Genomic DNA, 113,283 nt, shown 5'->3' with positions numbered 1-113,283 from the left:
TCGCGCTGGAAAATTGCCAGGTTACCGCTCACCGTACCGAAGACCGCGATGGCTATTTCGCAGTCCAGGTCGGCTCGGGCGAAGCCAAGCAGAAGAACGTGAACAAGCCGCAGCGCGAAGCCTTTGCCAAGGCCGAGGTTCCGCTGAAGATGAAGGTCGCCGAATTCCGTGTCGACACCGAAGAGGCCCTGCTTCCCGTCGGTGCCCGCATTTCGGCCGAGCACTTCATTGCCGGCCAGAAGGTCGACATCACCGGCCACACCCAGGGTAAGGGCTTTGCCGGCGCCATGAAGCGTTGGGGCTTCGGTGGTCTGCGTGCCACCCACGGTGTCTCGATCTCGCACCGTTCGCACGGTTCGACGGGTAACCGTCAGGATCCGGGCCGCGTGTTCAAGGGCAAGAAAATGGCCGGTCACATGGGTGATCGTCAGCGCACCCAGCAGAACCTTGAAATCGTGCGCACCGATGCCGATCGCGGCCTCCTCTTCGTAAAGGGCTCGGTCCCGGGTGCGAAGAACGGCTGGTTGCTGGTAAAGGACGCGGTTAAGATCAACCACGAGGAACTGCCGTTCCCGGGCGTGATGTATCGCAACCAGGACGAATTCGCTTCGGAAGAAGCGGCTCCCGGCCTGGTCGAGAGCTCTGCCGAGCACGAAGTGGGTACTGAAGTTTCCGCCGAACAGCAGGAAAAACTGCTGAAGGAACAGGAAGCCGGTGCCGACACCGAAACCACCACCGATACGCCCGCAGCCGACACCGGCTCGGACGAGAACAAGGAGGGCTGATCCGTGAAGGTGAAGGTCCAGAAAATCGACGGCAAGGCGTCGGGCGACATCGAACTGAACGATGACGTGTTCGGTCTCGAGCCGCGTGCCGACATCCTGCACCGGGTTGTCACCTGGCAGCTCGAAAACCGCCGCGGCACCGCCCGCCCGACGCGCGAGCGTTCGGACGTTGCTCGCACCGGCAAGAAGTGGGGTCGCCAGAAGGGTGGCGGCACGGCTCGCCACGGCGATCGCGGCGCTCCGATCTTTATCGGGGGCGGCAAGGCTCACGGTGCGCGCAAGCGTGACTTCGAGCAGTCGCTCAACAAGAAGGTCCGCGCTCTCGGGCTCAAGATGGCTCTGTCGAGCAAGGCGAAGGATGGCCTCGTCGTCGTCGACAGCCTCGAGCTCAAGGACGCCAAGACCAAGGCGCTTGTTGCAACCTTCGGCAAGAACGGGTGGAGCGGCAAGGTCCTCGTGATCGACGGTGAAAGCGTCAATGACGGTTTCAGCAAGGCTGCCCGCAACATCCCCGGCGTCAATGTACTGCCGGCGATGGGTGCCAACGTCTACGACATCCTGAAGCACGACACGCTGGTTCTCACCAAGGACGCGGTCGAAAAGCTGGAGGCCCGTTTCAATGGCTAAGAAGCAGGAAGTGGAAGCGCGTCACTACGACGTCGTGCTCGCACCGCATATCACCGAGAAGGCCACGCTGGCGTCGGAACACAACGCCGTCGTCTTCAAGGTCGCCAACGATGCCACCAAGCCGCAGATCAAGGAAGCGGTCGAGGCGATCTTCGGCGTCAATGTGACGGGCGTGAACACCATCGTGACGAAGGGCAAGACCAAGCGCTGGAAGGGCAAGCCCTACAAGCGCGTGGACATGAAGAAGGCCATCGTCACCCTGAAGGACGGCGATTCCATCGACGTCACCAGCGGTATCTGAGGGGCTAGAGAGTAATGGCACTCAAGAACTACAAACCAACGAGCCCGGGCCGTCGCGGCCTGATCCTCGTCGACAAGTCGGGTCTCTACAAGGGCAAGCCGGTCAAGTCGCTCGTCGAAGGCAAGCGCAAGACCGGTGGCCGTAACAACAAGGGCCACGTCACTTCGCGCGGCATGGCCGGCGGCCACAAGCAGAAGTACCGCTATGTCGACTTCAAGCGTCGCAAGTGGGACGTCGAAGGCACCGTCGAGCGTCTGGAATACGACCCGAACCGTACCGCCTTCATCGCGCTGGTGAAGTACGACGACGGCGAACTGGCCTATATCCTTGCTCCGCAGCGTCTTGCTGTCGGCGACAAGGTCATCGCTGCCGAGAAGTGCGACACCAAGCCCGGCAACGCCATGCTGCTTGGCCAGATGCCGGTCGGCACGATCTGCCACAACGTGGAAATGAAGCCGGGCAAGGGCGGCCAGATCGCCCGCGCCGCAGGTTCCTACGTCCAGCTGGTCGGTCGCGATCGCGGCATGGTTATCGTGCGTCTCAACAGTGGTGAGCAGCGTTATCTGCGTGCGGACTGCATGGGCACCGTCGGTGCCGTGTCGAACCCGGACAACCAGAACCAGAACCTGGGCAAGGCCGGTCGTCGCCGCTGGATGGGTATCAAGCCGCTGACCCGCGGTGTCGCCAAGAACCCGGTCGACCACCCGCATGGTGGTGGTGAAGGCCGTACCAGTGGTGGCCGTCATCCGGTCACTCCGTGGGGTAAGCCGACCAAGGGCGCCCGTACCCGCAAGAACAAGCAGACGGACAAGTTCATCATCCGTTCGCGCCACGCGAAGAAGAAGAGGTAATCCGACATGGCTCGTTCCGTCTGGAAAGGTCCGTTCGTCGAGCTCAGCCTTCTGAAGAAGGCCGAGACCGCTCAGGACGCTGGTGGCTCCAAGCCGATCAAGACCTGGTCGCGCCGTTCCACCATCCTGCCGCAGTTCGTTGGTCTGACGTTCAACGTCTACAACGGTCACAAGTTCATCCCGGTCTCCGTTTCGGAAGAGATGGTCGGCCACAAGCTCGGTGAATTCGCGCCCACGCGCACCTTCCCGGGCCATGCTGCCGACAAGAAGGGTAAGCGCTGATGAGCAAGCAGAAAGCACCCCGTCGCGTAGCCGACAACGAGGCGCTCGCCGTCGGAACCACGATCCGTGGTTCGGCGCAGAAGCTCAACCTCGTTGCCGAGCTGATCCGCGGCAAGAAGGCCGAAGAGGCGCTCAACATCCTCGCTTTCTCGAAGAAGGCGATGGCCAAGGACGCCACGAAGGTTCTCGCATCGGCGATCGCCAATGCGGAAAACAACCACAACCTCGATGTCGACGCGCTGGTCGTTGCCGAGGCTTCGGTGGGCAAGTCGATTACGATGAAGCGGTTCCACACCCGTGGTCGCGGCAAGTCGACGCGCATCCTGAAGCCGTTCAGCCGCCTTCGCATCGTCGTCCGCGAGCAGGAAGAGGCGTAAGATGGGCCAGAAGAGCAATCCGATCGGTCTGCGCCTGCAGATCAACCGCACCTGGGACAGCCGCTGGTACGCCGAAGGGCGTGACTATGCCAAGCTGCTCAGCGAAGATATCGAAATCCGCAAGCACATCGTCGAGAACCTGCCGCAGGCAGCGATCTCGAAGGTGGTGATCGAGCGCCCGGCTAAGCTGTGCCGCATTTCGATCTACGCGGCCCGTCCCGGTGTGATCATCGGCAAGAAGGGCGCGGACATCGAAAAGCTGCGCGCCAAGCTGTCGAAGATGACCGAAAGCGAAGTGAAGCTGAATATCGTCGAAATCCGCAAGCCGGAAATCGACGCCAAGCTCGTCGCCCAGGGTATCGCCGACCAGTTGATCCGCCGCGTTGCATTCCGCCGCGCGATGAAGCGCGCCGTGCAATCGGCCCTCCGCCTTGGCGCGGAAGGCATCAAGATTGTCTGCGGCGGCCGTCTCGGCGGTGCGGAAATCGCCCGCGTGGAATGGTATCGCGAAGGCCGCGTGCCGTTGCACACGCTGCGCGCCAATGTCGACTATGCGGAAGCCGAAGCGCTGACCGCCTACGGGATCATCGGCATCAAGTGCTGGATCTTCAAGGGTGAGATTATGGCGCATGACCCGACCGCCCAGGATCGCCTCATGATGGAAGCCCAGACCTCGGGCGTCCGTCCGGCGCGCTGATTGCAGGATTAGGAAAGAACCATGCTGCAACCGAAGAAAACCAAGTACCGCAAGGCCTTCAAGGGCAAGATCAAGGGCGACGCCAAGGGCGGAACCACCTTGAACTTCGGCTCCTATGGCCTGAAGGCGCTGGAGCCCGAGCGGATCACCGCGCGCCAGATCGAAGCTGCGCGTCGTGCGATCACCCGCCACATCAAGCGTCAGGGTCGCCTTTGGATCCGCGTCTTCCCCGATGTGCCGGTGTCCAAGAAGCCTGCCGAAGTCCGTCAGGGTAAGGGCAAGGGTTCGGTCGAATACTGGGCCGCCCGCGTGAAGCCGGGCCGCATCCTGTTCGAACTCGACGGCGTAGCCGGTCCGCTTGCTGCCGAGGCATTCGAGCGTGCGGCGATGAAACTGCCGATCAAGACCAAAGTCGTTGCCCGCCTGGGCGACACCTCGCACCTGGGAGGCGAATGATGGCCAAGATTGAAGACCTGCGCCAGAAGTCGGACGACCAGCTGGCCGAAGAGCTGACCACGCTGAAGCGCGAGCAGTTCAACCTCCGCTTCCAGGCGGCCACGAACCAGCTCGAGGCTCCGGCCCGCATTCGCGAAGTGCGTCGCACGATCGCCAAGATCAAGACGCTGCAGACCGAACGCGCGACCAGCGCCGAAGCCAAGGCTTAAGGAGTAGACCATGCCCAAGCGTATTCTGATCGGGACCGTCACCTCCGACAAGACCGACAAAACCGTTACCGTGCTCGTCGAGCGCAAGGTGAAGCATCCCCTCTACGGGAAGATCATTCGCCGTTCGAAGAAATACCATGCCCATGACGAAAAGAACGAGTTCACGCTCGGTGATGTCGTGCGTATCGAAGAAACCAAGCCGATCTCCAAGACCAAGACCTGGCAGGTGATCGACCGCGTTACCGCAGGCGGCACGCAGGCTGTCGAGGCCGACCTCGAAGTCGAAGCCGCAGGTAACTGAAGGCAATTAGACGTAGGAACTGCCGGGCATCGGTCCCGGCAAGCCATTGAGAAGGAACCGGATCGATGATCCAGATGCAATCCAATCTCGACGTCGCGGACAACAGCGGCGCCAAGCGCGTCCAGTGCATCAAAGTACTGGGCGGCTCGAAGCGCCGGACTGCCTCCGTGGGCGACGTGATCGTGGTTTCCGTCAAGGAAGCCCAGCCGCGCACCAAGGTGAAGAAGGGCGATGTCCATCGCGCTGTCATCGTACGCACGAAGAAGGATGTTCGCCGCCCCGATGGCAGCGTGATCCGCTTCGATAGCAACGCCGCGGTGCTCGTGAACAAGAGCGAAGAGCCGATCGGCACCCGTATCTTCGGCCCCGTCGTGCGCGAACTGCGCGGTCGTGGCTTCATGAAGATCATCTCGCTTGCTCCGGAGGTGCTGTAATGGCCGCCGCTAAGATCAAGAAGGGTGACAGCGTCGTCGTCCTGTCCGGCAAGGACAAGGGCAAGACCGGCACCGTCGCGAAGGTCATGCCGAAGGACGGCAAAATCGTCGTCGAAGGCGTCAACATCGCTGCCCGTCACCGCAAGCCGACCCAGCAGAACCCGCAGGGTGGTATCGACCGCTTCGAGGCGCCGATGGCCATCAGCAAGGTTGCTCTGGCAGATCCGAAGGATGGCAAGCCCACCCGCGTCCGTTTCGAAGAGAAGGACGGCAAGAAGGTGCGCGTCGCCGTGAAGTCCGGGGAGACCATCGATGGCTGATTATACCCCTCGCATGAAGCAGCGCTATGACGAGCAGATCGTCAAGGCGATGACCGAGAAGTTCGGCTACAAGAACGCTCTCGAAGTTCCGAAGCTGGAAAAGGTGACGCTCAACATGGGCGTCGGCGAAGCCAGCCAGGACAAGAAGAAGGTTCAGACGGCCGCCGAGGAAATGGCTCTGATCGCCGGCCAGAAGCCGGTTATCACCAAGGCCAAGAAGTCGATCGCGCAGTTCAAACTGCGTGAAGGCATGCCGATCGGTTGCAAGGTCACCCTGCGCCGCGAGCGCATGTACGAGTTCATGGATCGTCTCGTGACCGTGGCCATGCCGCGCATCCGCGACTTCCGTGGCCTCAATCCGAAGTCGTTCGACGGCCGTGGCAATTACGCCATGGGCCTGAAGGAACAGATCATCTTTCCCGAGATCAGCTACGACCAGATCGACAAGGTCCGCGGGATGGACATCATCGTAACCACGACGGCGAAGACCGACGAAGAGGCGCGCGAACTGCTCCGCCTGTTCGGTTTCCCGTTCCCGGCTGAAGAGTCGGAAGAGAAGGAGGCGGCGTGAGCCGCTAATAGAGGAACTTAAGTCCAATGGCGAAACTGAGTTCGATCAACAAGAACGAGCGTCGCAAGAAGCTCGTCAAGCAGTATGCGGACAAGTACGCGAAGCTGAAGGCTATCGCGAACGACGAAAGCCTCGACGAGAGCGAGCGTCTTATCGCGCGCCTCAAGATGGCGGAACTGCCGCGCAATGCGAACCCGACCCGGGTGCGCAACCGCTGCTCCACCACCGGCCGCCCCCGCGGCTACTACCGCAAGTTCGGCCTCAACCGCATCGAACTGCGCGACCTCGGCAACAAGGGCCTGATCCCAGGCCTGACCAAGTCGAGCTGGTGAGGTAAAGACAGATGGCTATGACCGATCCCCTGGGTGATATGCTCACCCGCATCCGCAACGGCCAGCGCGCGAAGAAGGACAGTGTCCTGTCGCCCGCCAGCAAGCTGCGTGCGAACGTTCTCGAAGTGCTTCAGCGCGAAGGCTACATCCGTGGCTACAGCGAAGACGCTTCGGGCAAGCACCCCGCGCTGCGGATCGAACTGAAGTATTTCGAGGGCGAACCTGCGATCAAGCATGTCGCCCGCGTCTCCAAGCCTGGCCGCCGCGTCTATTCGGGTTCGAAGGAACTTCCGATTGTGCGCAACGGCCTCGGCATCACCATCGTCTCGACGCCCAAGGGCGTGCTTTCGGATGTCGAAGCGCGTACCGAAAACGTCGGCGGCGAAGTGCTGGCGGAGGTGTTCTGATGAGCCGCATCGGCAAGAAGCCGGTGGCGATCCCTAGCGGCGTCACCGCCAATATCGACAACGGCACGCTCAGCGTGAAGGGTCCCAAGGGTACCCTCAGCATGGGCCTGTCCGACCTGATCGAGTACAAGCTCGAAGACGGCGAAATCTCGATCAAGCCGGCCAACGACACGCGCGCCGCTCGCAACCACTGGGGTATGCAGCGCACGCTCGTGTCGAACCTGGTCGAGGGCGTGACCGAAGGGTTCACCAAGGTCCTCGAGATCAACGGTGTCGGTTATCGTGCGCAGGCGCAGGGCAAGAAGCTCAAGCTTCAGCTCGGCTTCTCGCATGACGTCGACCTCGACGTGCCGGAAGGCCTCGAGGTGAAGACGCCCGACCAGACGACCGTCGAGATCAGCGGTATCGACAAGCAGGCCGTGGGCCAGTTTGCGGCGAACGTCCGCAAGTGGCGCAAGCCCGAACCCTACAAGGGCAAGGGCATCAAGTACCGCGGCGAGTATATCTTCCGCAAGGAAGGGAAGAAGAAGTAAGATGGCAAAGCTCTCTCTCTTTGAACGTCGCCGTCGCCGCGTCCGCACCGCGCTCCGCAACGTGTCGGGTGGCAAGCCCCGTTTGTCGGTGCACCGCACCGGCAAGCACATCTACGCGCAGATCATCGATGATACGGCCGGCAAGACCGTTGCCGCCGCCTCGACGCTCGGTGCCAAGGGCTCAGGCGCCAACGTCGAAGCCGCCAAGAAGGTCGGTGGCGACATCGCCGCTGCTGCCAAGAAGGCCGGCGTGACCACCGTCGTGTTCGATCGCGGTGGCTTCCTATTCCATGGCCGCGTCAAGGCGCTGGCCGACGCCGCTCGCGAAGGCGGGCTGGAGTTCTGATGATGGCTGACGACAAGAAAACCGAAAACACCGAAGCCGAAACCAAGGTCGAGGAGACCAAGGTCGAAGCGACCGAGGCAAAGGCCGAGACCGAAGCGGCCGTGACCAAGGAAGAGCCGGCAGTAGCCGATACTCCCTCGGAAGCTGCTGCCAACCAGAGCCCGGCTCAGGGTGCCGAAGGGCAGCCGCAGCAGCGCGAAGGTCGTGGCCGCGGTGGCCGCGGTGGCAATGATCGCGGACGCGGTCGTGGCGGCCGTGACAATCGTCGCGGTAACCGCCGCGAGGAAGAAGACGACGGCATCATCGAGAAGCTCGTCCACATCAACCGCGTCAGCAAAACGGTGAAGGGCGGTAAACGCTTCGGTTTCGCTGCACTCGTGGTTGTCGGTGACGGCCAGGGCCGTGTCGGCTTCGGCAAGGGCAAGGCCCGCGAAGTTCCCGAAGCGATCAGCAAGGCGACCGCCGCTGCGCGCAAGAAGATGATCCGCGTCGCACTGAAGGAGGGCCGCACCCTCCATCACGACGGCAAGGGCCATTTCGGTGCCGGCAAGGTTACCGTCCGCACCGCGCCTCCGGGTACCGGCATCATCGCCGGTGGTCCGATGCGTGCCGTGTTCGAGAGCCTCGGCGTTGCCGACGTGGTGACCAAGTCGGTCGGCACTTCGAACCCCTACAACATGATCCGCGCCACTTTCGATGCGCTGACCAACCAGACTTCGCCGAAGTCGGTAGCTCAGCGTCGCGGCAAGAAGGTCGCCGACCTGCTTGGCCGTGGTGGCGCGTCGGAGGCAGAGGCTGAAGCCGACGCCGCCGCAATCGCGGAGTAATCGAGATGGCCAAAGCGAAAACCATCAAGATCAAGCAGATCGGCTCGCCGATCCGGCGCCCGGAAAGCCAGAAGAAAATCCTGGTCGGCCTGGGCCTCGACAAGATGCATAAGATCGTGGAGCGGCAAGACACCCCCGAGGTGCGCGGCGCGATCGCCAAAATCCCGCATCTGGTGACCGTGGTCGACTAAGGCCGCTTCACAAGATTGTGGACAGGAAAGCCCCGGCCCGCGTGTCGGGGTTTTTCGTGCCTTCAGGGAGCGGGTGCTCGATATGTCGAGCCCAAGGATCCGGCGCACCGGGAGCGCGGTTCGTCCCTGACCCAGGATATCCGTCGGCCGCTTGGCAAATCAAGGGTCGACATAGGGCCAGAATCCGACTATCGGCGCGCACTTCCCAACAGCGCGAACCCCGTTATGGGGCGTTAGAAAGCGAAAGCGAGTGCACTATGAAACTGAATGATATCCGCGACAATTCCGGCGCACGCAAGAGCCGCATCCGCATCGGGCGTGGCATCGGCTCGGGCAAGGGCAAGACCGGCGGCCGTGGCCAGAAGGGCCAGAAGAGCCGTTCGGGTGTGGCCATCAAGGGCTTCGAGGGCGGCCAGATGCCGCTGCACATGCGCCTGCCGAAGCGTGGCTTCAACAATCCGTTCGGCAAGGATTACGCGGAAGTGAACATCGGCATGGTCCAGAAGTTCATCGACGCCAAGAAGCTCGACGGCAAGAACGTTGTCGACCACGAAGCGCTGAAGGCTGCTGGCCTTGCGCGTGGTGGCAAGGACGGTGTTCGTCTCCTCGGCAAGGGTGAGATCAAGGCCAAGGTCAGCTTCAAGGTCGCCGGTGCCTCCAAGGGCGCCATCGAGGCGGTCGAAAAGGCAGGCGGCAAGGTCGAAGTGATCGCTGCCGACAAGCCCGAGCACGAAAAGAAGGCTGCTCGCGCCGAAGCCAACAAGGCTGCGAAGGCAAAGTAAGCGGGAAAATTCGGGGAGCGGGGTTCGACATTCCGCTCCCCGCTTCCTATCTAGCCTTCCTGTGCCGGGAGGGACCGGCGCCAATTCAGGATTGAACAGATTCCCATGGCATCACGCGCCGACAATATCGCGAGCAACATGAGTCTCGCTAATTTCTCCAAGGCCACCGAGCTGAAGAACCGTATCTGGTTCACTATCGGTGCCCTGATCGTCTTCCGCTTCCTGAGCTTCGTTCCGCTCCCGGGTGTGAACCCGCTGATCCTGAGCGACCTCTACGATCAGACGCGCGGCGGCATCCTGGACATGTTCAATACGTTTTCGGGCGGCAGCCTGGAGCGGATGAGCCTCATCGCGCTCGGCGTCATGCCTTACATTACCGCCTCGATCGTCGTGCAGTTGGCCGCGGCTCTCCATCCGACGCTGGCCGCGCTCAAGAAAGAGGGCACCGTCGGGCGGCAGAAGCTCAATCAGTACACGCGCTATGGCACGGTGTTCCTGTGCGCGATCCAGGGCTGGTTCCTGGCATCGGGACTGGAAAGCTTCGGGGCGCAGAGCGGGATGCAGGCGGTGGTCGATCCGGGCGTCATGTTCCGCGTCGGCGCGGTCATCAGTCTCGTCGGCGGCACGATGTTCCTGCTGTGGCTGGGTGAACAGATCACCAGCCGGGGTATCGGCAACGGCGTTTCGCTCATCATCATGGCGGGCATCGTGGCCCAGTTCCCGACCTTCGTTTCGAACCTGGGTTCGGGCTATTCGGAAGGTTCGATCGCCACCGGTATCATCGTCGGCCTGATCGCCATGGTCGTGATCCTGATCCTCGTGATCTGCTTCATGGAACGCGCGCAGCGCCGCCTGCTGATCCAGTATCCCAAGCGCGCGACGCAGCGCGGCATGATGCAGGCGGATCGCTCGCACTTGCCGCTCAAGCTCAACACTGCCGGCGTTATCCCGCCGATCTTCGCCAGCTCGTTGCTGCTGCTGCCGCTGACGATCACGCAGTTCGCCGGTAATTCGGTCGATACCGACACGACGGCGGGCGGGGTGCTGCAAACCACGCTGCAATATCTGCAGCATGGCCAGCCCCTGTATATGGCGCTCTATGCGCTGGGCATCATCTTCTTCTGTTTCTTCTACACCGCGATCGTCTTTAATCCGGAAGAGACCGCGGAGAATCTGAAGAAGAACGGCGGCTTCATTCCCGGCATCCGTCCGGGCAAGCGCACCGAGGAATATCTTGATTACGTGTTGACGCGCATCACCGTGATCGGGGCGATTTACCTGACGCTTGTTTGTGTGGTGCCCGAATATATGATCGCGCAGACCGGCGTGCCGCTGTTTCTCGGCGGGACCAGCCTGCTCATCGTGGTGAATGTGACGGTGGATACCATCAGTCAGATACAATCGCATCTGCTGGCACACCAGTATGGCGATCTCATCAAAAAGGCGAAGTTGAAGGGGCGCGTGCGTTAAGGCACAGCAGGCGCGAAGGGGACTTTACGCTATGGACATTATCCTCCTCGGCCCTCCGGGCGCCGGCAAGGGAACACAGGCGCAGCGATTGGTCGAGCACCATGGCATGCGTCAGCTTTCGACTGGCGACATGCTGCGCGAAACGCGCAAGGCCGATACCGATCTGGGACGCAAGGTTGCCGACATCATGGATTCGGGCGGTCTGGTCTCGGACGAGATCGTGTCGGCAATGATCGACGCCAAGCTGTCGGACATGGGACCCGAAGTGGGCGCGATCTTCGATGGATATCCGCGCACTGCCGCGCAGGCCGATCAGCTCGACGAAATCCTCGCCAGGCACGGGCGCAAGCTCGACCACGTGATCGAGCTCGAAGTGGACGAAGACGCGCTCGTAGAGCGTATCACCGGCCGGTTTACCTGCGCCAATTGCGGCGAGGGCTATCACGATGTCTTCAAGCAGCCCAAGCAGGAAGGCGTGTGCGACAAATGTGGTTCGACCGAGTTCAAGCGCCGCCCGGACGACAATGAGGAAACCGTCCGCACCCGTATGCAGGAATACCGTGGGAAGACCGCGCCGATTCTGCCGGGCTACGAGGCGCGCGATATCGTGACACGGGTCGACGGCATGGCCTCGATCGAAGACGTCACCCAGGCAATCGACGCGATCCTGGCGGGCTGATCCTGTCACTTTCAATGCGTTCCGGCTTGCCCTAGGACCTCTGTCCGTCAATGGAGAGAGGTCTTATGCGTCGTCCCGCCACCGTTTTTGCATTAGCCGCGATGGTGGCTGCCGCCCCGCTTTCGGCGAAGGTAGCCGACACGAGCGCCAACGGCTTTGTCACACAGAACGTTGCCGAAGTTGCCGCGACGCCGCTGGAAACCTGGCTGGCGCTGATCAAGCCGGGTGACTGGTGGAACGATGCTCACACATGGTCGGGCGATGCCGCCAATATGACGCTTACGCCGCAGGCGGGCGGCTGCTTTTGCGAGCGTGTCCCGGGCGAGGATCGTGAAGACGGTTTTCCCCTGGACGGCAGCGCAGGGCACATGTCCGTCATCCAGGCCTATCCGCTCAAGAGCCTGCGCATGCGTGGTGGCCTGGGGCCGCTACAGGGTGAACCGGCAACAGGCGTCCTCACGGTGACACTCGAGGAAATCAATGGCGGCACGCGTATTCGTTGGGAATATGTCGTGGGCGGATATCTGCGCTACGATGTCGAGACCATCGCCAAGGCTGTCGATGGCGTGATGAGCCAACAGCTTGCGGGGCTCCGCGATCATCTCGGTGCTTTGGAGGGTGAGGCATCGGAGCCGGAGCCGGTCGAGGATCCCGAAGAGGAGCCCAGCATCGAAACGCAGATCGACGCGCTTCAAGGGGCGGAATGACCGATGTTGAACGGAACGCTCGCGCTTTTCGTTGAAGGAGCAGTGGGGAGGTTTTGACCCCATCCGCACGAAACGCTACAAGGGTTGCATCATCTGGCGAGCCGCCCATATCGGCGGTCTCGCCACCTTGTGTGCGCTCGGTGGTTGACGCGGCCAGCGAATCCTCCTAAGCGCGCGGTTCATTCGACATTGCGGTGAGTCCGGCAGGCGGCAGCCATTTGCACGCCATCCGGGCTTTTTGCGTTAGGCAGGCTGCCGCATCCGGCGGATGAATTGAGCGATGAGATAGGGAAAGCCGGATAGACCGGCCCCTGTGGAGCATGGAGAAGTAAGTGGCTCGTATTGCCGGGGTAAACATCCCCACCAACAAGCGCGTTATCATCGCGCTCACCTACATTCACGGTATCGGCCGTACCAAGGCCGTCGAGATCGCCGACAAGCTCGGCATCGATCACGCCGCGCGGGTTCAGGATCTGTCCGACGAGGAAATCCTGCGCATTCGCGAAACGATCGACGAAGAGCATATGGTCGAGGGCGACCTTCGCCGCGACACTGCGATGAACATCAAGCGCCTGATGGACCTGCGTTCCTATCGCGGCCTGCGTCACCGTGCCGGTCTGCCCGTTCGCGGCCAGCGCACTCACACCAACGCCCGTACCCGCAAGGGCAAGGCCAAGCCGATCGCCGGCAAGAAGAAGTAAGCTTCGGCTCGTCCGTACGCTTTTCCCTTCTTGATAGACTGTAAGGAAGATACACCATGGCACGCGAACCCGGCCGCGTTAGGCGCCGCGACAAAAAGAACATTTCGAGCGGCGTTGCGCACATCAACGCCAGCTTCAACAACACGATGATCACCATCACCGACGCGCAGGGCAATGCGATCAGCTGGTCCAGCGCCGGCATGATGGGCTTCAAGGGCAGCCGTAAGTCGACTCCCTATGCCGCGCAGGTCGCCGCCGACGACGCAGGCCGCAAGGCTGCCGAACACGGCGTGCGCACCCTCGAAGTCGAAGTGAAGGGTCCGGGCTCGGGCCGTGAAAGCGCGCTGCGCGGTCTCGCTGCAGTGGGCTTCACCATCACTTCGATCCGTGACGTGACGCCGATCCCGCATAACGGGGTCCGTCCTTCCAAGCGTCGTCGCGTCTGATCCGTACCTGCCTGGCGGTCCGGTAACGGGCCGCCAACACCCTCTCACGGACCGGACGCTCTATCGAAGAGCGCCGGTCCTGCCCGCATCCGAACCAGGGGATTTTTATGTCCGTCAACATTAAGAACTGGCAGGAACTCAAGAAACCCAATGTCCTTGATATCAAGGAATCCGGCGATAAGGCCCGCAAGGCAACCTTCGTGGCCGAACCGCTCGAGCGTGGCTTCGGCCTGACGCTCGGCAACGCTCTGCGCCGCGTGCTCCTGAGCTCGCTCCAGGGCGCCGCGATCACGTCGATCAAGATCGAAAACGTGCTGCACGAATTCAGCAGCCTCGCCGGCGTGCGCGAAGATGTGACCGACATCGTGCTCAACGTTAAGCAGATCGCGCTGAAGATGGAAGGCGAAGGCATGAAGCGCCTGCAGCTTTCGGCCACCGGCCCGGGCGAAGTAAAGGCTGGCGACATCGCCGTTTCGGGCGACATCGAGGTCATGAACAAGGACCTCGTGATCTGCCATCTCGACGAAGGCGCCACGCTCAACATGGAGCTGACCGCCGACACCGGGAAGGGCTATCGTCCGGCCGTCATGAACCGTCCGGCCGATGCGCCGATCGGTCTCATCCCGGTCGACAGCCTGTACTCCCCGGTCCGCCAGGTTAGCTACAAGGTCGAGAATGCCCGCGTTGGTCAGGAGCTCGACTACGACAAGCTCTCGCTGACCGTCGAGACCGACGGCACGGTCACTCCGGAAGACGCCGTGGCTTATGCCGCGCGCATCCTTCAGGATCAATTGACGCTGTTCGTCCACTTCGAAGACGGCATCCCGCAGCCGACCACGGCCATGATCGGCCAGGCCGCCGAGCCGCAGGAAAGCGACACCAACCAGCTCAACCGCTACCTTCTCAAGAAGGTCGACGAGTTGGAACTGTCGGTCCGTTCGGCGAACTGCCTCAAGAACGACAACATCATCTACATCGGCGACCTGGTCCAGAAGACCGAGGCCGAGATGCTCCGCACGCCGAACTTCGGCCGCAAGTCGCTCAACGAGATCAAGGAAGTCCTTTCCTCGATGGGCCTGCGCCTTGGCATGGACATCCCGGGCTGGCCGCCGGAAAACATCGAGGAAATGGCCAAGAAGCTCGAACAGGAGCTGCTGGGTTAATGTGATCCTCTCCCGGGTGGGAGAGGATACGCAGTCTTGCGAGCTTGCTCGCTAGGCGAAGTTGGAGAGGGGGTGCGGCTCCGCATGCCCCCTCTGCTGCGACTAGGCAGCAACCTGCCAAGTCTCGCTTTCTCTCCCGAGATGGGAGAGAGGTTCCCGGTCGAACATCAATCGACCAGAATTGGGCTACCTGAAACGGGCCCCTTACGAACGAAGGACAAGATACAATGCGTCACAAGATTTCCGGCCGTAAGCTTCAGCGCAAGACCGGCCACCGCAACGCGATGTTCCGCAACATGGCTGCCGCGCTGATCAAGCACGAGCAGATCATGACCACGCTGCCCAAGGCGAAGGAAATGCGTCCGTACCTCGAGAAGCTGATCACGCTGGCCAAGCGTGGCGGCCTGTCGAACCGTCGCCTCGCCATGAGCCGCCTGCAGGACGAAACCCAGCTCAAGAAGCTGTTCGACGTGCTGGCCGAACGTTATGCCGACCGTGAAGGCGGCTATACCCGCGTGATCAAGGCCGGTTATCGCGCCAGCGACGCCGCCCAGATGGCCGTTATCGAACTGGTCGACCGCGACGAAGACGCCAAGGGCCAGGATTCGGGTCCCGTCATGAACGACGAGGACATGGAAGAAGCGTAAGCGATACCATAACCAGACAAGCGGGGCCGGGAGGGAGACCTTCCGGCCCTTTTGTTTTGCGCGTGGGAGAAGCCGTGCCACAAGGCGCGGATGATCAGACATACCTTGGCAGCCGCAGCGCTGCTCGCCTCCGTCCCGCTCGCCGCGCAATCGACCACGCAAGACGAAATCGAAGTGCGCTACGACCGTGCTCTCGCGGCAGGTTACAAGGCGCTGTTCCTGTGCAGCGCGATTGCCAATGCCGAACGCAACGGAGCGACGCGGACGCCCGAAAGCGTCGAGGCATGGGAACTAACCGGCATCCAGGCGCCGCTGAACAGCATCATCGATGACCTTCCCTACCGGATCCACCGCGATGGCTCTGGGGAGCTTCATAGCGTCTCGGTGGAATGGACCGACGACGCTCTCCCGCGCATGGCGGTGCATAATTCGCGCAGAGGGTGCTCGCAGCTTCCCATTGGCGGCGCTCCCTTGCCGATTGTCACGAAACGCCCCGCGCTCCAGCGTGACCGTGCAGCTCTTCTCGCCCCGGGCACGACACTTTCGGCGAGCTTCGCCAAGGCTTTCGGCTCCACTTACGGGGAAGGCACGCGTACGACCGCCGTGCTGGCGATGCGCGATGGACAAGTGCTGGGCGAGGTCTATGCAACCGATTTCGGGCCTGCGGTACCCCAGCGTACTTGGTCGGTCGCCAAAAGCATCGCCGCGACCCTTGTCGGCGCCGCGGTACAGCGAGGGCAGGCCGACGTGGCGAATCGGGCGGGGCTTGGTCTCGGTTTGAACGATCGGCGCACAGGGATCACGATCGATCATCTTCTGCGGATGGCTTCGGGCCGTTATTCGGACACGCCGGGCAACCGTACCAATCCTCTCTATTACGGCGGCTCGACGGTAGCGGAGACGGCACTGCACTGGCCCTTGGTCCATGAGCCGGGCCAAGTCTTCCGCTACGCCAACAACGACACGCTCGCCGCGATCAAGGCGATCGAGGAAGCTCTCGAGGAACATCCGCCAGCGCAATTCTTCGCGCAGTTGGACATGCGCGATACCGTCGCGGAGACCGACTGGCGCGGCGATTACATTCTTTCGAGTCAGGTCTGGTCCACCGCGCGCGACTTGGCAAAGCTTGGCCAGCTTTATCTCGATGATGGGGTTTTACCGTCGGGTGAGCGTGTCCTGCCCGAAGGTTGGGCGAAGTATGTTTCGTCCCCTTCCGGCCCCCAGCCCGACGGCGCTTTCGGGTATGGAGCGGGCTTCTGGCTGCTCAACAAGTCCGAGGGCGTGCCTTCCGATACATTCGCGGCCATGGGGAATCGCGGGCAGTTCATCGTGATCGTCTCGAGCCTGAATACGGTCATCGTCCGGCGGGGCGAAGATGCCGCCGGGCACCGCTTCGATATCGCCGGTTTCACGCGCGATGTGCTTGAAAGCCTTGGGGAATAGACGTTCAGAAAAGTCCCGGTTAAACTGAATGCTTCCTGTAACCCAAGTTCAGCGTGACCTCACGGCGACTCACCTAGAACGCTTCTCACAGCCAAGGCACTCCCGCCCTGGCCCCGATGAGGAGGACCTCGAAATGAAACTGTTCACCAAGACGTTCGCGAAGGGTGGGATCGCAACGGCTGCCGTCGGCGCGATGGCGCTGGCTGGAGCTACCCCCGCCCATGCAGGCGACCGTGACGATGATGGTATTTCTGTTGGCGACGTGATTGCCGGTGCCGTTATCATCGGCGGTATCGCCGCCGTCGCAAGTGCGGCCAGCAAGGATCGCGATTATTACCGTGATGGCCGCTATTATCGTGACGGGCGCTATTATCGCGATGGCCGTGACTACCGCCGCCACGCCTACGCGCGCCGCGGCAATCCGCGCAAGGCAGTCAACCGCTGCGTCCGGGCCGCTCAGCGCGATGCGCGGCGTAGTGGCTACCGCTACGCCCAGGTGACGGACATCCGCGATGTGGACGACACGCGCTATGGCTGGCGAGTCAGGGGCCGGATCGTGGTCGAAGGAGAGCGTGGCTACTATCGCAGCAATTACGATCGCCGGGGCCGCTATGACCGCGATTATCGCGATCGCGATCGGGGCAAGTTCACCTGCTATATCGAGCGGGGGCGCGTCGCCGGGGTCGATTTCCGCGGTATTCGGGGGCTTTAAGTTCGGCGTTACCCGAGCACCATGGGCGGTTCAGGCAGTATTTAGCCTGGACCGCCTATGCTTATCGGAATGTCAATCATGCGCCTTGGTGGGGGCGCCAAACGGGGTAACGGACCATGCCGTCCAAGCAATCGCTCTTAGCCGCACCAGCCATGCTCGCAGTGCTTTCCCTGACCACCGCTCCGGTTCAGGCCGCCGACCTGCCTGGGCCAGGCGTGCCGTCGACTGTCCACGTCGCGCCCGCATGGGCGCCTGGCGACGATACGGCTGCCAAGCACCGTCGCTATCGACACTATCGGCACCACCGCCATCGCGGCATTGGCGCGGGCGATATTCTCGCTGGAGTTTTGATCATCGGCGGTATTGCCGCCATCGCCAGCGCTGCCGAGAAGTCGCGCGATCGCTATCCCCGCCGCGAGACACGCTATCCGCAGCCACGTCGGGGCGATTACCGCTATAATGACGGGCGCGGGATCGACCGCGCGGTGACGATGTGCGTGGACGAGATCGAGCGCGATGCGCGGGTCGAGACGGTCGATCGAGTCGATCGCAATGCACGCGGGTGGAGCGTTACCGGCACGCTGTTCGATGGCCAAGACTTTACCTGCTCGATCGGAGAAGATGGCCGGATCGAGGCGATCGATTATGGGCGCGGTGGCTCGGGTTATCGCAGCGATGCATGGGATGGCAGAGAGGCGGGCGATTTCGATTATTCCGCGCGTGCTGAAGGCGCGGACCGCCAGTATGGCGACGATGTCTATGCTGCCGCGCGCGCCCGCACGGGCACCGTCCAGCCTTCCTATCCCGGTGGCCCTTTGCCTGGCGAGGACGATGGACAAGTCGATGCCGATATCGAATTCGGCACCGGCTATCAGGGGGCGGGGACCTAATCCCGCTTGTAGGCGGGAAGCGCCAGGTTCCATTGGATAGCAGCGAGGCGCAGGCCGAAACCTGCTCCCGTCGCTGCGACCCAGACCCACTCGCGGATGATCCCGGCCCAATCCCCGATCACGGTAACCGAGGCGGAAAGCGCCGCCGCAGTCACATACAGTTCGGGCCGCATGAGGATCGACGGTCGGCCGGCCAGAACATCACGAATGATCCCGCCGACGCAGCCGGTGATGACGCCCATCAGCGCCGCTGGAATTGGTGGTAGGCCGTATTCGAGCGCTTTGGCTGCGCCCAGCACGGCGTAAGCGGCGAGACCGAGGCCATCGGCGATCGAGAGAAGACGACCTTCCCACCACCGGGTGGGCGTGAACCAGGCGAACAGCGCGATCGCCAGACACACCCCGGCTACCCAGGCATCGTGGATCCAGAAGACCGGCGCACCGATGAGCAGATCGCGCACCGTCCCGCCACCGACACCCGTCAACAGTGCGAAAAAGGCCAGCGTGACGAAGGTCTGGCGTTCTTTTGCGGCGACCAAGGCGCCGGTCAGCGCGAAGATGGCCACTCCGGCCAGGTCCAGCCAGTCCAGCAAGGGGGTGAGCACGGCAGCGTTCATGTGGCCCCTCCGACGCGCGCCTTGCGGCGGCGAAACATCAGGATGGAGCCGAACATCGCACCGATGACAGACAGGATGGCAAACAGGATCAGGATCGGGTGGCTGGTGTCTTCACGCGTTTGCAGATCCATGATGTGCAGTCCCCAGGCGATATCGAAAACTCTCCACCAGCGCGTGCGCACCGCTTCGATCCGTCCTGTCTCGGTGCCGACATAGACATGGGTCCCGTCTTCCAGCACGACCTGCCAGACCGGCACCGGGCGGCGGAAGTCGAACGGGACATTGGCGGCCTCGAAGCGTTCGGTTCGTGCGACCTTGTCACCACCCTCGATCCCTGCCGCCACGATCAGCCGTGCCTCGACATCGGATAGCGGCCCCATTGTACTGCCATCGGGGCGAAAACGGGCAATGGTGCCGTCCATATAGGCGATCCGCGTGATGGTCTCGTCGCTTTCTACCTGCGTCGTGACCGAGCGGACAGGCTTGGTGCTTTCGGCCGGTAGCGAGACGGCGATTTGCGTGTCGGCGGGCAGGGCGCGTTCGGGCACTTCCTTGCGCAAATGGTTGCCGCGCACTTCCTCGATCGGCTTGATCACCATCACGAGACCGGTCACCGTCCACATCAAGATGGGGAAACCCACCAGCCATCCCAGCCATATATGCCATTTGGCGAAGCGCTGCATCACGCTCTGATTGCCCATTGCCGTCGTGGCTCCCTAGCCGTGGAGGATCGTGCCGATCGCCTCCGCCGCGGCGATGCAATCGAGATCCGCCCATCTGCGCGAGATGACCTGCATGCCGCAAGGCAGGCCATCTGTTTCGCCCACAGGCAAGACGGTTGCGGGAAGGTTGGGGTAGGTCGCGAGGCCCGCCCAGCACAGCACGCTCCCACCGGGCTGTTCGGTGCCGTTGATCGTGACCGTCCCGTCGAAAACGCGCCCCTCGCGGTGCGGTATGGCGAGCACGGGGGCGGGCGGGGCGAGCACAAAGTCGTATGTCTCGAACAGCTCTGCCCAAGCGTTTGCGTTGCGCGTCTGCGTATCCAGCATGTCGAACCAATCGGTCGCGCTGGCACGTTTGCCGTTGGGACCTGGCATCCCGCGCGCCATGGCGACATTGAGCATGCGCATATAGTCGGCTTGCTGAGCCTGGAGGTCGGGCAGAAGTTCGCTCGCCCGGTCGATCGCGACCCCCGCCCGTGTGAGTTCGGCGGCGACCGCCTCGAGCGGTCCGCGCACCGCATCGTCGGTCGGGCAAGAGGGATGGTCCAGCATCACCAGTATGCGGCAATCCGCGAGCGGTTTGTTGCGTTCAGATAGGGGGATGGTCCGGGTCAGTTCGATCAGCAGCCGAAGGTCGGCGGCATTGCGCGCCAGCGGTCCCGCAATCGACAGCGCGCCATCATGGGAATCCCGGCCTGCCATCAGTGGGTGATCGTGACCATGCTTGGAGACCAGGCCCCAGCTGGCCTTGTGTCCCCATACACCGCAGAAATGCGCCGGCACGCGGACAGAGCCCCCGATATCGGTGCCGTATTCGCACGGCACCATCCCGCTCGCGACCGCTGCCGCCGCTCCGCCGGAGGACCCGCCGGGCGAGCGTTCGTGATCGTGCGGATTGTTGGTGCGACCATAGACCGGATTGTTCGATTGCCAGTCGGCCAGATCCGGCGGGACATTGGTCTTGCCCAGAAAGATCGCTCCGGCCGCTTTGAGCTGGCTGACGACCTTGGCATCCCGCGAGGCGATTTTGTCGGCGTATTCCTCGTGACCCCAGCAGGTCGGCAGACCTGCGATGTCGAAGCTTTCCTTGATCGTCATCGGCACGCCGAACAGCGGTTGGTCGGAACTGGTGGACTGGCCCGTCATGGCCCGTGCGGTTTCGCGCGCGCGGTCGAAATCGGTCACGGCCACCGCGTTGATATGCGCGTCCTGATGCTCGATCCGGGCAATCGCGGCATCGACCGCTTCCAGCGGCGACATCTCGCCCCGGCTGATGGCGGCGGCCGTTTCGATTGCGCCTGGTTTTTTGGTCAGCTTGGGATAGGTCATGCACGTCTCCACCTCGTGCGCGCGTTGTCGGACAAGCACGGTGCAGGGTCAATCACGCACTTGCGCCGGACACATCGCCGACGCATGGCGTTTAGCCAGAACCAGAATACCGGAGGACTATCGATGCGCCGCGCCCTACTGCCCCTGCTGCTGGCCAGTGCCGCCTGCACCCCCGCTGCCACGCAAACGCAGGTCGTCTCGACCGCTGTGCCGCCTCCGGCCGCCACGGCCGAGAGATACGATCTGGGCGCGCAATACGCCAAGCTGGCGGTCATCGAGATGGATCCCGATACGTCCTTCCTGACGCAGGAAGAGCGCGACGTGGTAAATCTGCTGATCGAAGCCAGCGGCTATATGGACGAGATCTATCTGCGTCAGCGCGGGGCGGATCTGCCGCAAATGCGCGAGGCGATTTCGCGGAACCGCAGCGCCGATCGCGATCTTCTGCTGGCCATGTTCAATCGCAATTTCGGCCCTTGGGACGAGGTCGCCGAATTGCATCCCTTCTGGGGCGCTGAGCCGATGCCGGAAGGAGCCGGTTTCTACCCGGTAGACCTGACGCGCGAGGAATTCGATGCGTATCTCGCAGCCAATCCCGGTCAGCGCGAGGCACTCACCAGCCCCTATACGGTCGTCCGGCGCAGCGCGGACGGCTTCGTCGCCTTGCCCTATTCGCAGGCCTATCGCCAATGGCTGGTACCGGCGGCGCGGCTGCTCGAACAGGCCGCGCAGCGGACCTCCAATCCCAGCCTCAAGCGCTTCCTCTCGCTGCGTGCGGCAAGCTTCCTGACCGACGATTACTTCGCAAGCGAAATGGCGTGGATGGACCTGGAGGGAACGCCGATCGAAATCGCGATCGGCCCCTACGAAGTCTATACCGACCGCCTCTATGGCACCAAGACCGCTTTCGAGAGCTTCGTCACACTGCGCAACCCGGCGGAAAGCGCGGCGCTGGCGAAGTACAAGAACTATCTGCGCACGATGGAGGAAAACCTCCCCATCCCGGATCAGCACAAGAATTTCCAGCGCGGCTTCGAAAGCCCGATCGCGGTGGCGGATCAGGTCCATGGCGGGGGCGACAACGTGCCGGGCACGCAAACCATCGCCTTCAACCTGCCCAATGACGAGCGGGTGCGCGAGGCCAAGGGGGCCAAGAAGGTCATTCTCGCCAATGTCCTGGGCGCGAAATACGACCGCATCCTGGCGCCCATGGCCGAAATCGTTTTGACCGATGCGCAATCCGGTCTGGTGATGAAGAAATACATGGAAGCGAACACGCTGTTTCATGAGCTGTCGCACAGCCTCGGGCCGGGCACGATCACTGTCGACGGGCGCCAGACCACGGTCAATGAAGAACTCAGGGATCAGTATTCGGCGCTGGAGGAGTCCAAGGCCGACGTCATGGGCATCTGGAACATCCTGCTGATGATGGAAAAAGGCGAGATCCCCGCAGCGGAAAAGCCGCAGCTTTTCTCGACCTATTTCACCGGCCTGTTCCGCTCGATGCGCTTCGGCACCGAAAGCGCGCATGGCAGGGGCGCCAAGCTGCAATACGGCTACCTGAAGCAGAAAGGAGCCTTCGCCTGGGACGAGGCGCGCCAGCGCTACACGGTCGATTACGACAGGATGGAAGCAGGCATACGCGACCTGCTCAACGCCCAGCTCATGTTGCAGGCGACCGGCGATTACGCGGGCACCAAGGCCTTTTTCGATCGCTATGCCGTGCTCGACGATGCGGCGGCCTCGCGCTTCGCCGCCATGTCGGATATTCCGGTCGATATCGCGCCGGTTTATCCCGACGAAGTATGATGGACGAGGGGGGCGACGAAGGCCGTCGCCTCCCGAACAGTCAATCGATCGCTAGCTTGTGGGTCCGTTTGTCGCCCGACGCGGCCTACCTGTAATCGCCAGTCCGATGGCCAGACCGAAACCGAGAATCGGCGCGGCGCCATAGCCGACCAGAATTGTCGGATAATTCGATACCAACGCGGCAAGCGAGAAGCCGAACAGGGCGCCCGCCAAGGCGTGTCGGACCGGTTTGGGGGCGGGAATTGCGTAGGCTAGGAGGAAGAAACTCACCAGCAGGGCGATGACGAGGCCGAAGGCGGCCAGCGGCGTGTCGATCGCGAGGTGGATCAGGATGCGCTCGACGAAGGGTTGAGCGGGCAGTTCGCCTCGAAGCCCCGCCACCATGCTGGCAAGGAGAGCGATCCCAGCAACGGGGACGAGCCGCCAGTCGCCGGTCGCATTATAAAGTCCGACAGCCGCCAGCATGACCGCAAGGCCTGTCGCCGCGTCGGGCTGGAGCGAGGCAGCGAGCAGAGCAGCGAGTAGGATGGACGGCGCAAAATCCTCGTCGCGCGCGGCCAGGACCACAAGCGGGGGCAGCGCCAGCGCCCCGCTATGCACAGCGAACGGGCCGAGCGGAAGCCATCGCGCGATGCCATTGACGTAAGGCCCGGTCACAAGCGGTAGGAAAAGGAGGGCGATCAAAAGCAGCGTGACGGTGTGGCGCGCTCGTCCTCCAGAGAGTGAAGGCGTCAGCAGAATGGCCGCCACGGCCAGGACAAGCGCCGCGGCATTGGTGATCCAGTAATCGTTCGGCGCGCCGAGCATCGTCAGATAGGCGATGCCAGCCAGCACAGGGGTGGCGAGCGCGAGAACCGCTGTCCCGCGCCCTTCCATTCAAAGCGCCCTACGAGCCAGGCCTGCGATTATGGCTACCATCCCGTCAGATGTGGATCGGTTTGCCCTGGACCGCCATCGCCGCTTCCTTGATGGCCTCGGAATGCGTCGGGTGGGCGTGGCAGGTGTAGGCTATGTCTTCGCTGGTCGCGCCGAACTCCATCGCCTGCGCGGCCTGTGCGATCATCGTGCCGGCCACGCTGGCGATGGCCCAGACGCCCAGCACGCGGTCGCTTTCGGCTTCGGCGATGATCTTCACGAAGCCGTCGGGTTCGTGATTGGTCTTGGCGCGGCTATTGGCCATCATCGGGAATTTGCCGATTTTCACCTTGGTCTTGTCGCCGCCCATTTTCTCGATGGCTTCTTCCTGCGTCAGGCCGACACCGGCGAATTCGGGCCAGGTATACACCACGCCGGGGATGACATCGTGGTTCACGATGCCGGTTTGGCCCGCGATGTTCTCCGCACAGGCAATGCCTTCATCTTCGGCCTTGTGGGCGAGCATGGGGCCGGGCACCACGTCGCCAATGGCCCACACACCGTCGACCGCGGTGCGGAAATCGTGATCGGTTTCGATCTGGCCGCGTTTGTTGACCTCAAGCCCGATGGTGTCGAGACCGAGGCCTTCGGTGTTCGGACGGCGGCCGATCGAGACGAGCACGCAATCGGCCTCGAGCGTTTCTTCATCGCCGCCAGCGGAAGGTTCGAGCGTCAGCGTCGCCTTTTTGCCCTTGACGGTGCAGCCGGTGACCTTGGTCGACAGGCGCAGTTCCATGCCCTGCTTCTTGAAAATCTTGGCTGCTTCCTTGCGCACGTCGTCGTCCATGCCGGGCAGCAACTTGTCGAGGAATTCGACCACGATAACCTCGGCGCCGAGCCGGTTCCAGACCGAGCCGAGTTCGAGCCCGATCACGCCGCCACCGATGACGACCATTTTCTTGGGCACCTTGGGCAGTTCGAGCGCACCGGTGGAATCGACCACCACATGCTTGTCGTTATCGACCTCGACACCCGGCAGCGGGGTGACCGAGGAGCCGGTAGCGATGATGATATTCTTCGCCGTAACCGTCTCGTCACCGACCTTGACCGTATGCGCGTCCTGGAAGGTGGCGTGGCCCTTCTTCCAGTCGACCTTGTTCTTCTTGAACAGGAACTCGATGCCGCCGGTAAGGCCCTTCACCGCATCGCGGCGCTGGGCGTGCATGGTGTCGAGATTAAGCTTCGGGCTGGTTTCGATGCCCATCGCGGCCATCGCGCCATTGGCAGCAGCGTCGTAGAACTCGCTTGCATGCAGCATCGCCTTCGACGGAATGCAGCCGACATTGAGGCAGGTCCCGCCCAGCGTCTCGCGGCTTTCGGCGCAGGCTGTCTTCAGCCCCAGCTGCGCGGCACGGATCGCGGCAACATAGCCACCCGGGCCAGCACCGATAACGAGGACGTCGTAGTCGTATTCAGCCATTTTATCCCTCCGCAGGAACGACTTGCGTGTCGTCCTGGATACAGATTCTCAAGACTTCTTCCATCCGCTCGCGATTGATGTCCAACTGGCCATCGGCGGCAAAGTCTTCCTTGAAATTGTCCGCGCTGCATTCGCACGCGGCGTCGACACGCTCCGCAGCTATGCCGGCGCTTTCGGCAATCCCCTGGCACTGCTCGATGTAGCGCGTGCGGATTTCTCCGGCGATCGCATCGCCGGCGACTTCGGTAGCGACGTCGCAGCCCGTCAGGGCCACGAGGGCAGCGGTGCAGATAACCAGCTTCTTCATGCTCGCGCTCCTCAGAGGTCGATCAGCATTCGGGTCGGATCTTCGATCGCTTCCTTGATGATTTTCAGTGCGGTCACGGCCTCGCGGCCGTCGATCAGGCGGTGGTCGTAGGACAGGGCGATATACATCATCGGGCGGATGACGATTTCGCCGTTCACCACTACCGGACGGTCCTCGATCCGGTGGAGGCCGAGGACAGCGCTTTGCGGCGGGTTGATGATCGGGGTCGACATCAGCGACCCGAACACGCCGCCGTTGGAGATGGTGAAGGTACCGCCCTTCATGTCTTCCATCGTCAGCGTGCCTTCCTTGGCGCGCTTGCCGAAATCGGCGATGTCCTTCTCGATGCGGGCAAAACCCTTGTCCTGCGCGTCGCGAATGACGGGGACCACGAGGCCGTTGGGCGCCGACACGGCAACCGAGATGTCGACATAGTCGTGATAGACGATCTCGTCGCCCTCGATATAGGCGTTGACCGCGGGCACGTCCTTCAGCGCAAGGCAGGCGGCCTTGGCGAAGAAGCCCATGAAGCCGAGGCGAATGTCGTGCTTCTTGGCGAACATGTCCTTATACTTGCCGCGCGCTTCCATGACGGCCGACATGTCGACATCGTTGAAGGTGGTCAGCAGCGCCGCATTGTCCTGCGCACCCTTCAATCGCTTGGCGATAGTCTGGCGCATGCGCGTCATCTTGACGCGTTCCTCGCGGCGCTCGCCGCCGGTCGAGGCCGGGGCTGCGGCAGGAGCGGGAGCGGCGTCACCCGAAGCGCCCTTATTCTTCGCTGCGGCGATGACGTCTTCCTTGGTCAGGCGGCCGTCCTTACCGGTGCCCTTGATGGTCGAGGGATCGACCCCGTGCTCCAGAACGGCACGGCGCACGGCAGGCGACAGCGTCTGTGCGGCATCGCCGCCGGTTGCGGCCTTGGCCTGCGCCGGAGCGGCCTTCTCGACGCCCGCTTCGGCTACCTCGGCTTTAGGGGCTTCGCCGCCGGAGGACTTCGCCGCAGCCGCACCTTCCTCGATCACGGCGATGACCGAATCGACCTCGACCGTGTCACCCACGGCCACTTTGAACTCGGTGATGACACCGGCAACGGGGGAGGGGGCCTCCACCGCGACCTTGTCGGTCTCGAGGCTGATGATCGGCTCGTCCGCCGCGACCGCGTCGCCGACATTCTTGAGCAGTTCGCCGACAGTTGCTTCGGTGACCGATTCACCCAGCGTGGGGACTTTGACTTCGGTGGCCATGTTATGGGTTCCTTCGGCCTTATGGGATCAGTTGCAGTCGCTGCGGACCTTGGGCGTATCACCGCCATTCAGTCCGAGCGCGATGTTGACGAGGGCTTCCTGCTGTACCTGGTGGCGGCTGGCATAACCCGTGGCGGGTGAGGCGGCAACTTCGCGGCCGGCATAGCATGGGCGCATGCCGTCCTTGCCCGCAGCGGTAAGCGATTCCTCGATCAGGCGGTCGACGAAGAACCAGGCGCCGTTATTCTTCGGTTCCTCCTGGCACCAGACCACGGTTTCGAGATTGGTCATGCGTTCGAGGCGCACGGCCAGCGGCTCGCCGGGGAAGGGGTAGAGCTGTTCGATCCGGACCACCGAGACATCGTCCAGACCGGCTTCGTCGCGGCGCTGCATCAGATCGTAGGCAACCTTGCCGCTGCACAGCACGAGGCGCCTGACCTTCTTGTCGTCGATCTCCGTCATATCGGACTTGATGCGCATGAAGTGATGATCGCCCATGAACTCTTCCGCATCGGACTTCGCCAGCGGATGGCGCAGTAGCGATTTGGGGGTCATGATGACCATCGGCTTGCGGAAGCTGCGCAGCATCTGGCGGCGGAGAACGTGGAAGTAGTTCGCCGGCGTGGTGATGTTGAGCACCTGGATATTGTCGTTCGCGCAGAGTTGCAGGAAGCGTTCGAGGCGGGCTGAGCTGTGCTCGGGACCCTGGCCTTCATAGCCATGCGGCAGCAGCAGCACGAGGCCGTTTGCGCGCAGCCACTTCACTTCGCCTGCGGCGATAAACTGGTCGATCATGATCTGCGCGCCATTGGCGAAATCGCCGAACTGGGCTTCCCACATTACCAGGCTCTTCGGATCGGCCATCGCGAAGCCGTATTCGAAGCCGAGCACGCCATATTCCGACAGCGGGCTGTCATAGACCTCGAACTTGCCGTGCGGCAGCGTGGTCAGCGGAATGTATTTGCGCTCATCCTTCTGGTCGACCCAGACGGCATGACGCTGACTGAACGTGCCGCGGCCCGAATCCTGGCCAGACAGGCGCACGCCGAAGCCTTCGGTTACCAGGCTGCCGAAAGCGAGCGCTTCCGCCGTGGCCCAGTCGAAGCCGGTGCCGCTGTCGAACATGTCGCTCTTGGCCTTGAGCACGCGGCCCAGCGTCTTGTGTATCGTGAGATCGTCGGGAACCGTCGTCAGCGTCCGGCCAAGACTATCGAACAGCTTTTTCCCGATCGCCGTTTCCACGTTGCGGCGTGCGGTTTCCGGATCGGCCGGTTTGTTCATCCCTGCCCAGCGACCTCCGAACCAGTCGGCCTGGTCGGGCTTGTAGTCCTTGGCGGCAGCGAATTCCTGTTCGAGATGGTCGGTGAATTCGGATATCAGACCGTCGGCATAGCCCTTCTCGATCACGCCCTCTTCTTCGAGACGGGCGGTGTAGATCCCGCTGACCTTGGGGTGCTGGCGGATCTCGTCATACATTAGCGGCTGGGTGAATTTCGGCTCGTCGCCCTCATTGTGGCCGAAGCGGCGATAGCACCACATGTCGATCACGATATCGCGGCCGAAGGTTTGACGATATTCGATCGCCAGCTTGCAGGCGAAGGTCACCGCTTCGGGATCGTCGCCATTGACGTGCAGGATCGGCGCCTGGACGCCTTTGGCCACATCGCTGGGGTAGGGTGACGATCTGGCGAATTGCGGGCTTGTCGTAAAACCGATTTGGTTATTAATGACGAAATGCAGGCAGCCGCCGGTGTTGTAGCCGCGCACGCCGGAGAAGCCGAGGCATTCCCACACGATACCCTGACCGGCAAAGGCCGCATCGCCGTGGAGAAGGACGGGCAGAACCTGCTCGTGCTGCTTGAGGTCGTCGCGGATCGCCTGTTGTGCGCGGGACTTACCGAGCACGACCGGGTTCACCGCCTCGAGGTGGCTGGGGTTGGGGACCAGCGACATATGCACATTGATGCCGTCGAATTCGCGGTCGGTGCTGGTGCCGAGGTGGTATTTTACATCGCCCGAGCCGCCGACATCGTCGGGATTGGCGCTCCCGCCGGAGAATTCGTGGAAGATGACCTTGTAGGGCTTGCCCATCACGTTGGCGAGCACGTTCAGCCGGCCGCGGTGGGCCATGCCGTAGATGATCTCACGCACGCCCAATTGGCCGCCATATTTGATCACCGCCTCCAGCGCGGGGATCATCGATTCGCCGCCATCGAGGCCGAACCGCTTGGTGCCGACATATTTCTTGCCGAGAAAGGCTTCATACTGCTCGCCGCGAATAACCGCTGCGAGGATGGCCTTCTTGCCTTCGTCGGTGAACTGGATCGTGTCTTCGGGCGTTTCGAACTTGTCCTGGAGGAACCGCCGTTCCTCCGTGTCCGAAATGTGCATGTACTCGAGGCCGACATTGCCGCAATAGGTCGCGCGCAGCGCCCGGTAGAGCTCGCCCACCGCCACCCATTCATAGCCAAAGATGCCGCCGACGAAGACTTCCCTGTCTTCCTGTCCGGCGAAACCATGCCATTCGAGCGTCAGGTCTTCGGGGACATCGCGATTGGAGAGGCCGAGCGGGTCGAGATTGGCCGCCAGATGGCCGCGCACGCGATAGAGCCGCACGAGCAGCATGGCGCGGATCGAATCATCCGCCGCCTGCTCGATCGCCTTTGGGTCAGTCGCCTTGCCAGCCTTTTCGGCCGCCTGCTTAACCGCAGCGCGCATCTGCGTGGGATCGAGCGCGGCCGTCAGATCCGCCCCGCTGTCGACCACTTCGGCCAGCCAGCGCGGGTTGCCCCAGCTGGGGCCTTGTTGCGGGCCTTCCTGATCGCCCATCTCGGGCAGGAAATCGTGGCTTTCGTTACCCATCGGGTCCCTTTCGCACCGACTTTGGTGTCGGTTTACTATTGCCAATGCATCGGCGGTGCGGAAGGCTCCCGGGGAGGAATAAACCGTTCCGCAAAGCGGATCAGGCGAGTTCCTTCAGCATCGCATCGAGCGTGGTGCCAAGTTCGCTAGGCGAGGGCGAAACGCGGATGCCCGCAGCTTCCATTGCTGCGATCTTGTCGTCAGCGCCGCCTTGGCCGCCCGACACGATGGCGCCGGCATGACCCATGCGGCGGCCCGGAGGCGCCGTGCGGCCTGCGATGAAGCCGACCATGGGCTTGCTGCGGCCCTTGGCGGCTTCCTGCTTGATGAATTCGGCGGCTTCTTCCTCGGCGCTGCCGCCGATCTCGCCGATCATGATGATCGACTTGGTTTCCTCATCGTCGAGGAAGAGGTCGAGCACGTCGATGAAATTGGTGCCGTTGACCGGATCGCCGCCGATGCCGACAGCCGTGGTCTGGCCGAGGCCGACCATGGTGGTCTGGTGGACGGCTTCATAAGTCAGCGTGCCCGAGCGCGAGACCACGCCGACACTGCCCTTCTTGAAGATGCTGCCGGGCATGATGCCGATCTTGCACTCGCCGGGCGTCAGCACGCCCGGGCAGTTCGGGCCGATCAGGCGCGATTTCGAGCCCTGCAGCGCGCGCTTCACGCGGACCATGTCGAGCACGGGGATGCCTTCGGTGATCGCGACGATCAGTTCCATTTCGGCATCAATCGCCTCGAGGATCGAATCCGCAGCAAACGGCGGCGGAACATAGATGCACGATGCGGTCGCGCCGGTCGCGGCCTTGGCTTCGGACACGGTGTTGTAGACCGGCAGATCGATATGCGTGGTGCCGCCCTTGCCGGGGGTGACGCCCGCGACCATCTGCGTGCCATAGGCCAGCGCCTGCTGCGTGTGGAAGGTGCCGGTATCGCCGGTCATCCCCTGGGTGATGACCTTGGTGTCTTTGTTTACGAGGATGCTCATCTTTGTCCTTTCGTCATCCCAGCGAAAGCTGGGATCGCTGTCGGTTGGGTCGCACCTCGCGGCGCGCGACCCCAGCTTTCGCTGGGGTGACGGGTTTACTTCAAGCTTTCGTCAAGCCCTTTGCACGCCTCGAGCAGTTCCTCGACCGCGTCGGTCGAGACCTTGAGATTGCTCTTTTCCTCGTCCGACAGCTCGATCTCCACCACTTCCTCGGTGCCGCCCGCGCCGAGCACGGTGGGGACGCCGACATAGAGGCCGTCGAGGCCATATTTGCCTTCGACGTAACTCGCACACGGCAGGATGCGCTTCTGGTCGCCGAGATAGGCTTCGGCCATTGCGATCGCGCTGGTGGCGGGGGCGTAATAGGCCGAGCCGTTGCCGAGCAGCTTCACGATCTCGCCGCCGCCAGCGCGGGTGCGCTTGACGATTTCATCCAGGCGATCTTCGGACACGCCCTTGATCTTGGCCATGTCCTTCACTGGAATGCCGTTGATCGTCGAGTAGGACAGGACGGGGACCATGGTATCGCCGTGACCGCCCAAGACGAAGGCGTTCACGTCCTTCACCGAGCAGCCGAATTCCCAGGCGAGGAACGTCGCGAAGCGCGCGCTGTCGAGCACGCCGGCCATGCCGACGACCTTGTTGTGCGGCAGGCCGCTGAATTCGCGCAGCGCCCACACCATCGCGTCGAGCGGATTGGTGATGCAGATCACGAAAGCGTCGGGGCAGTTGTTCTTGATGCCTTCGCCGACCGCCTTCATCACCTTGAGGTTGATGCCGAGCAGGTCGTCGCGGCTCATGCCGGGCTTGCGGGGCACGCCGGCGGTAACGATGACCACGTCGGCACCGGCAATGTCGGCATAGTCGTTCGAGCCGGTGATCTTGGCGTCAAAGCCTTCGATCGGGCCGCATTGCGACAGATCGAGCGCCTTACCCTGCGGCATGCCTTCGGCGATGTCGAACAGGACGATGTCGCCCATTTCCTTCTTCGCCGCGAGGTGGGCGAGGGTGCCTCCGATCATACCGGAGCCGATGAGGGCGATCTTCTTGCGTGCCATGGAGGGTAGCGTCCTTGTTCCTGCCGTGCGGGACAATGATGATGCCCGGACCGTAATTGGGGCCGCGCTTCATGTGTCCCGCAAAGGAAGCACGGCACCCGGTCGATTGCGAGTGCGGCCTAGGCTCGTGAGGACGGGATTGCAACCAGCAATAAGTATAGGTTGCGAACTATCTTTGCAAATAGTTCGCAATTGCAATAAGGGCGGAGTTCTGGCAGTGCTTCCTGTCTTGACGCTTGGTGTCCGGCAAGGTTCCTGCCGCGTCGGTCGGCAGGGCTCGATCGTGTGGAAACCGGCCGAAGGCGCGATTGCCGCGTGGCCGCCCGGAATGCGGACGGGCAAGGCAACGCCGGGGATCAGCGTGCCAGCAGGGTCTCGATCGCGATCCTATCTTCCAATTGCCTGGCTAGCCGCCGGTCGAGTGTGCGGCATACGCCCAGCCACCAGTCATAGGCTTCGCGGTCGCCGTCGGAATACGCCTGTTCCGCCTGCTGGCGCGCAGCCTCGGCCGCTCCCAGCCCGTGTTCGGCGAAATGCCGCAGCGCGGCTCGCATCATATGGTCGAAGTTCGATTTGCGTGCCAGGATATGGGCGATGTCGCCATTGTCATTGGCAGCGCGCGCATGCGCCTTTTTGGCCAGCGCGCGGGCAATCGGCGAGTGTGCGGTGGAACGGGCGGCGGCGAAATGTAGGGGCATTGCCTCTGACCTCGTGAAGCGACTGGGCTGACTGCAGTGTCCTAGCTGGCCGACACTAAGCATCGGTTCCGCGACATGGTTGTCCGAGTGTAAACGCCGTTTACCCTCCCCCCGCAGAATGTCACTTCTTGCCGGGTTCGGCGATCCATTTGCCCGAATTGGCGTATTCATCGCGCACGCGCCCCGATTGCGGCAGCGTGTCCTCGCGCTCCGAAGGCGTGGTAGCCGCGTCTACGGGTGTGGCGGCGGGCCGCGCATCGAGGGCGATTGCGGCGTTCGAGGGCGGGGAGGGGCGAACCGGCCCGGGCACTTCGGCCTGCGCGCGCCGCACATTGGGCGCGGCCAGCGGTTCGCTGCCGGCATAGGTGTCGGTAAAGGCGCCCGCCGTTCCCGCGCCGCCTTTCCAGCGATAGAAGCGGTGGGTGCCGATCGCGCCGATGAAATCGAGGCTGGCCGCCCAATAGGGGTTTACATAATCGGTGTGGTAATGGGTCGCGAGCCCCACAGGTTTGTAAACCTCGCCTGCCAGCGCACCCAGCGCGATCGATTGCGCCACCGCCCAGGCTCTGCGCGAAGGCTTGCGCTGCAGCGATCCGTCGCAGGTAAAGCTGAACTGGCACCCGGTCGTCCGCTCCGACCCCTGAAACACCACGCCGCATATGCTGGCTGGATAGGCCGGATGGGCAACCCGGTTGAGCACCACTTGTGCCACTGCCTGCTGGCCCCCGAAACTTTCGCTTGCCGCTTCGTAATAGACCGCCATCGATAGGCATTGCAGCGCGCGGGCCTTGTCGAGACCGCTGCCGGCCTGGCGGAAGGCCTGCGCGGCTGCCCCCGCACCGTGACTGTCCGCGAACTCGACGGTTTCGAGTTGCCCCTCCGCCTCCCGCAGATCGGAAAGATCGGTGGCGAGGCGCGGCGCATCCTCGAGATAGTAGAAGGCGGATCCGGGGAAGCTTTCTCCCGCCGTTTCGAACGGCATCGGGGTAAGCGCGACACGTTCTTCGGCCAATCCCAGAGCCTGCTTGAAGTCCGACCACTGACCCTGTGCGGCCACTGTGGGCAGGGCGATGGCCGCCGCCAGAATACCGCCGCGCGCCAGCAACTGGCGCCGTTTGCGGCGCTTTTCGGTGAGGCGAGACACGCGAGAGGACGGCGCGCGGCTGGCGCGCCTTGCCGATCCGGCCTCCCTTTCGCGTGCGGTCAAAGCGTTTCCTTTCATCAGCCCCGTAACATAGCCTAATTGCAGCCGATTCAACAGTTTCGCGTGCGGTCCATCCCGGTTTGGGACCATCGCCCCCGGCTTCGGGCCTGGCGATATATGCGGGTTGTTCGGCACCTTAGCACCGCAATGCTTAACGAAGACCGATCTTGTGCAATGCAAAATCGCAGGCTAGTCGGGCCGCCGAGTCACGGGTTGGCCTGTTTGCACAGGCCCGAAGAGGGAAGAAGGTGACCCAAGGCCGCCGTAAGGCGGAACGGGAAATCCTTCGCTGCCCCCGCAACTGTGACCGGGGAGCGATCCCGCCATATGCCACTGTCCTGAGCTAGTCGAAGGGCGGGAAGGCGGCGGGAGAGTGTCGATCCGGGAGCCAGGAGACCTGCCCTTGACCGTCGTTCGGCCACGGGCGGGGTGTACCGGTGGCAAACGCGGAAAGGCGCAATTCCGCCCTTTCCCGTCATGGACGGCACTTCGTCTATGATGGGAGCTCTTGTGCGTAAATTCTTCTTTTTCTTGACTGTTTCCTCGATTTCCGTGGCCGCTCAGGCGCAAGACGGTGCCGTCGACCAATCCGACGTCGTCCTTGCGGATTCCGTCCGGCCCACGATTACTGTAACCGCCAACGGCCTGGGCACCGCTATCGCCAATACCGGGCAGGCCGTGACGATTATCGACCGCGAAGAGATCGATAGTGTTCAGGGGGCCGATGCCACCCGCGTCTTGCGCCGCACGCCTGGGCTATCGTTCAGCCGCAATGGCGGAAATGGCGGTTTTACCGGGGTCAATTTGCGCGGGGCGAATTCGCAGCAGGTCCTGGTACTGGTCGATGGCGTCCGGGTGGCCGATCCGGCCGCGCCCGGCGGCGGATTCGATTTCGGCAATCTCCTGCTCGGCACAGCGGGCAAATTCGATATTCTGCGCGGGTCCAACAGCACGATCTGGGGATCGGATGCCATTGGCGGGGTTGTCGATATCTCCACGCGGGGCGAGACCGGCTTCGTGGGCAATGCGGAATATGGCTCGCGCGACACGCTGTTCACCAGCGCGGCAGGCGGGATCGGCGGTGATGGATATTACGCTGGTCTGACCGGATCGTGGTATCGCACCGATGGTTTTTCGACCGCTGCATCGGGTACGGAGCGCGACGGCTTCGAACAGCTTGCCCTGGGCGGACAGGTCTTCGTCGATCTGGCCAGCAATCTCGAAGTCTTCGCCCATGCCAATTGGAGCGAGGGCGATCTCGATCTCGATGGTTTCCCGCCGCCGACCTTCGCGTTTTCCGACACGCTCGACACGCAGGAAACGCGCCGCCTCTGGGGCGATGTGGGTTTCTCCTATTACGGCAACGATCTCACGCTGAGGGGCTCCTACGGTCTGTCGGATACCGAGCGCGACAATCTCGATGCCGACGGCGCGACCACTTTCGCCTCCGACGGTCGCTCCGAAAGGCTCAGCCTGCGCGGGGAATACCGCGCCATCGGGCCGGTCACCGTCGCCTTCGGCGCGGAACAGGAATGGACCGACTATTCGGCCAGCTTGAGCCCCGATGGTGAGGCGGATATCTTCGGCGCCTATGTTCAGCTCGGCTTCGTGATGGGCCGGTTCGCGGCGCATATCGGATCGCGCGTAGACGATCATTCGCTGTTCGGCAGCAATGCGAGCTACGGGGCCGATGTCTCCTACGGCTTTGGCAGCGACTGGCGCCTGCGGGCAAGCCTGGGTGAAGGGTTCAAGGCCCCGACATTGTTTCAGTTGCTGTCGAATTACGGCAATACGGAGCTACAACCCGAAGAAAGTACCAGTCTCGATATCGGATTGGAAAAGGGCAGCAGGGGCAAAGGTACGCACCTGGCACTTACCGCCTTTCGCCGAGACAGCGAGGATCTGATCGGGTTCGTATCCTGTTTCGGCATCACCGGCGGTATCTGCGCCGATCGGCCTTTCGGCACCTATGACAACACGGACCGCGCAAGAGCCCAGGGTATCGAGGCCGAGGCCGGTTTCGACATCGCGAGGGGGCTGCGTCTTTCGGCTGTCTATAGCTATGTCGATACGGAAGATCGCACCACCGGCCTTCGGCTCGCCCGGCGTCCGCGGCATATGGGCACGCTGTTCGCCGATTACGAAGCGCCTTTCGGGCTCACCCTGGGCGCGGACCTGCGGCTGGTGGGGCCGAGTTTCGACGATGCGGGCAACCTTGCCCGGCTCGACGGATACGAGGTGTTCGACCTGCGCGCGGCCCTGCCGGTGACCGAAGCCGTCGAGATATACGGCAGGGTCGAGAACGTCTTCGACAGCGATTACCAGACGGTTGCGGGCTATGCTTCGCCGGGTCGCGGAGCGTTCGTCGGGGTAAGGGCGCGGATGTGAAACGCCTGCTGCCCGCGCTGGTCTTGCTGCTCGCGGCCTGCGCGGGCGAAGGTCCGGCGCGGGTCGCCGACGGTGGACGACCGACCATCGTGAGCCTCAACCCGTGCTCCGATGCGATCCTCGCCGAGGTGGCTGAACCCGGACAGCTGCTGGCCATTTCCCATTACAGCAAGGACCCGCGCTCCAGCTCGATGGAGGCGGCGATTGCGGCGCGCTTCGCGGCAACGGGGGGGACGGTCGAGGAAGTCCTGGCGCTCGATCCGGACGTGGTGGTGGCGGGCAGCTTCCTCGCGCCTGCCACCCACGCCGCGTTTGCGGACCTTGGGATCGAGGTGGTGACCCTCGGCATCGCCGGGGACGTATCGGCGAGCAAGGCGCAGGTGCGCAAACTGGCCGAACTGGCCGGGAATCGCGATGCGGGAGAGCGGTTGGTCTCGCGGATCGAACGTGCGCTTGCCGAGGCCCGCCCGCGCGACGACGAGCGGGTCGATGTCCTGCTGTGGCAACCGGGCGGGATCGTGGCGGGCGAAGAAACGCTCGTGAGCGATCTTCTGGCCCGCACCGGTCTGGACAACGTGGCGCCGTTGCGTGGCCTTTCCCAGGCCGATTATGTGGCGCTGGAGGATGTGGTGGCAGCGCCGCCACAGGTTCTGCTCGTCGCCGGGGGAGAAATGGGCCAGCGCCATCCCGTGCTGGATCAATTGCCGCAATTGCGCCGCGAGCGTTTCCATACCGGCCTGCTCTATTGCGGTGGGCCGACGATCATCCGCGCAGCGCGGCGGCTGACCGAAATCAGGAAAGCAGCGTCATGAATCGCGCGACGCTCGTCTTCGCGGGGTTGTTGCTCCTCGCCATTCCGCTTTCGCTGCTGGCGGGGCGCGTCTGGCTCGATCCGGCGAGCACCCCGAACGCCAGTATTATCCTGGCTGAATTGCGGCTGCCGCGCGCCTTGCTGGCCATCGTCGTCGGTGCGGGGCTGGGGGCCGCCGGGGCGGCGATGCAGGGCTATCTGCGCAATCCGCTTGCCGATCCGGGCCTGTTCGGCATTGCCCCGGGCGCGGCGTTGGGCGCAGTGGCGGCGCTGTGGTTCGGCTATGCCGCATCGCCCTGGCTTCTTCCGCTGTTCGCGCTGGTTGGGGCGGGCGGGGCAATGGCGTTGCTGGCCGCGATAGCGGGGCGGACCGGCGGGATCGCGCTGTTCACGCTCGCCGGGCTGATGGTAGCGAGCCTGGCCGGGGCGTTGACCGCGCTGGCGATCAGCATGGCCCCCAATGCCTTCGCCATGAGCGAAATCGTGATGTGGCTCAATGGCGCGCTGACCGACCGTAGCTGGCGGGAAGTATGGCTCGCCGCACCGCTGGTCATGCTGGGAATAGCGCTCCTGTGGCGCAGCGGGAAATCGCTCGACGCGCTCACGTTGGGCGAGCCGGTGGCGCGGTCGCTCGGCGTGGATACGCGCCTCTTACTGTGGCTGCTGATCGTGGGTGTCGGACTGACCGTCGGCGCGAGCGTGGCGGTTGCCGGGATCATTGGCTTCGTCGGACTGATCGTGCCGCACCTCGTCCGCCCGCTGACCGACCGGCGTCCATCGCAACTGATCGTGCCGAGCGCGCTTGCGGGCGCCTTGCTGGTCCTCGTCGCCGACAGTGTGGTGCGGGTCCTGCCGCTGGTGACCGAACTGCGGCTTGGCATTGCGCTCAGCCTGCTGGGCGCGCCCTTCTTCCTGCTTTTGCTGCTGCGTATGCGGAAGGGGCTGGCATGAGACTGGCTGCACGCGATCTGACACTTGCAGACCGCCTTTCGGGCGTCTCGTTCGATCTGGCGCCGGGGAGCATCACCGCGATTTGCGGCCCCAACGGCGCGGGCAAATCCAGCCTGCTCGAAGCGCTGGCCGGATTGCTCCAACCCGATGCCGGGGACGTCACCCTTGGCGAGCAGGGCTTGCGCGACATGCCGCCCCGCGAACGGGCAAAATGTGTCGGATATCTGCCGCAGTCGCATGAAATTGCATGGGATGTTCCGGTGCGCAGTATCGTCGAACTGGGACGTATGCCGCATGGCGACCGGCTGGCCGATCCGATCGACTCAGCGCTCCGGGCGCTCGACATCGAACGTTTGGCACATCGCCGTGCGCAATCGCTCTCGGGAGGCGAGACCGCGCGCGTCCTGCTCGCCCGCGTGCTGGCGGGGGAACCGCAATGGATCCTTGCCGACGAACCGCTCGCCGCGCTCGACATCGGTCACCAGATCGCCCTGCTACGCCATCTGCGCAAGGCCGCGGCACGTGGCGCCGGCGTGGTGCTGGTACTGCACGATCTGGCCCACGCGATGAACCATGCCGATCGCGCGATCGTGCTGGATCAGGGGCATATCGCCGCCGACGGCGCATGCGAAGACGCGCTCGACCGCGATACGATCGAGCGCGTCTGGAAAGTGCCTGTCCGGTGGATCGGCGAACCGGGCCAACGGGCTTTGGTCACTGGATGATTACTGCGCATTCTCCGCCGGTAGCGCACCATCCGACACTTCGCTGTCAGCAGCTTCTTCGCCCGCGATCAGGCCGCGCGCGGCCAGCATCGGGGTTACGTCGGGTTTGCGACCGGCGAACTTCTCGAACATCTTGAAGTAATCCATCGTGCCGCCCTGACTGAGCACGGTGGCGCGATAGTGATCGCCATTCGCACGGGTCAGGCCGCCGTTCTCGATGAACCACTGACGGCTGTCGCGGTCGAGCATTTCGGTCCAAAGATAGCTGTAATAGCCCGCCGAATAGCCGGACGGCGAACTGAAGATGTGGTTGAAATAGGTGCTGCGGTAACGCGGTGGCACCAGGTCGATTTCGAGGCCGAGTTCCTCGAGCGAGCGGCGTTCGAAGGCATCGACCTTCTCCGGCGTGTCGATCGCGGCGGCTTCTTCGGGCGACAGCGCGCTCCACTTCATGTCGAGCAGGGCGGCTTCCACGACTTCGCCGAAATCGTAACCCTGATTGAACTTGGCCGCCGCCTCGATCTTGGCGATCATTTCGTCGGGAATGGTTTCGCCGGTCTTGTAGTGCTTGGCGTAGTTCGACAGCACGCTTGGCCAGGTCGCCCACATTTCGTGGACCTGGCTGGGATATTCGACGAAGTCGCGCGCGGTCGCCGTGCCGGAAAGGCTCTCATACTTCTGGTTGGCGAAGAAGCCGTGCAGCGCATGGCCGAATTCGTGGAAGGTGGTGTTGACCCAGTCGAAGCTGACGAGCTGCACCTCGCCTTCCGGCGCCTTGGGGATGTTGAGCACGTTGTAGATCACCGGCTTGGTGCCCCACAGATGGCTCTGGTCGACGAAATTGCTCATCCACGCTCCGCCGCGTTTCGACGAGCGCTGGAACGGGTCGAAGTAGAACAGGCCGAGTTCGCTGCCGTCGCGGTCGAACACGGTATAGGTCCACACGTCGGGGTGATAGACCGGCAGGTCGGTGCGGCGCTGGAAGGTCAGGCCGTAGAGCTTTCCGGCCATGTGGAACACGCCGTCCTCGAGCACCTTGTCGAGCACGAAATATTCCATCACCGCATCTTCATCGAGATCGTAGCGTTCGGCCTTGATCTTGTTGGCGTAACGGTACCAGTCCCACGGCTTCACTTCGTAATCGCCGCCCTCGGCGGCGATCGCTTCGTTGAGCATCGCGGCTTCACGGCGCTGCGTCGCGGCGAGGGCGGGGACCATCTGTTCCATGAAGCCGAGCGCGGTGGCAGGCTTTTCCGCCATGCGGTCCCACATGGCATAGCTTGCCCAGTCGGCCTCGCCGAACAGCGCGGCCTTTTCCGCGCGCAGCGTGGCGATCTTGGCGATCAGCATGCGCGTGTCGACATCCATGCGGCCGTCGGCACGGTGATAGCTGGCCATGAACAGCTTTTCGCGCGCCGCACGGTTCTCCATGCTCGGCAGCAGCGGCTGCTGCGTGGTGTTCTGCAGCGCGATGGCGAATTTGCCCGGCTGGCCGTTCTCGGCGGCGAGGTCGGCCGCAGCCTGGATGTCGCTGTCCGACAGACCGGCGAGATCTTCGCGGCTGTCGAAGAACACCGGATTGTCGTTCATCGCCGCGCGGGCGAGCTGGCTGAATTCGGTGGTCACGGTAGACAGTTCGGAATTGATCGCCTTCACCCGTTCGCGCTGGGCCTCGGTCAGTAGCGCCCCGGCATGCACCATACCCTTATAGGTATCTTCAAGCAGCTTGGCGTCCTCGCGCGTCATCGTCATCGCGGCGCGGTTATCGTAAACCGCCTTCACGCGCGCGAAGAGTTCGGGATTGAGCGTGATCGAATCCCCATGCGCGGTCAGCTTGGGGCTGATTTCCGTATTGATATCGTCAAGCCGGTCGGTCGTGTTCGATCCGGTCAGCGCGAAGAACACGCGCGCCACGCGGCCAAGCATGCGGCCCGATTTTTCCAGCGCGACAATGGTGTTTTCGAAGGTCGGCGGGGCGGGATTGTCGATGATCGCAGCGATTTCCGCCTTCTGGATAGCCATGCCCTGTTCGAAGGCGGGAATGTAATCCTCTTCCGAAATCTGCGAAAAATCGGGGGTCTTGAAAGGCAGCGTGCTGTCGGCGGCGAAATAGCCGGTTCCGGCCGGGATCGCGGTTGTCTCGGTATTGGCTTCGGCCATGGTTTCGATGTCCTCTCCGTAAGCGGCGGAGCAGCCCGCGAGAAGTGCGGCGGATGCGACGGTGGCCAGGATCTGGGCCTTCATGATTTTCCCCTCGGAAATGGTATGCCGCGCGGACGCGCGGCGCAGAAATGCGACAATGGGTGTGCGCTTGGACCGCTCGTCACATGCGCGCAAGGCCGCACAAGTCGCCGGTCGGCGCTCCTTCTACGTTAGTCGAACGGAACGGGGTGGCCCTGGTTCCGTTCGGCCTGGTCGCGCGCCGCCGTGATCGCTTCGTCCAGAGCCTGGCGGTTGACGGTCATCAGGCGCGGGCGGCCGCCATCCCGATCGACCACCAGCCACAGGGCACCGAGATCGAAAAAGGCACCCTGGTCCTTGGCAACGCTCATCCTCGAAAGATCGAGCTGTTGCAGCAAGTCGAGCATTGCGGGATCGAATATCTCGTCGAATACCGCTTCGACCTCTTGGCGATCCTCGATTTCGCGGCGATTGCCTTGTGCATCGATATAGAGCAGCGGAAGGCCGATTTCCTCGAGAATACGTGCCTTGTTACCGCTCTTCGCCGCTTCGCGCAGCGCGGCGATGGCGGCGTCGAATTGGCTGGCGCTGGTGCCCGTGGCGCAGGAAATCGCGCCGCCTTCGACAAAATCGTTTTCGCGATCGAAGTCGACCCGGCGCTCTTCTTGGTTCGACCATACCAGCAGCAGGCAATCCTCCGGCTTGGCTACCGCCTCGGCTAGGATCTGGGTGTTGGCCTCCTTTTCGGGCGCGCGTTCCGGTGCGCATCCGGCAAGCGCCGCGCAGGACAGTATCAGCAGGGGCAGGGGTGGGATCTTCATGGGCCTGGTTCGAGTGGATAGCGGACGACCGGTTCGTAAACAGAACCTTCGGGCCGCAGGAAAGCTTCATACAGAATATAGGCCTCGGCCTTCCATGGGCCAAGGCGCAACCCGGCATTCCTGGCGAGAAACGGTTCGAGAGGACCGGTTGCCAGATTGCATCGTGCGAGGGTGATGTGAGGGTGATATTTACGGTGTTCGGGTTCCAGACCCGCAGCGATGCAGATCCGTTCGATGCGGCGTTGCAGGCGCAGCAGTTCGGGCGTTTTTTCGATGCCCGCCCACAGCGTGTGCACGCGGCCTTTCTTTTCGAAAACGCCAACCCCGCGAATTGTCAGCGCGAAGTCCGCCCCGATGGCCATGCGCAGCCGCTCGGCCAGATCGTCGGCGCGGTGAGTGTCCACTTCACCGATGAAGCGAAGTGTCAGATGCAGTTGGTTCTCGTCCTGCCAGCGCGCGTCGTCGACACCTTCCATCAGGTCGATCAACGCATCGCGGATTGCCGAAGGGGGGCAAATACCGATGAAAAGGCGATGGGACATAGATGGGCAGCGCCGCTCGACCGGCGTATTGGAAAAGTTCAGGCGACCTGCCGCTTGACGCGATTGCGGCCACTTTCCTTGGCTTCGTAGAGTGCATTGTCGGCGCGCTGCAAGGCTTCGCTAACATGTTCTCCGCGCGGCATCGAGGAAATCCCGATCGATGCCGTGCCGACGCCGGGCGGGAGCCCGAACCTGGCGGCAACCCGATGACACGCCGCGCGCAGGCGTTCGGCAGCGTTATCGGCTTCCGTATCGTCGGCGATGGCGAGAAACACGGCGAACTCCTCGCCGCCCAGCCGCGCGGCGAGATGGCCTTCCCCGGGAAGGCTGCGAAGGACATCGCGAATGGCGGTTGCGACGCCGATCAGAACGCGGTCGCCCGTATCGTGGCCGAACCGGTCGTTGACCTGTTTGAAGTGATCCAGATCGACGATCAGCACGTGATAGCGGTTGCCCGGCGCGTTCTCGTATATCCGGTCCTCGAACAAGGCCCGCCGGTTGTACAATCCCGTCAGCGGATCGCGTATGGCAAGGAATTCAGCCCGTGCCAGCGCCTCCTCGAGATCCTCCGTCAGACGTTGGTTGTGAACCAACATATTCGCGGATTCGAGCCGTTGGCGGCTGCTTCCGATGCTGAAAATGACGATCCCGGCCATAATAAAGGTCAAACCGCCCGCCAGCCAGATTGCGGTGTTCGGCGGAATGAAAGCCAGCGCGGCGAAAAAGGTCCCCATAAAGCCGATGGTGTACGGAATGGCGATACGCTTGATCGCCGAAGTGCTGGTGATGACCAGCGCAACACTGATAAACACGCCCGCAGTCACGATATAGGATGCGGGGTGCAGATAGGGATCGAGGAATATCGGGAGGATTATGCTCGCCCAACTCGCTCCGCCAAAAGCCGCCACGGCCGACGCCATTCGCATCGGGACCAGGGTTTTTGCCCTTCCGTCCAACCGTCGGCGGATCGTTTCGTAGAGCAGCGCCGTCGCGAACAGGGCGAGAAAGCGGAGCAGCATGGGAATATAGAAATCGGCGGCGTTGGGCAGCGATTGAGCGGCACCGATGACCAGCAGCGTTCCGGCGATATTGGCGGGCAGGGTCCGGCGTTCCGTCTCGGCTGCAGAACGAACAAGGAGATGCAGGCGCTCGGTGCGCCAATCCTCGTCATACTCCTCGTTCTGTACCGTCACTATAGTCCCGCGCCTGCTGCTCGTGCGAAGGAATCATTATCATGCAGAATGTAAAAGCAAGGTAAGCCGAGGCGGTCATATTAGGCGGAATTCTGCCCGGACGCTTCTCGCGGATCGTCGTAAGACGCGTCCATGAATATCTTGGCACGGCGTTCGCTGCGATATTGCAGCCCCTTGGCGAATTTGCCGCCCGCATGGGTATAATCGAGTTCGGTCGCGATACGCTCGTAATCGCCCGCGTCGATGGCGGCATTGAGGCGGGGGCTCTTGTCCGGCGACACATTGCCGATACCGACATTGTAAACGAGATCGAGCAGGGCATCGAACTCGTGCTGGTAGAGCGGCAGATCGCCGACCAGTTGGCGGACCCCCTGTTCGGCTTCGGCGAGGTCGGCCTCGAGAAATGCCAGAACCTGTTGCTCGCTAATCCGGTCGCCAACTCTCAGTCCGTCTTCGGGTTCGACGAGATGGCCAACGCCGACGGTCGGATAGCCCGCGACATCGCGATAGACGGTGAATCGCACGCCCTCTTCTTCGATCAGGGCCTGTTTGAACGTATCGCTCGCCTTGATTAACGGGGCGGGCTGGCGTGCGCTCCGGGCATCGTGAACCATCTCGATGGCGCTGGAAGGGGCCATGGCCTTACGCGCCTTGGGCGGGCCGGTGAATGCAGTCAGCCCCAGCGCGCCCGCACCCAGCATCAGCGTGGCCCGTTTGCGGGTGGACATTTTGGGCCTCACATCGAAGGCCCGCGCGGCCGCCCGGCGCGCCTGGCGCAGATCACGGCGATGCTGGCGCTCGCGGCGACGGCGTTTCAGAAAGCTCTCGGGCTTTTCACCCTTTTTGCCGCGCAAAGTGGTATGCGCCCAATCGACATCGTCGAGCGGACGGTTGAGATCTTCGAGGATCGCCCTGAGCTTGGCGTCGTTCTGCGCGCGTTGTGCCGGAGACGGCGGTTTCCCGGCGGTCTCGTTCGAATAGTGCGCGGTGTCCTTGTCCATGTGGAGAGGCACCTTTCATAGTATCAACGTGTTGGGACACCGGCGCTGCGACGGGGCGCATGCGATTTCATGCGCTCTCGCTTGGTGTCTGACTTGCCTATGAAACGGTTCGCGAAGCCTCATTGGTCCCCGATTCGTCGCTGCCCAGCCACGTCCGGGCGGTCAATCGATGGGGTGCAACACAGAATCGGCCTACGCGATAGACCCTGCGAGGGCGGTCCGGGAAGGGTCTCCGGCTGGCCCCGCTTGCGGCCATGGCTCAGCAGAGGCGCGGACGGAAAGCCTCGTGGCGGCGCGCGGACAAGGGTCTCCGCGCCGCCCGATCGGTCACCAGATGCGCACGCGATCCTCGGGCGCAATGTACATTTCGTCCTCGGGCGTGATGTTGAATGCCTCGTACCACGCATCGACATTGCGCAGCGGCGCGATCGTGCGATAGCGCGGCGGGCTGTGCGGGTCGGTCGCGACCTGATTGCGCAGCGAATCCTCGCGCGCCTTCGCCCGCCACACCTGCGCATAGGCGAGGAAGAAGCGCTGGTCGCCGGTCAGCCCGTCGATCACCGGCGCTTCTTCGCCATTCAGCGATTTTTTGTAGGCATCGTAAGCCACCAGTACGCCGGCCAGATCGGCGATATTCTCGCCCATGGTCAGGTCCGGATTGATGAAGCTGCCGGGCACGACTTCGAAGGCGGCGTATTGTTCGCCGAACTTCTTGGCTTCGGCGTTGAACCGTTCCGCGTCCTGGGCCGTCCACCAATCCTTGATGGCGCCATCGGCGTCGATCTTGCGGCCCTGATCGTCGAAGCCGTGGCTGATTTCGTGGCCGATCACCACCCCGATGGCGCCGTAGTTGACCGCGGGGTCGGCCCAGGCATCGAAGAACGGCGGCTGGAGGATGCCGGCCGGGAAGACCATCTTGTTTTCCAGCCCGCCATTATAGGCATTCACGGTCTGGGGGTTCATTGCCCATTTGCTGCGGTCGACCGGCTTGCCAAGATCGCTCATCTGGTAATCCGCGTTGAACCGGGTCGCGCGGACCATATTGCCGAACAGGTCGTCGGGCGACATGGGCAACTGCGAATAGTCGCGGAACTCCTCTGGATAACCGACCATCACATCCATCCGCGCGAGCTTTTCGAGCGCGGCCTGCTTGGTTTCCGGAGTCATCCAGTCGTTTTCACGGATGCGGTCGCCCATGGCCAGCTTCAAGTTCTTCACCAGCTCGTCCATCCGCGTTTTCGCGATCTTGGGGAAGTATTCCTCGACATAGGCTTCGCCGACAAGCTCGCCCAGCGAGCCATCGATCGTGTCGACCGCGCGTTTCCAGCGCGCGCGCTGCTCGCTGGTGCCGTTCAGGGCGCTGGTGTACCGAAACCGGCTTTCGACCATCTTCGCGTTGAGATAGGGCGAGGCCTGGTGCGTAACACGGGCCTTCTGCCACAGTATGAGCGTTTCCAGATCGGTGCTGGCGAAGAGTTCCGCGATTGCCTTTATCGCCGTATTGTCGGTCACGATGATGCGATCCTGCGGCGGGATGTTGTGCCCGTCGAAGAACGCGGCCCAATCGACACCCGGCGCATAGGCGACCAGTTCGTCGCTCGACATCGGGTTGTTGATCTTCTCGATCTGGCGGGTCTGCTCGACGTCCCAGTTGAGTTGGGCGACATAGGTTTCGAACGTCATCACGCGGCTAGCCGCGCCGCGAGGGTCCTCCTCGCCGATATTGCGGAAGGTGCGCACCAGATATTCGTAATAGGCGATGCGTTTCTCATCGAACTTCGAATTGAAGTAGTAGTCCTTTTCCGGAAGACCGAGGCCGCCCGAGAACATCCATAGCGCGTTGATTGTGGGATCGTCGGGATCGGCATAGGGCGCCGCGCCGAACAGCGTGCCGCCGAATTTGGCGTAAGTCGCGCCCATGTAGCGGGCGAATGCGCTCTTGTCGGATAGCGCGTCGACCGCAGCCAGTTCGCGCTTGAGCGGGGCGATGCCGACCTTCTCGATCGCCTTCTCGTTCATGAAACTGGCGTAAAGCGCGCCGTATTGCGTGCCCGCCGGCGCTTCGGTGATGAGACCATTGACCTGCTCGGTCACGTCCTCGCGCAGATTGTAGAACGAGCCGACCGAGGGGCGATCCGCAGGAATCTCGGTACGGTCGATCCAGGCACCCGATGCGTAGCGTTCGAAATCGTCGCCCGGATCGGCGGTGAGATCGCGGGCGGTAAGGTCGAGGCCGTATTCGCCGATCTTGGCCGAACCGGTGACGACAATGGTGTTTTCATCATCGGTGGTTTCTTCGGCGAAGGCCGGTGTGGAAAGCGCGAGGCCCAGCGCGAGCGCCGAGACTGCCGCCGTGCTGGCGAGCGAATGGATGCGTGGCATGAAAAGTCCCCTGAATTGTAGTGATGGCCTGCGCTAACACGCCCGCGATGGCGGCGGCATATGAACTCGGTGAACCACACAGAACCATCGGCAAGCGACGGCATGTGCGCGGTCTCGATAGTTCGTCGGCCGTGCTTGTCGGTGCGGCTCCCCGATCCGGACGGGGGAGAGTCGGGAATGGTTCTCGTTTCTAAGGCGCGGTTTTCGTCTTGCCCGTTTCGAACACCCCGCGTGCCCGATCCATGACCGCAGCAGGCAGGCTCTGTTCCAACAGGCCGAAGATCAACCCGATCAGCAGGGCGATCGTGCCGCTCTGCATGATCTGGCCCGTGCTCATCGAACTGAAGCGGAATTCGACCACGCCGGTAATAAAGAACAGCGAGAAGACCACCGCCAGCGAACCGGTGAAAAGCAGGCGCATTCGCGGGGCAAGCCGATCTCCCTCCAGCTCGGCCAGATCGGTGAAGGCCAGCGTCACCTTGCGCGCGGCGAATGACAGCCAGGTTCCGATCATGCAGCCCGCCAGCAACAGGAACATGGCGCGAAACCGATAGGCTTCGGAAGGAAACAGGGCGACATATTCGCGCGTTTCGCTGGGTTTCGCGCACATCCAGTCGAGCCGATCGCCATAGGCGCCGCACAGCGTGGCGAAGAAGCCCGGAGACTTGTCGTAAAGCAGGTACAGCAGAAGAAAGATGACCGCGGCGCCGAATGCAGGCGCGCCGAGCTTGAACATGTAGTGGTTCTTGATCCGGCTCCCTTCGCGCATCAAGGTTTCATTCCGCAGAGTTTCGAGGGCGCCGTCGGCGGCCCGCAGATCGACGTTTTTCACAGTGAAAGCGAGCGTTGTCAGGCTAAACAGCCGGTCGAAGGCCTCCTTGAATCTGACCTCGCACTCTTTTTCCCAGGCATCGGTCTGATGATCGGCCTGCGCGCCGATGATCATCCGGCGTAACCTCTTGCCGAAACGAGCCCATTTGCTCTCCCCGTTCTCGGTCGCCGGGGCAGGGCGGTAAATCGCCTTGAGCACGCCCAGCGTCTGTTCGATCTTGCTTTTGAAGGCCAGTTCCTGCTCGTCCACGGGGGCGGGCTCTTCCCGTTCCAGATAATTGGCACCGAAATAAATGTCCCACAGGAACAGGTCTTCATCATCGGCCGCGGGATTCTCCTTCGTGGCGTTGGGATGAAAGCGGGCTATGTCCCATCGCTCACCCAAATGGATGTCGCTCGTGCGCCAGTCGCGTTTCTTGCCATTTCCCCCGCCCGTGCCGCTTTGGGCCTGGGCGGCCTCTCCCTCTTGCGGTTCGGTTTGTTCCATCATCTTCCCCCTTCAGATGTGTTGACGGCTCGATCGAAGCGTAGGGTCGAACCGATTGATCCGAAACAGGCGGCAAACCTGTATTCGAACAGTCAATCGTCTGGCCCGTGGAAGCGACACGCCGACGAACGGGGCGCAGTGCTGTCGAACGGGCTACATTTATTGGCCACCCGGTGCTTCCACTCTTGTCGAAGCGGCATCGCTTCTATGCCATGGGTGCGATTATTCGACAATCCGCAGCAGATGGCCCGCTCGCGCTTCTCGGCGCCACACTGGTTGCCGCAGCGATTGGAACTGCGTCGGCGCTTCCTATATCCGGCATCCTGCCATTCGCATGGCTGGAACCCCGATGGTCGCGATGCGCTCCCCAAACAGACCGCCCTTGACTTGGTCGAACACAACAGGAACATAGGCCGCCCATGGCACTCACCAAAATTTCCGTCCGCGGCGCGCGCGAGCACAACCTCAAGGGCGTCGATATCGACTTGCCGCGCGATGCGCTGATCGTGATCACCGGCCTGTCGGGCTCGGGCAAATCGAGCCTCGCCTTCGATACGATCTATGCCGAAGGGCAGCGGCGCTATGTCGAAAGCCTGAGCGCCTATGCGCGGCAATTCCTGGAAATGATGCAAAAGCCCGATGTCGAGCATATCGACGGGCTCAGCCCCGCGATCTCGATCGAGCAGAAGACCACCAGCCGCAACCCGCGCTCGACCGTCGCGACGGTAACCGAGATCTACGACTATATGCGCCTGCTCTGGGCGCGCGTGGGCGTGCCCTACAGCCCCGCCACCGGCCTGCCGATCCAGGCGCAGACGGTTTCCAACATGGTCGACCGGGTGATGGCGCTGCCCGAAGGCACGCGGCTCTATCTGCTTGCCCCCGTCGTGCGTGGACGCAAGGGCGAATACCGCAAGGAACTGGCCGAGTGGCAGAAGGCCGGGTTCACCCGCGTGCGCATCGACGGCGAGATGTACCCGATCGAGGAAGCGCCCGCGCTCGACAAGAAGTTCAAGCACGACATCGAAGTGGTGGTCGACCGGCTGGCGGTGAAGGAGGGCCTCGAAACGCGCCTCGCCGACAGTTTCGAAACCGCGCTCAAACTGGCCGAAGGGCTGGCTTATGTCGATCTGGCTGACGGGACTGTCACCGAGGTTATGCCTCCCCTCCCCACGGGGCCGGGGCCGGGGGTGGGGGAGGCCACCTCGCGGGTGCCGAACACCCATCCCCAACCCCTTCCCTCAAGGGAAGGGACTCAGAAAATGAAGGGCGCCGGATTGCCCGCCAATCGCATCGTCTTTTCCGAGAAGTTCTCCTGCCCGGTCTCGGGCTTCACCATCGAGGAAGTCGAGCCGCGCCTGTTCTCCTTCAACGCCCCCCAAGGCGCCTGCCCGACTTGCGACGGGATCGGCGAGAAGCAGTTGTTCGATCCGCAACTGGTCGTGCCGAACGAGGCGCTGAGCCTCAAGAAAGGCGCGGTGGTGCCCTGGGCGAAGTCCAACCCGCCGAGCCCCTATTACATGCAGGTGCTCGCCAGCCTTGCGAAGGAATACGAGTTCAGCCTCGAGACCCCGTGGGAAGATTTCGACAAGGAAATTCGCGACATCATCCTGCACGGCACGAAGGGCCGCGCCATACCGCTGACCTTCAAGGACGGGCGCAAAAGCTATACGGTGAAGAAGCCGTTCGAAGGCGTGATCGGCAACTTGAACCGCCGCCTGTTGCAGACCGAAAGCGCCTGGATGCGCGAGGAGCTGTCCAAATTCCAGACCGCGCAGCCATGCGAGACCTGCCACGGCAAGCGCCTCAACGAGAAGGCGCTCGCGGTGAAAATCGCGGGCACCGACATCGCCACGCCGACCAAGATGAGCGTTGCCGATGCGAAGGAGTGGTTCCTCGCGCTGCCCGGCAAGCTCACCGACACGCAGCGCCAGATCGCGCATGCCATCCTCAAGGAAATCAACGAGCGGCTGGGCTTTCTCGACAATGTCGGGCTCGACTATCTCAACCTCGACCGCACCAGCGGCACATTGTCCGGCGGGGAGAGCCAGCGCATCCGCCTCGCCTCGCAGATCGGCTCGGGCCTTTCGGGCGTGCTCTACGTGCTCGACGAACCCAGCATCGGCCTCCATCAGCGCGACAACGACCGGCTGCTCGAAACGCTCAAGCGGCTGCGCGATCTCGGCAATACGGTGATCGTGGTCGAGCATGACGAGGACGCGATCCGCGCCGCCGATCATGTGGTCGATCTCGGCCCGGGCGCGGGCGTCCACGGGGGCGAGGTGGTGGCGCAGGGCACGCTGAAACAGGTGCTTAAGAGCAAGAAATCGCTCACCGCCGATTACCTCACCGGCCGCCGTGCGATCGCCGTGCCGACAGAACGGCGCAAGGGCAATGGCCACCAGCTCACCGTCCACGGCGCGCGGGCGAACAATCTCGACAACGTCACCGCCTCGATCCCGCTCGGCACCTTCACCTGCATCACGGGCGTTTCGGGTTCGGGCAAGTCGTCCTTTACCATCGACACGCTCTATGCCGCCGCCGCGCGCACGCTCAACGGGGCACGCGTGGTCGCGGGCGCGCACGACAAGGTCACCGGCCTCGAATATTGCGACAAGGTGATCGAGATCGACCAGTCGCCCATCGGCCGCACTCCGCGCTCCAACCCGGCGACCTACACCGGAGCCTTCACCCAGATCCGCGACTGGTTCGCCGGCCTGCCGGAAGCGCAGGCGCGCGGCTACAAGCCCGGCCGCTTCAGCTTCAACGTCAAGGGCGGCCGCTGCGAGGCGTGCCAGGGCGACGGGCTGATCAAGATCGAGATGCACTTCCTGCCCGACGTCTACGTCACCTGCGAGGAATGCGGCGGCAAGCGCTACAACCGCGAAACGCTGGAGGTGAAGTTCAAGGGCCACTCTATCGCCGACGTGCTCGACATGACGATCGAGGATGCGGAAGGCTTCTTCAAGGCCGTCCCCCCGATCCGCGACAAAATGCACATGCTGAACGAGGTGGGGCTGGGCTACGTCAAGGTCGGCCAGCAGGCCACCACGCTGTCAGGCGGCGAGGCGCAGCGGGTGAAGCTCGCCAAGGAACTCAGCAAGCGCAGCACCGGCCAGACGCTCTACATCCTCGACGAGCCCACCACGGGCCTCCATTTCGAGGATGTCCGCAAGCTCCTCGAAGTGCTCCACCGGCTGGTGGAGCAGGGGAATTCGGTAGTGGTGATCGAGCACAATCTCGACGTCATCAAAACGGCGGACCACATTCTCGACCTGGGGCCGGGCGGCGGCGTGCGGGGCGGGGAGGTTGTTGCGGAGGGGACTCCGGAGGAGGTTGCTGAGGTGCCGGAGAGCTATACGGGGCAGTATCTCAAGCCGATGCTGGAGCGGCAGCGGGAGGCTGCGGAGTGAAATCCGCAAACTTCCCTAGGAACCGCTAATCATCGCGGACATAAAACCGGTTCAGACTAATGTCCTTAGTAGCCCAGACTCGGCCAAGAAAGGTGAGGGGCTTGCTATGGAACTTCCGATCTTCTTGCTCAGTGTGAAGAGTAGTCGTCTTTTTGCACGTGTCATAGCAACATAGAAAATTCGGCGCTCACCTTCGATCTGTTCGGCAGTCTCAGCCTGTTTGCTTGGCCAAATTCCTTCGTTCGTGTCGAGAATGACGACCGTGTGGAATTCTTTTCCTTTTGCCCGAAGCGCCGTCATAAGATGGACGGGACGCTCCCAAACTGGGTTCTTGGCATCTTCTTCTGATGGCGCATTCGATAGAGTGTCTGCAGCCGCCTCAATGTCATCAAGAAATTGTTCAAAATCATCGTTGTAACGGTCTGCATATCTTGCCAAATAATGAAATGGTGGGTCGGAATAAAAAATGTCCTCTTCTGCCTTGCCGTAGTCTTTTTGCAAACCTGAGAAGCAGTCGCTTATTGCTTCGACAGCCTCAGAAACGGTTTCGCTCTCGCAGTATTCTCTGAGGGCGTCAGCAAATGAGAGGCTCATTTGCCCATCCTTGTTTTCTCCTTTCAGCGGACCTCGATAATGCTCGAGCGCCTCGATTGCCTCAATGACCGACCGGGGTTTTGCCCCGGTAAGGTGCGATCGTACTGAAGCTTGATCTGATTTACTGAGAGGATACCGCTTAACTTGGCTACATAAGCGCAGAACATCGTCAATTACCTTACGAGAGAACCGTCGATCGTCCGCAGTCATGCGAATTGTGAGGAGATCGACAAGCGAGTCGAAGGCTTCACTTAGAAAGACCTGCAAATCCTCAGCAGCACAGAAGGGAATATCCTTCTGAGCCAACATAATTTGATAGGGTATGAGCTGCGCCCGCTTCCTAGATACCAGCGCTATCCTTTCTCGCCCAATATCCTTTCGATGTACGAAATGCTCAACCTCACTTACCACATGATCAATGCTATCCGTGAAGTCTTCATTTTCGATCAGCAGTATTTCGGCGTCTTCAGTCGAGACAGGAATGACATTCTTTACATGTCTATGTCTGTTGTTGCGGATAAGACGATCTGAGGCGGTGACGATATTTCGGGGACATCGGTAGTTTTTCTCAAGAACGTATGTTGAGAATTTTTGGCCGAACCACTTGTCAGGAAGGAGGATGTAGTTAGGCGTCGCTCCTCGCCATTCGAAAATAGCTTGGTCATCGTCACCTACTATAACGATACGAGCGCGGTGCAGCCTAGCAATCGCACGAATTAGCTGCAAGTCCAAAGGACCAATATCCTGAAACTCATCAATCAAGATGTCAGAGTACTTTGACCCTCCACTGGGGAGTCGCTCGTCGGCGATTTGTTCCTCTATGTCGCGCAGGGCGACATATTTTTGATCTTCAAGAGTAAATATTGATTGATCAATTAGAGCCTTAGTCGCCTTCTTCCAGAATGGAAAAAACACTGCGAAGGCATCCTTAGCCTTGTCGCGATCAATCGCCCCAATTTCAACTAGCTCTTGTGCAATTTGTGGCAGGAATCTTCCAAGTCCGACATCTTCTAGCGCTCGAATGTGTGTTTCGGCGTCCGTTAGGTCCTTCATCTTGATATGATCAAAGCCCAAGTTCTTAACCTGATCCATCAAGTTCAAAATGACCTTACCAGCCACGAACCTTTGCTTTTTGAATGCTGCTTCGATCTTCTTCGATTTGCTCCAGATTGGCTGGAGCGAATTCTGCACGGCAAAGCTGCGGTCTGTCGTCTTTGTAATCAGCCTTGGGCTATGATGGCGGTCTCTCACGCGCCTCCACCCCCAACTGTTGAGAGTGGTAACATCCGTGGAAGAGGCGATAGGTGCAAAATCTTGAGAATTAAGGCGAGCCTGCAATTCATCTTTGGCTGCGCGCGTAAACGTGACTATTAAGAAACGAGATTTCCCATCCGTCTCAGTATATCGTTGTTGACAACGATGCAGCAGTGAGTGCGTTTTTCCACTACCAGCAGGCGCTAGCAGTCGAATATTATCACTTTCGGATTGACAGAAATCCTGTTGAAACTCGTCTAGCATACATCCCCCATATCTTAACTTGCAGTCATCGCATGCTGTTTCGAATTTTCAAGCCCTTGGCTATTCACGAATGGCTGCCTACGTTTTCCTACTAATCAAAAGTTTGTTTAATGCTTTGGTTCACTCAAACCCATGAGGTGAACCATGAACGCCGTTTTCTGTTTAGTCCCTCAAGCGCCGGGCGGCGGACATCCGTCCGCCTTGGCTACCTCGCATAAGCTCGGGCGCGCGGTCGCGCTTGCCTCGCCTTCGGCTCGGATAGTTGTGCCTACCTCCACCTTGGGAGGTGCGGCATGAGCGACATGAGCGACATGAGCAGCATGAGCATCCACCCCATCGTCCTCCACGCCGATCTCCTCGCTGCGGAGGACGACGAGTGCGCTCCGCAGACGCAGTTCGTGGCCGAGCGGCAGGTGGTGTTTCTCGAGGCGCTGGCGGTTACCGGCTCCGTGCGCGGGGCGGCGCGGCGGGCGGGGGTTTCGCATCAGACCTGCTACCGCGCGCGGCGCTAGTCCGACTGAGACACCCGCCTGCGCGGGGGATCGGGATAGGATTGTGGTGATTCCGGGCGTCCCGCGCCCGTGCTCGCAGGCCGGTCCTCGCGGCGAGGGGCAGTGTTGCCCGTTCGCGCACCGCACCCCCACACACTACATCAATTGATAACGCGCGCTGCCCGTGTACCTGCTAGACCCCCGCGCATCGTCGGCCTCTTTTCAGGCTTTCCGGCGACCGAGAGAAGCTTCGGCATTGCTCCCGCCTCGTGCATCGGAGTCCCATCATGCCCGAATGGCTAATCGTTGTTCTCGCCGTGCTCGGCACCTTCGCGCTGGCGTCGTTGCTGGGTGAGTTGCTGGTGCGCCGCGTCCGCCGTCGCCGGTGAGCGTGCGGGCCGGGTCCCGCAATCCCCGCAGCAGGCCGTGGGAGCGATAAAGCCGATCGTGACCCCGGCCCGATCCGGGGAGGCCCCGGTTCTCAGATGTCGATAATGCCGTATTTCAAGCCCTTGACCGCCGCCGAGGCGCGGTCGGACACGTTGAGCTTGAAGAATATCCGCTTGATATGCGTGGCGATGGTCGGGCGCTTGCTGCCCAGGATGAGGGCGATTTCCTCATTGCTCTTGCCCTGCGCGATCCAGTGCAGGATCACCACTTCGCGCGGCGCCAGCCGGGGCCGTTCGACCAGGCCCGCCTCGAGCTGGTCGATCCGCAGATGGGCGGCCTGGGCGATGGCGTGGAGGATGGGGATGTCGGCATGTTCGACCCGGTCCTGATGGTCGATCTGGTTGATGCCGAAGGCGGCCAGGTGCTGATGCGGGCCGAAAGTGGGGAAGGCATAGCCATCGGTCATCCCGTGTTCGCGCGCCTGTTCGACGAAATGGCGCTGATCGGGCGTAAGCGATTTGTCGGCCGCCATGTGGCTGAGCCGCACCGGCCGCCCGGCGCGGGCGATCAGCGAAGGGAAGGGGTCGAGCAGGTTGAGGCCGTCATTATACCTGGCGATCCACTCCTCGGGAAAGCCGAAAGATATGACATCGGCCTGCCCGGGATGCTCGCGCGAGGGTTTGAGATAGCTTAAAGCGTGGAAGCCGTGCGTGCGATAGAAGGCCCTGGCGATGGTGAATACGTCATCCCGGGTTTCTGCGGCGGCAATCTGCCGTATGGCCCAACTGTCATCCATGGTCGCGCTCTCTCCCATCCTGTGTTCGGCACGCTCCGCGCGGTATTCCGATTGAATGTCATCCATTCGGACTACGTATATCCTTTTAGGATTCGCCGTGGATTGCAAGCGGATATTTGCCGGTAAGATGGCACCGCACTCAGCCATCGCGACGTGAGGATTGGACATTTTACGTAGTTCGTTCAGATGACATTTTATAGGATGACATCCGAACGGATGACTACGGTTATTCCCTTAGTAACCATACGAGTTCGGGCGACGGCTGGGGAAAACAAGCGATCCTGAGCGTCGATGAACTTGACAGGGTATGGGGGTCGAATCGCTTATGCAGGAAAACACGTTCATTGTCGTCGACAACGACTATCGCAGTCGCAATGAACTCACCATGGCTCTCGGCAAGATCGGGTACGTGGTGCCCGCCGACAGTCTCGACGATCTGGGCGGTCGCTGGCCGGAAGAGGCTTGGGTGCTGGTCCACGATCATGGCCTTCAACTCACCCGAGCGATGCGGGATCTGCGCCAGGCGGGGCGGTTCTATCCCCTGGTCGCCTATTCGAAGAAAGCCAGCATTTCTCACATCATGGACGTCCTCAGCGGCGGTGCCGCGGGCTATTTCGAATGGCCCACCCCCGATGACCGGCTGCAGCGCAGCCTCGCGAATATTCTGGCGCGGAAATGGCAGAATTCTACCACGACGATCGAGCAGGCCCGGGCCAAGCAGAAGATCGGCCAGCTTTCGCCGCGCGAGCGCGAGGTTCTGACCGGGGTGTGTGAAGGCTTTTCGAGCAAGGAAGTCGCCCGCACGCTGGGGATCAGCCCGCGCACGGTCGAGTTGCACCGCGCCAATGTGTTGAACAAGCTGGGCGTGCGCAATGTCGCCGCGGCGGTGCGTCTTTCGGTCGAAGCCCGGTTCGACGGGACCAAACTGCCCGACGAACAGCGCGAACTGGCGCTTTAGGGGGCGAAGCTTAGGGGCGAAGCGAAACGGCGCGCCGCTTTCGGGCGGGTCATGCCGCCTAACGGTCGAGGACGGCGAGTTCGACCGTCCCGTGCCCGCGCCGGATCAGGCCGAGTTCGGTCGCGGCAGCGCGGCTGAGATCGATCAAGCGACCGTGCGCGAAGGGGCCGCGATCGTTGATCCGGACCGTGACCGTCTTGCCATTGCGCGGATTGGTCACCGCCACCAATGTGCCGAAGGGCAGGGTGCGGTGAGCCGCAGTCATCGCGTGCATGTCGAAGCGTTCGCCATTGGCGGTTCGGCGGCCATGAAAGCGCTTGCCGTAATAGGAGGCCACTCCGCTGCCAATTGAGGTTGCTGCGGGCGGCAGTTCGATCGGCACCTCGATCGCGCCAAGATCCACGACATGGACTGCGGGTTCGGGAGCGGGAGGCAAGGCCTCGAAACTCGCGAAACTCGCGTCGAAATCGGCTTGGGGAATGGCCATCTGGATGGTTTCCTCTGGCTGGGCGGCCGTTGCCGGCAAGGCCAGGGCGGCGAGGAAAAGCATGCTGCGAAACGCGCGATTGGCCATAATGTGGACCTCCCGTTCGGTTTCGGCGTCTATATCGAAGGCTGCGGCCCGAGTCCTTAACGTGGACGGTTCCCGCCCCATTCCAGCCACAGTTCATCGCGGATCGGGATCTTTTATGCGCTGGGACAAACCCTTTCGGACATGCAAGGGGGGCACATCGCCGTCTAACCGATCGCGGCGTGAGCCTGACGTTGCCCTTTCCAGCAAGCTCCCACGAGCAAGTCTTTACGAGCAAATGGGGCCGACATCGCTGCCGACCCCACTCTCACCGATGCGTGGTCTTGACCGCCAACTGAATGAAACGGGCAGGAACTTGGCATCCGACGTTTTCCCTTCCGCTGCGTCCGAAGACGCCGCATCCGGTTCTGTCACCGGCGCTCGCACCGGCATCCGGCTCCACCCTCCAACTGATCCGGTCGAGTGCGCCAGGCCATAAAGACCCTCGCTTTCCGTTCCGGACCGGCCTTCGACAGGCGGTGCCGCGATCGAACTTTCCGTCAATGGCCGAAACCTCAAGCGGCTGCATCGCCGATCCGGTCCGAAGACCTTTTCCATGCGATACCTCCTCGGCATCCGACCGGGTTGGTCCGATCCATGAAAGACGTAGGCTGCGTTTCGTCATCGACCCGCTTGCATCCGACCGAAGTCTTCCTCATGCCGATCTCGGAAAACACATGGACAGCATCTCCCATGTCTTTCCGGTCTGGATTTTCTCCGTGATTTCAGGCCGTTAAGCCATCAACCCGGTGGAAGATCCTCGCCGTTCCGATGCCTTGAAGCTGCGCCCGATCGGGCGATTCGTCCAGCCGACGAGACCCGACTTTTCCACCATCCCCCGATTTCGCTGTGGAGGGGGGTGGAAAAGTCAACGCTTCATCGCAAATTATGATCGCGATCTATGTTGCAGGCGCAATATTGCACCGCAAAACCTTGGTGCAACGCAACTAACGGTCGCGCTTGGCCAGTAAGCGGAGGCGCAGCGCGTTGAGCTTGATGAAGCCTTCGGCGTCCTTCTGGTCGTAGGCACCGGCATCGTCCTCGAAGGTGACATGGGCTTCCGAGTAGAGCGAGTTCGCCGATTTGCGGCCCACCACCGAGGCAGTGCCCTTGTAGAGCTTGAGCCGGACCGTGCCCGAGACCTTTTCCTGGCTGAGGTCGACCGCCGCCTGCAGCATTTCGCGCTCGGGGCTGAACCAGAGGCCGTTATACACCAGTTCGGCATAGCGCGGCATCAGTTCGTCCTTGAGGTGCGCCGCGCCGCGATCGAGCGTGATCTGCTCGATCCCGCGATGCGCGCGGGCGTAGATCTCGCCGCCGGGGGTTTCGTACATGCCGCGGCTTTTCATGCCGACGAAGCGGTTCTCGACCAGGTCGAGGCGGCCGATGCCGTGCCTGCGGCCGAGCTCGTTGAGCGCGGTCAGCAGCGTTGCCGGGCTCATCGCCTCGCCATTCAGCGCGACGCCGTCGCCGCGCTCGAACGCAATCGTGATGTATTCGGGCGTATCGGGCGCATCCTCGGGATGGTCGGTGCGCGAATAGACGTAGTCGGGGGTCTCTTCCCACGGGTCCTCGAGCACCTTGCCCTCGGACGAGGTGTGGAGGAGGTTCGCATCGGTGGAGAAGGGGCTTTCGCCGCGCTTGTCCTTGGGCACGGCGATCTGGTGCGCCTCGGCCCAGGCGATCAGCGCGGTGCGGCTGGTCAGGTCCCAATCGCGCCACGGGGCGATGACCTTGATATCCGGATCGAGCGCATAGGCCGACAGTTCGAAACGCACCTGGTCGTTGCCCTTGCCGGTTGCGCCGTGCGCGATGGCGTCCGCACCGGTCTCATGCGCGATCTCGACGAGGCGCTTGGAGATCAGCGGGCGGGCGATGCTGGTGCCGAGCAGGTAATCGCCTTCGTACCGGGCATTGGCGCGCATCATCGGGAAGACGAAATCGCGCACGAATTCCTCGCGCAGGTCCTCGATGAAGATGTGCTTGTCGGGAATGCCCATCGCACGCGCCTTGGCCCGCGCGGGTTCGATCTCCTCGCCCTGGCCGAGATCGGCGGTGAAGGTGACCACTTCCAGCCCGCGCTCCACCTCGAGCCATTTGGCGATGACGGAAGTATCGAGGCCGCCACTATAGGCGAGGACGACGCGCTTGATATCGGACATTGCGGGCACCTTTGTTGACTTGGCCGCGCCGCTAGCAGGGGTGAGGGCGCGGTGGCAATCAGGAAGAGCTTGGTGGGGGGAAAGGCGTAACTGGCCATGTTCGCGACCTGGAGAGCGGGGTGCGTTTCCTGGCACCTCGGCGTGTAGCCGGAAGTTGGATTGCCGCGGAGCCTTTGGCTCCTCGCAATGACGGGCGAGAGGTGATACATCGGTTACATGACGATGCTCGAAAAGTTCGTGGCTTTCGCCCAATCGCTCCCGGCGGAAAGCAGGCACGCGGTCGAGGGTGCGCTGGCTGTCATGATGGCGAGCTATTCAGACGAGGGTGCATTCACCTCCATCGAACTGGACGAACTCGATCGCCGCGTTGCCGAACCGAATGCGGAGTATGTCGCTCCTGAAGCGATTGCCGATCTTCTGGGCAGGTCCATAGCCTCGTGAAACCGATCCGCTTCCGCCGCGAGGCGGAGCACGACCTACGTGAGATAATCGCCTATTTCGATGGCGTCGCGCCGGAGGCACTTGTGCGCATAGCCGACGACATATGGCGAGCGCTGGAACTGATTCGTCAGTTTCCGGCGATCGGTGTGCGGATCGAAGGCCGCAGCTTCCGGCGAGTGGTTTCGCGGCGTTACAAGTTTAAGATCGCTTATCTTAACGAGCGCGATTGTGTGACGGTGCTGGGCATATTCCGACATCAGGATCGTGAAAGCTGACGGGGCTGGCAGGCTTCATAGCTCGCATATCCTAAATTGTGCGAGGAATTGCTTCCTCCGTTGGAGACCAAGGGAAGTCTCCTGCGAAGTCAGCCACGGCCGCCTCACGATCATCCTTTCCTACAGCCCCCCTTTTGTGCCTTACGCTATGCGATGAGCAAGCAGCCGCCCCGTATTCCGCCCGCACAGCCACCTCTTGCCGCGCCGCGTGTCGATCCCGCGCCCGGCGATCCGCCCGATAATCTCGCCGCCGGGTTGTCCTTGCCCGTGCTGGCTGCGGCGCAGGCGGCCTTGCCTGCGGTCCAGCGCAAGCGCACCGCCACGGGCAAACGCGGGCCGCGCTGGACCAGGGCGCGGCAGGTCGATTTCCTTGTCGCGCTGGCGGAAACCCATTCGGTGGCCGAGGCGGCGCGGCGGGTGGGGATGAGCCGTCAGTCGGCCTATCGCCTGCGCCAGCGCCTGCGCGAACAGCCCTTCGGCAGGGCCTGGGATGCGGCTTATGCCAGCGCGCGCCATAGCCTTTACCGTGCGGCGCTGGAACGCGCGATCGAAGGCGTGGAGGTGCCGCATTTCGCCGGGGGCGAGCTGGTCGGCACCTCGCGCAAGTTCGACGAGCGCCTCACGCTCGCGCTGCTGGCCATGCCGACGCCTGCCCCCGCGGAGCTGCCTGCGGTCTATCCGGGCAGCGCCTATCCTTCGACCGACTTTCGCGGTTTGCTGGAACGTGTCGAGACCGGACCCGACCATTTCGAGGCCGATGAAAGCGAGCATCACCTGCTCCGGCTGGAAGCGGAGGAGGACGCCCGCTGGGCTGCGGACGACGCGGAGGACAAGGACAAGGATGAAAGCGGCGACTGGGAATATTGACCCGATGTGTCACCCCGTCTCCAACATTTCCTGCAATTTCAATACGATGACCTGTAGGAAAAGGCGGACACCCCTGTCACCTTGTGTAACCTACACGGAAACCCTGGCGCAGCGCGCTACTCCGCCGCCTCGCGCAGGGCCGGGTCGAGGTGCCAGCGCGGCACCTTGCCCTCATCCGCCGCGCGCAGCCGGGCGCTTTCGGCCTCGATATATTCGCGCGTCATCGGGATGGCGGCGCGGTCCTTCACATACTGGATCTGCCAATTGACCATATCGCCGTGGCGGAAGCTCTGTTCGGCTCCCGCAAGATAGAACAGCCACATGCGATAGAAACGCTCGTCGTAAAGCTCGGTGATCTCGCGCCGGTGCAGCACTGTGCGCTTGTACCATTCCTCCAGCGTGTGGCTGTAATGGAAGCGCATTGCCTCCACGTCCATCACCTGCCAGCCGTGCTTCTCGCTCTGCGTGACGAGCTCGGACAGGGCGGGGATATAGCCGCCGGGGAAGATGTATTTGCGGGTCCATTTGTCGGTGAAGCCGGGAGGGCCTGCGCGCCCGCAGCAATGGCTGATCATCACGCCGTCGGCCTTCAGCAGGCGGTTGGTGTGCTCGTAGAACTGCGGGTAATGCGGCGTGCCGACATGTTCGAGCAGGCCGACCGAGCTGATCCGGTCGAAGGTTCCCTGCACATCGCGATAGTCCATCAGCTCGAACGTCACGCGGTCGGCGAGGCCCGCTTCCTCGGCGCGTTCCTTGCAGAACGCGATCTGGTCGGGCGCGAGCGCAACGCCCATGACCTCGACATCGTAATGGCGCGCGAGATAGAGCGCGAAGCCGCCCCAGCCGCAGCCGATATCCAGCAGGCGCTGGCCCGGCTTTATGTACATCTTGGCGGCGAGATGCGCCTTCTTGTCGAGCTGCGCTTTCTCGAGCGAGGTCGTCTCCGGGTCCTCGCGGTAATAGGCCATGGTGTATTGGCGGTCCTCGTCGAGGAAACGCTCATACAGCTCGCGGGTGAGGTTGTAGGTGTGCTCGGCGTTCTTTCGGGCCTTGCCGCGCAAATTCACGCTGTCGGCCTTGGCGAGCAGTTTTTGTGCCGCCTTGCGCAAGGGGCCTTTGGGCTTGAGCGATGCGCCCGCTTCGCGCTTGGCGTTCCTGGTCACGAACAGGACGAGGTCGCGGATATCGTGCGGTTCCTCCACTTCGAGCCAGCCCCACATGAAGGCCTCGCCCGCGCCGACCTGCGGATAGCGTGCGATATGGTTGGCGGCCTTGCGATGCGTCAGGCGGATACGCAGGGGTTGCACGCCATTTTCCGGCGCACCGTATTGAAGGGTCGTCCCGTCATGGTTCGTAACAATCAAATGCCCGCGCTTGATCGCGGATTTCAGGAATGTGTCGAGCAGCCACATGGGCGCGCCTCTCCCCTTTTGTTTTCCCCGAGCGCGAGACTGTGGCACACAGAGACGCAAGTCAATCGAAGGGAGGAACGACGCCGTGGGTGAAGCGAAGACGCAGATTACCGATGTCGACCCGGCGGACTTCATCGCGTCGGTCGAACCGGAAAGGAAGCGGGAGGAGGCGAAGCTGCTCGATGCGCTGTTTCGCCGGGTAACGGGCGAAGAGCCCAGGATGTGGGGGCCGAGCATCATCGGCTACGGCAGCTACCGCACCACCTATGCCAGCGGGCGCAAGGTACATTGGCTGCGCACCGGCTTCAGCCCGCGCAAGGCGAAGCATTCGCTCTATCTGATGGGCGGCTATTGCGACGAAGTCACGGGCCAGCGCCGCGACGAATTGCTGGCACGGCTGGGCAAATACAAGACCGGCAAAAGCTGCCTGTATGTCAACAAGCTGGCCGATGTGGATATGGACGTTTTGGAGGAGTTGCTGCGCAACGACTGGGAAGCGATGGCGCGCCTCTATCCCGAGTGATCAGATGCCCGCATACCACTGATACCCGGCGCGGTCTTCCCAGTAACCGCCCTGGCCCTTGCCGATCTCGTCGAGGCTGGCGACCGCCTCGATCGCGGTGAGGTATTTGGCGTGTTTGTAGCCTAACTGCCGCTCGATCCGCATTCTCAGCGGCGCGCCGTTGCGGATCGGCAGCGGCTCTCCATTGAGGCTGTGCGCGACGATGGTCTGCGGGTGATAGGCATCGACCAGGTCGATGCTCTCGTAATAGTCCTGCCCATTGAGATTGTCGGCGCAGCGGAAGACGATGAACTTGGCTTGGCTGAGCAGGCCTGCGGCATCGAGCAGGAGCGAGAGCTGCGGCCCGGTCCATTCGCCGATCGCGCTCCACCCTTCGACGCAATCGTGGCGCGTGACCTGGTTGCGCTGGGGCAGCTTGCGGATATTCTCAAGACTGAGGCTGAGTGGATTCTCGACCAGGCCGCGCACTTCGAGCCGCCAATTGGCGAAGCCTTCCTCGGCATGGCGCGGGTAGTCGCCGTTCTGCGGATCGGTCGAGCCATTGCCGCGAAAATAGGGCGAGATCGCGCTGCGCGGATACTCCGGCGCGAGCGCCGTGCGATCGGTCAGCAGCCGGTGCGCGCCCTTGTGCCAGCCTTCCGCGGCATCGAGCAACGACTTGCCGACATCGGTTTCGGCGATTCTGTTGCAGCCTGCCACGAAGGCGGCACCGGCGGCGACGAGGAAGTTCCTGCGCTTCATCCCTCGCGCCCCCCGGTAATCATGTCGCGGATCTGGCGGATCGGCCCGGCAAGGATCACCAGCACCACATGCACCACGAAAAAGGCGGCGATGGCGAAGGCGAAGATGAAATGCAGGCTGCGCGCCGATTGCCGCCCGCCGAGCAGTTCGACCAGCCAGCCAAATGTCGGTTCCATGCCGGGGCTGATGGCGATGCCGGTGAAGACCATCATCGGTAGAAACACGCCCAGCACAAGGCCATAGGCGAGCTTCTGGAGGAAATTGTACTTGCCGCCCTCATGGTCGAAATCGAGCCTGAGGTGCTGGACGATGTCATGCCGGATCGCGGCGGGCTTCCATTGTTTGCGGCTGGTGGCGATATCGCGCCTGAAATGCCAGTTCGCGAGCATGGCGATCCACATGAACAGCAGGCCCAGCGCAAAGGGCCAGGCCATGAGGATATGCCAGTCGCGCGCCACGGCGAGGCTGTAATAGCCGGGGATCGTCATCCAGTCGGGAAAGCGCGGCACGGTGAGCCAGGCCTGTTCGGCGGCAAAGCCCCAATCGCCCCAATAGAGCCGACGATGCGCGTTGGAGATCGTCAGGCCCGACATGAACAGCACGACGACGCACAAGAGATTCACCCAGTGCCACAGCCGGGTGCTGAGCGCGTGGCGCTTCATGCCCCGGTTCCCTCGCGGGCGAGATAGATCACGTCGCGCGGCTGGGAAAGCAGGTGCTGGCCGCTGTCGACATAAAGCGTCTGCCCGCTGGCGAGATGACCCTGTGCGAGGAACAGCGCGGCATCGGCGACTTCCTCGGGCCCGGTCTTGCGGGCAAGCAGGTTCAAGCGGTGCGAAATCTCGGTCTCCTCCTCGCTCTGGTCGTGGCTGGCGAGGATCGCCCCGGGAGCCAGCGCATAGACCCGGTCTTCCACGCTGGCCGCGCCCATGGCCAGCATCGGCACGGTCGATGCCAGCGCGTGCTTGCTCATCGTGTAGCTGAAGAAATCCGGATTGGGATTGGCGAGCTTCTGATCGGTCAAATGGATCACCCGCCGCCCGCCCGATGCCTGTGCATGGGCGAGATAGGCCTGGGCCATACGGGCGGGGCTGCGCGCGTTGATCTGCATCGTGCGGACATTCGTCGCCGGATCGAGCGCGGTTACAGTGTCCCTGTCGAACACCGCCGCGCAATTGATCAGCGCACGCCAGTCCGCGAGGCGGTTGGCCAGCGTTTCCACCATGGCGACCGCCGCATCGCCATCTTCGAGATCGCACTGCACCGCCTCCGCCGAGGGAAGCTGCTCCACCAGTGCCTCGGCCCCCGCGCGCGACGAGCCGTAATGCACGACCACATGCCATCCCGCCTTGCCGAAGGCGCGGGCGATCGCCGCGCCGATACGCTTCGCGCCGCCCGTTACGAGTACCGATGGCTTACCGTCCGTCATCGCGCGCGAGCATAGCGGCAGACGGAGCAAAGGAAAGGCGCGCCGCCACCCGAGGGGAAGGTGGCGGCGCGCCGCATTCGCAACCCGCAGGTTGCGTCAGAAAGTTAGCGGCACTTCAGGCTGCCGCGATCGATCTCGCGTCCGACGATGGCCCCAACGGCACCGCCGAGGATTGCGCCAAGCGTCTTGTCGCCGCGCCCGGCCAGTTCATGGCCCGCCAGCGCGCCGACGCCCGCGCCGATGACGAGACCGGTCGTGCCATTGTCACGCTTGCAATAATAGCGCCCGTCGCCGCCGCGCCACATGCGGTCGGCACGACTGATACGGCGCGGTTCGATGTAGTAGCCGCGGCTGTCGTAGATAGCCCGGTCCTTGGCGCGTTTGCCATGTGCGGGCGCCCAGGCAGGCGGGTCCGCAGCGGCCGGTGCGGCCATGCCGATGCCGGTGAAGGCGAGCGCCCCTGCAGCCAATGCGACAGTGAGTTTTTTCATGATTGCGTCCCCATTCGGTTGTCTCCGTCGCGACCCTGCGCGGACGATTTACAACATCGGCTGAACGAATGGCGGCTCGCCGAAATTCGCGATGAGCCGTGCGGAGACGCGCGACGAATTGCTAACGATCGAGCTTTTGTCGGGCGCGATCACGCCATGGCAGGCAAAGTCTTTCGAGTGCCGTGATCTGTTCGAGTTCTTCGCGCGTGGCCTTGTGCGCCGGATCGAAGAGCTTCGCGAACAGGCGCCCCACGGTCCAATCCTCGTGGCCCGTTTCGATCTGCTCCAGCCTGTCACCAGCCTTGGCGTCGCCCTCCTCGATGACGCGGTAGTACCACCCGCAATTGTGCTGCTTGACGATCCGCGCGACCATTCCCTTGCGGCCGAAGCGATGGTCGATCTTCCAGCAGGGCTGGCGTGGCTAGCTGACTTCGAGCAGGGCGCTGCCAAGGTGGAAGCGGTCGCCGATCCGCACTGTCTCTTCGGTCAGCCCCTCGGCATGGATATTCTCTCCGAAAGCGGCTGGGCGGGAAAGCAGATCATGGCCGCCGAGCCAATCGCTCCATCCCGCGTAATGATCGCGCGGATAGTGATGCACGGCCATGTCCGGCCCGCCATGGTGTTTGGTATCGGCGACCATGTCGCCCTCGATCCCGAAAGAGCGAATATGGGCGATCCCGTCGACGGGCTGCTTGTCGATGGCGCTCAGCTCGGCGCCGTTGAAAGGCTTGGGCAGGCCGACACAGATGGCGAGCACTTCGGCAGTCATCGATCCTCCTTGCGCAGGGTGAGCGCGAGCCAGTCCCGCTGCGTTCCGTCGCTGCCTTTACCGGGATAGCGCTCGCTGGCCAGGGGCGTGAAGCCCGCCTCGCGGTAGACTTCTTCCAGCCATTCGGGAGAGGGGAGATTGGTCCAGCGCCCCAGCAGGTCGCGGCCCTCTTCTGGATGGGCATGGTCGGACAGCTTGTAATTGGCGAAGTGAAGACCGCCTGGCCGCAGCGCACGATGGATCGCTGAAAGAACCGGCGGTAATGCAGCGCGCGGCAGGTGAAGCAGGCTCGCATGAGCCCAGACGGCGTCGTATTCGGACACCGCGTTTAGTTCGTCGAAGCGCATCTGGCGCGCCGCGATATCGTGGCGTTCCTTCGCTTTCCTGACCATGGCGGCAGTCCCGTCGGTCGCATCGATCGAGAAACCGCGATCATGGATATAGGCGGCATCGCGCCCGCCGCCGCAGCCCAGTTCGAGGATGTGAGCGCCTGGCGCCAGGCGGTCGAGAAACCCATCGAGATGGCGGCTCTGCCCCTGGGTGCCGCTCGCCGTGTAACGGGGCGCCTCGCGCTCGTACCAGGCGAGGGTCGCCTCGTCGGTCATCAGGAGGCGGCAGCCTCTGTGGCTTCGGCAGCTTCGCGGTCGCGCTGGGCGCGGCTCTTCTTCTCGGCTGCTGTCTTGAGCTGGCCGCAGGCGGCGTCGATATCGCGGCCGCGCGGCGTGCGCACGGGCGCGCTGATGCCGTGCTCGAAGACGATCGAGGAGAAGCGTTTTACCCGCTCCGGCGTCGAGCATTCATAAGGCGCCCCGGGCCAGGGGTTGAACGGGATCAGGTTCACCTTGGCGGGCAGCTTGTACTGCTTGATGAGCCGTACAAGCTCGTGCGCATCCTCGTCACTGTCGTTCTTGTCCTTGAGCATGACATATTCGAAGGTGATCCGGCGCGCATTGCTGGCGCCGTGATAATCCGAGCACGCCTGCAGCAATTCCTCGATGCCGTATTTCTTGTTGAGCGGCACAATTTCGTCGCGGACGTCCTTGGTCACAGCATGAAGGCTGACCGCGAGGTTGACGCCTATTTCCTTGCCGCACTTGTCCATCATGGGAACGACGCCGCTGGTCGATAGCGTGATCCGGCGCTTCGACAGGGCCAGACCTTCCCCATCCATCACCAACTTCAGCGCATCGCGGACGTTGTCGAAATTATAGAGCGGTTCGCCCATGCCCATCATCACGATGTTGGTCAGCAGGCGGCCATCGGCGCGGTATTCGGTTTCGCTCTCTTCGTCGGCGAAATCCATCTTGCCCTTCGGCCATTCGCCCAGTGCATCGCGCGCGAGCAGGACCTGGCCGACGATTTCGCCCGGGGTGAGGTTGCGCACGAGGCGCATGGTGCCGGTGTGGCAGAAACGGCAATTGAGAGTGCAGCCGACCTGGCTGGACACGCACAGCGTGCCGCGATCCGCATCGGGGATGAAGACCATTTCGAACTCGTGCCCGTCCGAGGTGCGCAGCAACCATTTGCGCGTGCCATCGGTCGAATGCTGGGCTTCGACGATATCGGGCCGCCCGATGTAGAACCGCTCGGCGAGCCAAGGGCGCATGGTCTTGGCGATATCGGTCATCGCCGCGAAATCGGTGACGCCGCGATGATAGAGCCAGTGGAACACCTGCTTGGCGCGCAGCTTGGCCTGCTTTGCGTCCAGTCCCGCTTCGGCGAACAATTCGCGAATGCGGTCTTTCGGCAGGCCGATCAGGTCCACGCGGCCATCTTCGCGCGGCGTGATGTCGCGCGCGACGGGAACCGGGTCCACCTGCCCGGGGATGCTCATGAGTGTCGTATCGGCCATGGGAGCGGCGCATATAGGGCCTGTTGCGGCGAAAGCAAAGTGCACGCGCCGCGTGAGCCGAGCGCCCATCGGGCTGACGCGCCTCAGCCATGCAAATCCCCTTTAGAAGTCGTGTTCCCAACGCCCCGTCTACTAAAATCACCTTTTCATCGCGCAACATGTGTTCAATTTGCAACAATATCCTGTTGTTTGAGGTTAATGAAACTGTTTGCAATCTCGCGGCGTTCTCCCAGTCCACGCAGCATGAAAGCTGCGGGTCAACAAAACGGAGTTCGTACATGAAGAAGATTTCAACCCTGCTCGTAGCCGGTTCGATGGCCGCCTTTGCCACGCCTGCCATGGCGCAGGATGCCAGCGGCAATTTCGATGGCTTCCGCGTCCAGGGCGTGGCGGGCTATGATGCGCTGAAGGCCGGCAGCAGTGTCGATGACGACGGCAACGACAACAACGACCAGTCGATCGACGGCCTGGTTTACGGTGTGCAGGCCGGTTACGATTTCGACCTCGGCGGCGCAGTCATCGGGCTCGAGGCGGAACTGACCGATTCAACCGCCAAGACCGAATTCGACAATGGCGATTTCGAAGGCTTCGGCTTCGGCGAAGTCGAAGCGGGACGCGACCTGTTCCTCGGCGCGCGCGTCGGTGCCAAGGTCGCCCCGGACCTGCTGCTCTATGCCAAGGGCGGCTATACCAACGCCAAGCTCGATATCCTTGCCAATGACGGCACCAGCGAGTTCCGCGAAAGCTTCGACCTCGATGGCTGGCGCGCCGGTGCGGGTATCGAATATGCCATCAATCCACGGACCTTCATGAATGTCGAATATCGCTATTCGAACTACACCGAAGGCGAAGTGGACTTCGACGGCACGCTGCCCGACAGTGATCGTTTCGACGTCGATCTGGACCGTCACCAGATCATGGCGGGCGTTGGCGTTCGCTTCTAAGCGATAGCCCGCGTCATGAATTGGGGCCGGGGAGCGATGGCGCTTTCCGGCCCCTTTTTCTTTCCTGTCTCCACGCCTGCCTCCGCGGTTCAGCGCCGGGCGCAGGCGAGGGTGGCGGCATCCATCGCGGTCGCCGCGCCCGACAATGAGTAGCTGTTCGCAAATCGGCGACCGCGTTTGTCCGTGGCGCTGATGGTCATGCGCTCGGCCGAACGCATGGCGGCGACGATCGCTGCGTCCATCGCGCGGTCATGCGCCCAGGCATCGCCACCGCCGCCGCTGAGGCGGAAGCGCTTGCCGCCGATGGCGAGCGTGATGGCCGAGCTGTGCATAATTTGGCGGGACAGGCGGAAATGCACCTCTCCACGCCGGTTTTGCCGCGGCCAAGTGCCGATGGTCGCGAAAGGCTCGAACTCTCGGCTCAGGCGACTAGGGGTGGGCATGGCAATGGCATAGCAGCGCGGAACCGAAGGGTCGCGAAAGGCCGCCCAATCGGAAAATACCCCGAGATCATCCTTGGCCGAGAGGGGGGCGGCGAGTACGATCAGGAACAGGGCCGCGAGCTTACGCATAGTCGATCGCCACGATCTCCCATTCTTTCAGCCCGCCGGGAAGCCGCACGCTGCGCAAATCCCCGATAGCTGCCCCCTTCAGGGCGCGAGCCAGCGGCGAAGACCAGCCTATCCGGCCCGCACTGGCATCCTGTTCGTCGTCGCCGACGAGAGTCACGACCTTTTCCCTGTCGTCCTCGTCGGCAAGTGTGACGGTGGCCCCGAAGAAGGCGCGTGCCTTGTCGGGTTGTTCGGCCGGATCGATCACCCGCGCGGCTTTCATTCGCCGGGCCAGATGCGCCAGCTCGCGATCGATTTCCCGCATACGCTTGCGACCGTAGAGATAATCGCCATTTTCGCTGCGATCGCCATTGCCCGCCGCCCAACTGACGATTTCGACGATTTCCGGCCGCTCGGTGCCAAGCAGATGGTCGTAGCGCGCCTTCATCGCGGCATAGCCTGCGGGCGTTACGGGATTGGTCTTGCCTTGCATCAGGGCTGCGGCCCTAGCGCAATTCAGCGCCGCAGGTAATTGGCGATATCGCGTTCGTACCCGGCCGATTTATCGGGATGCATATTGGCATAGCTGACGGCATTTCCGATCACGCGCATGACGTAATAGCGCGTCTCGAAATTCGCCGGTATCTGCTCGATCCACGTAACCCAGTCGACCGCGCCTGTACGCGGGTCGCCATTGAGACGCAGCCACTGGTTCACCCGCCCGGGGCCTGCATTATACGCTGCAATGGCGAGCGGATAAGCGCCATCGTACCGATCCATCAGCCGGGCGAAATGCGCATCGCCAAGGCGGATATTGTAGCTCGGGCTTTCCGTCAGGCTGGCGGACATGTAGCGCACGCCGATCTTGCCGGCCTCCTCGCGCGCGGTGCCGGGCATGAGCTGCATCATGCCGCGCGCACCGGCATGGCTGATACGATTGCGGTCGAATTCGCTTTCCTGCCGTGCGATCGCATGGACCATGGTCCAGTTGGCGCCCGAATGCGTGGGCACGGTCGGATAGCCGAGCCGCTCGAAACCCTTGAGGCCGTGCTCGCCCGCAACCAGACCGGCGACCACCGCCATTTCTTCAAGACCCGTTTCGCGGGCAAGCTGGCCGACCAGTGCCATCTCGCCGGGCGTGTCTGCCTTGTCGGCAATCGCTTCGAAAAAGGCGCGTTCGGTACGCCAATCGCGGCGGTTGCGCGCAATCGCGCGCAATGCGCCGGTCAGCGGATCAGCTTCGAAGGCCGCGCGTTCGGCCGCATCGGGCTGCGGCACCTGGGCGAAGTTCGGCATTGGCTGCCGCAGTTCGCTCAGCGCAAGCTGGCCGTAATACCAGTCGGGAAAATCTGCGGCCATCTGCCAATACCGCTCCGCCTCGGCGCGGTCACCCGCACGGGCTGCGGCGCGTCCTGCCCAGTAAAACCCCTTGGAGCGGGTGAGCGGCGTTTTGGCCGCGGTACCGTAGCGATAGAAGAGCGGGGCCGCGCGCGCGCCATCGCCGAGCGACCACAGCGCCTTGGTCCCGCCCAGCCACATCAGATCGGTATATTTGTCGCGCAGGGTGAAGCTGCCTTCCGAGATATCGGTGCCCGGCGCGAAGACATCGTCGACTTTCGACGCGATGCTGACCGCCTGGCTCGCACCCGCGCTCTTCGCAACTGCCAGCGCTTCGGAAACGAACAGTGTCCCATCGATCGCGGGCGCGGCGAATTGCGCCCGTGTCGCCAAGAGCTCGACCGCGCGGAAGGGCTGACCCGAGCTGCGATAGTGGCGCGTAAGGTTATAAACATAGCCCGCATCGCTGAGCGCACCGTCCGGTACGGCAAGCCCCGCCTGCGTCGGAGTGCTGCCCTGCAATAAGGCCAGGCGCGCCTGGGCCATCTCGCGATAGGCCGGTGAGACGCGCACGACATGGCGCGACGCGGCCTCGTAATCACCTTGCCAAAGCAAGGCATCCATGCGCGCATCGTGATCTTCCGGGCCAAAGCGCCCGCCGAACAGGCCCTGTATGTAGAGCTCGGACGGGCCGCTCATTGGTCCGCCCCGCCAGGCCTTCCGTGCCACGTCGAACGCTTCGGGGCGATCGAGCGACGCGAGCGCCAAGGCATAACGCGCCTTGCCGCCATTGGTCAGCGGCGGGTATTTGTCGAAAAATGCGACCAGCGATTGCGACGAGGGAGCATCCCGGTCCAGCGCGGCTTCGGCACGGTAGCGCAGCAATTCCTGTTTGGGAAAATCGGGGTAGGTTGTGACGAAACCCGCATAGGAAGCGAAAGGCAGCTCCTCCTGCTTGGTCAGATATTCCCATTGGCCCACGGCCTGATCCATCCGCCCTGGCTGCTGCGCGACCATATCGGCGCGTGAGGTATTCTGCGCCTGCGCGATGGTGGGAAAGACCAGTGAAGAACCGGCCATAAGAGCGAGTGAGAAAATAGTTTTTCGGCCCATGCTGGACATCGTGCCCGGCCCCTCCTTATCAGGCGCTGAATGAATTGTGGCGCGAACCGCCGAAAATCGCCTTGTTTCATACCCCTAACGCAGGACTCCCGTAAATGTTCTCAGGCTCGATTCCAGCTCTGGCGACTCCTTTTCGCGACGGGTCGTTGGACGAAGCGGCTTTCCGGAAGCTGGTCGATTGGCAGATCGAAAACGGTAGCAAGGCGCTGGTGCCGTGCGGCACCACGGGCGAAGCGTCGACATTGTCGAACGCCGAGCATCACCGCGTTGTCGAGATATGCATCGAACAGGCGGCGGGCCGCGTACCCGTGATTGCCGGATGCGGCTCGAACGATACGCGCAATGCGCTGCTACACATGCAGTTTTCCAAGAAAGCCGGGGCTGCGGCGGGACTGTGCGTCGCGCCCTATTATAACCGCCCGAGCCAGGCCGGGCTCATTGCCCATTTCAGCTATCTTGCCGAAAACAGCGATCTGCCGATCGTGCTCTATAATGTCCCCAGCCGCACGGTAACCGACATCGAGGATGAGACGGTTGTCGAGCTGGTCCGTAAATATCCCAGCCGCATCGTCGCCATCAAGGACGCCAGCGGCGATTTGTCCCGCGTCGCCGATCACCGCATGGGGCTGGATCACGAATTCTGCCAGCTTTCGGGCAATGACGAATTGTGGCTGCCGCATTCGGCCGCGGGCGGGGCGGGCTGCATTTCGGTCACCGCCAATGTCGCACCGGCACTATGCGCGGAGTTCCATGAAGCAATCGCGGCCAACGATCTGGTCAAGGCACGCGAATTGAACGACCGGCTGTTTCCGCTGCACTACGCCATGTTCTCGGACGCCAGCCCGGCCCCGGTCAAATATGCGCTTAGCCGCGTTCACGACTGGTTTTCGCCCGATGTCCGCCTGCCGTTGTGCAACGCCAGCAAGGCAAGCCGCGAAGCCGTCGACGAAGCACTTGGGATCGCCGGCCTGGTCTGACTTGGCAGGCGCGTCGCAAGCGCCTACATGCGCCCGCCTTATGGCTCGTCCCAAACCCTCTACGTTCGACAAGCAGAAAGTCGTCGCCGACAATCGTCGCGCGCGCTTCGATTACCATGTCGAGGATACGTTCGAAGCGGGGCTGGCGCTGCAAGGCACAGAAGTGAAGGCTTTGCGGGCCGGCGAGGCCAGCATCAAGGAAAGCTACGCCGAGATACGTGACGGACAAGTGTGGCTGGTCAACGCGAATATTCCGGAATATTCGCACGGTAACCGGCTGAACCACGAACCGCGCCGACCGCGCAAGCTTCTGCTTCACGCGCGCGAGATCGAGAAGCTGTTCGGCGCTGTCGAGCGCAAGGGCATGACGTTGGTACCCCTGTCTGTCTATTTCAACAGTACCGGCAGGGCCAAGGTCGAGCTGGCGCTCGCCAAAGGCAAGCAGGCGCATGACAAGCGCGCCAGCATCAAGGATCGCGACTGGAAGCGCGACAAGGCTCGATTGATGCGCGAACGCGGCTGATCTGCACCCATGCCCTTATAAAACACGCCGGGCTAACCACATTGCCAGACATGCCGCATTCGTCGCAAGCCGCCTCTCTCACCCCCTTGAACTCGCCGATGAGGCGGCGCATGGCAGGGGCGTGGCCATGAACAAGCGCAGATCGAAGACCTTTCTGGCGGACTGGATCCGCGCGCATATGCCCACGCGCGAGGAAATGGCGCGGAACAGATATTTGCGTCCGATCGCCCATCGGTTCCTGACGCCGGAATTGTGGCGGTTCACCCGCCGGAGCGTACCGCGCGGCGTTGCGCTCGGCATATTCGCAGGGTTCATCATCCCGGTCGGCCAGATATTCCTTGCCGCGTTTCTGGCGCTGCCCGCGCGGGCTAACGTTCCTCTCTCGGCGATCGTGACCTTCATCACCAATCCGTTCACTTTTCCATTCTGGGCGGTGATCGCCAACAAGCTCGGCGTTTTCATTCTCAAGGTCGATCTCGCGGCCACCGGCGGCGCCGCGCAGGAAGAGATCAATAGCGGACGCTGGGCCTGGTTCATCGAAATGTTCGAGGGTGTCGGAGTGACCGTATTGGTGACGATTTTCGGCTTCACCGTGCTCGCCATCGTCGGTGCGGCGATCGGGTATCTGCTTTCGGGCTTCGTGTGGCGCTTTGTCGTAGCGCGCAGACGTCAGCGGCGATTGAAAGCCATGGAGAGCCGTCTCGACGAACGTTTGCGGAAGGGTGCCGACGCATGATCATGCGCGAGGACAGTGCCGCCGCGACGCTGCCCCCCGTGCCACTCATGCTCGGGATTGCGGCGGCCTGTGTCGTCTCGGTCCTCCTGGTATGGCTGGTCGGCGAGCAGAGCATGGTCGCCTTGGCTTATGGCGGTGCGCTGGTCGCCGTTCTTCTGACAATCCTGCTGACCGCCCGCCTGAGAACTGTGCCGATCGAAGAAACGACGCTTCAGCCCGATTGGTCGGTGACCAGCGCGGCCATCGAGAACCGCAGGCGCGGCGTGGCCATCATCGATCGGGCCAATCGCATGGTCTGCGCCAATTCGACCTATGAACGCTGGTACGGAGGCAATGTGATGCCCTTCGATCTGCCGTTCGAGGCGGAAACGCGCGAAGCCGTGATGGGCGCGGTTCGCGATGCATGGAGGGATGGATCGGCCAAGCTGGACGACGTGCGCGTAACTGATTCCGACATGCGGTACCGTTTGCGCATCGATCGCAGCGGACGCGGGGAAGCCTATCTTGTGTGGCGCTTCGCGGAAATTCGCGAGGAACGCAGCTATGACGGGTTGGCGGAACGGATGTCGGGTCGGCTCGGCGAAGTAATTTCGCGTGCGGGGATCGAGCTTGCTCTGGTGGCGCCCGATGGCATCGTGCTTTCGACTACCCCGGGCCTGGCGGAGCGCGTTACGGGCAGTCGGGAAAAATCGCTCGGCGGGGTCGAATTCGTACAATTGCTACGTTCCGACGATCGCGACCGCATCTATTTCGCGCGCGAAGGCCAGCAGGGATCGCCCCAGACGCTGGTCCATGTACCGCTCGATGTGGCGGCGGACGGCAGGTTGAGCGATGCCGATCAGGCGCCGTCCATGATGTTGCTTGTCGACAGCACCGTGGGGATCGGCGGGGGTTGGGAAAACAACGGAAAAGCCGCGGTTCCGCAACTCGAAGCCTTGCTTTCCGCTTTGCCGCTGGGTCTTGCCCTGACCGATCGCGACAGCCGTTTCCTGTTCGCCAACAAAGCTTTCCTGCGCGCGGTCGAGCGCGAGAGCCAAGGACTGCCGCAATTCCCGTCCGATCTGGTCGTGCGCGAGGACAAGGCCGCGATGGCCGATACCGTCCGCCGTTTTGCCAAGGGGGCGACATCCAGCGGCGACATGGCCGTGCGACTGGCCAACGACAAGGAAGAGCCGGTGTCGATCGGCCTTGCCGGCGTGCGCGGGCTGGGCGACGCGGCGGTTTTGCTCTCCATTTCCGATTCCTCCGAGGAAAAGCGCCTGCGCCGCCAGGTCGCCCAAGCCACCAAGATGCAGGCGGTGGGGCAATTGGCGGGGGGCGTCGCGCATGATTTCAACAATGTGCTGACGGCGATCATCGGCTATTGCGACCTGATGCTGTTGCGTCACACGCCGGGCGACAGCGACTATGACGATATCCAGCAGATCCGGGCCAATTCGAACCGTGCGGCCAGCCTGACACGCCAATTGCTCGCTTTCAGCCGTCAGCAGACGCTGCGCCCGGTCGTGCTGCAACTGCCCGATGTCGTCAGCGAGGTCAGCCAGCTCCTGAAACGCCTGATGGGTGAGAAGATCGAGTTTTCGGTTCGTCACGACCGCGAACTGGGCTCGGTGCGGGCCGATCCGCAGCAGCTCGAGCAGGTCATCATCAATCTTGCCGTCAACGCGCGCGATGCCATGCAGGCCAATGCTCACAAGCGTGGCAAGCAGGACTGGAAGGGTCGGCTCACCCTCGCCACACGCCGCGTATCGGCGCGGGATGTGCGCAAGATGGGCATCGATATCATGCCCGCCGACGATTATACCGTGCTGATCGTGCAGGATACGGGCGGGGGTATTCCCGAAGAGCATCTCAACAAGATCTTCGAGCCCTTTTTTACGACCAAGGAGCAGGGCAAGGGAACCGGGCTGGGCCTGTCGACAGTCTATGGCATCGTCAAGCAGTCGAACGGGTTCATATTCGCCGACAACGTGCAGGGGCCTGACGGCGCTCCCATAGGTGCGCGGTTCACCATGTATTTGCCCGTGCACAAGGGCGAAATGCCCGCCGATATGACCACGGAGGAGCCCGAGGAGCCCAAGGCCACCGAATGGTCCGCCGGCGGCAAGCTGCTGCTCGTGGAGGACGAAGACATGGTTCGCGCCGTGGCAGAGCGGGCGCTGGTCCGCGCCGGCTACACCGTCACCACGGTGACGGATGGCGAAGAAGGGCTGGCCGAGGTGGCCAATGGTTCGACCGAGTTCGATCTCATCGTTTCCGATGTCGTCATGCCGGTGATGGATGGACCGGCAATGGCGCGCGCCATTCGTAGGGTGAAGCCGGACATCCCCATTCTGTTCATGTCGGGCTATGCCGAAGAGCAGCTTCGCAACGATATCGACATCGACAATATGCACTTCATTCCCAAACCTTTCAGCGTCCAGCAGATCAATTCCAAGGTCGCCGAGGTATTGAGCGAACAGCGCGACTGAGCCAGCCACAGCGCGGAAATCGACGGCGAAGGGGGGGGTGCCGAAAATATTTTCGTTCCCCTCTTGTTCTATGAGAACGAACCGGGTACACCGCTTGCCAGTTGAAGAGTCGGGATGCGGCTCTGGCCAAGTGCAGGAGGTAATGTCATGGCGGCAAGTCTGAAGCTCGTAGAGGACAAGAAAGTGGACGCAGACCGCCAGAAGGCATTGGACGCCGCGCTCGCACAGATCGATCGTGCGTTCGGCAAGGGTTCGGCGATGAAGCTGGGCCAGAAGGAAACCATGCAGGTAGAGGCGATCTCCACCGGGTCGCTCGGCCTGGATATCGCGCTGGGCGTGGGCGGTCTGCCCAAGGGGCGCGTGATTGAAATTTATGGTCCGGAAAGCTCGGGCAAGACCACGCTGGCGCTTCATGTGCTGGCCGAAGCGCAAAAGGCGGGCGGCACGGTCGCTTTCGTCGACGCCGAGCATGCGCTCGATCCGGTCTATGCCCGGAAGCTGGGTGTCGATATCGACGAACTGATTGTGTCGCAGCCCGATACGGGCGAACAGGCGCTGGAAATAACCGATACGCTGGTCCGCTCCAACGCGATCGATGTGCTGGTGGTCGATTCGGTCGCGGCTCTCGTGCCGCGCGCCGAAATCGAAGGCGAGATGGGCGACAGTCATGTCGGCCTCCAGGCCCGCTTGATGTCGCAGTCGCTGCGCAAGCTGACCGGCTCGATCAACCGTTCCAAGTGCATGGTGATTTTCATCAACCAGCTGCGCATGAAAATCGGCGTGATGTACGGTAATCCCGAAACCACCACCGGGGGCAACGCGCTCAAATTCTATGCCTCGGTTCGCCTGGACATCCGCCGCACTGGGCAGATCAAGGATCGTGACGAGGTGATCGGCAATTCGACCCGCGTGAAGGTGGTCAAGAACAAGGTCGCCCCGCCGTTCAAGCAGGTCGAGTTCGACATCATGTATGGCGAGGGCATTTCGAAGATCGGCGAAATCCTCGACCTCGGCGTCAAGGCGGGCGTGGTCGAGAAATCGGGCAGCTGGTTCAGCTATGACAGCGTCCGCATCGGCCAGGGCCGCGAAAACGCCAAGAAGTTCCTCAAGGAAAACCCCGAGATGTGTGCCAAGTTGGAAGCCGCCATTCGCGGCCGCACCGACGAGGTCGCCGAAGAGATGATGACCGGCCCGGACGCGGACGAGGACTGACCTCTCTTCAAGCGGGAGCGCGTCGGCCCCGATCCCCCGGGACGGCGCGCAAGCCGGACTGTCCCCCGGCGCTCCCGAACAAACGGAAAGCCGGTGCGCGCCTCCTCTTGGCCGCACCGGCTTTTCCGTTTCCGGCATGGTCGAGGCTGCTCCGCGCAGATAGGGTGCGGGCGAATCGCAAGAGAGGGCCTGCCGCATGACCATCACCGTCCACCACCTCAACAACAGCCGTTCGCAGCGTATCCTCTGGCTGCTCGAGGAATTGGGGGCCGCGTACGAGATCGTGCACTACCAGCGCGACGCACAAACCAACCTGGCTCCGCCCGAACTCAAGCAGGCCCATCCGCTCGGCAAGTCGCCGCTGATCGAGGACGATGGCGTATGCGTGGCGGAAAGCGGGGCGATCATCCAGTATCTGTGCGAGCGCCATGGCGGCGAGGACTGGCTCCCCGCGTCGGACGGCGAGGACCACATCCGCCATCTGGAATGGATGCAGTTCGGCGAAAGCAGTTTCTTCGTCCCCGTCATGCTCAAGATCTATGCCGGGCATCTCGGCGATGCGGCCGCCCCGATAATGCCCCGCATCGAGGAACAGCTCGCCGCGCACATCCAGTTCGCCGAGGACAAGATCTCCGACGATCTGCATTTCGTCGGTGCCGACTGGTCGGCGGCCGATGTGATGATGAGCTTCCCGGCCGAAATCGCTGTGATGCAGGGCTATGCGGAAAAGGCGCCGAAGCTGGCGAACTTCGTCGAAGCGATCCACGCCCGGCCTGCCTGGCAGCGCGCGCGTAAGCGCGGTGGTGCCTATTTCATATGGTGAGAGGATCGGAGCAAGGCTTGCATTCGTCTCCGCCACCCCACAGAAGGCCCGCGCTGCCGCGTCTCGCGGCTGGATGCTGATTGACGGGTGGTTCGATGAAGATCGCGGTTTTCGGGCTCGGCTATGTCGGCCTTTCCAATGCCATCATGCTGGCGCAGCACAATACGGTAGTCGGATGTGACGTTTCTACCGAGCGCGTCGCGATGCTGGCCGAGCGGACCTCGCCGATCCAGGACGAGCTGGTCGAGGAATATCTCCGCCGGGAGGATCTCGACCTGTCCTTCACCACCGATGCCTCCGCTGCGATCGAGGGTGCGGAATTCGTCGTCGCCGCCGTGCCGACCAATTACGATGTCGAGACCAATTTCTTCGACACGAGCGCGGTCGATGCGGTGATCGAACAAGTCTTGATCGGCAATGAACGCGCCGTCGTGGTCATCAAATCCACCGTGCCCGTCGGATACGTGACCGAGGCCCGTAGGCGGTTCGCGAGCGACCGGATCATCTTCAGCCCCGAATTCCTGCGCGAAGGCAAGGCGCTGTACGACAATCTTCACCCATCGCGTATCGTTGTCGGCGAGCGTTCGGACCGGGCCCGCAGCTTCGCCAATCTGCTGGTCCAACCCACATTGGTCGACGATGTCCCGGTTTTGCTGACCGATGCCGAAGAGGCGGAAGCGATCAAGCTCTTTGCCAATACCTATCTTGCCATGCGTGTCGCCTTCTTCAACGAGCTCGACAGTTATGCTCTCTCGCGCGGCCTCGACACGCGCCAGATCATCGATGGTGTCGGTCTCGATCCGCGCATCGGTTCGCATTACAACAATCCGTCCTTCGGCTATGGCGGCTATTGCCTGCCCAAGGACACCAAGCAGTTGCTGGCGAATTACTCGGAGGTTCCGCAGAACCTCATCCGCGCGATTGTCGATGCCAACCGTACCCGCAAGGATTACCTCGCCGATCGGATCATCGCCAAGGCGCCGAAAACGGTGGGCATTTTCCGCTTGGTCATGAAGGCCGGTTCGGACAATTTCCGCCAGTCCTCGATCCAGGGCATCATGAAGCGGGTCAAGGCCAAGGGGATCGAGGTGATCGTTTACGAACCGGTGATGGAGGAGGATAGCTTCTTCGGCAGCCGGGTCGAACGCGATCTCGGCCGGTTCAAACAGGACGCGGACGTCATTGTCGCCAATCGCCTCGATCCCGATCTCGCCGATGTGCGCGAGAAGGTCTTCACCCGCGACCTGTTCGGCGCCGATTGATGGGCGAGACACGCACCGCGCTGGTCACGGGATCGGCAGGGTTTATCGGTTATCACCTCTCCCGTCGACTGCTGGCTGACGGATTCACGGTGATCGGAATCGACAGCCTTTCGGATTATTACGATCCCGATCTCAAACGCAGGCGCCAGGCCGCGCTGCTGCAGAGTGCGGGCTTTTCCGCGATCAACCAGCCCATCGAAACCCCGGGATTATTGGCCGATCTCTTCGCCGAACACCGGCCGAACATCGTCGTTCACCTCGCCGCGCAGGCTGGCGTGCGCTATTCGATCGACAATCCGCGTAGCTATCTCGAGAGCAATCTCGTGGGCACCTTCGAACTAATTGAGGCGGCGCGGGCTCATCCGCCGCAACACATGCTGCTCGCCTCGACCTCCTCGGCCTATGGCGCGAATACCGAGATGCCCTATCGCGAGACGATGAAGGCGGATCACCAGATGTCCTTCTATGCGGCGACGAAGAAGGCGACCGAGGCGATGGCGCACTCCTACGCGCATCTGTTTGGCCTCCCGGTAACGATGTTCCGTTTCTTCACCGTCTATGGCCCTTGGGGACGTCCAGATATGGTTCCGTTCAAGTTCGTCGCTAAAATCTTCAACCAAGAAGCAATCGACGTTTACAACCATGGCGAGATGATGCGCGACTTCACCTATGTCGAAGACCTCGTGGAAGCCGTGCGGCGGCTGATCGACGCGCCGCCGCAGCGTCCCACAGACCTGGCAGACATCGCCGAAGGCGACAGCCTCTCCCCTGTTGCCCCATGGCGTGTGGTGAATATCGGTAATTCGCGACCCGTGCAGCTTGAAGCGATGATCGCGGCGATTGAAGAGGCACTCGGGGTCGAAGCCAAGCGCAATCTCATGCCGATGCAGCCCGGCGATGTGCCCGCGACCTGGGCCGATGCGGAACTGCTCCGCGCGCTCACCGGCTATGTACCGAACACCGATATAGGCGAGGGCGTACGGCGCTTCGTCGAATGGTATCGCGACTTCTATCAAAAGTGAGAACATGACCGAGCAATTCGAATGGACCGGACAGGTCGGGAACGCCTGGGCCGAGGAATGGCAGCGGACAGACCGCAGTTTCACCCCGGTGACCGAGCGTCTGCTTGAGGTTGCGCGCGCGCATGCTTTCACGCGGGTGATGGACATCGGGTGCGGTGCGGGCGAACTCTCGGTAGCGCTGGCTGCCGATACACCCTCCGCTCGGGTGACTGGCGTCGATGTCAGCACGGATCTGCTCGGCGTTGCACGGGTGCGCGCCTCCAAGCTCGGCAATCTTCGCTTCGCGCTCGGCGATGCTGCTGCGTGGACCGCGGGCGAGGGCGAACGGCCCGATCTGCTGGTCTCACGCCATGGCGTCATGTTCTTCGATGATCCCGTCGCCGCATTCGCGCATATTGCGGGCCAGGCGATGCCCGGTGCGAACCTCGTCTTTTCCTGCTTCCGCGAGCGCGGCGAAAACGGTTGGGTTCGCGAGCTCGCCTCTGCCCTGCCGCCGGGAGACGGTCCGAAACCCGATCCGCATGCGCCCGGCCCCTTTGCATTCGGCGATCGCGAGCGGGTCGAGGGCATACTTTCCGAAGCCGGATGGCAGGAGATCGGTTTCGAACCGATCGACTATTCAATGGTCGTGGGCGAGGGTGAGGATGCGGTGGACGAGGCGCTTTCCTATTTCCTGCGCATCGGCCCCGCAGCGCGCGCTATCGCGTCGCTCGACGGGGCGCCGCGAGGCGAGGCACTCGCCAGACTGCGCGGCGTGCTGGAAGCCCATCATCGCGGCGACGCAGTATCGCTTCCCGCTGCCTGCTGGATCGTGACCGCTCGTTCGCCCCGCTGATCGCCGGGACTGCACAGTCTGTCCGGGCATTCGCGCTTGTCGGGCGATGCGCGATTGCCTAACTGCGCGCTCATGACTTCGACCAACGACATTCGCCGCAGCTTTCTCGACTATTTCGGCTCCCACGAGCATGCCGAAGTCGCCAGCGCGCCGCTCGTCCCGTTCAGCGATCCCACGCTGATGTTCGTCAATGCCGGGATGGTGCCGTTCAAGAACGCCTTCACCGGCCTTGAACAGCCGCCCGCACCGCGTGCGACCAGCGCGCAGAAATGCGTGCGGGCCGGGGGCAAGCACAACGATCTCGACAATGTCGGCTACACGGCGCGGCACCACACCTTTTTCGAGATGCTCGGCAATTTCAGCTTCGGCGACTATTTCAAGGAGCAGGCGATTCATCATGCATGGACGCTGCTGACCAGGGAATGGGGCCTCGATCCCGCACGCCTTCTGGTCACGGTCTATCATACCGACGATGAGGCGTTCGACCTGTGGAAGAAGCTTACCGGCTTTGCCGACGAGAAGATCATCCGCATACCGACCAAGGACAATTTCTGGGCGATGGGTTCGGACGGGCCGTGTGGTCCGTGCTCGGAAATCTTCTACGATCATGGCGATCACATCTGGGGTGGCCCTCCGGGCAGTCCGGAAGAGGATGGCGACCGCTTCGTCGAGATATGGAACCTCGTTTTCATGCAGTTCACGCAGGAAAACGACGAGATCGTTGGCGATCTGCCCAAGCCGAGTATCGATACGGGAATGGGTATCGAACGCGTAGCCGCGGTGATGCAGGGCGTTCACGACAATTACGATACCGATACGTTTAAGAACCTGATCGCGGCGAGCGAGGGGCTGACCGGCGTGAAGGCAGAAGGCGATCGCACCGCCAGCCACCGCGTGATCGCCGATCACCTGCGCTCGACCAGCTTCCTGATGGCCGACGGTGTGCTGCCGTCGAACGAAGGGCGCGGCTATGTGCTGCGCCGGATCATGCGCCGTGCGATGCGCCACGCGCACCTGCTCGGCGCAAGCGAGCCGCTGATGCACCGGCTTGTGCCCGCGCTCGTCACCGAGATGGGGCAGGCCTATCCCGAGCTCCAGCGCGGCCAGGCGCTGATCGAGGAAGTGCTCGAGCGGGAAGAAACCCAATTCCGCCGCACGCTCGACAAGGGGCTCAAGCTGCTCGACGAGGCGACCGGCGACATGGGCGAGGGCGGCACTCTCGCCGGAGAGACCGCGTTCAAGCTCTACGACACCTACGGCTTTCCCTACGACCTTACCGAAGACGCGCTGCGCAGCCGCGGGATCGGCGTCGACAGGGACGGTTTCGACGCGGCGATGCAACAGCAGAAAGCCGCCGCGCGCGCCGCGTGGAAGGGGTCTGGCGAGGCCGCCAGCGAGGACGTCTGGTTCGACATTGCCGAGCGCGAGGGCTCGACCGAATTTACCGGTTACAACTCGACCACGGGTGAGGCGGCGGTCGTCGCCATCGTCAAGGACGGTGCCGAAGTGGATTCGGCCAATGAGGGCGATGCGGTCGTCATCCTGACCAACCAGACGCCTTTCTATGGCGAAAGCGGCGGCCAGACGGGCGATGCGGGCCGCATCTGGACGCCCGAAGGGCTCGAATTCGCGGTCGAGACCACCAACAAGCCCTTGGGCCGGTTGCACACGCATGTCGGCACGATCGCCAAGGGCTCGGTAAAGCTTGGCGATGCCGTCCACCTCGAAGTCGATGCCGAGCGCCGCGACCGCATCCGCGCCAACCATTCGGCGACGCACCTTGTCCATGCCGCGCTACGGAACCGGCTCGGCGGGCATGTGACGCAGAAGGGCTCGCTCGTGTCCGACGACCGCTTCCGCTTCGACTTCTCGCATCCCAAACCGCTGAGCGAGGAGGACGTCGCCGCGATCGAGGCCGAAGTGAACGAGGAAATCCGTGCCAACGAAACCGTCGGTACGCGCTTGATGACCCCCGAAGATGCGGTCGAGGCAGGCGCGCTTGCCTTATTCGGTGAGAAGTATGGCGACGAGGTCCGCGTGCTTTCGATGGGGCGCAAAGGCGGTGCCAGGGATGGGAGCGGGCGCGACTACTCGGTCGAACTGTGCGGCGGCACCCACGTCAAGGCGACCGGCGATATCGGTCTGTTCAAGATCGTGTCGGAAAGCGCCGTTAGTTCGGGTGTGCGCCGGATCGAAGCGTTGACCGGCGAGGCGGCGCGCCAATGGCTGGTCGCACGCGATGAAGCGGTGAAGACCATCGCCAGCGCGCTCAAAACTTCGCCAGACGATGCGCCCACTCGTGTCGCTGCGTTGGTCGAGGAGCGCAAACGGCTCGAAAAGGAGCTGGCCGAGGCCAAACGTGCGCTCGCGCTAGGCGGCGGCGGTTCGGGTGATGCTGGCCCGGCCGATGAGGATATCGGGGGCGTAACGTTCTCCGGGCAAGTGATCGATGGGCTGAACCCCAAGGAACTGCGCCCGCTGCTCGATGAGGCGAAGACGCGTATGGGCTCGGGTATCGCGGCGATCTGCGCGGTTAACGAAGGGAAGGCCGCCTTTGCCGTGGCGGTTACCGACGATCTGACCGACCGCTTCAGCGCGGTCGAGCTGGTACGCACCGGTGTCGAGGCGCTTGGCGGCAAGGGCGGCGGCGGTCGCCCCGACATGGCCCAGGGCGGCGGCCCCGACGGCAGCAAGGCCGATGTGGCACTGGCTGCAGTGCGGAGCACGATTGCAGGCTGATGGTCCGACCTAGCCCCGGCGTTTGACGTCGGGCTCGCTCCCGCGCGGAATGTCCTGACCGTCCGTATCGGAGGGCGTGTCGGCATTGGCCGTCGGCGGTTCGACGGTGCTGACCGGATCCTGCATGTTCTGCGGCTTGAACTTCTCGCCATTGGACGTCGGCTTGGTCGGGCCGGGATTGCTCATGTCTGTCTCCTTTCCCGATCAACGCTCTGCTGCGTCGAAGGTTCAGGCCGACCCCAGCGTGGCAGGATCGAGCGAGGCATAGATACGGCGGAGAGCCTGCTCGCAGCGCGCGATCCGCGCGCTGTCGGCAAGCGATTGGCGAGACTGCGCAATATGCTGCAACTCGCCTTTGACGTTGAGCAGATCCTCGACCAGATCGGCGTTTGGCGCTGCGCCGAGCGCTTTCTCGACCAGATAGGCGAGGTCGCTGACAGGCCGCATGGCGAGAAAGGTTTCGACCATGGGACGGAGCAGCGACGGATCGCCGCGCCAGTCGCGTCCCTCGAAAAGCGTCTGGACGACATGCTGGCCCGCGCCGAAGCATTCGTATCGGATGCAACCTGCAAACCCCTCTTCGGCGCGGCTCTCGTAAATCGTGCATCGTCCGTCGCTGGCCAGCTTGGGGCAGGGTTCGCCTGCCGCTTTTCTCGCCGCGAAGCCCGGCATGTCGTCGGACGGATAAGCGACGCAACACAGTGCGGCGCAGCGGCCGCAGTCCGAGCGGGTCTCCAGCGCGGCGACCACGGCTCAGGCGTCCGATGTGCTCGTGCGCAACTTGGGCTTGTAGGCGAGCGCGCCTTCTTGCTCGATCTGCACACGGAACTCGTCACGCTTCTCGTGTATCGAAGCGATTACAGGACCCATGGCCACGCCGATATCGACCAGCACAGCCTCGGATAGCTGCAACGAGCTTTCAAGTGTTTCGGGAACGGCGTGGCTGGCCCCCACGCGGTAGAGCGCGGCGGCATGCCGCACATCCCGGGCGCGGCAGACGATCAGGAGATCGGGGTGTTCCTTGCGTAGCTTCGACACCAGGCGTTGGACGAGCACCGGTTCGTCCATGGTCAGAACAACAGCGAGCGCATTCTCGATTCCCAGGCGGTTCATCGCATCGCCCCGCGCCGCGTCTCCGAAGGTTGCCCTGAAACCGCTACGCTTAGCAGCCTCGATCAAATCCGGGTCGGCATCGAGAGCCACATAGGGCTTGTCATGCGCCGTGAGCATCTGCGCGACAAGCAGGCCGACGCGGCCCGCACCGACGATGATCACGCGCGGTTCGTCCTCGCTGTCGGCAGGCAATTCGGGCATCGGTTCGACGCGCCGCGCGATGGCGCGCCCCAGGCGGGCAAGCAGTGGAGTGACGGTAAGGCCGATGGCAGTGACGATTTGCCAAAACTGCGCGGTTCCCGGTTGAATGAGCAAGGCCGAGCTGGCTGCTGTGATAATGATCAGGCTGGTTTCCGATGGGCTGGCCATCAATATGCCCGTTTCCGCCGCGGTGCTGCGGCGGGCACCCATCAGACGAAGCAGAACGCCGGTTACTAGTGCCTTGAATGGCAGGATAAGAAGGACAGCCGTCGCGATAATCCCGATGTTTTCCCATATGGTTTGCAGGTCGATGCTCATGCCGACCGTGATTAGGAAAATCCCCAGGGCAAGGCCCTTGAAAGGTTCCATGATCGTTTCGACCTCGCTGTGATATTCGGTCTCCGCGATCAGCAGGCCGGCGATCAGCGCACCGACGATGGGCGACAGGCCGACTGCGGCCGTCGCCAGGCTTGCGCCGATCACGACCAGCAGCGAGGCAGCGAGAAAGAGCTCGGGACTTTTGGTGCGCGCGGCCTGGCCGAACAGGCGCGGCAAAGCGAATCGCCCCAGGATCATCATGGCCGCGATGACAAGGCCGCCCTGCCAAAGCGTGGTCAGCATGCCTTCCCACCCTTCGCCCGCCGCATTGGGGGCCATGGCGCCGAGAATGAAAACGATCGGCACGATCATGATATCCTCGAACAGCAACATTGCGAGCGCGGCGCGGCCGACCGGAGAATGCGTGCCGGCTATGGGCAGGACGATGGCGGTCGAAGAGAAGGCGAGGGCGAAGCCCAGCGCGAGCGCTCCGGTCCAGTATTGCCCCATCATCGACAGGGCGACGGCGAGACAACTGCCAATGACGATCAGTTCCATGGCACCCAGGCCGAAGACCAGTTTGCGCATTTGCCACAGGCGGTTGAAACTGAGTTCGAGGCCGATCGCGAAGAGTAGCAGGATAATCCCGAATTCCGCGAACGGTTCGAGAGCCTCGGGATCGGATATCGTTATGTGATTGAGCCATGGATATTCGAAAACGAGCCGCCCGAGACCGTATGGCCCGACCGCGAGGCCAATCAGGATGAACCCGATGATCGGCGTAACGCGAAAACGCGTGAAAACCGGAATGACGAGCCCGGCCGCGCCAAGAATGACGAGCGCGTCCGATATTGCCGGGCTTGCGAATTCTGCCGATGCCATGGCGTTACCCGTAACCGCGCCTTGCTATGCTGTCACGACGCTTGGCCTCTCTAACCCCCGCCTGCATGCGAAGGACCGAGCGGTTCGCGGCGCGGACGCGGTTTGCCAGGGTGTTTGCCGTCTTCGTCCCATTCGATGCGGTAGAGGTCGAAGCGCCGATCCGCGAGATTGCGCACCGTGCCTTCCGCGCGTGCCCAGCTTAGGTCGGCGAGGTTGATGTCGCTGATCGTCAGCGTTTCGACATTCTCGCTTGCCTCGGCGGCAATACCGTCGCGCGCGAAGGGAAAGTCGCACGGTGTGAGGATGCAGCTTTGCGCATATTGGATATCCATATTCGCGACATTGGGCAGATTGCCGACATTGCCCGAGAGGACGACGAAGCACTGGTTCTCGATCGCCCGCGCCTGTCCGCAATAGCGCACGCGTAAGTAGCCCTGCCGGCTGTCGGTGCAAAACGGCACGAAGATGATCCGTGCGCCTTCGTCGGCCAGCCGGCGGCTGAGTTCGGGAAATTCGCTGTCGTAACAGATCTGTACGCCGATCGGGCCGCAGTCGGTCTGAATCACCTCGACCTTGTCGCCGCCCTTGATATTCCACCAGTACCGTTCGTTCGGGGTGGGGTGGATCTTCTCCTGCGCATGCACCGCACCGTCGCGCAAGCAGACATAGGCGACATTGTGAATATCGCCATCGTCCATGCGCGTGGGGTGCGAACCGGCAATGATGTTGATGTTGTAGCGCATCGCCATCTCCGAGATGTCGGTGCGCAGACGCGGGGTGTATTCCGACAAACGCTCGATCGCCTCGACTGGGGAGAGTTCCTTTTCCTCGAAGCTCAGCAACATGAGCGTGAAGAGTTCGGGGAAGACTATGAAATCTGCCTCGTAATCGCTTGCTACATCGACGAAATATTCGATCGCGCGCATGAATTCGGCGTAGTCAGCGACTTGCCGCGCCTGGAGCTGGCACGTTGCCACGCGGACGGCCTCGACACCACGCGGCAGGCGCTTCTTAACCGGCTGGTCGCGTTCGACATAGGGGTTGCGCCAGACCATCATGACGGCGTTCGCCATCGAGGCCTTGTCCTCGGGCAGATAGCCTTCCATGATCCGTTCGGGCTCGAAGCCATTGGCGAGCTGGAAGCGAAGCACCGGGTCGTGCAGCTTCCCCTCGACCACCTTGTCGAGATAGTCTTCCGGTCCGTCGACCCGTCGGCGAAAACGGCGATAATTGGGCATCCGCCCGGCAAAGACGATGCCGGTCAAATCCTTCTCTTCGGCGAGCGCTCGCCGCTCTTCGTAAAGCCGCCGCCCAATGCGCACACCGCGTACCTTGGGATCGACGCACATCTCGTAACCATAGAGCCAGTCGCCGGTGGGATCGTGCCGACTGCCATAGCCATTGCCGGTGATCTCATCCCAGTCGTGGGGCTGGAAGGCCAGTGCCTCGGCGAGCTGCATGGTCGCGCAATAGCCGACCACCTCGTCGTCGAGCAGCGCGACGAAGCAGCCTTCCTTGAAATTGTTGATCTGGCCGCGGATTTCCCCGTGGGTATAGGCCGGCATGTCTTCGTAAACCCGGCGCACGAGATGCGCGATGCCGGGAATGTCCTTGATCATCGCATTGCGCACCTCGAGGCGGCGCTGGCCGAACTTCTCGGTTCCCTTGCGTTTCGTGGTGCGCTTCTTCTGTACCGGCTTGGCCATGCATTCCCCGTCTTGTTGGCGGACCCCATACGACGAGACCGGGACCGGCGTCACGCCGATCCCGGTCTCGTGCGTCACTGCCTAGGCAATGACGAAATCAGCGGAAGGTTTCAGGCCCAGGCCTGCATTTCCTTCTCAAGGTTTTCGACGATCGCCTCGAAGAACTGTTCGGTGGTCATCCAACTCTGGTCCGGACCGATCAGCAGCGCGAGGTCCTTGGTCATCTTGCCGCTTTCGACGGTCTTGATGCAGACCCGCTCGAGCGTCTCGGCGAACTTTACAACATCCGGAGTGTTGTCGAAGCGACCGCGGTAAATGAGGCCGCGCGTCCAGGCGAAGATGCTGGCGATCGGGTTGGTCGAGGTCGCCTTGCCTTCCTGGTGCTGGCGATAGTGACGCGTGACCGTGCCATGCGCAGCTTCGGCTTCGACGGTCTTGCCGTCGGGCGTCATCAGGACCGAGGTCATCAGGCCGAGCGAGCCGAACCCTTGTGCCACGACGTCCGACTGCACGTCGCCATCGTAGTTCTTGCAGGCCCAGACGAACTTGCCGCTCCATTTGAGCGCCGCCGCGACCATGTCGTCGATCAGGCGGTGTTCGTAGGTGATCTTCGCCTCAGCGAACTTGTCCTTGAATTCGTTGTCGAACACTTCTTGGAAAAGGTCCTTGAAACGACCATCGTACTTCTTGAGGATGGTGTTCTTGGTCGAGAGGTAGACCGGCCAGCCACGGTCGAGACCGTAGTTCATGCAGGCGCGTGCGAAGTCGCGGATGCTGTCGTCGAGGTTGTACATCGCCATGGCGACGCCCGAGCTCTGGAACTCGTAGACGTCGAGATCGATGTTCTCGCCGTTTTCGCCTTCGAAGACGAGGCGCAGCTTGCCGGCGCCCGGGATCAGCGTGTCCTTGGCCCGGTACTGGTCGCCGAAGGCGTGGCGGCCGACGACGATGGGGTCGGTCCAGCCCGGGACGAGCCGCGGCACGTTGTCGATCACGATCGGCTCGCGGAAGACGACGCCGCCGAGGATGTTGCGGATCGTGCCGTTCGGGCTCACCCACATCTTCTTGAGGTCGAATTCCTCGACGCGCGCCTCGTCGGGAGTGATGGTGGCGCACTTGACGCCGACACCATGCTCCTTGATGGCATTGGCCGCATCGACCGTAATCTGGTCGTCGGTCTCGTCGCGCTTCTCGATCGAGAGGTCGTAGTACTTAAGATCGACGTCGAGATAGGGCAGGATCAGCCGCTCGCGAATCCACTGCCAGATGATTTTCGTCATTTCGTCGCCGTCGAGCTCGACGATCGGGTTCGCAACCTTGATCTTCGCCATGGGGTTCCTGTTCGTTCGCATGTAGGTTGCGCGCGCCATAGCAGAGCGCGGGCCGAGGGCAAGGTTCGAACCGGGGAGTGCAGACTCTCGAGAGATCGACTCAGCTTGGTTGCGCCTTCCGGATTGCGTCAGGGCCGGGGCTGGGTCGAACATGCTGCGGGGTGCCGCGCAGAGTTTCCCCACCTGCGCGTAGCCGCTAATCGACCTGCCACCGATAAGCCTGGCTCCACGCACAAAAACGGCCGCGAACCCGAGGTCCGCGGCCGAATTTATTTGAGCAAGAAAACTTGCTTAGACGCTAACCGGATCGTCGTCATCGCTAGCAGCAGCAATGATGCCGCCGATGACAGCGAGACCAGCGAGGATGGCGATGATGAGGCCGGCACCACCGAGTTCCGAAGTCTCTTCGGAAGTGGCGGTCTGACGCTCAACAGCCACCGGGGCAGCCGAAGCAGCTACTGGCGCGAAAGCCATCGTAGCAGCCGTAGCTGAAATCAAGATTTTCTTCGCAATCATATTTTTCTCCATTGTCGACATAGATTCTTGCTGACGCACCCAATGAGATACGCCAGCCGCGCCCGTCTTCGATTCCTTACCTATTTGATTCTGCGGGCGTTAGCAACCCGCTTGGTCGCAAAATTAGTCCCCTTGGTCTGACGGGAGGGCTCTTAGCTCATACAAAGTTCTCAAAAGGTTGACGCTCGCCATGGTTCCTGTACCCGAACCTATGGATCGTGGCGATGCCGGGGATTGGCGCTCGGCAAGCGAAAACTCCGACGAATGCACCGCCCCTCGTTGCCAGGGGGTTTTCGAGCCCCCGGGGCGGGAAGCGGTCGTTCATGTACCCCGTGCGCGAGGCGTGCGACCGTATCGGCATTGACTGAGAGAGGTGAATGGTCTTTTCCAGGTAACACTACTATGCATATGGCGCCGCCGCGGCGGAATGCCCGAATTCTGATCGCAACGACCGGTCCCGTCTCAAGGCCAGTCGCATGCGAAATTCGACCTAAGGGACTGTAGGGCGTCTGGAGTAAAGTTTTGTTGGTGAATCTCCCCTCGGCGATCGTGCGCCGCGGCATATTCCACTCGTTGCGATTCGAACTCGCTTTCGTGCTTTTATTTGGGGTTATTGCTCCGGTTCTGGCGCTCGCGTTTTTCGAAGCGGGAATTTCGCATGGACTATCGCGAGTGATGAACTGGATCGGCGAGCCTGTCGTCACCAATTCAATTCTGGGCATTGCGGTAAGCACTATTGTTTCGATCGCCATTCTCCGTCGTTTGCGTTTTCATCCCGGTGTCGCAGTCGCAAGATCGATTCTTCCTGTCTTGGGCATGTCCTTCGGATTGCTTCTGGCTGCGATTGCCGGTTTGAGGATCGAGTATTCAAACAGGCTCATCATAACGTGCTTTCTGTGTGTGTTGCTGGCCCGCTTCGCAATCACGGCAATGCGGTCCCGCGCTAAGGGGGTCTTGTATTTCATTGTTCCCGGAGGGCGGGTCGACCTCGTTCGAGAGCTACGCGCAGCGCCGGTCTTTGTGATGGACAGGCCCTCCCTCGATAGCTTGCCCGATTGCGCCATCGTCGCAGACTTATATGCCGACCTCGATCCCGAATGGGAGCGCTTTCTGGCGGAAGCTGCGATTTCCGGACGTCCGGTCTATCACTACAAACAGGTGTGGGAAGCGGAGACCGGAAGAGTCCAGATAGAACACATGTCGGAAAACGGTTTCGGCGCGCTTGTTCCCAGCTTTGCCTATCAGAAAATGAAACGTGCGATCGATTTGGTACTGTGTATCCTGGCGCTGCCTTTCGTCATACCCCTGATGGCGGCATGCGCCGTCGCGATTAAATGGGACAGCCAAGGGCCGGTGTTCTTTCGCCAAAGGCGCATGGGATTTCGCGGCGTCGAGTTCAGCGTTCTCAAGTTGCGGACTATGACGGAAGGCCATGCTGGCGACGACCGCGACCTTTCTATCACTCGGAATGGTGACAAGCGTATCACGCGAGTAGGGGCGTTCTTACGGCGAACGCGGCTCGACGAACTCCCGCAGATACTCAATATCGTCCGCGGTGAGATGAGCTGGATCGGGCCTCGGCCCGAAGCTGTAAGTCTGTCTCAATGGTACGAGGGTGAGATCCCGTTTTATCGCTATCGCCATATTGTCCGCCCCGGCATTACCGGATGGGCGCAGGTGAACCAGGGGCATGTGGCTGGTTTGGGCGAGGTGGATGAAAAACTTCAGTACGACTTCTATTATATCAAAAACCTGTCGTATTGGCTCGATATCGTGATTCTCTTCAGGACTATTAGAGTGGTCTTTTCTGGCTTCGGCTCGAAGTGAGCACCAAGTAAAAAGCCGTTATTACCTGAACGGAGCATCTGTTGGTACTGATTGTACCGCGATAGAAGTTAAGGGGGCGCTGCGATCGGCAACCTTCTGGCATCCTGCTAGGGTTGGGCATCGCGCTAAGCAGTGCATTTCTGCTTATCGCGCCTTCCACTTCGGTAAGCGCATAGTTTGGAGCTCTTGGGGGGGGCGTGTGATCAGGTTGTCCCCTGAGGGCCGAGCGTGAAATCTAGGAACGCGTTTGCAGGACCAAAATCGCCTCTTCAGGCATCTGCGCGAGCCAGTCGGACATTGACCAATCACCGAAACCTGTTATCGCTCAACATTGAACGATGCAGATATGGTGTTCTTTCCTTTTGGCGCAATTTCTCGCGGTGCTGGGGCTTTTCAGGTGCCGTACGGTAACTTGCTCGGTTGTTTGAATATGGGTGGCCGTCCAACCAAACTTGATGAAAATGCCCGCTTTCGCGTTTTGCGGTTGCTGGAGAAAAGGCCCGATGTTTCGCAGCGTGAAATTGCTGACGAAATTGGAGTCAGTGTGGGTAGCGTCAACTATGTCCTGCGGGCCCTTGTGGACAAGGGCCTCGTTAAATTGAGCAGATTTAGGGCGTCGGAGGACAAGCGTCGATACTCTTACATTCTCACTCCGAAGGGGCTTGCTGAAAAAGTTGCGCTTACGAAGGGCTTTCTGGTGCGAATGCTGGAAGAATATGAAGCGTTGACGGCCGAGATTGAAGAGTTAAGGGGCGAGCTTCATTCGCCTGGGCCAAGTGGGCCTGGTGATCCGGAGCGCGGCGAAGGTAAGCTCTCGTGACAATGTGGGCGGCGGCGTTGGCTATAGTCATTTTGGCGATGGGTGGTTAGGAGCTGGTGGGAAATTATTGGGCGGAAACTGGCTGCATTACCAAGTTTAGCTAAGGCTGATCGGGGAGGTCAGGCTAACTGCCCGTGCTTTAGGTGTTGTATTCTAATGGAAATTTGAAAATGTCCGGCGTTGTTTCCGGAGTCGATCAGACAGATATTTGATGGTTTGAACAAAGGTTCGAGATGGCGAAAAAAGTATTGGTTACTGGCGCCGATGGTTTCATCGGCTCACATCTTGTCGAATGTCTTGTGAGGGATGGGTACGACGTTAGAGCTTTTGTTTATTATAATTCCTTTAACAGTTGGGGCTGGTTGGACGATGTTGCCAGCGATGTGGCAGGCCAATTCGAAGTCGTAGCGGGCGATATACGCGATCCGCACGGAGTGGATGCGTCAGTGGCCGGTTGCGACAGTGTTTTGCACCTTGCGGCGCTTATTGCGATCCCATTCAGTTACCATGCGCCCGACGCCTACGTGCAGACCAATGTTACGGGTACGCTGAACGTGCTGCAGGCTGCGCGCCGGCACGAAGTCGAGAAGGTCGTTTGTACCTCAACTTCAGAGACCTACGGGACCGCGCAATTTGTGCCGATCACCGAGGAGCATCCACTCAACGCGCAATCGCCCTATGCCGCCACGAAGGTCGGCGCGGACCAGATGGCTCTGTCTTTCCAGCGCTCTTTCGACATGCCCGTATCGGTACTGCGCCCGTTCAATACCTATGGTCCGCGTCAGTCCGCACGCGCCGTGATACCGACCATCATCGGACAGATCGCCGCGGGAAATCGCCAGATTAAGCTGGGTGCATTGCATCCTACGCGCGACTTTACCTTCGTTCGCGATACAGCTCGGGGCTTCATGCAGGCGATGGGCTGCGAGGCCTGCATCGGCGAAGTCGTGAATATCGGCTCCAATTTTGAAATCTCGATCGGTGACACCGTTTCGCTCATCGCCGAAGCGATGGGTAAACAGGTCGAGGTGGTCACGGATGACGATCGCATCCGTCCTGCTGCATCCGAAGTAGAGCGTCTTTTTGCGGCCACCGAAAAGGCCGAGCGCCTGTTTGGATGGGAACCGGAATTCTCGGGACGTGACGGGTTCGTGCAGGGGCTGGCTGAAACGGCCGACTGGTTCCAGAACCCCGCCAACCTCGCCCGCTACAAGACCGACCACTACAACATTTGAGCCGATCATGATCTGTCCGGACATACTGGCGAATGAGATCAAGGTTCGCATTCGCGATGTTCTTGGAGGCGCCGTGGGCTTTGTGCCCTTGCATGAGCCAGAGTTCCTCGGTGACGAGGAAGCGCTCGTCGTGGATTGTATCCGTTCGGGCTGGGTATCGTCGGTCGGAGAATACGTCGACCGTTTCGAAAGCGAATTGGCACGCGCCTGTGGCGTCGCGCACGGCGTTGCGGCGGTCAATGGTACGGCCGCGCTCGAGGTGGCTTTGCGGGTGGTCGGTGTCGGGGCTGGCGACGAAGTCCTGATACCGTCTCTAACCTTTATTGCCACTGCCAATGCGGCGCACCATCTCGGTGCAGTTCCGCATTTCGTCGATGTCGAAGAATCCACCTTGGGATTAGCTCCTCACGCGCTCCGCAAACATCTCGAGCGAATTGCCGAGCGGCGCGACGGAAAGACGATAAATGGTCAAACGGGTCGGCGGCTGGCTGCGGTCGTGCCGATGCATGCGTTCGGTCACCCGGTGGATATGCATGAGCTCGCGGCGGTTGCGCGCGAGTTCGAGCTCGTGGTAGTCGAGGATGCGGCAGAAGCGTTGGGTAGCACCCTTGGAGGGCGCCCGTGCGGCAGCCTCGGCCGTGTTGCCGCGCTCAGCTTCAACGGCAACAAGATCCTGACGACCGGCGGTGGCGGTGCGATCGTCACCGACGACCCGGATCTCGCAGCTCGTGCCAAGCATCTGACCACTACTGCCAAGGTTCCCCATGCCTGGGCGTTCCATCACGACGAGATCGGCTACAATTACCGTATGCCGAACATCAATGCCGCATTGGGAGTAGCGCAACTGGCCCAACTCGAGCTGCGCTTGGCCCAAAAGCGCGCGCTTGCCGAACGCTACCTTGTCGCATTTGCCGACTTGGACGGCGTCTCCGGTTTCGCCGAACGGGAGGGCACGCGATCCAATTACTGGTTGAACACCATCCTCCTGGAGCCTGAAACTGCGGATGCGCGCGACACCGTCTTGCGAGTCCTCAACGATGGGGGTTTCATGGCTCGCCCCGTCTGGGAGCCACTTCACTCGCTCGACATCTTTTCCGAATGTCCAAGCGCCCCGCTACCGGTAACGAACAGCTTGGCCGATAGGATCATAAACGTGCCGTCCTCGGCGAAACTCGCGGGGAAGGTGCCGTAAATGGGTTTGTTGCTAATCGGAGGCGGAGGGCACTGCAAAGCTGCTATCGATGTCATTGAGGAGGCAGGGATGTCGATTGCCGGTGTCCTCGACCGCCGCGACACCGCGTTGAGGCAGGTTCTCGGCTATCCCGTTATGGGAAGCGACGACGATCTTCCCGAGTTGCTGGCGCGGCACGGTGATGCACTGGTGACGATCGGGCAGATCAAGTCGCCCGCGCGCCGCATCCGTGCCTTCGAGGCTGCGCTTGCCGCAGGAGCGAGGCTTCCATCCGTGGTCTCGCCTCGGGCCCATGTGTCGCGCCATTCGACGGTCGGGGAGGGAACGCTCGTGATGCATGGCGCGGTGATAAACGCCGCGGCGCTCGTAGGGCGCAACGTCATCCTCAACTCTCTGGCACTGGTCGAGCATGACGCTCGGGTTGGCGACCATTGCCACATCTCAACCGGAGCGCGGGTCAACGGGGACGTATCAATCGGCGAGCGGTGCTTCATCGGCTCGGGCACAGTCTTGAAGAACGGCGTTCGTATCGGCAATGGGTCGGTAGTTGGGGCGGGGTGCTTCATCCACGAGGACGTCCCCGAAGGCAGCTTCATCCCCGCAACGCCTGAAAGGACCCGGTCGTGAGCCATGGTAAGCACGTCCTTGTGATCGCCGAAGCCGGCGTGAACCACAACGGCTCCCTGGATATGGCGAAACGATTGGTAGATGTCGCCGCCGAGGCAGGGGCGGACCTGGTCAAGTTCCAGACGTTCAAGGCCAGCAAGATCGCCTCGGGTTCCGCGCAAAAGGCTGCCTACCAGACACGGAACGAAGGTGGTCGCGCCGATGACGGCCAACTTGCCATGCTCGAGCGGCTGGAACTAAACGAGGCAGGACATGAAGCCCTGATCGCCCATTGTGCGGAACGTGGGATCGGCTTCTTTTCGACGGGTTTCGACCTAGACAGCCTCGATTACCTCAACGGCCTGGGGCTCAAGCGGTTCAAAGTGCCTTCGGGCGAGATCACCAACCTGCCATACTTGCGCAAGCTCGGGTCCTTCGGGCGAGATATAATCCTGTCGACCGGCATGGCTACGTTGGGCGAGATCGAAATGGCGATCGATGCTATCGAGGCCGCGGGTGTGCCGCGTAGTCGGATCACCGTATTGCATTGCACGACCGAATATCCCGCTCCGATCGAGGAGGTGAACTTGCGCGCCATGGTCACTATCGGCAGCGCTTTCGGAGTGCCTTTCGGATACTCCGACCACACCGAGGGAATAGAGGTGTCCATCGCCGCAGTGGCCTTGGGCGCCACCGTGATCGAAAAGCACGTGACGCTGGACCGCAGCTTGCCGGGGCCTGACCATGCCGCCAGTCTGGAACCGGACGAGCTTGCCTCAATGGTGCGTGGGATCCGCAAGATCGAGGCCGCCCTAGGAACGGGCCAAAAGCGCCGGACCGCATCGGAAGCCCGAAATACGGAGGTGGCGCGCAAATCGATAGTTGCGAGCCGAGCCATTGCAAAGGGCGAGCTTTTCAGCGATGTCAATTTGACTGCCAAGCGACCCGGCACCGGCCTGTCGCCGATGCGCTGGGATGACGTAGTTGGTCGTGCGGCAACGCGCGATTTCGCACAGGACGAGGAAATCGAACTGTGAAGCGGGTGTGCGTCGTAACGGGATCGCGCGCCGAGTACGGGCTGTTGCGTTGGGTGATGCAGGGGCTTCAGGACTCAGCAGTCTGTGAATTGCAGACCGTAGTTACGGGGATGCATCTGTCACCCGAATTCGGGTCCACTTGGCGGGCGCTTGTTGCGGACGGCTTTACCATCGACTGGAAGGTGGAAATGCTGTTGGGTTCTGACAGTGCGGTGGCAGTGACAAAGTCCGTAGGCCTAGCCGCCAGCGGCTTTGCCGATGCCTACGACCGCCTTGCTCCGGACCTCGTGGTCGTTCTTGGTGACAGGTTCGAGATCCTTGCGGCGGCTTCGGCTGCGTTGATCGCCGGCATTCCCATAGCGCACCTGCATGGTGGCGAGGTAACCGAGGGTGCCTATGACGATGCAATCCGTCATGCGGTGACCAAGATGGCATATCTGCATTTCACCGCGGCAGAGCCGTATCGCAACCGTGTCATCCAGATGGGCGAGAGTCCCGACCGTGTTTGGTGCGTGGGCGGTTTCGGACTCGACGGTGTGATGAAGTGCGACCGCATGTCCCGGACCGAGCTTGAAGAGAGCCTGGGGATGTCGTTGGGCGATGCCAGCATGATGGTGACTTTTCACCCAGAAACGGCCAGTGCAGCCGATCCGCTCGCGCAAATGGGCGAGCTCTTGGCCGCGCTGGAGGGCAGGCGTGAGAAGCTGATATTCACGATGCCCAATGCCGACAACGAGGGACGTGCGTTGTTTGCAATGATCGAGGACTTTGTGGCTCGCCACCCGGATCGCGCGTGTGCACATGTCTCGCTGGGTCAGCGACGGTATCTGTCGGCACTCGCTGAAGTCGACGCGGTTGTGGGCAACTCATCATCTGGGCTGATCGAGGCGCCAGCATTTGAAAAGGGCACTGTAAATATCGGTGCCCGTCAGGATGGGCGACTGCGGGCGAGTAGCGTCGTCGACTGTGACGCTGACCGCATCGATATCGCTGCAGCCATAGACCGAGTGCTCGATCCTGCATTTCGTGCCAAGGTGAAGGGGCAGCCCAATCCCTACGGGGATGGCGGTGCGAGCGAACGGACCGTGGCTGTTATCGAGGCCTGGAATCCGACAAACAAGCCAAAGCGATTTTACGACCTGCCGATGGAATCGTTCGGGCAAGAAGCGGAGCATTCTGGATCATGACGGAGAACGACCCCCGCTGGCGCCGGGCTCTTCTGCCGGTCGATGCGACTTTGGCGCAGACGATCGAGAATCTCAACGAGGTCAGCGTCAAGCTGGCGCTTTGCGTGGATGCCGATGGCAAGCTGCTCGGTTCGGTCAGCGACGGGGATATTCGCCGCGGGCTGCTGCGCGGGCTGGCCATGGACGATCCGGTCTCGGAGATCGTCAATCCCAGCCCTATGGTAGTTCCGGAAAGCGCCGACCGCGACATGGTGCGCGCTCTGATGCAGGCCAACAAGGTGCAGCAGGTTCCCGTGGTCGACCACCAGGGGCGGGTCGTGGGTCTGCACCTGTGGGACGAGTTGGCAACGCCTGCATCTCACGACCACCCCATGGTCATAATGGCCGGCGGCAAGGGCACCCGGCTGCGCCCCTTCACGGAGAACTGTCCCAAGCCGATGCTGCCGGTAGCGGGGAAGCCGATGCTGCAGCACATTATCGAGCGTGCCCAAGGTCAGGGTTTCTCTCGGTTCTTCCTTTCCCTCAATTATCTCGGAGACATGATCCGTGACCATTTCGGTGACGGTTCGGCATTCGGCGCGACGATTACTTATGTGACCGAAGGCGAACCGCTTGGCACCGCGGGCGCGTTGTCGCTGATCGATCCGCGACCCGATACGCCTTTCGTCGTTACTAACGGTGACGTGCTGACCGATATCGACTATCGCGAACTGATCGAGTTTCGCGAGCGGCTCGACGCGAAGGCGGTCATGGCTGTGCGACGGTATGATTGGACCAACCCTTATGGCGTAGTCGAAATGGAAGGGGTGGACATCTCCGGCTTTGCCGAAAAACCGGTTACACGCAGCCATATCAACGCCGGAGTCTACGCCTTCGACCCCAGTGCACTTGACCATTTGGAGGCGCAGCGCCACTGCGACATGCCGACGCTATTCGACCGCCTGCGCGAACAGGGTCGCCGTACCGTAGCTTATCCTATGCATGAACCTTGGTTGGACGTTGGTCGCCCCGACGATCTTGAACGCGCCAACCGGACACTGTCCCGACCTAACCACACAGATCCGACTTTAGGATGAAGAAATGACGACAACTGCGACGAACCAGGTGCACTGGTGTTCGAATTGCTTGGCCATGTCCACACGGCCGCGTATCGGCTTTGACGAGCGTGGCTGGTGCAATGCCTGCCAGTGGATGGAAAAGAAGAAGACCCTCGACTGGGACGCGCGGGAAAAAGAGCTCGAGGAGTTGTTGGCGAAGCATCGCCGCGACGATGGCGAGTTCGATGTGCTCGTACCCGTTTCGGGCGGCAAGGATGGGTCCTACGTGGCCTACAACCTCAAGCACAAATACGGCATGCATCCGCTTTGTGTTACCGTGACGCCTCCGTTGCCGTTGCCGCTGGGCGACAGCAACCTGCGAAACTTCGTCGAATCGGGTTATAATCACATCAGTATCAACGTCGCGCATGAGGCTGTGCGCAAGCTCAACCGCCGCGGCCTTGTCGATTTGGGCTTTCCCTATTTCGGCTGGCTTACTGCAATGCAGGCAGCGCCGGTACGGATGGCCGCGCGCCTGGGCATCGGACTGATCTTCTACGGCGAAGACGGCGAGGTCGAATACGGTGGAACCACCGAAACCGACAAGAACCCGATCTACGATGTCGCATACATGAAAAAGGTCTATCTTGAGGGTGGCTACGAGAAGATCGTCGAACGCGCTCATGACATTCCGGATGCCGACCTGAATTTTTTCCGATTCCCCACCGATGAAGAATTGGCGCGCTGCCCCGTGGAAATCACCCACTGGTCGTATTTCGAGAACTGGGATCCCTATCGCAACTACCTGGTGGCCAAGGAGCATTGCGGGCTCGAGGAGGCCAAGGACAGCAACGTCGGGACCTTTACGAATTTCTCCCAGAACGATCAGGCACTTTACTCGCTGCACACCTATCTGATGTTCCTCAAGTTCGGTTTCGGTCGCGCCAACCAGGATGCGTCGATCGAAATTCGTCGCGGCGCGATGGACCGGGACCAGGCAGTAAATCTGGTGCGGCTCTATGACGGGCACTACCCCGAGGAGTATCTCGAAACATACTTGGAATATTACCAGATGACCAAGGAGGAGTTCGATGCTGCGCTCGATCGCTGGGCCAATCCGGACCTCTTCGAAAAGGTCGATGGTCGCTGGCAGCCGCTCTTCACGGTAGTCTGAGCCATGACGGGGCTTGTCGTCGTCGATTACGGAATGGGAAACCTGCACTCGGTCCTGAGTGTACTGCGCTATCTGGGTGTCGAGCCGCTGCTCAGCAGCGATCCAGAGACAGTGGCTGGCGCAGACGCTCTTTTGCTACCAGGTGTGGGATCCTTCCGTAAGGCGATGGAGCGCCTGAACCAGACGGGCTTGGCCGACGCCTTGAAAGAGGCGATCACGGTCCGGCAACGCAAGATACTCGGTATCTGCCTCGGCCAGCAACTCATGGCCGAGTACGGCGAAGAGGATGGTGGTCAGGCCGGGCTTGGCTTTATTCCAGGTGCGGTCACCCGACTACCGCCCGTGCCAGGGCTTAAGGTGCCTCACGTGGGCTTCAACACTGTTCGCTTCGATTCTGGCAGCCGCCTCGCTGATGGACTGGGCGAGGCGGTAGATGTCTATTTCGTGCATTCCTATCGTCTGGGGGTGGAAGAACGCCCGGGAATGGCGGCCCTGTGCAACTACGGTGGCGATTTCGTGGCTGCCTATGAACATGAGAACGTTTTCGCTACGCAGTTTCATCCCGAGAAGAGCCAAACGAATGGCCTGCGCTTGTTGTCCAATTTCCTAGCCGCGTGAGGATCGCATGCTCAAGAAACGCATCATCTTCACTCTGCTCTTCTACAACGGGCAGTTCATGCTCAGCCGAAACTTCAGGCTGCAGAACGTGGGCAACCTCAGCTGGCTCCAGCGCAACTACAATTTTGCCGACGTCGCTTTTTTCATCGATGAGCTGATTGTTCTCGATGTGAGCCGCGAGGCACGCGATCCCGATGCTTTTTGCGCCGCGCTCGAAGGTATATCGGCGGGCTGCTTTGCGCCTATTGCCGCAGGCGGGGGAATCGAGAGCGTCGACTATGCGCGCAGGTTGCTCCGTTCGGGCGCGGACAAGGTGGTTCTGAACTCGGCGCTGGCGGACAATCCCGCTCTGGTCCGGGACGTTGCCCAAGAGTTCGGGCAGCAATGCGTTGTCGGTTCTGTCGATGTGAAGAAGGATGGGGCCTCAGGTTATTCCGCGTACATTCGCAACGGAAACGAGCGCCTGGACATGTCTCTCGAAGAGATGCTTGGCGGACATGCAGAAGGGCATGTGGGCGAACTGTATCTCAATTGCATCGATCGCGATGGAACAGGGCAGGGCTATGACTTCGCGACGCTCGACCTGTTGCCCGATGGCTGGTCGCTACCGGTAATCCTGGCTGGCGGTGTCGGGAATGCCAGGCATTTCGCCGAAGGACTCGCCGACGAACGGGTCGATGCGGTGGCCACGGCCCACTTGTTCAATTTTGTCGGCAATGGTCTGAAAAAGGCGAGACACGCATTGCTGGATGGCGGAATTGAACTGGCGCAGTGGCCGGACAAGGGGACCGTAGTTCTCAGAGGCCACGAACGGGCAGGGGCATGATTGATCGGGCCTTGATCGTCGGCTTGGGCAGCATTGGCAAACGGCACCTGCGGCTGTTGCGTGCCGCCTTGCCTGAAGCTGATATTCGTGTGCTGCGCCATGCCCGTTGCGACGATCCGATCGAACACGCCGACGGCTGCTTCGACCGGCTCGACGCAGCTTGCGATTTCGCGCCGCAACTTGCGATCATCGCGAGCCCTGCTCCGTTTCATATAACGGCTGCCAGAGCGCTGGCGCAGTCGGGAGCCCACCTGCTGGTGGAAAAGCCCATCTCGGACAGCATCGAAGGCGTGGCCGACTTGGTCGCGCTTTGCAAAGCTGAAAGGCGGGAGCTGCAAGTTGGGTACAATCTCCGTTTTTTGGATACCCTGCAGCAATTCAGGCTAGCCCTTGCAGATGGCCGGATCGGAAAGGTCTATAGAGTGCGCTGTGAGATCGGCCAATACTTGCCCGGCTGGCGCCCCGGAGCGGATTATCGCGAGACGGTATCGGCCAGGCGCGATTTGGGCGGTGGTGTCCTCCTCGAACTCAGTCACGAACTCGACATGCTGCGGTGGGTGTTCGGGGAGGTTGAATGGCTGTCGGCCTGGAGTGGGCGTCAGAGCGCACTCGAAATCGATGTTGACGACACCGCTATGCTTCAGATGGGTTTCGCAAGTGGTCCGGTTGCGCAATTGGGAATGGATTTCCTGCGTCGGGACACTAAACGCATGTGCACGGTGATCGGGGAGAACGGCAGTTTAACCTGGGATGCGGTGGCGGGGAGGACGACATTGTTCGATCCCGAGATCGGGAGCTGGACCGACTTGTGGTCGGAGAGCCCCGACCGTGATTTCACTTATTCTGCCCAGATTGCTGCCCTGATTGACGCCATCCAAGCGGGTATGCCAGGCAACATCGCCGCGCAGGGGCGTGACGGACTAGCGGTAATGCAACTGGTTGAAGCAGCGCGTCTTTCGCACGATCAGGATGGGCGACGCATCGCAGTAGGAAATCCGACATGAGCCTTACTGCGTTCATTTTCGCGCGGGGTGGCTCCAAGGGACTGCCCGGCAAGAACGTCAAGCCCCTGGCTGGGAAGCCGCTGATCGGTTGGGCAATCGAGCAGGCCTTGGGCGTTGAACAGATCGGCCGCGTGGTGGTTTCGACGGACGATGCAGAGATTGCTGAGACTGCACGCGCATGCGGAGCGGAGGTTCCGTTCCTGCGGCCTGACAGTCTCGCCAGCGATACTGCTTCCGAATGGGATGCATGGCGCCATGCGCTGGAGACCTTGCGTGACGCGGAAGGCGTGCTCCCTGCCCCGTTCATTTCGGTCCCTGCCACATCGCCCCTGCGATTGTCCGAGGATATCGCTGCTTGTCTCGCACGGTATGATCAGGGTGATGCCGACATGGTGGTCGCGGTCACGGCTGCGCACCGCAATCCCTGGTTCAACATGGTGAGTGCCCGGGGCGATGGTACGATTGCTCCGGTCAACAATCCCGAGGGTACCGTGGTCCGCCGGCAAGACGCGCCTGCAGTGTTCGACATGACGACATTCGCCTACGTGGCCGATCCGCATCATGTCCTCCGCTCTCGAGGAGTGTTCTCCGGTCGGGTACGCGCGGTCGAGGTGCCGGTCGAAAGGTCGATCGACATCGACACTCCGTTTGATTTCGAGATCGCCGAGTTCCTGATGAACCGAAGGCTGGAGGCCAAGTGACTGCTTTGCGTCAATTGATGAACATGTCGGGGCGTCGCGCCTTGATAACGGGCGGCGCCGGGGGCTTGGGCCGCGTTATGGCGGACAGTTTGGCCGAACTCGGAGCCGACCTGCTGCTCGTTGATCGGGAAGGGGCATCAACGCCAGCTCTGGCGGAGGAAATTTCTGCTCGTCACCGGGTGAAAGCCACTGCGCTGGCTTGCGATCTCGAGGACGCAGATCAACGAGCGGCGATGGCCGGTACGGTATTGGCAGAAGGCGGTTTGAGCGTTCTGGTGAACAATGCAGCTTTTGTCGGTGACTCCAACTTGACCGGCTGGTCCGAGCCATTCGAGAGCCAGAGCGTCGAAACGTGGCGCCGAGCGCTCGAAGTCAACCTAACAGCGGTTTTCCATCTTTCGCAGCTTTTCACACCCGCGCTGAGAGCCGGTGGTGGAGGCAGCATAGTCAACATCGCCTCGATCTATGGGCAGTGGGGACCCGACTGGTCGCTTTACGAGGGCACGACAATGGCCAATCCCGCAGGCTATGGCGCTTCCAAGGGAGGGCTGATCCAGTTCACCCGCTGGCTGGCCACGACTTTGGGGCCGGAGGTGCGGGTGAACGCAATCTCGCCTGGAGGAATAGCTCGTGGCCAGGCCTCGAGTTTCGTCGAGCGCTATGTCGCGCGCACCCCACTGGGCCGCATGGCCAAAGAAGAGGATTTCCGCGGCGCGATCGCATATCTCTCCAGCGATCTGTCTGCCTATGTCACTGGACAGGTGCTGGCTGTCGATGGCGGCTGGGGCGCTTGGTGAGGAGGGTATCGTGACTGGGTTGTTCGCGCGATTGCGGTTTTGGGCCAAGACTAAGCGAATTGGGCCGGATATCCCCCTTACGCATTGGATGCTCTATTTCCCAGGGCTGGCTCAGCGATTGGCTCAGCGGAAGCTGGCACGGTTCGGGGAGGGTAGCAGTATTCGTCCGCACAGCTATCTCGTCGAGACCCAGCATATCGAAATCGGCGATCGTGTGGTGATCAGGCCTCACACCATGCTTATGGCGGATGCCGATGCCCGGATCATTATCGGTGACGACGCCCTCATCGGTGCAGGGGTGCACGTCTACGTCAATAACCACCGCTTTGACCGCACCGATCTGACCATCGCCGAACAAGGATATTATCCCTCCAAGGATGTGGTGATAGAAGACGATGTCTGGATCGGTGCGAATGCCGTGCTCCTGCCCGGGGTGCGCGTCGGACGCCATTCGGTTATCGCCGCCGGCAGTGTAGTTACGAAATCGGTAGCGCCTCGCACGGTGTATGGCGGCGTGCCGGCGCGCAAGCTGAAAGATATCGCTACGTTAGATTCTGGTTATTCCGACTGATGAAGGCGTTGGCTAGATCCCTGCCGATTACACGCGTGCTTGCGACAGGACTGCGGATGGGAGCAATGGGGATTCGTCTAGTCGGGCTAATCGTTCTCGCTCGCTTTGTTACCCCGGATACTTATGGGCAATTTGCCTTATCGATGGTTACCGCGGCGTTTGCCGCGTATCTTTTGGGTGCTGAATTATACACTCGGACAATTTTTAAGTTGTCCCGAACTGTGGTGTCTAACTGGGGCAGCTTTGTATCGAGGCAGTATGTCGCTATAAGTTACATTCTCTTAGTTTTTTGGCTTGCAGCGGTCGCTGTATATTTTGTGAGCGGCGAGAAATTAGTGCTTTGGATCGCTGCTCTCGCGACGGCTGACGTGGCAAACCAAGAGAACAACCGCTTGCTCGTCATCTCAAAGAATCACGTATTTGCTTCCGCGATGCTGTTTTTTCGCCAAGCAATCTGGATCGTTGCAACTTTTGCCCTATTAAATGGGCTCTTCTTGGAAGACGAGACCAATTTGGTCCTGTCAGCGTGGTTAGGTGCGGGGTTGCTCACAGCAACTGTTTCTTTTCTGCGCCTCGAAGCGATAGGGGTAAAAATCCGTCCGACCAAACTTAGTGGGAATCTTGTCCTTCGATTCCTGCAGGCTTCAGCATTGATGCTCATCTCGGGAATCGCGTTGCGCGGATTAATTAGTTTAGATAAAATAATATTGGGGCTGTCTGATTCCTATAACCTCCTCGCGGCTTATACCTTTTTCGCCACGCTGGCCTTTGGATTGGTTCCCATCCTGGAAAACGCAGTATTTATTTATTTAATGCCAAATTTGGTCGGTGCGGCAGTTGAGCGAGACTGGACTTCGTTCCGCAATCAGCTAGTCAAAGCGACGTGGATGTCCTCCGGAATACTTCTGGTCTATGTTTTATTGGCAACTGCACTTATCGACAATATGCTGCAATGGGTCGGGAGATCATACTATTCGGAAAGCAAAGATATTTTCTTCATACTGCTTGCATCAAGCGGCCTGTATAATTTTGCGATGATATCCTACTATGGGATATATGCGTTACAAAATAAAAAGCTACTACTTCAAGTGAACATAACTGCGGTGGTATTGTGCCAGATTGTCTACGCACTGCTATATTTTGTCGATATACGTATTGCAATGCCTATTTCCCTATTACTTACTATGACATTTTTGTGTGCCAGTCAGTATTTTTTCTTGAAAAGATTGTATACAAATCAAGAGATTTTATCATGAATATACTAAAGTCACTTTGGAGGATATATTCTTTAATAAGATACTGGTTTCGAGGGTTGCTGCCGCCGCGCCGTAAATCTTTTCGAGTTTGCGGTGAAAGAGTTTTTGTGCATCATCGCGTGCGCTTTTCTAATGTTGAGGACATTGCGCTAGGAGACGACATTTACATCGGGCCTGGCTGCCAGATCTTTGGTCACGGCGGTCTGGAAATCTGCGATGGTACGGTGTTGGGGGCAAATGTAACCATCATTGCATCCAATCATCGATTCGAAGGGCAGCGTTTGTCGATGCTTCCTTTTGACGACGATTCCGGCAGAACCGGCGTGAAGGTTGCGGAGGGAGCGTGGATTGGTCAGAACACAATTATCCTGCCTGGAGTCGTGATCGGCAAGCACTCGGTAGTGGCCGCCGGCAGTGTAGTGACCCGAGACACGTCGCCGGGTTCGATTAGCGGCGGCACACCAGCCCGCGAGATCCGCAAACGGGACTTGCCTCCAGGGTACTACGATCTTCCCTACTGGGCCGCCTACAAATCCAAACGCTTTCATCTATATTGAACAATTAACATGTCTTTCACCAACCGCCTGTGTTTCATGGGCAATCAGAGTCGGACGGCTTTCTTCCAGAAGATCGCCGAGCAGATCGATCGCAGCAGTACTCGGATAAGCTGGATCGTGGTCAACGCCGCGCAAGAGGCCGTTTTGCGTGCGGATGGCTATGACGAGGAGGATATCTTATACCTCCCGCTTTCCACCCAACAGGTGCGCGCGCCGTATCCGGTGAAGATCAATGATCTTGTATTTTGCGACCGTCGGCTGATGCACATGCGCGAGCGTGGTCTGGAATACTTGCGCGCGATACAAGCGCCCATGGTCGATTTCCTCGAAACGGACCTGCCGACGCTGGTCGTCGGCGAATTGACCTATGCCTACGAAGTCTTAGCGCATCGATTGGTAAAGGCGTTTATACCCAATGCTGAGTGGGTGTCGCCTTTCCTCACTCGAGTACCAGCTGGATACTTCGCTTTTTTTGCCGACGAGGCCTTCTCTCGCGAAGTCTGGCCCGTACGGCAGGGTAGCGAGCCTCGCGCAGCCGACGCGGAGAGCGAGCCGGAAAAGATCGGTTATGCGGAAATGAACCGCAAGCATATCGCCCGGCAAGGTACCGCAGGATTCTTCACCGAGAAAATTCGCAGGTTCCTGTCTTTACAGGATTTCGATCCCGAGGACCCTACTTGGAAAAGCAACCGGCGCCGCGATAAACTTGCTAAAAACGCAAGCTGGTGGGCGAACCGCCGCAGTTATAGCCGTGTTCCCAAGGTCGGTATCGAGGCGATCGAGGCCTGTCGCGGCCGGAGCGTGATCTTCCCGCTCCACCTGCAGCCAGAACTGAATATCGACACATGCGGGCGCTATTGGGACAATCAGGCCGAAACGATCCTGAAGATCTGGCGCCAGCTCGGTCCCGACGACGCACTCTTCATCAAGGAGCACCCCGTTGCAGTCGGAAATCGGGGTCGAGCTTGGTATGAGCGGCTGTTGGCTTACCCAGGCCTTCATCTACTGGATCACACTGCGCCGGTGCCTGAGGTGCTTGAGAAGATCGATTACGTCTTTACGATTTCCGGCACAATGGGACTCGAAGCTGCACTTGCCGGCGGAAAAGTGCTGTGTCTTGCACCCACTACCTACGACCGATTGGAGAACGTGGTATCGCCGACGATAGCCGATTTCCGCCGTTGTGGGCCTATCGACGATCTCTACGAGACTTTGCGCGCCGAAAAGCAGGGCGGGTGGAGCCAGGCGGAATATGCCTCGCACTTGGCCCGTTTTGCCTATCCTGGGGATGCTGAAGGCGACGCCATCGCAAATCCAGCCAGCTGGGAACCCCGCAATCTGGCGCGTGTAGCTACGGCATTCGAACAGGTTCTGGAGCAGGTTTCGGAGCAATACGCGTGACCCGCGCCGCGTTCATTGTTGGTCCCTCACGCTCGGGAACATCGGTGCTCGCCCGGGCACTTGGGCGTCATCCGCGGATAGAGGCCACCGAGGAACTGCATTTCTACAATCTCCTGCAACCGGCTGCCCTAGCGGACGGTCACGGCAATGGATGGCTCTGGGCGCGGCTATGCGCGATCCAGGACGAACGGCGGTTCTTTGAAGTAAAGAGCGGTGATCTTTCCGACCTGCCCGATCCCGCGCCGGAAGATTTGCCCGTAGCCGATACGCCCTTGCTCCTAAGCTTCTTCGACCGCCTTGCTCGACGCACAGGGTCGGCGGCAGTGGTCGAGCAAACTCCGATGAACCTCTATTATCGCGACGAGATCCGCCGCGATTTTCCCGATGCTCTTTTCTTCCTTATGCGCCGTGATCCGCGCGCAATCATTGCCTCGCAGAAAATGCGCTGGAAGGTTGGTGAGCATGGTCAACGCGATATCCCGGCTCGGGACTTGGCGCGTGTCCGCCACAGCGGACATCCGGTCCTGCAACTCTTGCTGTTGCGCAAGACTCTGAAAGAAGTACGAGTGGCAATGGGCGAGGCCGATGTGGTGCCGATCGCCTACGAAGAGTTGGTGACCGACCCCGACACCATTTTGGCCGATTTGTGCGCGAGACTCGGGCAGGGCTACGATCCTGCGATGCGGGATGTCAGCGACGCGGGCTCGTCGCACACGGCTGAAGGCGGGCGGAAGGGCTTCGATGCACGGCGCCTCGAGGGGTGGCGAAAAAGCCTTAACGCCACTGAGACCTGGTTGACCGAGCGCTTTTATCGAGACGAATTGGTCATGCCCGCGACGGGCGCGCGTCCGCGGTTCGGTGAACTGCTGCGGCTTTTGTTCAGCCTGCCACGAGCCGCTGCAATGGCGCTATACTATTCGGCAGGTGGCTACGGTAACCTGATCGATGCGGTAAGGCGCCGGTTCCTGTGATTGTACGGTTCCATCGGCTGCATGGTATGGAAGGGCTGAGCTGCAAGGGGATGAAGCGTGCCAGCTAGCCCCTTACTACTTCTGAAGAACCGTGGTGTTCGGCCTTGTGGCCAACATCCTATTCGTGCACGGAACCACTCGCACCATGCCGCTGGACGGCGCTGCGAAGGCGAGCGGCGTCAAACCCTTGGCTTGGCCCGCGCGTTCAGCGAAGTTTGGATCTCCGGATATGAATAGGGAAACCGCACAGGTGATTTCGCAGCGCTCAGCTCACGGTTTGGGAACGGATTTTGCGCAGCGTTCGACTTCGCGTGACACCACCAGATTGCAGGCAAGCAAGGTGTTCACGCTCATTGCGCTCATCACTTTGGCCTTTCCCATATTGGGAATGTTCGAAGCGAGCGGACGCATGGTCTTTCTCTACTACTTGGCGTTGGTCATCGCGATTCCTGCGCTGTTACTGCTCGGCCAGTTGTCTTTACGCAACATGACGTTGATCCTGCCGGTCTTGGCCACGATCACCCTGTCAACCTTGGTAAACATGGACTCGGCACGTCTGTCGGTCGTGGGCTTCCATGCCCTTCATCTCGTGGCGATCGTATTTCTTGCCTCAAGCCCCGCCAAATTGGTTCTTCGCTTCGCGAAGGTCACCATCACAATCTATGCTGTCACGATCCTCTTAACGCAGGGTCTGATGATCTTGGGCCTTCAAGAACTGGTATCTTGGCTACTCGTACAAGAAGACAGCGTCGGGGCGGTGCCGAGGGTAGCGGCTTTCGCGACCGAGCCCTCCTACGCTGCCATGATCCTGCTTATACTAGCCCGTTTCGTGTTGGTTTTTGACACCGTTTGGATGACGACGCGTCGACTCGCGTTGATCCTAGTTTCCATGTTGGCCTGTCTGTCTCTTTTTGGAGTGATATCAGCAATATTATTGCTGGCCATGGCGCTGATGGAGCATGGCAAGACTCGGGGCATGATTGGCGTATTAGTCGGTGGCGCCGTATTGCTTATCGGTATCAGTAATAGCGATTTCTTCGCCACGCGTTTCGCAGATCTCGACTTGTCGCAGGGGGCCAGAGGGCTGGGAACGGGAACGATAAGGCTGCTACCTTACATCTACGTTGGCGAGTTGCTGCAAGATGACCCCTTACCATTTCTTCTAGGTGCCGGAGCAGGGGCGTTCGACCAAAAGTTCTTTTTTGAGGTCGGTCGTTACTATACCGCCAACCAGCATTTTTCAACTACGATGGCTGGTTTTGCATACGACTATGGCATTGTTGGAGTCTTATTCATTCTTATTTTTTGGAATAGCGCCAGAAAATTGCCATCCAAAGTTTTGTTTATGATCATGTCGTTGGCAATCATGATCAATTCTGGAGTTGGGACGTATTTGTTCGTTCTGTATGGGGTTTTTGCACTGCAGGAGCATAGGGCGAGGTCCATGCGAAAGACTCTGTCGGGTTTGCGTAGGGGGGGGCGACCAGCCCTAGGCGTGGCGGGGAGCTCGAGCGCCTTAGGCCGGTCAGCAGGTTGGGAAAAGCGGTTGTAGTGATCGCCCAAACTCTAAGTCGGATTCGTCAGCCGCTCGTGCCACGATCGCTTTCAAGGGTTAGTTATGATCAAGTATAGACCAGAAATCGATGGATTGCGGGCAGTGGCCGTCGTGCCGGTCGTCCTCTACCATGCTGGCTTTGACGGTGTTGCAGGCGGATTTCTCGGTGTTGATGTCTTCTTTGCGATAAGTGGATATCTCATTACATCCATAATCGTTAGCGAAAATTCGCGGAGCACGTTCAGTATCTTAAATTTCTACGAACGCAGAATTCGTAGGATCATCCCGCTCTTGTATTTCGTTATTTTGGTATCAATTGCTGTTGCGTATTTAACTCTTCTCCCAGCGCATATGAACGACTTTTCAGAAAGCGTTGTGGCGGTAATATTCTTTGTGTCCAATATACTTTTTTACAAGGAAAGTGGATATTTCGCAGTTGCCTCCGAACTGAAGCCGCTCCTGCACACATGGACACTGGCGGTCGAAGAGCAATATTATGTGTTGTTTCCTCCTTTCGTCGCGCTCGTTTGGCGATTTGGCATCAAATGGCTCATCTGCCTATTGGGAGTTGCTGCCGCGGCGAGTCTGTTACTTGCGCAATGGGGGGCGGCAGCCCATCCAGAAGCGGCATTTTATCTTCTTCCAACCCGTGGTTGGGAGTTATTGGCCGGATCGCTACTCGCCGTCATCGAGTTCAAGTATAAATGTTGGAAGAAAAACAATTTTCTCAGCCTGGTTGGGCTTATCATGATCTTCTTTTCTTTCATATTTCTTGATGCGACAACCCCTACGCCAAGCTTCTACACGTGCATTCCTGTTCTTGGTTCGGTATTGGTCTTGATGTTTGCTGGAAGAGGCACTGCTGCACACAAAGTTCTGTCGAACAGAGCGATGGTTGCCATCGGGTTGATGAGCTATGGGGTTTATCTTTGGCACCAGCCCATCTTCGTCTTTGCGCGTCACGTGACGCAGCCAGATCTAACCACAGGTCTCAAGGTAATCCTAATTGTAAGTGTCTTTGCTATTTCATATCTGACCTGGCGATTTCTGGAAAAGCCTTTCAGAAATAGGCAGTCTGTTAGCCGCAAACAGCTTTTGTCTTTCTTTGCGATATTCAGCGTTGCCCTGCTTGGATTTGGCATTGCGGGATTCAAGACGTCCGGCTTCATTGGCCGCTACGACGCGGCTGATCAAAAACTTCTCTTGTCGACGATTAACTCCACAAATTATACACTTGGTTACTTCAACTCTATTCGTCTGCGACCGTTTGATGAAGATTTAGAAAGAAAGAAGGTTGTCTTAATCGGTGATAGCTACGGGCAAGACTTGGCCAACGCTATTAATGAAAGTTCCTTGCGACAGAAAATTCAGTTATCGACTTACAGAATTAGCACGCGGTGCGGTAACTTGTACCTAGAGGAAGATTTCAGTCGTTTCATTCAGCCGTCACATCTGAACACATGTAGGTCGGACGGCTGGTACGAGAGCCCGAAATTGAGGTCATTGCTAAGCGATGCGGATGAAGTCTGGCTGGCCTCCAGTTGGAAGGCTTGGCAAGCTCGCTTGCTTCCGAAGAGTGTAGCTAGGATAAGGCGAGAATTCGATGTTGAGGTCACCGTGTTCGGAACCAAGGAATTTGCGCAAGTAGATCTGAGGCAGTTCTTGAAATTGTCTGGCGCTGAAAGGCGGCGAGACGTCACTCCGGTTCCCCTGAGAGTGAGGAAAGTGAACGAAATAATTGACAGTGGTTTGCAGGAGACTCGTTTCGTTGATGTTTCGGAGTTGATTTGCCCGGAATTCTCGTGTCCGACGCTCACGCCTGACGGGGGAATCGTCACTTTTGATGGCGCCCATTTGACAAAGTCCGGCGCCAAGTATCTGGGCCGCCTTCTGGAAACGGAAATTGGTAAGTAAATGGAACGTGGCCAGCGTGGATTGATGTCGCTGGATGCTGGTGGTGATCCTCTTGTGTTAGTGCTTGAACAGCTTCGATGCGCTTTTGCTGCTGACGCCTGTGGGGAGGGCTGTGCTCGAAAGCGAACTGCTGCGACAGTCCAGCGGAGCTTCACTCATGCTTAGATCACTTCTTGAAGGCTTCCTGTCACGGTCCAAGGGGCTGCAATACCGTATCGATCCGGCGATCGGTACCGCCGAACTTACTGGATTGGCGGCGCGGCAGGCCTTGGCCTTGTCACGTGGAGTGCTTCGCGGTCGACCGTTTGTGTTTTTCGAAAGCGGCGTAAACCTTCGCAGTTCCTCTCGCATCCATATCGGCCGCTTCAGCAAAATCGGGGCCGGTAGCTTAATCGAGGGACTTTCACGCGGCGGCATTACGATCGGGCGCGGCGTATCCCTTGGCCGGCGGGGGCGGATCCGCGCGACCGCAACTCTCACGGAACTGGGGGCGGGCGTCAGCATCGGCGACTTTGTCGGATTGGGCGACGGATTTTACCTGGGCGCGTTCGGCGGGATCGAAATAGAGACCGAAACTATTGTCGGGGAGCGGCTGACCGTGCACAGCGACAACCACGACTTTGACGACGAGACCAAGGCGATTAGGAGCCAGGCGACAACAGGATTGCCGGTGAAGATCGGCGCCCGGTGTTGGATTGGCAGC

At 61.3% G+C, this 113,283-nt stretch carries 114 protein-coding genes, 1 pseudogene and 1 riboswitch (2 of these 116 only partly in view); of the genes and pseudogenes, 75 read left to right on the top strand and 40 right to left on the bottom strand.

Translation table 11 applies throughout. The annotated features are described in order from the left end of the window. The 30 genes from rplC to L5849_RS03180 all read left to right on the top strand — a co-directional run. Positions 1–785: the 3' portion of a 50S ribosomal protein L3 gene (gene rplC / locus L5849_RS03325; protein WP_115417105.1), read on the top strand. 82 nt of this gene lie to the left of the window's left edge; the window shows 785 of its 867 coding nt (coding positions 83–867); the start codon falls outside the window, past its left edge; its stop codon occupies positions 783–785. 3 nt (positions 786–788) lie between these two features. Further along, positions 789–1,412, top strand: a complete 624-nt coding sequence (gene rplD, locus L5849_RS03320) for a 50S ribosomal protein L4 (RefSeq protein WP_067504748.1) — start codon at positions 789–791, stop codon at positions 1,410–1,412. Further along, positions 1,405–1,713, top strand: coding sequence for a 50S ribosomal protein L23 (locus L5849_RS03315; RefSeq protein WP_115417104.1), 309 nt, complete (start codon positions 1,405–1,407; stop codon positions 1,711–1,713). The genes rplD and L5849_RS03315 overlap by 8 nt, the downstream gene beginning before the upstream one ends. A 14-nt stretch (positions 1,714–1,727) precedes the next feature. Beyond that, positions 1,728–2,564: a 50S ribosomal protein L2 gene (gene rplB / locus L5849_RS03310; protein ID WP_236924409.1), complete on the top strand. Its 837-nt coding sequence runs from the start codon at positions 1,728–1,730 to the stop codon at positions 2,562–2,564. Positions 2,565–2,570: 6 nt separating this feature from the next. After that, positions 2,571–2,846: a 30S ribosomal protein S19 gene (rpsS, locus tag L5849_RS03305; protein WP_050599053.1), complete on the top strand. Its 276-nt coding sequence runs from the start codon at positions 2,571–2,573 to the stop codon at positions 2,844–2,846. Further along, positions 2,846–3,223, top strand: coding sequence for a 50S ribosomal protein L22 (gene rplV / locus L5849_RS03300; protein WP_067690121.1), 378 nt, complete (start codon positions 2,846–2,848; stop codon positions 3,221–3,223). The genes rpsS and rplV overlap by 1 nt, the downstream gene beginning before the upstream one ends. A 1-nt stretch (position 3,224) precedes the next feature. After that, positions 3,225–3,920 (top strand): 30S ribosomal protein S3, encoded by a 696-nt coding sequence (rpsC, locus tag L5849_RS03295; RefSeq protein ID WP_115417102.1) that lies wholly within the window; start codon positions 3,225–3,227, stop codon positions 3,918–3,920. A 21-nt stretch (positions 3,921–3,941) separates the two neighbouring features. Continuing rightward, complete coding sequence (gene rplP, locus L5849_RS03290; protein WP_115417101.1) at positions 3,942–4,376, top strand: 50S ribosomal protein L16; 435 nt, start codon at positions 3,942–3,944, stop codon at positions 4,374–4,376. After that, the gene (rpmC, locus tag L5849_RS03285) at positions 4,376–4,585 is read left to right on the top strand and encodes a 50S ribosomal protein L29 (RefSeq protein WP_115417933.1); all 210 of its coding nucleotides are present in this window, start codon (positions 4,376–4,378) and stop codon (positions 4,583–4,585) included. The genes rplP and rpmC overlap by 1 nt, the downstream gene beginning before the upstream one ends. A gap of 10 nt (positions 4,586–4,595) precedes the next feature. Then, positions 4,596–4,886, top strand: a complete 291-nt coding sequence (gene rpsQ / locus L5849_RS03280) for a 30S ribosomal protein S17 (RefSeq protein WP_067690112.1) — start codon at positions 4,596–4,598, stop codon at positions 4,884–4,886. A 65-nt stretch (positions 4,887–4,951) separates the two neighbouring features. Further along, the gene (gene rplN, locus L5849_RS03275; RefSeq protein WP_067464754.1) at positions 4,952–5,320 is read left to right on the top strand and encodes a 50S ribosomal protein L14; all 369 of its coding nucleotides are present in this window, start codon (positions 4,952–4,954) and stop codon (positions 5,318–5,320) included. After that, positions 5,320–5,640, top strand: coding sequence for a 50S ribosomal protein L24 (rplX, locus tag L5849_RS03270; protein ID WP_115417100.1), 321 nt, complete (start codon positions 5,320–5,322; stop codon positions 5,638–5,640). Before rplN ends, rplX begins: the two co-directional genes overlap by 1 nt. Next, on the top strand, positions 5,633–6,211 hold the full coding sequence (gene rplE, locus L5849_RS03265) for a 50S ribosomal protein L5 (RefSeq protein ID WP_115417099.1): 579 nt from the start codon (positions 5,633–5,635) through the stop codon (positions 6,209–6,211). The genes rplX and rplE overlap by 8 nt, the downstream gene beginning before the upstream one ends. A 26-nt stretch (positions 6,212–6,237) precedes the next feature. Further along, on the top strand, positions 6,238–6,543 hold the full coding sequence (gene rpsN / locus L5849_RS03260) for a 30S ribosomal protein S14 (protein ID WP_067690105.1): 306 nt from the start codon (positions 6,238–6,240) through the stop codon (positions 6,541–6,543). A gap of 11 nt (positions 6,544–6,554) precedes the next feature. After that, on the top strand, positions 6,555–6,950 hold the full coding sequence (rpsH, locus tag L5849_RS03255; RefSeq protein WP_115417098.1) for a 30S ribosomal protein S8: 396 nt from the start codon (positions 6,555–6,557) through the stop codon (positions 6,948–6,950). Next, positions 6,950–7,483, top strand: coding sequence for a 50S ribosomal protein L6 (rplF, locus tag L5849_RS03250; protein WP_115417097.1), 534 nt, complete (start codon positions 6,950–6,952; stop codon positions 7,481–7,483). Before rpsH ends, rplF begins: the two co-directional genes overlap by 1 nt. 1 nt (position 7,484) lies before the next feature. Next, a complete protein-coding gene (rplR, locus tag L5849_RS03245) occupies positions 7,485–7,829 on the top strand; it encodes a 50S ribosomal protein L18 (protein ID WP_236924408.1) in 345 nt (114 codons plus the stop codon). After that, entirely contained in the window at positions 7,829–8,656 is an 828-nt protein-coding gene (gene rpsE, locus L5849_RS03240) for a 30S ribosomal protein S5 (RefSeq protein WP_234041428.1), read from the top strand. The genes rplR and rpsE overlap by 1 nt, the downstream gene beginning before the upstream one ends. Positions 8,657–8,661: 5 nt before the next feature. Continuing rightward, positions 8,662–8,847, top strand: coding sequence for a 50S ribosomal protein L30 (gene rpmD / locus L5849_RS03235; protein ID WP_115417095.1), 186 nt, complete (start codon positions 8,662–8,664; stop codon positions 8,845–8,847). A gap of 257 nt (positions 8,848–9,104) precedes the next feature. After that, the gene (gene rplO / locus L5849_RS03230) at positions 9,105–9,629 is read left to right on the top strand and encodes a 50S ribosomal protein L15 (RefSeq protein ID WP_115417094.1); all 525 of its coding nucleotides are present in this window, start codon (positions 9,105–9,107) and stop codon (positions 9,627–9,629) included. Positions 9,630–9,734: 105 nt separating this feature from the next. Next, on the top strand, positions 9,735–11,099 hold the full coding sequence (gene secY, locus L5849_RS03225) for a preprotein translocase subunit SecY (protein WP_115417093.1): 1,365 nt from the start codon (positions 9,735–9,737) through the stop codon (positions 11,097–11,099). A gap of 31 nt (positions 11,100–11,130) precedes the next feature. Further along, positions 11,131–11,778 carry an adenylate kinase gene (locus L5849_RS03220; protein WP_115417092.1) on the top strand — a complete coding sequence of 216 codons (648 nt, stop codon included), beginning with the start codon at positions 11,131–11,133 and terminating at the stop codon, positions 11,776–11,778. Between the two features lie 65 nt (positions 11,779–11,843). Then, a complete protein-coding gene (locus L5849_RS03215) occupies positions 11,844–12,485 on the top strand; it encodes an SRPBCC family protein (protein WP_236924407.1) in 642 nt (213 codons plus the stop codon). Between the two features lie 332 nt (positions 12,486–12,817). Further along, positions 12,818–13,186, top strand: a complete 369-nt coding sequence (rpsM, locus tag L5849_RS03210) for a 30S ribosomal protein S13 (RefSeq protein ID WP_115417091.1) — start codon at positions 12,818–12,820, stop codon at positions 13,184–13,186. 56 nt (positions 13,187–13,242) lie between these two features. Continuing rightward, positions 13,243–13,632 carry a 30S ribosomal protein S11 gene (gene rpsK, locus L5849_RS03205; protein WP_006831904.1) on the top strand — a complete coding sequence of 130 codons (390 nt, stop codon included), beginning with the start codon at positions 13,243–13,245 and terminating at the stop codon, positions 13,630–13,632. Between the two features lie 107 nt (positions 13,633–13,739). Continuing rightward, positions 13,740–14,795 carry a DNA-directed RNA polymerase subunit alpha gene (locus L5849_RS03200; protein ID WP_115417090.1) on the top strand — a complete coding sequence of 352 codons (1,056 nt, stop codon included), beginning with the start codon at positions 13,740–13,742 and terminating at the stop codon, positions 14,793–14,795. Between the two features lie 227 nt (positions 14,796–15,022). Next, positions 15,023–15,442: a 50S ribosomal protein L17 gene (gene rplQ / locus L5849_RS03195; protein ID WP_115417089.1), complete on the top strand. Its 420-nt coding sequence runs from the start codon at positions 15,023–15,025 to the stop codon at positions 15,440–15,442. Positions 15,443–15,532: 90 nt separating this feature from the next. Next, positions 15,533–16,885: a serine hydrolase gene (locus L5849_RS03190; RefSeq protein WP_236924406.1), complete on the top strand. Its 1,353-nt coding sequence runs from the start codon at positions 15,533–15,535 to the stop codon at positions 16,883–16,885. A 133-nt stretch (positions 16,886–17,018) separates the two neighbouring features. Beyond that, positions 17,019–17,597 (top strand): hypothetical protein, encoded by a 579-nt coding sequence (locus tag L5849_RS03185; protein ID WP_236924405.1) that lies wholly within the window; start codon positions 17,019–17,021, stop codon positions 17,595–17,597. Positions 17,598–17,713: 116 nt separating this feature from the next. After that, positions 17,714–18,487: a hypothetical protein gene (locus L5849_RS03180; RefSeq protein WP_236924404.1), complete on the top strand. Its 774-nt coding sequence runs from the start codon at positions 17,714–17,716 to the stop codon at positions 18,485–18,487. Here L5849_RS03180 and L5849_RS03175 read toward each other — a convergent pair. The 3 genes from L5849_RS03175 to L5849_RS03165 are packed head-to-tail and all read right to left on the bottom strand — an operon-like array spanning position 18,484 to position 21,155. Further along, positions 18,484–19,104, bottom strand: coding sequence for a trimeric intracellular cation channel family protein (locus L5849_RS03175; RefSeq protein ID WP_115417086.1), 621 nt, complete (start codon positions 19,102–19,104; stop codon positions 18,484–18,486). The two genes, L5849_RS03180 and L5849_RS03175, sit on opposite strands and share 4 nt — an antisense overlap. Further along, on the bottom strand, positions 19,101–19,805 hold the full coding sequence (locus L5849_RS03170; protein WP_115417085.1) for a PepSY domain-containing protein: 705 nt from the start codon (positions 19,803–19,805) through the stop codon (positions 19,101–19,103). The genes L5849_RS03175 and L5849_RS03170 overlap by 4 nt, the downstream gene beginning before the upstream one ends. Before the next feature lie 15 nt (positions 19,806–19,820). Further along, positions 19,821–21,155, bottom strand: a complete 1,335-nt coding sequence (locus L5849_RS03165) for an amidase family protein (protein WP_236924403.1) — start codon at positions 21,153–21,155, stop codon at positions 19,821–19,823. Positions 21,156–21,278: 123 nt separating this feature from the next. On the opposite strand from L5849_RS03165, the gene L5849_RS03160 reads away from it, so the two are divergent. Beyond that, entirely contained in the window at positions 21,279–22,964 is a 1,686-nt protein-coding gene (locus tag L5849_RS03160; RefSeq protein ID WP_236924402.1) for a hypothetical protein, read from the top strand. A 51-nt stretch (positions 22,965–23,015) separates the two neighbouring features. Here the strand turns inward: L5849_RS03160 and L5849_RS03155 are convergent, their stop codons facing one another. The 9 genes from L5849_RS03155 to L5849_RS03115 all read right to left on the bottom strand — a co-directional run bounded on the left by L5849_RS03155 (position 23,016) and on the right by L5849_RS03115 (position 33,669). Next, positions 23,016–23,840 (bottom strand): hypothetical protein, encoded by an 825-nt coding sequence (locus L5849_RS03155; protein WP_236924401.1) that lies wholly within the window; start codon positions 23,838–23,840, stop codon positions 23,016–23,018. A 46-nt stretch (positions 23,841–23,886) separates the two neighbouring features. Beyond that, positions 23,887–25,299, bottom strand: coding sequence for a dihydrolipoyl dehydrogenase (gene lpdA, locus L5849_RS03150; protein WP_236924400.1), 1,413 nt, complete (start codon positions 25,297–25,299; stop codon positions 23,887–23,889). Position 25,300: 1 nt separating this feature from the next. Continuing rightward, on the bottom strand, positions 25,301–25,606 hold the full coding sequence (locus L5849_RS03145; RefSeq protein ID WP_236924399.1) for a hypothetical protein: 306 nt from the start codon (positions 25,604–25,606) through the stop codon (positions 25,301–25,303). 11 nt (positions 25,607–25,617) lie between these two features. Continuing rightward, complete coding sequence (odhB, locus tag L5849_RS03140; RefSeq protein ID WP_236924398.1) at positions 25,618–26,853, bottom strand: 2-oxoglutarate dehydrogenase complex dihydrolipoyllysine-residue succinyltransferase; 1,236 nt, start codon at positions 26,851–26,853, stop codon at positions 25,618–25,620. 27 nt (positions 26,854–26,880) lie between these two features. Beyond that, on the bottom strand, positions 26,881–29,715 hold the full coding sequence (locus tag L5849_RS03135) for a 2-oxoglutarate dehydrogenase E1 component (RefSeq protein WP_236924397.1): 2,835 nt from the start codon (positions 29,713–29,715) through the stop codon (positions 26,881–26,883). 100 nt (positions 29,716–29,815) lie between these two features. After that, positions 29,816–30,706 carry a succinate--CoA ligase subunit alpha gene (gene sucD / locus L5849_RS03130; protein ID WP_236924396.1) on the bottom strand — a complete coding sequence of 297 codons (891 nt, stop codon included), beginning with the start codon at positions 30,704–30,706 and terminating at the stop codon, positions 29,816–29,818. Between the two features lie 95 nt (positions 30,707–30,801). Next, a complete protein-coding gene (gene mdh / locus L5849_RS03125) occupies positions 30,802–31,764 on the bottom strand; it encodes a malate dehydrogenase (protein ID WP_236924395.1) in 963 nt (320 codons plus the stop codon). Between the two features lie 356 nt (positions 31,765–32,120). Continuing rightward, positions 32,121–32,462 (bottom strand): hypothetical protein, encoded by a 342-nt coding sequence (locus tag L5849_RS03120; protein WP_115417077.1) that lies wholly within the window; start codon positions 32,460–32,462, stop codon positions 32,121–32,123. A 121-nt stretch (positions 32,463–32,583) separates the two neighbouring features. Next, entirely contained in the window at positions 32,584–33,669 is a 1,086-nt protein-coding gene (locus L5849_RS03115) for a cell wall hydrolase (protein ID WP_236924394.1), read from the bottom strand. 190 nt (positions 33,670–33,859) lie between these two features. Continuing rightward, positions 33,860–34,086: riboswitch (cobalamin riboswitch) on the top strand. A gap of 90 nt (positions 34,087–34,176) precedes the next feature. Between L5849_RS03115 and L5849_RS03110 the strand changes: the two genes are divergently transcribed. From L5849_RS03110 to L5849_RS03095, 4 genes are read left to right on the top strand one after another with little or no spacing between them, the layout of a single operon-like run. Further along, positions 34,177–36,054, top strand: coding sequence for a TonB-dependent receptor domain-containing protein (locus tag L5849_RS03110; RefSeq protein ID WP_236924393.1), 1,878 nt, complete (start codon positions 34,177–34,179; stop codon positions 36,052–36,054). Continuing rightward, positions 36,051–36,866 (top strand): helical backbone metal receptor, encoded by an 816-nt coding sequence (locus L5849_RS03105; protein ID WP_236924392.1) that lies wholly within the window; start codon positions 36,051–36,053, stop codon positions 36,864–36,866. Before L5849_RS03110 ends, L5849_RS03105 begins: the two co-directional genes overlap by 4 nt. Beyond that, a complete protein-coding gene (locus tag L5849_RS03100; protein ID WP_236924391.1) occupies positions 36,863–37,816 on the top strand; it encodes an iron ABC transporter permease in 954 nt (317 codons plus the stop codon). The genes L5849_RS03105 and L5849_RS03100 overlap by 4 nt, the downstream gene beginning before the upstream one ends. Continuing rightward, positions 37,813–38,541 carry an ABC transporter ATP-binding protein gene (locus tag L5849_RS03095; RefSeq protein ID WP_236924390.1) on the top strand — a complete coding sequence of 243 codons (729 nt, stop codon included), beginning with the start codon at positions 37,813–37,815 and terminating at the stop codon, positions 38,539–38,541. The genes L5849_RS03100 and L5849_RS03095 overlap by 4 nt, the downstream gene beginning before the upstream one ends. Here the strand turns inward: L5849_RS03095 and L5849_RS03090 are convergent, their stop codons facing one another. The 7 genes from L5849_RS03090 to L5849_RS03060 form a co-directional block, all read right to left on the bottom strand. Continuing rightward, positions 38,542–40,701 carry a M3 family metallopeptidase gene (locus L5849_RS03090; RefSeq protein WP_370459126.1) on the bottom strand — a complete coding sequence of 720 codons (2,160 nt, stop codon included), beginning with the start codon at positions 40,699–40,701 and terminating at the stop codon, positions 38,542–38,544. Between the two features lie 212 nt (positions 40,702–40,913). Continuing rightward, positions 40,914–41,543, bottom strand: a complete 630-nt coding sequence (locus L5849_RS03085; protein WP_236924388.1) for a hypothetical protein — start codon at positions 41,541–41,543, stop codon at positions 40,914–40,916. Then, entirely contained in the window at positions 41,540–42,085 is a 546-nt protein-coding gene (gene thpR, locus L5849_RS03080; RefSeq protein WP_236924387.1) for an RNA 2',3'-cyclic phosphodiesterase, read from the bottom strand. The genes L5849_RS03085 and thpR overlap by 4 nt, the downstream gene beginning before the upstream one ends. Positions 42,086–42,123: 38 nt before the next feature. Next, positions 42,124–43,278, bottom strand: a complete 1,155-nt coding sequence (locus tag L5849_RS16095; protein WP_236924386.1) for a GGDEF domain-containing protein — start codon at positions 43,276–43,278, stop codon at positions 42,124–42,126. An 80-nt stretch (positions 43,279–43,358) separates the two neighbouring features. Next, complete coding sequence (locus L5849_RS03070; protein ID WP_236924385.1) at positions 43,359–44,279, bottom strand: lysozyme; 921 nt, start codon at positions 44,277–44,279, stop codon at positions 43,359–43,361. A gap of 327 nt (positions 44,280–44,606) precedes the next feature. Further along, complete coding sequence (locus L5849_RS03065; RefSeq protein WP_236924384.1) at positions 44,607–46,661, bottom strand: M13 family metallopeptidase; 2,055 nt, start codon at positions 46,659–46,661, stop codon at positions 44,607–44,609. Positions 46,662–46,851: 190 nt separating this feature from the next. Beyond that, positions 46,852–47,979: a hypothetical protein gene (locus L5849_RS03060; protein WP_236924382.1), complete on the bottom strand. Its 1,128-nt coding sequence runs from the start codon at positions 47,977–47,979 to the stop codon at positions 46,852–46,854. Between the two features lie 419 nt (positions 47,980–48,398). Between L5849_RS03060 and uvrA the strand changes: the two genes are divergently transcribed. After that, positions 48,399–51,392: an excinuclease ABC subunit UvrA gene (uvrA, locus tag L5849_RS03055; RefSeq protein ID WP_236924381.1), complete on the top strand. Its 2,994-nt coding sequence runs from the start codon at positions 48,399–48,401 to the stop codon at positions 51,390–51,392. Positions 51,393–51,443: 51 nt separating this feature from the next. Here the strand turns inward: uvrA and L5849_RS03050 are convergent, their stop codons facing one another. Continuing rightward, positions 51,444–53,504: a 3'-5' exonuclease gene (locus L5849_RS03050; RefSeq protein WP_236924379.1), complete on the bottom strand. Its 2,061-nt coding sequence runs from the start codon at positions 53,502–53,504 to the stop codon at positions 51,444–51,446. A 293-nt stretch (positions 53,505–53,797) separates the two neighbouring features. Here L5849_RS03050 and L5849_RS03045 point away from each other — a divergent pair, with 293 nt between their 5' ends. Then, complete coding sequence (locus tag L5849_RS03045; protein WP_236924377.1) at positions 53,798–54,016, top strand: hypothetical protein; 219 nt, start codon at positions 53,798–53,800, stop codon at positions 54,014–54,016. Positions 54,017–54,476: 460 nt separating this feature from the next. Here L5849_RS03045 and L5849_RS03040 read toward each other — a convergent pair whose 3' ends face one another. Further along, positions 54,477–55,247 carry a LuxR family transcriptional regulator gene (locus L5849_RS03040; RefSeq protein WP_236924375.1) on the bottom strand — a complete coding sequence of 257 codons (771 nt, stop codon included), beginning with the start codon at positions 55,245–55,247 and terminating at the stop codon, positions 54,477–54,479. Between the two features lie 241 nt (positions 55,248–55,488). Here L5849_RS03040 and L5849_RS03035 point away from each other — a divergent pair, with 241 nt between their 5' ends. Then, a complete protein-coding gene (locus L5849_RS03035; protein WP_115417063.1) occupies positions 55,489–56,139 on the top strand; it encodes a response regulator transcription factor in 651 nt (216 codons plus the stop codon). A 58-nt stretch (positions 56,140–56,197) separates the two neighbouring features. On the opposite strand, the gene L5849_RS03030 is transcribed toward L5849_RS03035, so the two are convergent. Both L5849_RS03030 and L5849_RS03025 read right to left on the bottom strand, forming a co-directional pair. Continuing rightward, entirely contained in the window at positions 56,198–56,713 is a 516-nt protein-coding gene (locus L5849_RS03030) for a septal ring lytic transglycosylase RlpA family protein (RefSeq protein ID WP_236924372.1), read from the bottom strand. A 944-nt stretch (positions 56,714–57,657) separates the two neighbouring features. Continuing rightward, positions 57,658–58,872, bottom strand: a complete 1,215-nt coding sequence (locus L5849_RS03025) for an argininosuccinate synthase (protein ID WP_236924370.1) — start codon at positions 58,870–58,872, stop codon at positions 57,658–57,660. Between the two features lie 216 nt (positions 58,873–59,088). On the opposite strand from L5849_RS03025, the gene L5849_RS03020 reads away from it, so the two are divergent. The 3 genes from L5849_RS03020 to L5849_RS03010 all read left to right on the top strand — a co-directional run bounded on the left by L5849_RS03020 (position 59,089) and on the right by L5849_RS03010 (position 60,455). Continuing rightward, the gene (locus tag L5849_RS03020; RefSeq protein WP_115417059.1) at positions 59,089–59,313 is read left to right on the top strand and encodes a hypothetical protein; all 225 of its coding nucleotides are present in this window, start codon (positions 59,089–59,091) and stop codon (positions 59,311–59,313) included. After that, on the top strand, positions 59,310–59,588 hold the full coding sequence (locus tag L5849_RS03015; protein ID WP_115417058.1) for a type II toxin-antitoxin system RelE/ParE family toxin: 279 nt from the start codon (positions 59,310–59,312) through the stop codon (positions 59,586–59,588). Before L5849_RS03020 ends, L5849_RS03015 begins: the two co-directional genes overlap by 4 nt. 153 nt (positions 59,589–59,741) lie before the next feature. Continuing rightward, complete coding sequence (locus tag L5849_RS03010) at positions 59,742–60,455, top strand: helix-turn-helix domain-containing protein (protein WP_115417057.1); 714 nt, start codon at positions 59,742–59,744, stop codon at positions 60,453–60,455. A 116-nt stretch (positions 60,456–60,571) separates the two neighbouring features. Here L5849_RS03010 and L5849_RS03005 read toward each other — a convergent pair whose 3' ends face one another. Continuing rightward, entirely contained in the window at positions 60,572–61,867 is a 1,296-nt protein-coding gene (locus tag L5849_RS03005) for a cyclopropane-fatty-acyl-phospholipid synthase family protein (protein WP_236924368.1), read from the bottom strand. 85 nt (positions 61,868–61,952) lie between these two features. Here L5849_RS03005 and L5849_RS03000 point away from each other — a divergent pair, with 85 nt between their 5' ends. After that, positions 61,953–62,390 (top strand): DUF1801 domain-containing protein, encoded by a 438-nt coding sequence (locus tag L5849_RS03000; protein WP_236924366.1) that lies wholly within the window; start codon positions 61,953–61,955, stop codon positions 62,388–62,390. Here L5849_RS03000 and L5849_RS02995 read toward each other — a convergent pair whose 3' ends face one another. From L5849_RS02995 to rlmN, 7 genes and pseudogenes are all read right to left on the bottom strand, one after another. After that, on the bottom strand, positions 62,391–63,131 hold the full coding sequence (locus L5849_RS02995; protein ID WP_236924364.1) for a molybdopterin-dependent oxidoreductase: 741 nt from the start codon (positions 63,129–63,131) through the stop codon (positions 62,391–62,393). Then, positions 63,128–63,793, bottom strand: coding sequence for a cytochrome b/b6 domain-containing protein (locus tag L5849_RS02990; protein WP_236924362.1), 666 nt, complete (start codon positions 63,791–63,793; stop codon positions 63,128–63,130). Before L5849_RS02990 ends, L5849_RS02995 begins: the two co-directional genes overlap by 4 nt. After that, the gene (locus tag L5849_RS02985) at positions 63,790–64,560 is read right to left on the bottom strand and encodes an SDR family oxidoreductase (protein WP_236924361.1); all 771 of its coding nucleotides are present in this window, start codon (positions 64,558–64,560) and stop codon (positions 63,790–63,792) included. The genes L5849_RS02990 and L5849_RS02985 overlap by 4 nt, the downstream gene beginning before the upstream one ends. A 104-nt stretch (positions 64,561–64,664) precedes the next feature. Continuing rightward, positions 64,665–65,051: a glycine zipper 2TM domain-containing protein gene (locus L5849_RS02980; protein ID WP_115417051.1), complete on the bottom strand. Its 387-nt coding sequence runs from the start codon at positions 65,049–65,051 to the stop codon at positions 64,665–64,667. A 121-nt stretch (positions 65,052–65,172) separates the two neighbouring features. Beyond that, positions 65,173–65,691 (bottom strand): annotated as a pseudogene (locus tag L5849_RS02975) (MOSC domain-containing protein). A 125-nt stretch (positions 65,692–65,816) separates the two neighbouring features. Further along, complete coding sequence (locus tag L5849_RS02970) at positions 65,817–66,425, bottom strand: class I SAM-dependent methyltransferase (RefSeq protein ID WP_236924359.1); 609 nt, start codon at positions 66,423–66,425, stop codon at positions 65,817–65,819. Beyond that, on the bottom strand, positions 66,425–67,672 hold the full coding sequence (rlmN, locus tag L5849_RS02965) for a 23S rRNA (adenine(2503)-C(2))-methyltransferase RlmN (protein ID WP_236924357.1): 1,248 nt from the start codon (positions 67,670–67,672) through the stop codon (positions 66,425–66,427). The genes L5849_RS02970 and rlmN overlap by 1 nt, the downstream gene beginning before the upstream one ends. Before the next feature lie 278 nt (positions 67,673–67,950). On the opposite strand from rlmN, the gene L5849_RS02960 reads away from it, so the two are divergent. Next, entirely contained in the window at positions 67,951–68,616 is a 666-nt protein-coding gene (locus tag L5849_RS02960; RefSeq protein WP_115417048.1) for an outer membrane protein, read from the top strand. Positions 68,617–68,705: 89 nt separating this feature from the next. Here L5849_RS02960 and L5849_RS02955 read toward each other — a convergent pair whose 3' ends face one another. From L5849_RS02955 to L5849_RS02945, 3 genes are read right to left on the bottom strand one after another with little or no spacing between them, the layout of a single operon-like run. After that, complete coding sequence (locus L5849_RS02955) at positions 68,706–69,188, bottom strand: hypothetical protein (RefSeq protein WP_115417047.1); 483 nt, start codon at positions 69,186–69,188, stop codon at positions 68,706–68,708. Continuing rightward, on the bottom strand, positions 69,181–69,660 hold the full coding sequence (gene greB / locus L5849_RS02950) for a transcription elongation factor GreB (RefSeq protein ID WP_115417046.1): 480 nt from the start codon (positions 69,658–69,660) through the stop codon (positions 69,181–69,183). Before greB ends, L5849_RS02955 begins: the two co-directional genes overlap by 8 nt. A 23-nt stretch (positions 69,661–69,683) precedes the next feature. Further along, positions 69,684–71,618 carry a lytic transglycosylase domain-containing protein gene (locus L5849_RS02945; protein WP_236924355.1) on the bottom strand — a complete coding sequence of 645 codons (1,935 nt, stop codon included), beginning with the start codon at positions 71,616–71,618 and terminating at the stop codon, positions 69,684–69,686. A gap of 104 nt (positions 71,619–71,722) precedes the next feature. Between L5849_RS02945 and dapA the strand changes: the two genes are divergently transcribed. The 10 genes from dapA to alaS all read left to right on the top strand — a co-directional run bounded on the left by dapA (position 71,723) and on the right by alaS (position 84,227). Beyond that, entirely contained in the window at positions 71,723–72,604 is an 882-nt protein-coding gene (gene dapA, locus L5849_RS02940) for a 4-hydroxy-tetrahydrodipicolinate synthase (RefSeq protein ID WP_236924353.1), read from the top strand. A 40-nt stretch (positions 72,605–72,644) separates the two neighbouring features. Continuing rightward, on the top strand, positions 72,645–73,127 hold the full coding sequence (smpB, locus tag L5849_RS02935) for an SsrA-binding protein SmpB (RefSeq protein ID WP_115417043.1): 483 nt from the start codon (positions 72,645–72,647) through the stop codon (positions 73,125–73,127). A 127-nt stretch (positions 73,128–73,254) separates the two neighbouring features. Next, positions 73,255–73,863 (top strand): DUF2062 domain-containing protein, encoded by a 609-nt coding sequence (locus L5849_RS02930; RefSeq protein WP_236924351.1) that lies wholly within the window; start codon positions 73,255–73,257, stop codon positions 73,861–73,863. After that, complete coding sequence (locus L5849_RS02925; protein WP_236924350.1) at positions 73,860–76,334, top strand: response regulator; 2,475 nt, start codon at positions 73,860–73,862, stop codon at positions 76,332–76,334. Before L5849_RS02930 ends, L5849_RS02925 begins: the two co-directional genes overlap by 4 nt. 147 nt (positions 76,335–76,481) lie before the next feature. Beyond that, on the top strand, positions 76,482–77,546 hold the full coding sequence (gene recA / locus L5849_RS02920; protein WP_115417042.1) for a recombinase RecA: 1,065 nt from the start codon (positions 76,482–76,484) through the stop codon (positions 77,544–77,546). Positions 77,547–77,742: 196 nt separating this feature from the next. After that, entirely contained in the window at positions 77,743–78,369 is a 627-nt protein-coding gene (locus L5849_RS02915; RefSeq protein WP_236924348.1) for a glutathione S-transferase family protein, read from the top strand. Between the two features lie 95 nt (positions 78,370–78,464). Continuing rightward, positions 78,465–79,631, top strand: a complete 1,167-nt coding sequence (locus L5849_RS02910) for a nucleotide sugar dehydrogenase (protein WP_236924346.1) — start codon at positions 78,465–78,467, stop codon at positions 79,629–79,631. Beyond that, on the top strand, positions 79,631–80,653 hold the full coding sequence (locus L5849_RS02905) for an NAD-dependent epimerase/dehydratase family protein (RefSeq protein WP_236924344.1): 1,023 nt from the start codon (positions 79,631–79,633) through the stop codon (positions 80,651–80,653). Before L5849_RS02910 ends, L5849_RS02905 begins: the two co-directional genes overlap by 1 nt. A gap of 4 nt (positions 80,654–80,657) precedes the next feature. After that, complete coding sequence (locus L5849_RS02900) at positions 80,658–81,488, top strand: trans-aconitate 2-methyltransferase (RefSeq protein ID WP_236924342.1); 831 nt, start codon at positions 80,658–80,660, stop codon at positions 81,486–81,488. Between the two features lie 72 nt (positions 81,489–81,560). Continuing rightward, positions 81,561–84,227, top strand: a complete 2,667-nt coding sequence (gene alaS / locus L5849_RS02895; RefSeq protein WP_236924340.1) for an alanine--tRNA ligase — start codon at positions 81,561–81,563, stop codon at positions 84,225–84,227. 9 nt (positions 84,228–84,236) lie between these two features. On the opposite strand, the gene L5849_RS02890 is transcribed toward alaS, so the two are convergent. From L5849_RS02890 to L5849_RS02865, 6 genes are all read right to left on the bottom strand, one after another. Beyond that, entirely contained in the window at positions 84,237–84,413 is a 177-nt protein-coding gene (locus L5849_RS02890) for a hypothetical protein (protein WP_236924339.1), read from the bottom strand. A gap of 42 nt (positions 84,414–84,455) precedes the next feature. Beyond that, positions 84,456–84,977 carry a hypothetical protein gene (locus tag L5849_RS02885; protein ID WP_236924337.1) on the bottom strand — a complete coding sequence of 174 codons (522 nt, stop codon included), beginning with the start codon at positions 84,975–84,977 and terminating at the stop codon, positions 84,456–84,458. A 3-nt stretch (positions 84,978–84,980) separates the two neighbouring features. After that, positions 84,981–86,741 carry a cation:proton antiporter gene (locus tag L5849_RS02880; RefSeq protein WP_115417035.1) on the bottom strand — a complete coding sequence of 587 codons (1,761 nt, stop codon included), beginning with the start codon at positions 86,739–86,741 and terminating at the stop codon, positions 84,981–84,983. Between the two features lie 50 nt (positions 86,742–86,791). Beyond that, positions 86,792–88,447: a bifunctional GNAT family N-acetyltransferase/carbon-nitrogen hydrolase family protein gene (locus L5849_RS02875; RefSeq protein WP_115417034.1), complete on the bottom strand. Its 1,656-nt coding sequence runs from the start codon at positions 88,445–88,447 to the stop codon at positions 86,792–86,794. Positions 88,448–88,557: 110 nt separating this feature from the next. Further along, positions 88,558–89,778 carry an NADP-dependent isocitrate dehydrogenase gene (locus tag L5849_RS02870; protein ID WP_115417033.1) on the bottom strand — a complete coding sequence of 407 codons (1,221 nt, stop codon included), beginning with the start codon at positions 89,776–89,778 and terminating at the stop codon, positions 88,558–88,560. Positions 89,779–90,069: 291 nt separating this feature from the next. Then, positions 90,070–90,294 (bottom strand): hypothetical protein, encoded by a 225-nt coding sequence (locus tag L5849_RS02865; protein WP_236924335.1) that lies wholly within the window; start codon positions 90,292–90,294, stop codon positions 90,070–90,072. 528 nt (positions 90,295–90,822) lie between these two features. Between L5849_RS02865 and L5849_RS02860 the strand changes: the two genes are divergently transcribed. The 22 genes from L5849_RS02860 to L5849_RS02755 form a co-directional block, all read left to right on the top strand. Beyond that, positions 90,823–92,121 carry a sugar transferase gene (locus L5849_RS02860; protein WP_236924615.1) on the top strand — a complete coding sequence of 433 codons (1,299 nt, stop codon included), beginning with the start codon at positions 90,823–90,825 and terminating at the stop codon, positions 92,119–92,121. Between the two features lie 331 nt (positions 92,122–92,452). Further along, positions 92,453–92,941 carry a MarR family EPS-associated transcriptional regulator gene (locus tag L5849_RS02855; RefSeq protein WP_236924333.1) on the top strand — a complete coding sequence of 163 codons (489 nt, stop codon included), beginning with the start codon at positions 92,453–92,455 and terminating at the stop codon, positions 92,939–92,941. 233 nt (positions 92,942–93,174) lie between these two features. After that, positions 93,175–94,176 (top strand): NAD-dependent 4,6-dehydratase LegB, encoded by a 1,002-nt coding sequence (locus L5849_RS02850; RefSeq protein WP_236924331.1) that lies wholly within the window; start codon positions 93,175–93,177, stop codon positions 94,174–94,176. A gap of 7 nt (positions 94,177–94,183) precedes the next feature. Then, positions 94,184–95,368 carry a LegC family aminotransferase gene (locus tag L5849_RS02845; RefSeq protein ID WP_236924330.1) on the top strand — a complete coding sequence of 395 codons (1,185 nt, stop codon included), beginning with the start codon at positions 94,184–94,186 and terminating at the stop codon, positions 95,366–95,368. Then, positions 95,369–95,995, top strand: a complete 627-nt coding sequence (locus tag L5849_RS02840; protein ID WP_236924329.1) for a NeuD/PglB/VioB family sugar acetyltransferase — start codon at positions 95,369–95,371, stop codon at positions 95,993–95,995. Next, the gene (gene neuB / locus L5849_RS02835; protein WP_368735715.1) at positions 95,992–97,011 is read left to right on the top strand and encodes an N-acetylneuraminate synthase; all 1,020 of its coding nucleotides are present in this window, start codon (positions 95,992–95,994) and stop codon (positions 97,009–97,011) included. Before L5849_RS02840 ends, neuB begins: the two co-directional genes overlap by 4 nt. Next, the gene (gene neuC / locus L5849_RS02830; protein ID WP_236924327.1) at positions 97,008–98,198 is read left to right on the top strand and encodes a UDP-N-acetylglucosamine 2-epimerase; all 1,191 of its coding nucleotides are present in this window, start codon (positions 97,008–97,010) and stop codon (positions 98,196–98,198) included. The genes neuB and neuC overlap by 4 nt, the downstream gene beginning before the upstream one ends. Next, positions 98,195–99,274, top strand: coding sequence for a nucleotidyltransferase family protein (locus tag L5849_RS02825; protein ID WP_236924325.1), 1,080 nt, complete (start codon positions 98,195–98,197; stop codon positions 99,272–99,274). Before neuC ends, L5849_RS02825 begins: the two co-directional genes overlap by 4 nt. 4 nt (positions 99,275–99,278) lie before the next feature. Further along, positions 99,279–100,409 (top strand): N-acetyl sugar amidotransferase, encoded by a 1,131-nt coding sequence (locus L5849_RS02820; protein WP_255703745.1) that lies wholly within the window; start codon positions 99,279–99,281, stop codon positions 100,407–100,409. A 3-nt stretch (positions 100,410–100,412) separates the two neighbouring features. Beyond that, on the top strand, positions 100,413–101,027 hold the full coding sequence (hisH, locus tag L5849_RS02815) for an imidazole glycerol phosphate synthase subunit HisH (RefSeq protein WP_236924321.1): 615 nt from the start codon (positions 100,413–100,415) through the stop codon (positions 101,025–101,027). A gap of 7 nt (positions 101,028–101,034) precedes the next feature. Next, the gene (locus tag L5849_RS02810) at positions 101,035–101,853 is read left to right on the top strand and encodes a HisA/HisF-related TIM barrel protein (RefSeq protein ID WP_236924320.1); all 819 of its coding nucleotides are present in this window, start codon (positions 101,035–101,037) and stop codon (positions 101,851–101,853) included. After that, on the top strand, positions 101,850–102,857 hold the full coding sequence (locus tag L5849_RS02805) for a Gfo/Idh/MocA family protein (protein ID WP_236924318.1): 1,008 nt from the start codon (positions 101,850–101,852) through the stop codon (positions 102,855–102,857). The genes L5849_RS02810 and L5849_RS02805 overlap by 4 nt, the downstream gene beginning before the upstream one ends. Next, complete coding sequence (locus L5849_RS02800) at positions 102,854–103,558, top strand: cytidylyltransferase domain-containing protein (protein WP_236924316.1); 705 nt, start codon at positions 102,854–102,856, stop codon at positions 103,556–103,558. Before L5849_RS02805 ends, L5849_RS02800 begins: the two co-directional genes overlap by 4 nt. Further along, positions 103,555–104,355 (top strand): SDR family oxidoreductase, encoded by an 801-nt coding sequence (locus L5849_RS02795; protein ID WP_236924314.1) that lies wholly within the window; start codon positions 103,555–103,557, stop codon positions 104,353–104,355. The genes L5849_RS02800 and L5849_RS02795 overlap by 4 nt, the downstream gene beginning before the upstream one ends. 10 nt (positions 104,356–104,365) lie before the next feature. After that, positions 104,366–104,926: an acyltransferase gene (locus tag L5849_RS02790; protein ID WP_236924312.1), complete on the top strand. Its 561-nt coding sequence runs from the start codon at positions 104,366–104,368 to the stop codon at positions 104,924–104,926. Then, on the top strand, positions 104,926–106,182 hold the full coding sequence (locus L5849_RS02785) for a hypothetical protein (RefSeq protein ID WP_236924310.1): 1,257 nt from the start codon (positions 104,926–104,928) through the stop codon (positions 106,180–106,182). The genes L5849_RS02790 and L5849_RS02785 overlap by 1 nt, the downstream gene beginning before the upstream one ends. A 107-nt stretch (positions 106,183–106,289) precedes the next feature. Beyond that, positions 106,290–106,739 carry an acyltransferase gene (locus L5849_RS16035; protein WP_236924308.1) on the top strand — a complete coding sequence of 150 codons (450 nt, stop codon included), beginning with the start codon at positions 106,290–106,292 and terminating at the stop codon, positions 106,737–106,739. A gap of 117 nt (positions 106,740–106,856) precedes the next feature. Continuing rightward, positions 106,857–108,140, top strand: coding sequence for a hypothetical protein (locus tag L5849_RS16030; RefSeq protein ID WP_236924306.1), 1,284 nt, complete (start codon positions 106,857–106,859; stop codon positions 108,138–108,140). Further along, positions 108,137–109,111 (top strand): sulfotransferase, encoded by a 975-nt coding sequence (locus L5849_RS02770; protein WP_236924304.1) that lies wholly within the window; start codon positions 108,137–108,139, stop codon positions 109,109–109,111. The genes L5849_RS16030 and L5849_RS02770 overlap by 4 nt, the downstream gene beginning before the upstream one ends. A 94-nt stretch (positions 109,112–109,205) precedes the next feature. Next, positions 109,206–110,663: a hypothetical protein gene (locus L5849_RS02765; RefSeq protein ID WP_236924302.1), complete on the top strand. Its 1,458-nt coding sequence runs from the start codon at positions 109,206–109,208 to the stop codon at positions 110,661–110,663. 66 nt (positions 110,664–110,729) lie between these two features. Beyond that, positions 110,730–112,580 (top strand): acyltransferase family protein, encoded by a 1,851-nt coding sequence (locus L5849_RS02760; protein ID WP_236924300.1) that lies wholly within the window; start codon positions 110,730–110,732, stop codon positions 112,578–112,580. A 64-nt stretch (positions 112,581–112,644) separates the two neighbouring features. Further along, positions 112,645–113,283, top strand: the 5' portion of a protein-coding gene (locus L5849_RS02755) for a DapH/DapD/GlmU-related protein (RefSeq protein ID WP_236924298.1). Its footprint extends 171 nt past the window's final position; the window shows 639 of its 810 coding nt (coding positions 1–639); it begins with the start codon at positions 112,645–112,647; the stop codon falls past the right edge of the window.

The sequence above is a fragment of the Erythrobacter sp. SN021 genome, assembly GCF_021864455.1.
Note: the sequence above shows the minus strand (reverse complement) of the source record. Positions and strands in the feature narration are given on the sequence as shown.

What these genes read in the sequence shown, in the direction of transcription:
- L5849_RS03170 (WP_115417085.1), bottom strand. Translation starts at nt 19,805, where the DNA reads ATGGGCAATCAGAGCGTGATGCAGCGCTTCGCCAAATGGCATATATGG.
- recA (WP_115417042.1), top strand. Translation starts at nt 76,482, where the DNA reads ATGGCGGCAAGTCTGAAGCTCGTAGAGGACAAGAAAGTGGACGCAGAC.
- L5849_RS02840 (WP_236924329.1), top strand. Translation starts at nt 95,369, where the DNA reads ATGGGTTTGTTGCTAATCGGAGGCGGAGGGCACTGCAAAGCTGCTATC.
- rplN (WP_067464754.1), top strand. Translation starts at nt 4,952, where the DNA reads ATGATCCAGATGCAATCCAATCTCGACGTCGCGGACAACAGCGGCGCC.
- L5849_RS03180 (WP_236924404.1), top strand. Translation starts at nt 17,714, where the DNA reads ATGCCGTCCAAGCAATCGCTCTTAGCCGCACCAGCCATGCTCGCAGTG.
- L5849_RS03010 (WP_115417057.1), top strand. Translation starts at nt 59,742, where the DNA reads ATGAGCAAGCAGCCGCCCCGTATTCCGCCCGCACAGCCACCTCTTGCC.
- rplR (WP_236924408.1), top strand. Translation starts at nt 7,485, where the DNA reads ATGGCAAAGCTCTCTCTCTTTGAACGTCGCCGTCGCCGCGTCCGCACC.
- L5849_RS02930 (WP_236924351.1), top strand. Translation starts at nt 73,255, where the DNA reads ATGAACAAGCGCAGATCGAAGACCTTTCTGGCGGACTGGATCCGCGCG.
- L5849_RS03120 (WP_115417077.1), bottom strand. Translation starts at nt 32,462, where the DNA reads ATGCCCCTACATTTCGCCGCCGCCCGTTCCACCGCACACTCGCCGATT.
- rplE (WP_115417099.1), top strand. Translation starts at nt 5,633, where the DNA reads ATGGCTGATTATACCCCTCGCATGAAGCAGCGCTATGACGAGCAGATC.
- L5849_RS03025 (WP_236924370.1), bottom strand. Translation starts at nt 58,872, where the DNA reads ATGTCCGATATCAAGCGCGTCGTCCTCGCCTATAGTGGCGGCCTCGAT.
- L5849_RS03040 (WP_236924375.1), bottom strand. Translation starts at nt 55,247, where the DNA reads ATGGATGACATTCAATCGGAATACCGCGCGGAGCGTGCCGAACACAGG.
- L5849_RS03160 (WP_236924402.1), top strand. Translation starts at nt 21,279, where the DNA reads ATGCGCCGCGCCCTACTGCCCCTGCTGCTGGCCAGTGCCGCCTGCACC.
- L5849_RS03020 (WP_115417059.1), top strand. Translation starts at nt 59,089, where the DNA reads ATGACGATGCTCGAAAAGTTCGTGGCTTTCGCCCAATCGCTCCCGGCG.
- secY (WP_115417093.1), top strand. Translation starts at nt 9,735, where the DNA reads ATGGCATCACGCGCCGACAATATCGCGAGCAACATGAGTCTCGCTAAT.
- L5849_RS02760 (WP_236924300.1), top strand. Translation starts at nt 110,730, where the DNA reads ATGATCAAGTATAGACCAGAAATCGATGGATTGCGGGCAGTGGCCGTC.
- L5849_RS03175 (WP_115417086.1), bottom strand. Translation starts at nt 19,104, where the DNA reads ATGAACGCTGCCGTGCTCACCCCCTTGCTGGACTGGCTGGACCTGGCC.
- L5849_RS03035 (WP_115417063.1), top strand. Translation starts at nt 55,489, where the DNA reads ATGGGGGTCGAATCGCTTATGCAGGAAAACACGTTCATTGTCGTCGAC.
- rpsC (WP_115417102.1), top strand. Translation starts at nt 3,225, where the DNA reads ATGGGCCAGAAGAGCAATCCGATCGGTCTGCGCCTGCAGATCAACCGC.
- thpR (WP_236924387.1), bottom strand. Translation starts at nt 42,085, where the DNA reads ATGTCCCATCGCCTTTTCATCGGTATTTGCCCCCCTTCGGCAATCCGC.
- L5849_RS02925 (WP_236924350.1), top strand. Translation starts at nt 73,860, where the DNA reads ATGATCATGCGCGAGGACAGTGCCGCCGCGACGCTGCCCCCCGTGCCA.
- rplX (WP_115417100.1), top strand. Translation starts at nt 5,320, where the DNA reads ATGGCCGCCGCTAAGATCAAGAAGGGTGACAGCGTCGTCGTCCTGTCC.
- L5849_RS02905 (WP_236924344.1), top strand. Translation starts at nt 79,631, where the DNA reads ATGGGCGAGACACGCACCGCGCTGGTCACGGGATCGGCAGGGTTTATC.
- L5849_RS03005 (WP_236924368.1), bottom strand. Translation starts at nt 61,867, where the DNA reads ATGTGGCTGCTCGACACATTCCTGAAATCCGCGATCAAGCGCGGGCAT.
- L5849_RS03045 (WP_236924377.1), top strand. Translation starts at nt 53,798, where the DNA reads ATGAGCGACATGAGCGACATGAGCAGCATGAGCATCCACCCCATCGTC.
- L5849_RS03095 (WP_236924390.1), top strand. Translation starts at nt 37,813, where the DNA reads ATGAGACTGGCTGCACGCGATCTGACACTTGCAGACCGCCTTTCGGGC.
- L5849_RS02945 (WP_236924355.1), bottom strand. Translation starts at nt 71,618, where the DNA reads ATGGGCCGAAAAACTATTTTCTCACTCGCTCTTATGGCCGGTTCTTCA.
- L5849_RS03085 (WP_236924388.1), bottom strand. Translation starts at nt 41,543, where the DNA reads ATGAAGATCCCACCCCTGCCCCTGCTGATACTGTCCTGCGCGGCGCTT.
- L5849_RS03070 (WP_236924385.1), bottom strand. Translation starts at nt 44,279, where the DNA reads ATGGACAAGGACACCGCGCACTATTCGAACGAGACCGCCGGGAAACCG.
- L5849_RS03100 (WP_236924391.1), top strand. Translation starts at nt 36,863, where the DNA reads ATGAATCGCGCGACGCTCGTCTTCGCGGGGTTGTTGCTCCTCGCCATT.
- L5849_RS03065 (WP_236924384.1), bottom strand. Translation starts at nt 46,661, where the DNA reads ATGCCACGCATCCATTCGCTCGCCAGCACGGCGGCAGTCTCGGCGCTC.
- L5849_RS02980 (WP_115417051.1), bottom strand. Translation starts at nt 65,051, where the DNA reads ATGAAAAAACTCACTGTCGCATTGGCTGCAGGGGCGCTCGCCTTCACC.
- L5849_RS03215 (WP_236924407.1), top strand. Translation starts at nt 11,844, where the DNA reads ATGCGTCGTCCCGCCACCGTTTTTGCATTAGCCGCGATGGTGGCTGCC.
- L5849_RS02820 (WP_255703745.1), top strand. Translation starts at nt 99,279, where the DNA reads ATGACGACAACTGCGACGAACCAGGTGCACTGGTGTTCGAATTGCTTG.
- L5849_RS03315 (WP_115417104.1), top strand. Translation starts at nt 1,405, where the DNA reads ATGGCTAAGAAGCAGGAAGTGGAAGCGCGTCACTACGACGTCGTGCTC.
- alaS (WP_236924340.1), top strand. Translation starts at nt 81,561, where the DNA reads ATGACTTCGACCAACGACATTCGCCGCAGCTTTCTCGACTATTTCGGC.
- L5849_RS02900 (WP_236924342.1), top strand. Translation starts at nt 80,658, where the DNA reads ATGACCGAGCAATTCGAATGGACCGGACAGGTCGGGAACGCCTGGGCC.
- rplQ (WP_115417089.1), top strand. Translation starts at nt 15,023, where the DNA reads ATGCGTCACAAGATTTCCGGCCGTAAGCTTCAGCGCAAGACCGGCCAC.
- L5849_RS03050 (WP_236924379.1), bottom strand. Translation starts at nt 53,504, where the DNA reads ATGCTAGACGAGTTTCAACAGGATTTCTGTCAATCCGAAAGTGATAAT.
- L5849_RS03030 (WP_236924372.1), bottom strand. Translation starts at nt 56,713, where the DNA reads ATGGCCAATCGCGCGTTTCGCAGCATGCTTTTCCTCGCCGCCCTGGCC.
- rplV (WP_067690121.1), top strand. Translation starts at nt 2,846, where the DNA reads ATGAGCAAGCAGAAAGCACCCCGTCGCGTAGCCGACAACGAGGCGCTC.
- rpsN (WP_067690105.1), top strand. Translation starts at nt 6,238, where the DNA reads ATGGCGAAACTGAGTTCGATCAACAAGAACGAGCGTCGCAAGAAGCTC.
- L5849_RS02805 (WP_236924318.1), top strand. Translation starts at nt 101,850, where the DNA reads ATGATTGATCGGGCCTTGATCGTCGGCTTGGGCAGCATTGGCAAACGG.
- L5849_RS03165 (WP_236924403.1), bottom strand. Translation starts at nt 21,155, where the DNA reads ATGACCTATCCCAAGCTGACCAAAAAACCAGGCGCAATCGAAACGGCC.
- L5849_RS02810 (WP_236924320.1), top strand. Translation starts at nt 101,035, where the DNA reads ATGCTCAAGAAACGCATCATCTTCACTCTGCTCTTCTACAACGGGCAG.
- hisH (WP_236924321.1), top strand. Translation starts at nt 100,413, where the DNA reads ATGACGGGGCTTGTCGTCGTCGATTACGGAATGGGAAACCTGCACTCG.
- rlmN (WP_236924357.1), bottom strand. Translation starts at nt 67,672, where the DNA reads ATGGCCGATACGACACTCATGAGCATCCCCGGGCAGGTGGACCCGGTT.
- L5849_RS03090 (WP_370459126.1), bottom strand. Translation starts at nt 40,701, where the DNA reads ATGGCCGAAGCCAATACCGAGACAACCGCGATCCCGGCCGGAACCGGC.
- rplF (WP_115417097.1), top strand. Translation starts at nt 6,950, where the DNA reads ATGAGCCGCATCGGCAAGAAGCCGGTGGCGATCCCTAGCGGCGTCACC.
- L5849_RS02865 (WP_236924335.1), bottom strand. Translation starts at nt 90,294, where the DNA reads ATGATTGCGAAGAAAATCTTGATTTCAGCTACGGCTGCTACGATGGCT.
- L5849_RS02875 (WP_115417034.1), bottom strand. Translation starts at nt 88,447, where the DNA reads ATGGCCAAGCCGGTACAGAAGAAGCGCACCACGAAACGCAAGGGAACC.
- uvrA (WP_236924381.1), top strand. Translation starts at nt 48,399, where the DNA reads ATGGCACTCACCAAAATTTCCGTCCGCGGCGCGCGCGAGCACAACCTC.
- L5849_RS03220 (WP_115417092.1), top strand. Translation starts at nt 11,131, where the DNA reads ATGGACATTATCCTCCTCGGCCCTCCGGGCGCCGGCAAGGGAACACAG.
- lpdA (WP_236924400.1), bottom strand. Translation starts at nt 25,299, where the DNA reads ATGGCTGAATACGACTACGACGTCCTCGTTATCGGTGCTGGCCCGGGT.
- rpmC (WP_115417933.1), top strand. Translation starts at nt 4,376, where the DNA reads ATGGCCAAGATTGAAGACCTGCGCCAGAAGTCGGACGACCAGCTGGCC.
- L5849_RS02910 (WP_236924346.1), top strand. Translation starts at nt 78,465, where the DNA reads ATGAAGATCGCGGTTTTCGGGCTCGGCTATGTCGGCCTTTCCAATGCC.
- L5849_RS02960 (WP_115417048.1), top strand. Translation starts at nt 67,951, where the DNA reads ATGAAGAAGATTTCAACCCTGCTCGTAGCCGGTTCGATGGCCGCCTTT.
- L5849_RS02800 (WP_236924316.1), top strand. Translation starts at nt 102,854, where the DNA reads ATGAGCCTTACTGCGTTCATTTTCGCGCGGGGTGGCTCCAAGGGACTG.
- L5849_RS03200 (WP_115417090.1), top strand. Translation starts at nt 13,740, where the DNA reads ATGTCCGTCAACATTAAGAACTGGCAGGAACTCAAGAAACCCAATGTC.
- dapA (WP_236924353.1), top strand. Translation starts at nt 71,723, where the DNA reads ATGTTCTCAGGCTCGATTCCAGCTCTGGCGACTCCTTTTCGCGACGGG.
- odhB (WP_236924398.1), bottom strand. Translation starts at nt 26,853, where the DNA reads ATGGCCACCGAAGTCAAAGTCCCCACGCTGGGTGAATCGGTCACCGAA.
- rpsH (WP_115417098.1), top strand. Translation starts at nt 6,555, where the DNA reads ATGGCTATGACCGATCCCCTGGGTGATATGCTCACCCGCATCCGCAAC.
- L5849_RS02990 (WP_236924362.1), bottom strand. Translation starts at nt 63,793, where the DNA reads ATGAAGCGCCACGCGCTCAGCACCCGGCTGTGGCACTGGGTGAATCTC.
- L5849_RS02870 (WP_115417033.1), bottom strand. Translation starts at nt 89,778, where the DNA reads ATGGCGAAGATCAAGGTTGCGAACCCGATCGTCGAGCTCGACGGCGAC.
- L5849_RS02850 (WP_236924331.1), top strand. Translation starts at nt 93,175, where the DNA reads ATGGCGAAAAAAGTATTGGTTACTGGCGCCGATGGTTTCATCGGCTCA.
- rpsS (WP_050599053.1), top strand. Translation starts at nt 2,571, where the DNA reads ATGGCTCGTTCCGTCTGGAAAGGTCCGTTCGTCGAGCTCAGCCTTCTG.
- L5849_RS03135 (WP_236924397.1), bottom strand. Translation starts at nt 29,715, where the DNA reads ATGGGTAACGAAAGCCACGATTTCCTGCCCGAGATGGGCGATCAGGAA.
- rpsE (WP_234041428.1), top strand. Translation starts at nt 7,829, where the DNA reads ATGATGGCTGACGACAAGAAAACCGAAAACACCGAAGCCGAAACCAAG.
- L5849_RS02825 (WP_236924325.1), top strand. Translation starts at nt 98,195, where the DNA reads ATGACGGAGAACGACCCCCGCTGGCGCCGGGCTCTTCTGCCGGTCGAT.
- rplB (WP_236924409.1), top strand. Translation starts at nt 1,728, where the DNA reads ATGGCACTCAAGAACTACAAACCAACGAGCCCGGGCCGTCGCGGCCTG.
- rplP (WP_115417101.1), top strand. Translation starts at nt 3,942, where the DNA reads ATGCTGCAACCGAAGAAAACCAAGTACCGCAAGGCCTTCAAGGGCAAG.
- rpmD (WP_115417095.1), top strand. Translation starts at nt 8,662, where the DNA reads ATGGCCAAAGCGAAAACCATCAAGATCAAGCAGATCGGCTCGCCGATC.
- L5849_RS02880 (WP_115417035.1), bottom strand. Translation starts at nt 86,741, where the DNA reads ATGGCATCGGCAGAATTCGCAAGCCCGGCAATATCGGACGCGCTCGTC.
- L5849_RS03060 (WP_236924382.1), bottom strand. Translation starts at nt 47,979, where the DNA reads ATGGAACAAACCGAACCGCAAGAGGGAGAGGCCGCCCAGGCCCAAAGC.
- rpsQ (WP_067690112.1), top strand. Translation starts at nt 4,596, where the DNA reads ATGCCCAAGCGTATTCTGATCGGGACCGTCACCTCCGACAAGACCGAC.
- mdh (WP_236924395.1), bottom strand. Translation starts at nt 31,764, where the DNA reads ATGGCACGCAAGAAGATCGCCCTCATCGGCTCCGGTATGATCGGAGGC.
- L5849_RS02970 (WP_236924359.1), bottom strand. Translation starts at nt 66,425, where the DNA reads ATGACCGACGAGGCGACCCTCGCCTGGTACGAGCGCGAGGCGCCCCGT.
- L5849_RS02995 (WP_236924364.1), bottom strand. Translation starts at nt 63,131, where the DNA reads ATGAAGCGCAGGAACTTCCTCGTCGCCGCCGGTGCCGCCTTCGTGGCA.
- L5849_RS02785 (WP_236924310.1), top strand. Translation starts at nt 104,926, where the DNA reads ATGAAGGCGTTGGCTAGATCCCTGCCGATTACACGCGTGCTTGCGACA.
- L5849_RS03185 (WP_236924405.1), top strand. Translation starts at nt 17,019, where the DNA reads ATGAAACTGTTCACCAAGACGTTCGCGAAGGGTGGGATCGCAACGGCT.
- greB (WP_115417046.1), bottom strand. Translation starts at nt 69,660, where the DNA reads ATGCAAGGCAAGACCAATCCCGTAACGCCCGCAGGCTATGCCGCGATG.
- L5849_RS02955 (WP_115417047.1), bottom strand. Translation starts at nt 69,188, where the DNA reads ATGCGTAAGCTCGCGGCCCTGTTCCTGATCGTACTCGCCGCCCCCCTC.
- L5849_RS02915 (WP_236924348.1), top strand. Translation starts at nt 77,743, where the DNA reads ATGACCATCACCGTCCACCACCTCAACAACAGCCGTTCGCAGCGTATC.
- rpsK (WP_006831904.1), top strand. Translation starts at nt 13,243, where the DNA reads ATGGCACGCGAACCCGGCCGCGTTAGGCGCCGCGACAAAAAGAACATT.
- sucD (WP_236924396.1), bottom strand. Translation starts at nt 30,706, where the DNA reads ATGAGCATCCTCGTAAACAAAGACACCAAGGTCATCACCCAGGGGATG.
- L5849_RS03190 (WP_236924406.1), top strand. Translation starts at nt 15,533, where the DNA reads ATGATCAGACATACCTTGGCAGCCGCAGCGCTGCTCGCCTCCGTCCCG.
- L5849_RS02985 (WP_236924361.1), bottom strand. Translation starts at nt 64,560, where the DNA reads ATGACGGACGGTAAGCCATCGGTACTCGTAACGGGCGGCGCGAAGCGT.
- L5849_RS03155 (WP_236924401.1), bottom strand. Translation starts at nt 23,840, where the DNA reads ATGGAAGGGCGCGGGACAGCGGTTCTCGCGCTCGCCACCCCTGTGCTG.
- L5849_RS02845 (WP_236924330.1), top strand. Translation starts at nt 94,184, where the DNA reads ATGATCTGTCCGGACATACTGGCGAATGAGATCAAGGTTCGCATTCGC.
- smpB (WP_115417043.1), top strand. Translation starts at nt 72,645, where the DNA reads ATGGCTCGTCCCAAACCCTCTACGTTCGACAAGCAGAAAGTCGTCGCC.
- rplO (WP_115417094.1), top strand. Translation starts at nt 9,105, where the DNA reads ATGAAACTGAATGATATCCGCGACAATTCCGGCGCACGCAAGAGCCGC.
- L5849_RS03145 (WP_236924399.1), bottom strand. Translation starts at nt 25,606, where the DNA reads ATGAAGAAGCTGGTTATCTGCACCGCTGCCCTCGTGGCCCTGACGGGC.
- L5849_RS02890 (WP_236924339.1), bottom strand. Translation starts at nt 84,413, where the DNA reads ATGAGCAATCCCGGCCCGACCAAGCCGACGTCCAATGGCGAGAAGTTC.